At 60.8% G+C, this 112137-nt stretch carries 117 protein-coding genes and 3 pseudogenes (1 of these 120 only partly in view); 58 read left to right on the top strand and 62 right to left on the bottom strand.

The genetic code is table 11. The annotated features are described in order from the left end of the window. The 4 genes from BLU35_RS08315 to BLU35_RS08330 form a co-directional block, all read right to left on the bottom strand. Positions 1–185: hypothetical protein (locus tag BLU35_RS08315; RefSeq protein WP_210185121.1), on the bottom strand; the 185-nt coding region annotated here is incomplete at its 3' end. Positions 186–814: 629 nt separating this feature from the next. Next, entirely contained in the window at positions 815–1693 is an 879-nt protein-coding gene (locus BLU35_RS08320; RefSeq protein ID WP_093232722.1) for a helix-turn-helix transcriptional regulator, read from the bottom strand. A 63-nt stretch (positions 1694–1756) separates the two neighbouring features. Continuing rightward, positions 1757–2362: a helix-turn-helix domain-containing protein gene (locus BLU35_RS08325; RefSeq protein ID WP_176907171.1), complete on the bottom strand. Its 606-nt coding sequence runs from the start codon at positions 2360–2362 to the stop codon at positions 1757–1759. 350 nt (positions 2363–2712) lie between these two features. Beyond that, positions 2713–3606 (bottom strand): LysR family transcriptional regulator, encoded by an 894-nt coding sequence (locus BLU35_RS08330; protein ID WP_093232724.1) that lies wholly within the window; start codon positions 3604–3606, stop codon positions 2713–2715. Between the two features lie 99 nt (positions 3607–3705). Here BLU35_RS08330 and BLU35_RS08335 point away from each other — a divergent pair, with 99 nt between their 5' ends. The 4 genes from BLU35_RS08335 to BLU35_RS08350 all read left to right on the top strand — a co-directional run bounded on the left by BLU35_RS08335 (position 3706) and on the right by BLU35_RS08350 (position 6892). Then, the gene (locus BLU35_RS08335) at positions 3706–4167 is read left to right on the top strand and encodes a cupin domain-containing protein (RefSeq protein WP_093232725.1); all 462 of its coding nucleotides are present in this window, start codon (positions 3706–3708) and stop codon (positions 4165–4167) included. A 98-nt stretch (positions 4168–4265) separates the two neighbouring features. Beyond that, positions 4266–5081 (top strand): arylamine N-acetyltransferase family protein, encoded by an 816-nt coding sequence (locus tag BLU35_RS08340; protein ID WP_286161472.1) that lies wholly within the window; start codon positions 4266–4268, stop codon positions 5079–5081. A gap of 658 nt (positions 5082–5739) precedes the next feature. Next, positions 5740–6249 carry a methylated-DNA--[protein]-cysteine S-methyltransferase gene (locus BLU35_RS08345; RefSeq protein WP_093232727.1) on the top strand — a complete coding sequence of 170 codons (510 nt, stop codon included), beginning with the start codon at positions 5740–5742 and terminating at the stop codon, positions 6247–6249. A 1-nt stretch (position 6250) separates the two neighbouring features. Beyond that, entirely contained in the window at positions 6251–6892 is a 642-nt protein-coding gene (locus BLU35_RS08350) for a hypothetical protein (protein ID WP_093232728.1), read from the top strand. On the opposite strand, the gene BLU35_RS08355 is transcribed toward BLU35_RS08350, so the two are convergent. From BLU35_RS08355 to BLU35_RS08395, 9 genes and pseudogenes are all read right to left on the bottom strand, one after another. Beyond that, entirely contained in the window at positions 6856–7584 is a 729-nt protein-coding gene (locus tag BLU35_RS08355; protein ID WP_093232933.1) for a 2OG-Fe(II) oxygenase, read from the bottom strand. The two genes, BLU35_RS08350 and BLU35_RS08355, sit on opposite strands and share 37 nt — an antisense overlap. 17 nt (positions 7585–7601) lie before the next feature. Beyond that, positions 7602–8168: a methylated-DNA--[protein]-cysteine S-methyltransferase gene (locus BLU35_RS08360; protein ID WP_093232729.1), complete on the bottom strand. Its 567-nt coding sequence runs from the start codon at positions 8166–8168 to the stop codon at positions 7602–7604. Positions 8169–8302: 134 nt separating this feature from the next. Further along, positions 8303–8476, bottom strand: coding sequence for a hypothetical protein (locus BLU35_RS35590; protein WP_158539481.1), 174 nt, complete (start codon positions 8474–8476; stop codon positions 8303–8305). A 211-nt stretch (positions 8477–8687) separates the two neighbouring features. Beyond that, positions 8688–9338, bottom strand: coding sequence for a DNA oxidative demethylase AlkB (alkB, locus tag BLU35_RS08370; RefSeq protein WP_093232730.1), 651 nt, complete (start codon positions 9336–9338; stop codon positions 8688–8690). Beyond that, entirely contained in the window at positions 9322–9972 is a 651-nt protein-coding gene (locus BLU35_RS08375) for a hypothetical protein (RefSeq protein WP_093232731.1), read from the bottom strand. The genes alkB and BLU35_RS08375 overlap by 17 nt, the downstream gene beginning before the upstream one ends. A gap of 22 nt (positions 9973–9994) precedes the next feature. After that, the gene (locus BLU35_RS08380) at positions 9995–10789 is read right to left on the bottom strand and encodes a DNA-3-methyladenine glycosylase family protein (protein ID WP_093232732.1); all 795 of its coding nucleotides are present in this window, start codon (positions 10787–10789) and stop codon (positions 9995–9997) included. Continuing rightward, positions 10728–11818: pseudogene (ada, locus tag BLU35_RS08385) on the bottom strand (bifunctional DNA-binding transcriptional regulator/O6-methylguanine-DNA methyltransferase Ada). The gene BLU35_RS08380 and the pseudogene ada overlap by 62 nt, the downstream one beginning before the upstream one ends. A gap of 281 nt (positions 11819–12099) precedes the next feature. Beyond that, on the bottom strand, positions 12100–12549 hold the full coding sequence (locus tag BLU35_RS08390; RefSeq protein WP_093232733.1) for an ester cyclase: 450 nt from the start codon (positions 12547–12549) through the stop codon (positions 12100–12102). A gap of 237 nt (positions 12550–12786) precedes the next feature. Next, positions 12787–13281, bottom strand: coding sequence for a DUF6428 family protein (locus BLU35_RS08395; protein ID WP_093232734.1), 495 nt, complete (start codon positions 13279–13281; stop codon positions 12787–12789). A gap of 43 nt (positions 13282–13324) precedes the next feature. On the opposite strand from BLU35_RS08395, the gene BLU35_RS08400 reads away from it, so the two are divergent. Together BLU35_RS08400 and arsK are read left to right on the top strand one after the other, a co-directional pair. Then, positions 13325–13666 (top strand): ArsR/SmtB family transcription factor, encoded by a 342-nt coding sequence (locus BLU35_RS08400; RefSeq protein WP_058322565.1) that lies wholly within the window; start codon positions 13325–13327, stop codon positions 13664–13666. A 19-nt stretch (positions 13667–13685) separates the two neighbouring features. Then, the gene (arsK, locus tag BLU35_RS08405) at positions 13686–14888 is read left to right on the top strand and encodes an arsenite efflux MFS transporter ArsK (protein ID WP_093232735.1); all 1203 of its coding nucleotides are present in this window, start codon (positions 13686–13688) and stop codon (positions 14886–14888) included. On the opposite strand, the gene arsH is transcribed toward arsK, so the two are convergent. The 16 genes from arsH to BLU35_RS08485 form a co-directional block, all read right to left on the bottom strand. Continuing rightward, a complete protein-coding gene (gene arsH, locus BLU35_RS08410) occupies positions 14889–15617 on the bottom strand; it encodes an arsenical resistance protein ArsH (protein ID WP_286161484.1) in 729 nt (242 codons plus the stop codon). Continuing rightward, positions 15592–16014 carry an arsenate reductase (glutaredoxin) gene (gene arsC / locus BLU35_RS08415; RefSeq protein WP_176907176.1) on the bottom strand — a complete coding sequence of 141 codons (423 nt, stop codon included), beginning with the start codon at positions 16012–16014 and terminating at the stop codon, positions 15592–15594. Before arsC ends, arsH begins: the two co-directional genes overlap by 26 nt. 2 nt (positions 16015–16016) lie before the next feature. Next, on the bottom strand, positions 16017–17075 hold the full coding sequence (gene arsB / locus BLU35_RS08420) for an ACR3 family arsenite efflux transporter (protein WP_058322561.1): 1059 nt from the start codon (positions 17073–17075) through the stop codon (positions 16017–16019). After that, positions 17062–17601 (bottom strand): arsenate reductase ArsC, encoded by a 540-nt coding sequence (locus tag BLU35_RS08425; RefSeq protein WP_093232738.1) that lies wholly within the window; start codon positions 17599–17601, stop codon positions 17062–17064. Before BLU35_RS08425 ends, arsB begins: the two co-directional genes overlap by 14 nt. Positions 17602–17616: 15 nt before the next feature. After that, the gene (gene arsN2 / locus BLU35_RS08430) at positions 17617–18057 is read right to left on the bottom strand and encodes an arsenic resistance N-acetyltransferase ArsN2 (RefSeq protein WP_093232739.1); all 441 of its coding nucleotides are present in this window, start codon (positions 18055–18057) and stop codon (positions 17617–17619) included. Next, entirely contained in the window at positions 18054–18407 is a 354-nt protein-coding gene (locus tag BLU35_RS08435) for an ArsR/SmtB family transcription factor (protein ID WP_093232740.1), read from the bottom strand. The genes arsN2 and BLU35_RS08435 overlap by 4 nt, the downstream gene beginning before the upstream one ends. Positions 18408–18607: 200 nt before the next feature. Further along, complete coding sequence (nadE, locus tag BLU35_RS08440; RefSeq protein WP_093232741.1) at positions 18608–19450, bottom strand: NAD(+) synthase; 843 nt, start codon at positions 19448–19450, stop codon at positions 18608–18610. Between the two features lie 249 nt (positions 19451–19699). Continuing rightward, positions 19700–20590, bottom strand: coding sequence for an intradiol ring-cleavage dioxygenase (locus BLU35_RS08445; protein WP_093232742.1), 891 nt, complete (start codon positions 20588–20590; stop codon positions 19700–19702). A 3-nt stretch (positions 20591–20593) separates the two neighbouring features. Beyond that, on the bottom strand, positions 20594–22348 hold the full coding sequence (locus tag BLU35_RS08450; RefSeq protein WP_093232743.1) for an FAD-dependent oxidoreductase: 1755 nt from the start codon (positions 22346–22348) through the stop codon (positions 20594–20596). Further along, positions 22341–23426 (bottom strand): branched-chain amino acid ABC transporter permease, encoded by a 1086-nt coding sequence (locus BLU35_RS08455; RefSeq protein ID WP_093232744.1) that lies wholly within the window; start codon positions 23424–23426, stop codon positions 22341–22343. The genes BLU35_RS08450 and BLU35_RS08455 overlap by 8 nt, the downstream gene beginning before the upstream one ends. Before the next feature lie 10 nt (positions 23427–23436). After that, positions 23437–24300 (bottom strand): branched-chain amino acid ABC transporter permease, encoded by an 864-nt coding sequence (locus tag BLU35_RS08460; protein WP_093232745.1) that lies wholly within the window; start codon positions 24298–24300, stop codon positions 23437–23439. Beyond that, positions 24287–25009: an ABC transporter ATP-binding protein gene (locus tag BLU35_RS08465; RefSeq protein ID WP_093232746.1), complete on the bottom strand. Its 723-nt coding sequence runs from the start codon at positions 25007–25009 to the stop codon at positions 24287–24289. The genes BLU35_RS08460 and BLU35_RS08465 overlap by 14 nt, the downstream gene beginning before the upstream one ends. Next, entirely contained in the window at positions 25006–25725 is a 720-nt protein-coding gene (locus BLU35_RS08470; RefSeq protein ID WP_093232747.1) for an ABC transporter ATP-binding protein, read from the bottom strand. The genes BLU35_RS08465 and BLU35_RS08470 overlap by 4 nt, the downstream gene beginning before the upstream one ends. A gap of 40 nt (positions 25726–25765) precedes the next feature. Further along, positions 25766–27046, bottom strand: a complete 1281-nt coding sequence (locus BLU35_RS08475) for an ABC transporter substrate-binding protein (protein WP_093232748.1) — start codon at positions 27044–27046, stop codon at positions 25766–25768. 39 nt (positions 27047–27085) lie between these two features. Then, positions 27086–28147 (bottom strand): maleylacetate reductase, encoded by a 1062-nt coding sequence (locus tag BLU35_RS08480; RefSeq protein WP_093232749.1) that lies wholly within the window; start codon positions 28145–28147, stop codon positions 27086–27088. After that, positions 28144–29019, bottom strand: coding sequence for a dioxygenase family protein (locus BLU35_RS08485; RefSeq protein WP_502688145.1), 876 nt, complete (start codon positions 29017–29019; stop codon positions 28144–28146). Before BLU35_RS08485 ends, BLU35_RS08480 begins: the two co-directional genes overlap by 4 nt. Before the next feature lie 89 nt (positions 29020–29108). On the opposite strand from BLU35_RS08485, the gene BLU35_RS08490 reads away from it, so the two are divergent. Further along, positions 29109–30059 carry a LysR family transcriptional regulator gene (locus tag BLU35_RS08490; protein WP_065374696.1) on the top strand — a complete coding sequence of 317 codons (951 nt, stop codon included), beginning with the start codon at positions 29109–29111 and terminating at the stop codon, positions 30057–30059. A 316-nt stretch (positions 30060–30375) separates the two neighbouring features. Here the strand turns inward: BLU35_RS08490 and BLU35_RS36640 are convergent. From BLU35_RS36640 to BLU35_RS08505, 3 genes and pseudogenes are all read right to left on the bottom strand, one after another. Beyond that, a pseudogene (locus BLU35_RS36640) lies at positions 30376–30762 on the bottom strand (transposase); the annotation flags it as partial. 8 nt (positions 30763–30770) lie between these two features. Beyond that, on the bottom strand, positions 30771–31148 hold the full coding sequence (locus tag BLU35_RS08500) for a type II toxin-antitoxin system VapC family toxin (RefSeq protein WP_093232752.1): 378 nt from the start codon (positions 31146–31148) through the stop codon (positions 30771–30773). Then, positions 31145–31435: a type II toxin-antitoxin system Phd/YefM family antitoxin gene (locus tag BLU35_RS08505; RefSeq protein ID WP_093232753.1), complete on the bottom strand. Its 291-nt coding sequence runs from the start codon at positions 31433–31435 to the stop codon at positions 31145–31147. The genes BLU35_RS08500 and BLU35_RS08505 overlap by 4 nt, the downstream gene beginning before the upstream one ends. Before the next feature lie 634 nt (positions 31436–32069). Here BLU35_RS08505 and BLU35_RS08510 point away from each other — a divergent pair. Next, positions 32070–32270, top strand: a complete 201-nt coding sequence (locus BLU35_RS08510; RefSeq protein ID WP_093232754.1) for an HlyD family efflux transporter periplasmic adaptor subunit — start codon at positions 32070–32072, stop codon at positions 32268–32270. A 474-nt stretch (positions 32271–32744) separates the two neighbouring features. Here the strand turns inward: BLU35_RS08510 and BLU35_RS36070 are convergent, their stop codons facing one another. Both BLU35_RS36070 and BLU35_RS08520 read right to left on the bottom strand, forming a co-directional pair. After that, a complete protein-coding gene (locus BLU35_RS36070) occupies positions 32745–32996 on the bottom strand; it encodes an alpha/beta fold hydrolase (RefSeq protein ID WP_286161473.1) in 252 nt (83 codons plus the stop codon). 304 nt (positions 32997–33300) lie between these two features. Next, the gene (locus BLU35_RS08520) at positions 33301–33498 is read right to left on the bottom strand and encodes a heavy-metal-associated domain-containing protein (RefSeq protein WP_058325980.1); all 198 of its coding nucleotides are present in this window, start codon (positions 33496–33498) and stop codon (positions 33301–33303) included. A 452-nt stretch (positions 33499–33950) separates the two neighbouring features. On the opposite strand from BLU35_RS08520, the gene BLU35_RS08525 reads away from it, so the two are divergent. After that, positions 33951–35243: an NCS2 family permease gene (locus tag BLU35_RS08525; protein ID WP_093232755.1), complete on the top strand. Its 1293-nt coding sequence runs from the start codon at positions 33951–33953 to the stop codon at positions 35241–35243. A 99-nt stretch (positions 35244–35342) separates the two neighbouring features. Here BLU35_RS08525 and BLU35_RS08530 read toward each other — a convergent pair whose 3' ends face one another. Both BLU35_RS08530 and BLU35_RS08535 read right to left on the bottom strand, forming a co-directional pair. Beyond that, the gene (locus BLU35_RS08530; RefSeq protein ID WP_093232756.1) at positions 35343–35663 is read right to left on the bottom strand and encodes a 2Fe-2S iron-sulfur cluster-binding protein; all 321 of its coding nucleotides are present in this window, start codon (positions 35661–35663) and stop codon (positions 35343–35345) included. A gap of 40 nt (positions 35664–35703) precedes the next feature. Beyond that, positions 35704–36957, bottom strand: a complete 1254-nt coding sequence (locus BLU35_RS08535) for a cytochrome P450 (protein WP_093232757.1) — start codon at positions 36955–36957, stop codon at positions 35704–35706. 111 nt (positions 36958–37068) lie between these two features. Between BLU35_RS08535 and BLU35_RS08540 the strand changes: the two genes are divergently transcribed. After that, entirely contained in the window at positions 37069–37917 is an 849-nt protein-coding gene (locus tag BLU35_RS08540) for a helix-turn-helix transcriptional regulator (protein ID WP_093232758.1), read from the top strand. Between the two features lie 87 nt (positions 37918–38004). Here the strand turns inward: BLU35_RS08540 and BLU35_RS08545 are convergent, their stop codons facing one another. The 3 genes from BLU35_RS08545 to puuE all read right to left on the bottom strand — a co-directional run bounded on the left by BLU35_RS08545 (position 38005) and on the right by puuE (position 41046). Then, positions 38005–38490, bottom strand: coding sequence for an ureidoglycolate lyase (locus BLU35_RS08545; RefSeq protein WP_057249225.1), 486 nt, complete (start codon positions 38488–38490; stop codon positions 38005–38007). 107 nt (positions 38491–38597) lie between these two features. Continuing rightward, positions 38598–39620: an allantoicase gene (gene alc, locus BLU35_RS08550; RefSeq protein ID WP_093232759.1), complete on the bottom strand. Its 1023-nt coding sequence runs from the start codon at positions 39618–39620 to the stop codon at positions 38598–38600. Between the two features lie 10 nt (positions 39621–39630). Beyond that, positions 39631–41046 (bottom strand): allantoinase PuuE, encoded by a 1416-nt coding sequence (gene puuE, locus BLU35_RS08555; RefSeq protein WP_093232760.1) that lies wholly within the window; start codon positions 41044–41046, stop codon positions 39631–39633. 172 nt (positions 41047–41218) lie between these two features. Between puuE and uraH the strand changes: the two genes are divergently transcribed. Genes uraH through xdhC form a run of 4 tightly spaced genes read left to right on the top strand, consistent with a single transcriptional unit; the run spans position 41219 to position 46308 of the window. Beyond that, positions 41219–41590 carry a hydroxyisourate hydrolase gene (uraH, locus tag BLU35_RS08560; protein ID WP_093232761.1) on the top strand — a complete coding sequence of 124 codons (372 nt, stop codon included), beginning with the start codon at positions 41219–41221 and terminating at the stop codon, positions 41588–41590. Between the two features lie 3 nt (positions 41591–41593). After that, complete coding sequence (gene xdhA / locus BLU35_RS08565) at positions 41594–43072, top strand: xanthine dehydrogenase small subunit (RefSeq protein WP_093232762.1); 1479 nt, start codon at positions 41594–41596, stop codon at positions 43070–43072. Between the two features lie 11 nt (positions 43073–43083). Then, positions 43084–45423 carry a xanthine dehydrogenase molybdopterin binding subunit gene (gene xdhB, locus BLU35_RS08570; RefSeq protein ID WP_093232763.1) on the top strand — a complete coding sequence of 780 codons (2340 nt, stop codon included), beginning with the start codon at positions 43084–43086 and terminating at the stop codon, positions 45421–45423. A gap of 18 nt (positions 45424–45441) precedes the next feature. Then, positions 45442–46308: a xanthine dehydrogenase accessory protein XdhC gene (xdhC, locus tag BLU35_RS08575; protein ID WP_093232934.1), complete on the top strand. Its 867-nt coding sequence runs from the start codon at positions 45442–45444 to the stop codon at positions 46306–46308. Positions 46309–46344: 36 nt separating this feature from the next. On the opposite strand, the gene BLU35_RS08580 is transcribed toward xdhC, so the two are convergent. The 8 genes from BLU35_RS08580 to BLU35_RS08615 all read right to left on the bottom strand — a co-directional run bounded on the left by BLU35_RS08580 (position 46345) and on the right by BLU35_RS08615 (position 54845). Next, positions 46345–47112 carry an NAD(P)H-dependent oxidoreductase gene (locus tag BLU35_RS08580; protein ID WP_093232764.1) on the bottom strand — a complete coding sequence of 256 codons (768 nt, stop codon included), beginning with the start codon at positions 47110–47112 and terminating at the stop codon, positions 46345–46347. 560 nt (positions 47113–47672) lie between these two features. After that, entirely contained in the window at positions 47673–48356 is a 684-nt protein-coding gene (locus BLU35_RS08585) for a hypothetical protein (protein ID WP_143032908.1), read from the bottom strand. Positions 48357–49124: 768 nt separating this feature from the next. Then, positions 49125–49808: an ABC transporter permease gene (locus BLU35_RS08590; protein WP_093232766.1), complete on the bottom strand. Its 684-nt coding sequence runs from the start codon at positions 49806–49808 to the stop codon at positions 49125–49127. A 3-nt stretch (positions 49809–49811) separates the two neighbouring features. After that, a complete protein-coding gene (locus BLU35_RS08595; protein ID WP_093232767.1) occupies positions 49812–50483 on the bottom strand; it encodes an ABC transporter permease subunit in 672 nt (223 codons plus the stop codon). Next, the gene (locus tag BLU35_RS08600; protein WP_093232768.1) at positions 50476–51846 is read right to left on the bottom strand and encodes a M20/M25/M40 family metallo-hydrolase; all 1371 of its coding nucleotides are present in this window, start codon (positions 51844–51846) and stop codon (positions 50476–50478) included. The genes BLU35_RS08595 and BLU35_RS08600 overlap by 8 nt, the downstream gene beginning before the upstream one ends. Before the next feature lie 46 nt (positions 51847–51892). Continuing rightward, positions 51893–52672, bottom strand: coding sequence for a transporter substrate-binding domain-containing protein (locus tag BLU35_RS08605; RefSeq protein ID WP_093232769.1), 780 nt, complete (start codon positions 52670–52672; stop codon positions 51893–51895). 78 nt (positions 52673–52750) lie between these two features. After that, positions 52751–53884 carry an aminotransferase gene (locus BLU35_RS08610; protein ID WP_093232770.1) on the bottom strand — a complete coding sequence of 378 codons (1134 nt, stop codon included), beginning with the start codon at positions 53882–53884 and terminating at the stop codon, positions 52751–52753. 22 nt (positions 53885–53906) lie between these two features. Next, positions 53907–54845 (bottom strand): ornithine cyclodeaminase family protein, encoded by a 939-nt coding sequence (locus BLU35_RS08615; protein ID WP_210185122.1) that lies wholly within the window; start codon positions 54843–54845, stop codon positions 53907–53909. A gap of 118 nt (positions 54846–54963) precedes the next feature. On the opposite strand from BLU35_RS08615, the gene BLU35_RS08620 reads away from it, so the two are divergent. Beyond that, on the top strand, positions 54964–55533 hold the full coding sequence (locus BLU35_RS08620) for a helix-turn-helix domain-containing protein (RefSeq protein WP_093232772.1): 570 nt from the start codon (positions 54964–54966) through the stop codon (positions 55531–55533). Positions 55534–56240: 707 nt separating this feature from the next. Here BLU35_RS08620 and BLU35_RS36645 read toward each other — a convergent pair. Then, positions 56241–56678: a transketolase C-terminal domain-containing protein gene (locus tag BLU35_RS36645; RefSeq protein WP_353615025.1), complete on the bottom strand. Its 438-nt coding sequence runs from the start codon at positions 56676–56678 to the stop codon at positions 56241–56243. A gap of 33 nt (positions 56679–56711) precedes the next feature. After that, the gene (locus BLU35_RS08625; RefSeq protein WP_093232773.1) at positions 56712–57836 is read right to left on the bottom strand and encodes a zinc-dependent alcohol dehydrogenase family protein; all 1125 of its coding nucleotides are present in this window, start codon (positions 57834–57836) and stop codon (positions 56712–56714) included. Positions 57837–58078: 242 nt separating this feature from the next. Between BLU35_RS08625 and BLU35_RS08630 the strand changes: the two genes are divergently transcribed. The 12 genes and pseudogenes from BLU35_RS08630 (at position 58079) to BLU35_RS08685 (ending at position 68351) form a co-directional block, all read left to right on the top strand. Continuing rightward, positions 58079–58519: a cupin domain-containing protein gene (locus BLU35_RS08630; protein ID WP_093232774.1), complete on the top strand. Its 441-nt coding sequence runs from the start codon at positions 58079–58081 to the stop codon at positions 58517–58519. Then, complete coding sequence (locus tag BLU35_RS08635) at positions 58516–59562, top strand: L-dopachrome tautomerase-related protein (protein WP_093232775.1); 1047 nt, start codon at positions 58516–58518, stop codon at positions 59560–59562. The genes BLU35_RS08630 and BLU35_RS08635 overlap by 4 nt, the downstream gene beginning before the upstream one ends. A gap of 193 nt (positions 59563–59755) precedes the next feature. Then, entirely contained in the window at positions 59756–60367 is a 612-nt protein-coding gene (msuE, locus tag BLU35_RS08640; protein ID WP_093232776.1) for an FMN reductase, read from the top strand. A gap of 331 nt (positions 60368–60698) precedes the next feature. Then, positions 60699–61880, top strand: coding sequence for an MFS transporter (locus BLU35_RS08645; protein ID WP_093232777.1), 1182 nt, complete (start codon positions 60699–60701; stop codon positions 61878–61880). A gap of 65 nt (positions 61881–61945) precedes the next feature. Next, a complete protein-coding gene (locus BLU35_RS08650) occupies positions 61946–62971 on the top strand; it encodes an LLM class oxidoreductase (protein WP_093232778.1) in 1026 nt (341 codons plus the stop codon). A 16-nt stretch (positions 62972–62987) separates the two neighbouring features. Further along, positions 62988–63821, top strand: coding sequence for an aldo/keto reductase (locus BLU35_RS08655; protein ID WP_093232779.1), 834 nt, complete (start codon positions 62988–62990; stop codon positions 63819–63821). A gap of 197 nt (positions 63822–64018) precedes the next feature. Further along, positions 64019–64360 (top strand): cation:proton antiporter domain-containing protein, encoded by a 342-nt coding sequence (locus tag BLU35_RS08660; protein ID WP_176907178.1) that lies wholly within the window; start codon positions 64019–64021, stop codon positions 64358–64360. A 5-nt stretch (positions 64361–64365) separates the two neighbouring features. Further along, complete coding sequence (locus BLU35_RS08665) at positions 64366–64971, top strand: cation:proton antiporter domain-containing protein (protein WP_093232781.1); 606 nt, start codon at positions 64366–64368, stop codon at positions 64969–64971. Continuing rightward, positions 64929–65935, top strand: a pseudogene (locus BLU35_RS08670) (IS630 family transposase); the annotation flags it as partial. The gene BLU35_RS08665 and the pseudogene BLU35_RS08670, both read left to right, overlap by 43 nt. Positions 65936–66191: 256 nt before the next feature. Continuing rightward, positions 66192–66698 carry a cupin domain-containing protein gene (locus tag BLU35_RS08675; RefSeq protein ID WP_176907180.1) on the top strand — a complete coding sequence of 169 codons (507 nt, stop codon included), beginning with the start codon at positions 66192–66194 and terminating at the stop codon, positions 66696–66698. Positions 66699–66746: 48 nt separating this feature from the next. Beyond that, the gene (locus BLU35_RS08680; RefSeq protein ID WP_176907182.1) at positions 66747–67187 is read left to right on the top strand and encodes a putative quinol monooxygenase; all 441 of its coding nucleotides are present in this window, start codon (positions 66747–66749) and stop codon (positions 67185–67187) included. A gap of 24 nt (positions 67188–67211) precedes the next feature. Next, positions 67212–68351: an L-dopachrome tautomerase-related protein gene (locus BLU35_RS08685; RefSeq protein WP_093232784.1), complete on the top strand. Its 1140-nt coding sequence runs from the start codon at positions 67212–67214 to the stop codon at positions 68349–68351. A 101-nt stretch (positions 68352–68452) separates the two neighbouring features. Here the strand turns inward: BLU35_RS08685 and BLU35_RS08690 are convergent, their stop codons facing one another. The 4 genes from BLU35_RS08690 to BLU35_RS08705 all read right to left on the bottom strand — a co-directional run bounded on the left by BLU35_RS08690 (position 68453) and on the right by BLU35_RS08705 (position 72469). Continuing rightward, positions 68453–69358, bottom strand: coding sequence for a LysR substrate-binding domain-containing protein (locus BLU35_RS08690; protein WP_093232785.1), 906 nt, complete (start codon positions 69356–69358; stop codon positions 68453–68455). Between the two features lie 278 nt (positions 69359–69636). Beyond that, on the bottom strand, positions 69637–70611 hold the full coding sequence (locus BLU35_RS08695; RefSeq protein WP_093232786.1) for a zinc-binding dehydrogenase: 975 nt from the start codon (positions 70609–70611) through the stop codon (positions 69637–69639). 12 nt (positions 70612–70623) lie between these two features. Further along, a complete protein-coding gene (locus BLU35_RS08700) occupies positions 70624–71331 on the bottom strand; it encodes an SDR family NAD(P)-dependent oxidoreductase (RefSeq protein WP_093232787.1) in 708 nt (235 codons plus the stop codon). 34 nt (positions 71332–71365) lie between these two features. Continuing rightward, complete coding sequence (locus BLU35_RS08705; RefSeq protein WP_093232788.1) at positions 71366–72469, bottom strand: glycerol dehydrogenase; 1104 nt, start codon at positions 72467–72469, stop codon at positions 71366–71368. An 84-nt stretch (positions 72470–72553) separates the two neighbouring features. On the opposite strand from BLU35_RS08705, the gene BLU35_RS08710 reads away from it, so the two are divergent. Further along, positions 72554–73336 (top strand): shikimate dehydrogenase family protein, encoded by a 783-nt coding sequence (locus BLU35_RS08710; protein ID WP_093232789.1) that lies wholly within the window; start codon positions 72554–72556, stop codon positions 73334–73336. Positions 73337–73391: 55 nt separating this feature from the next. Here BLU35_RS08710 and BLU35_RS08715 read toward each other — a convergent pair whose 3' ends face one another. The 5 genes from BLU35_RS08715 to BLU35_RS08735 all read right to left on the bottom strand — a co-directional run bounded on the left by BLU35_RS08715 (position 73392) and on the right by BLU35_RS08735 (position 79113). Next, entirely contained in the window at positions 73392–74390 is a 999-nt protein-coding gene (locus BLU35_RS08715) for an ABC transporter permease (RefSeq protein WP_093232790.1), read from the bottom strand. Continuing rightward, positions 74380–75873 (bottom strand): sugar ABC transporter ATP-binding protein, encoded by a 1494-nt coding sequence (locus tag BLU35_RS08720; RefSeq protein WP_093232791.1) that lies wholly within the window; start codon positions 75871–75873, stop codon positions 74380–74382. Before BLU35_RS08720 ends, BLU35_RS08715 begins: the two co-directional genes overlap by 11 nt. Positions 75874–75925: 52 nt before the next feature. Beyond that, entirely contained in the window at positions 75926–77167 is a 1242-nt protein-coding gene (locus BLU35_RS08725; RefSeq protein ID WP_093232792.1) for a sugar ABC transporter substrate-binding protein, read from the bottom strand. A 91-nt stretch (positions 77168–77258) separates the two neighbouring features. Continuing rightward, the gene (locus BLU35_RS08730) at positions 77259–78248 is read right to left on the bottom strand and encodes a transketolase family protein (protein ID WP_093232793.1); all 990 of its coding nucleotides are present in this window, start codon (positions 78246–78248) and stop codon (positions 77259–77261) included. 1 nt (position 78249) lies between these two features. Continuing rightward, positions 78250–79113, bottom strand: coding sequence for a transketolase (locus tag BLU35_RS08735; protein ID WP_286161474.1), 864 nt, complete (start codon positions 79111–79113; stop codon positions 78250–78252). A 95-nt stretch (positions 79114–79208) separates the two neighbouring features. Here BLU35_RS08735 and BLU35_RS08740 point away from each other — a divergent pair, with 95 nt between their 5' ends. Then, the gene (locus BLU35_RS08740; RefSeq protein WP_093232794.1) at positions 79209–80717 is read left to right on the top strand and encodes an aldehyde dehydrogenase; all 1509 of its coding nucleotides are present in this window, start codon (positions 79209–79211) and stop codon (positions 80715–80717) included. A gap of 3 nt (positions 80718–80720) precedes the next feature. Here the strand turns inward: BLU35_RS08740 and BLU35_RS08745 are convergent, their stop codons facing one another. The 3 genes from BLU35_RS08745 to BLU35_RS08755 all read right to left on the bottom strand — a co-directional run bounded on the left by BLU35_RS08745 (position 80721) and on the right by BLU35_RS08755 (position 83798). Continuing rightward, positions 80721–81404, bottom strand: a complete 684-nt coding sequence (locus tag BLU35_RS08745) for a GntR family transcriptional regulator (RefSeq protein WP_093232936.1) — start codon at positions 81402–81404, stop codon at positions 80721–80723. 59 nt (positions 81405–81463) lie between these two features. Continuing rightward, positions 81464–83068 carry a GMC family oxidoreductase gene (locus BLU35_RS08750; RefSeq protein ID WP_093232795.1) on the bottom strand — a complete coding sequence of 535 codons (1605 nt, stop codon included), beginning with the start codon at positions 83066–83068 and terminating at the stop codon, positions 81464–81466. Between the two features lie 94 nt (positions 83069–83162). Then, positions 83163–83798: an HAD family hydrolase gene (locus BLU35_RS08755; protein ID WP_093232796.1), complete on the bottom strand. Its 636-nt coding sequence runs from the start codon at positions 83796–83798 to the stop codon at positions 83163–83165. Positions 83799–83979: 181 nt separating this feature from the next. Here BLU35_RS08755 and BLU35_RS08760 point away from each other — a divergent pair, with 181 nt between their 5' ends. The 16 genes from BLU35_RS08760 to BLU35_RS08835 all read left to right on the top strand — a co-directional run bounded on the left by BLU35_RS08760 (position 83980) and on the right by BLU35_RS08835 (position 98855). After that, positions 83980–84636 (top strand): bifunctional 4-hydroxy-2-oxoglutarate aldolase/2-dehydro-3-deoxy-phosphogluconate aldolase, encoded by a 657-nt coding sequence (locus BLU35_RS08760; RefSeq protein ID WP_286161476.1) that lies wholly within the window; start codon positions 83980–83982, stop codon positions 84634–84636. A 58-nt stretch (positions 84637–84694) separates the two neighbouring features. After that, the gene (locus BLU35_RS08765) at positions 84695–85528 is read left to right on the top strand and encodes an SDR family oxidoreductase (protein ID WP_093232798.1); all 834 of its coding nucleotides are present in this window, start codon (positions 84695–84697) and stop codon (positions 85526–85528) included. Between the two features lie 4 nt (positions 85529–85532). Beyond that, a complete protein-coding gene (locus BLU35_RS08770) occupies positions 85533–86591 on the top strand; it encodes a zinc-dependent dehydrogenase (protein ID WP_093232799.1) in 1059 nt (352 codons plus the stop codon). After that, positions 86588–87637, top strand: coding sequence for a galactitol-1-phosphate 5-dehydrogenase (locus tag BLU35_RS08775; RefSeq protein WP_093232800.1), 1050 nt, complete (start codon positions 86588–86590; stop codon positions 87635–87637). Before BLU35_RS08770 ends, BLU35_RS08775 begins: the two co-directional genes overlap by 4 nt. A gap of 23 nt (positions 87638–87660) precedes the next feature. Next, positions 87661–89160 carry a glycerol kinase GlpK gene (gene glpK, locus BLU35_RS08780; RefSeq protein WP_093232801.1) on the top strand — a complete coding sequence of 500 codons (1500 nt, stop codon included), beginning with the start codon at positions 87661–87663 and terminating at the stop codon, positions 89158–89160. 7 nt (positions 89161–89167) lie between these two features. Then, positions 89168–90118: a shikimate dehydrogenase family protein gene (locus tag BLU35_RS08785; RefSeq protein WP_176907186.1), complete on the top strand. Its 951-nt coding sequence runs from the start codon at positions 89168–89170 to the stop codon at positions 90116–90118. A 12-nt stretch (positions 90119–90130) separates the two neighbouring features. Next, positions 90131–90706 (top strand): glucose-6-phosphate isomerase, encoded by a 576-nt coding sequence (locus tag BLU35_RS08790; protein ID WP_093232803.1) that lies wholly within the window; start codon positions 90131–90133, stop codon positions 90704–90706. A 12-nt stretch (positions 90707–90718) separates the two neighbouring features. Beyond that, entirely contained in the window at positions 90719–91642 is a 924-nt protein-coding gene (locus BLU35_RS08795; protein WP_093232804.1) for a phosphoglycerate dehydrogenase, read from the top strand. Next, positions 91639–92937 carry an arsenate reductase/protein-tyrosine-phosphatase family protein gene (locus BLU35_RS08800; RefSeq protein ID WP_286161477.1) on the top strand — a complete coding sequence of 433 codons (1299 nt, stop codon included), beginning with the start codon at positions 91639–91641 and terminating at the stop codon, positions 92935–92937. The genes BLU35_RS08795 and BLU35_RS08800 overlap by 4 nt, the downstream gene beginning before the upstream one ends. A gap of 28 nt (positions 92938–92965) precedes the next feature. Further along, positions 92966–93751 (top strand): SDR family NAD(P)-dependent oxidoreductase, encoded by a 786-nt coding sequence (locus BLU35_RS08805; RefSeq protein ID WP_093232805.1) that lies wholly within the window; start codon positions 92966–92968, stop codon positions 93749–93751. 10 nt (positions 93752–93761) lie between these two features. Next, on the top strand, positions 93762–94661 hold the full coding sequence (locus tag BLU35_RS08810) for a sugar phosphate isomerase/epimerase family protein (protein WP_093232806.1): 900 nt from the start codon (positions 93762–93764) through the stop codon (positions 94659–94661). A gap of 85 nt (positions 94662–94746) precedes the next feature. After that, positions 94747–95625 carry a sugar phosphate isomerase/epimerase family protein gene (locus BLU35_RS08815; RefSeq protein WP_093232807.1) on the top strand — a complete coding sequence of 293 codons (879 nt, stop codon included), beginning with the start codon at positions 94747–94749 and terminating at the stop codon, positions 95623–95625. 102 nt (positions 95626–95727) lie between these two features. Continuing rightward, complete coding sequence (locus tag BLU35_RS08820) at positions 95728–96591, top strand: MurR/RpiR family transcriptional regulator (protein ID WP_286161486.1); 864 nt, start codon at positions 95728–95730, stop codon at positions 96589–96591. A gap of 9 nt (positions 96592–96600) precedes the next feature. Further along, a complete protein-coding gene (locus BLU35_RS08825; protein ID WP_093232809.1) occupies positions 96601–97407 on the top strand; it encodes an inositol monophosphatase family protein in 807 nt (268 codons plus the stop codon). A 144-nt stretch (positions 97408–97551) separates the two neighbouring features. Further along, complete coding sequence (locus BLU35_RS08830; RefSeq protein WP_093232810.1) at positions 97552–98562, top strand: amidohydrolase family protein; 1011 nt, start codon at positions 97552–97554, stop codon at positions 98560–98562. Next, positions 98559–98855 carry a NifU family protein gene (locus tag BLU35_RS08835; protein ID WP_093232811.1) on the top strand — a complete coding sequence of 99 codons (297 nt, stop codon included), beginning with the start codon at positions 98559–98561 and terminating at the stop codon, positions 98853–98855. Before BLU35_RS08830 ends, BLU35_RS08835 begins: the two co-directional genes overlap by 4 nt. Before the next feature lie 83 nt (positions 98856–98938). On the opposite strand, the gene BLU35_RS08840 is transcribed toward BLU35_RS08835, so the two are convergent. After that, complete coding sequence (locus BLU35_RS08840) at positions 98939–100006, bottom strand: SDR family oxidoreductase (RefSeq protein WP_093232812.1); 1068 nt, start codon at positions 100004–100006, stop codon at positions 98939–98941. Between BLU35_RS08840 and BLU35_RS08845 the strand changes: the two genes are divergently transcribed. The 13 genes from BLU35_RS08845 to BLU35_RS08905 all read left to right on the top strand — a co-directional run. Continuing rightward, positions 100005–101024, top strand: coding sequence for a LysR family transcriptional regulator (locus BLU35_RS08845; RefSeq protein WP_286161478.1), 1020 nt, complete (start codon positions 100005–100007; stop codon positions 101022–101024). The genes BLU35_RS08840 and BLU35_RS08845 overlap by 2 nt on opposite strands. A gap of 174 nt (positions 101025–101198) precedes the next feature. Continuing rightward, the gene (locus BLU35_RS08850) at positions 101199–102122 is read left to right on the top strand and encodes a LysR family transcriptional regulator (protein ID WP_093232814.1); all 924 of its coding nucleotides are present in this window, start codon (positions 101199–101201) and stop codon (positions 102120–102122) included. A 68-nt stretch (positions 102123–102190) separates the two neighbouring features. Continuing rightward, entirely contained in the window at positions 102191–103081 is an 891-nt protein-coding gene (locus BLU35_RS08855; protein ID WP_286161479.1) for an SDR family NAD(P)-dependent oxidoreductase, read from the top strand. Positions 103082–103101: 20 nt separating this feature from the next. Next, positions 103102–104256 (top strand): ABC transporter ATP-binding protein, encoded by a 1155-nt coding sequence (locus BLU35_RS08860; protein WP_093232816.1) that lies wholly within the window; start codon positions 103102–103104, stop codon positions 104254–104256. 49 nt (positions 104257–104305) lie between these two features. Next, positions 104306–105730 (top strand): ABC transporter substrate-binding protein, encoded by a 1425-nt coding sequence (locus BLU35_RS08865; RefSeq protein WP_093232817.1) that lies wholly within the window; start codon positions 104306–104308, stop codon positions 105728–105730. Between the two features lie 112 nt (positions 105731–105842). After that, positions 105843–106808, top strand: coding sequence for a carbohydrate ABC transporter permease (locus BLU35_RS08870; RefSeq protein WP_093232818.1), 966 nt, complete (start codon positions 105843–105845; stop codon positions 106806–106808). Positions 106809–106817: 9 nt separating this feature from the next. Next, positions 106818–107675 (top strand): carbohydrate ABC transporter permease, encoded by an 858-nt coding sequence (locus tag BLU35_RS08875; RefSeq protein WP_093232819.1) that lies wholly within the window; start codon positions 106818–106820, stop codon positions 107673–107675. A gap of 42 nt (positions 107676–107717) precedes the next feature. Next, positions 107718–108863 (top strand): ABC transporter ATP-binding protein, encoded by a 1146-nt coding sequence (locus BLU35_RS08880; protein WP_093232820.1) that lies wholly within the window; start codon positions 107718–107720, stop codon positions 108861–108863. Between the two features lies 1 nt (position 108864). Then, on the top strand, positions 108865–109107 hold the full coding sequence (locus tag BLU35_RS08885; protein WP_093232821.1) for a hypothetical protein: 243 nt from the start codon (positions 108865–108867) through the stop codon (positions 109105–109107). Positions 109108–109121: 14 nt separating this feature from the next. After that, entirely contained in the window at positions 109122–110099 is a 978-nt protein-coding gene (locus BLU35_RS08890; protein ID WP_093232822.1) for an ABC transporter ATP-binding protein, read from the top strand. Between the two features lie 16 nt (positions 110100–110115). Continuing rightward, positions 110116–110904 (top strand): SDR family NAD(P)-dependent oxidoreductase, encoded by a 789-nt coding sequence (locus BLU35_RS08895; protein ID WP_093232823.1) that lies wholly within the window; start codon positions 110116–110118, stop codon positions 110902–110904. 10 nt (positions 110905–110914) lie between these two features. After that, positions 110915–111775: an ABC transporter permease subunit gene (locus tag BLU35_RS08900; RefSeq protein ID WP_093232824.1), complete on the top strand. Its 861-nt coding sequence runs from the start codon at positions 110915–110917 to the stop codon at positions 111773–111775. Next, positions 111772–112137, top strand: partial view of a hypothetical protein gene (locus tag BLU35_RS08905; RefSeq protein WP_093232825.1) — the start only. It continues 912 nt past the right edge of the window; only the first 366 of its 1278 coding nucleotides appear in the window; the start codon lies at positions 111772–111774; the stop codon falls past the right edge of the window. Before BLU35_RS08900 ends, BLU35_RS08905 begins: the two co-directional genes overlap by 4 nt.

Below are 112137 nucleotides of genomic sequence, written 5' to 3' on the forward strand. Positions count from 1 at the left end.
CCCGGCAGCACGCGCTTGCCCTTGAGGTCGATCACCTTGGTGCCCGGGCCGGCCAGCGCCATGATCGTCCGGTCGTCGCCGACGGCCAGGAACTTTCCGTCCTTGATGGCAACGGCGCTTGCCGTCGGGTTGCTGCGGTCGAGCGTGGTGACAAGGCCGTTGTGCAGGATCAGGTCGGGCGTCATCGAGGTGTCTCCAGTCTGTTGGGCGTGTGTCGCGGTTGCCCTGCCCAAGGCTAGGGCGGCAGCGGTTGCGCCGAGAAAATTGCGCCGTGTAGGCATTATGCTGGTTCCTATCTATGGAGTTGCTGCCCGGCGCCCGAATACCTGCGCTTGACGTGGTCGCGGAGCCCAGAAGGAAGATGGCAGGATCGACATGCCGCCGCGCAGCAGATGACGGCGCCAATGTCAGGGGAAGGAGCGGGTAAAATACCTGCGAAGGGGCGCGCCAAGCTGCCCGCAAGGTCACGCGATCAACGAACTGGCTGTCGAGCGGGCAGACGGCGCTAAGGTAGGTGAGATCAGAAGGCTGCGGGACGGTGGCGTAGCTGCCAGGATCATCGGCTTCTCCCAGATCAGTTGCCGGTTGCGGGACTGTTTCTCCAATATTGCTTTTATTCCACTGCAGTTTCTTGTCGGGAATGTCTGCCTTTTGAAGATTCTCACGTTTAAGCAGCGAAATCTAACTCTGTGGACGGTCCGGACGTTTTTCCCTGAACTTATCGCTGGTTGCGCCGCCAAGGTTGAGCCGGGGGCGGAGGCTTGTTCATCGTGCTTACCTTCATGCAGCCAACGGTCGCTCCCGTTTGGCCGATTCAGGTGCGCCGGTCACGCCGGAAACGAGCAGGCGTGATGCCCGCTATCAGGGAAAAGCTTCTGGTCAGATGGCTTTGGTCGGCAAAGCCACAGCGAATGGCGATTTCGGCGATTGGCAGATCCTGGAGCAGCAATTCCTTGGCACGGGCTATGCGGTATTCGGTAAGCCAGCGTAGTGGTGTGCGGCCGAAGCTCGCCTTGAAGGCTTGTATAAAGTAGCTTCGAGACAGCTCGCAGCTTTTCGCGAGCTCCATCATCGATAGGTGCCCGTCGAGCTGCGAGGCCAGGTACTCCAACGCGCGCTTTTCCTGCCAGGGAGCCAGTGTGCCCTTGCGCTCGCCCGGAAAATACAACCCGCCGTATTTCTGCACGAGATGTGTCATGATGGCGAGCGTGACTTGATCGATGAATAGCCGACTGGCCTGTTTTGGCCGCTCCAGCGCGGGCAGCAGCGCGTGGGCGAGGCCGAGAATGACGGTGTCGACTGTACCAGGAGGGCATTCGAAGCCCATGAGGTCGGGCCGCCCGATTTCGGTTGCGAAGTTGCGCACATGCCGAAAGGGAATCCGGAAGCGCACGTTGTCGAAGGGCGATAGATGATGGCAGCGCCATTCCTCGCGCAGGTCCGTGATGGCAAGCGCCCCCTCGGGATGGCCGCCTTCGAAAATCAGCGACTTACCACGCCAAAGCCGATGTAACCGAAAGTCGCGCAATTGCGTGATAATGCTGAAGGCGTCCTCGCGTGCGTTGGCCGGGCTTGGTGCCAAGTCTTCCCGATCGGACTTCAACCGCATTATGGAGATGGGAGACGCATCGATGATCGCTCGGCGTATGGGGTCCGGCTCCTGGGGCTTTTCTGGGGCGGACTCCCTGTACATCGTGCACTCCCAACTAACAGGCGAACGAAAGATTGCCCAACTTTCTTCGTTCAAGCAATTGGACTAATGGAGGCCTCGCCGCCGCCAAACTGAAGGCGTAACGCCAGTTTCACCGACAAATACCCTCTCAAAATGTCCGAGGTCGTCGAATCCGCACGCATGCGCAACGTCCTCCAGCGAGAGGGCATGGATGGCAAGGTGTGATTTCGCCCTGCCGATTTGCGTGGCGATTGGCAGTGGAGTGGTTCCGGGTTCCTCCCGCATAAGAGCCCCTTGCACCTTGCCAACGCTTTCCTCGATCGGCTCGCCATAACGGTGCAGGAGGTGGGCGCAGATGGCGACCGCTACGGGTCGCAGGGGCGCCGGCGCCGTTCCGGTGCCGGCAAAAAATGCAAGCAGCGCGGTACCGAGATTGCGAAGCACCGAATCCGGTTCGCCGCGACGGCAGATCAGGCGTCGTCGTCCGATTTCCGGCGATAGCTCCGCAGTCTCGCTGAAAAGGGCCTTGGGTAGCACAAAGGCCAGCGAGCGCAGCCGACTGTTGAGGCGAATGGCAGCCCCGTCCGCGAGATCCACGAGGCAGATCGTACCGCGCGCGAAGTGGCGAACCTTAGTGCAGGAGCCATCCGCCCGAATGTCGGCGTGTTCGGCGTCCTCCAGATAGAGCATGAGGAAATAGGACTCGGAGACAGGGAGCCGAACGTCGTTTGCTTCATCGGCCCTTGCTTCATCGGCCCTGGGTTCCCGGCAAATACTGGTCACGGAAAAGGTCGCGTCGCGGATTGGTACAGTGGTCAAGCATGGGGCCTCAGGCGTTCCGAAGCAGACGCCCACGCATGCCATGTCTTTGCTATTTAAGTTCAAGGACAATCCCTTGGCGACATTTAAGGAACGATCTTGCAGAAGCAGGTTCTGCGCCCGGACTGTATTCCAGGCTGGGCCAACGTGCAACGCGAAGACCGATTGAACGCGCGTTCAACGAGAATTGTCGAGATCGGCTCCGACGTCTTTCGCCTCGTCTATGTTCGCAGTTTGCCTGCCAGGAACGAGACGAAGCGTCGGACCTTTACCGCGATATGGCGATTGGCCGGATAGACCGCTTGCAACTGTATCGTGCTGATATGCCAATCGGGGAGGAGACGTACCAACCGGCCCTGCCTGAGGTCTTCGCCAACGATAAAGTCGGGCAGGAGGACGATACCGACTCCCAGCAAGGCGGCGTCGCGCAGGCCAAGGCTGTGATTAAGCTCCAGCCGGGGCACGATGGGAATGCGAAACTCCTCATCGTTCCTTCTGAACGGCCAGATCCGCCCCCATCGTAATTCGGCGAAGTGTAGGCAGAAGTGGTGTGCCAGGTCGTGCGGCGTCTTCGGCGCACCATGCTCGGCTAGATAGGCGGGTGACGCGGAAATCACGAGTGACGATGTCGCCAGTTGCCGAGTGATGAGATTGATGTCGACTTCGAGGCGTCCTCGGATTGCAAGGTCGAAGCCATTCTCGACCAGGTTTACGGCCCGATGCGACAGGTCCAGTTCGATGGACACGGCCGGGTTGAGCCTGAGGAACTCCGAAACTGCCGGCACGATCACCAGATGCCCGAGATCGGGCGGCGCCGACACCCGCAACCGTCCGACGGCTTCCTTCTGGAACGAGGTTGCCGTCCGCTCCGCCTCCCTTATCTGCGGCAGGATACCCGAAAGGGCTTCACGGTAAGCGGCGCCCGCCTCGGTAAGAACGATCTTGCGCGTCGATCTCTGAAAGAGGCGGATGCCGAGGCGATCCTCGAGCTGCCTGACCTGGGCTCCCACCGTCGCGCGCGACATGCCCAGTTCGTCCGCAGCCTTGGTGAAGCTGAGATGGGTGGAAACCGTCAGAAAGGCGGCAATCCCGTCAAGCGGATCCAGCGATTTCATGAGCGCGATTATCCGTTCAATGATGTCAATTCATCGCTCTTATCATGAGACGAAGCACAAAGTAATCGATGGGTGTCCTCAAGCAGAAGGAGACCCGACATGAAGACATTCACTTACGCGGCGGTATCGCCGCCGGGACATGGAATGCCGGCAGCGGCGTTCGGCAACCACGTGATACGCATGATGGCCGACAACACAGGCGGCGCGCTGGGCATGCTCGAGGCCATCGTGCCGCCCGGGGAAGGCTCGCCGCTTCACGTGCACGAGCGCGAGGACGAGTTCTTCCGTGTCCTGTCCGGTTGCTTTGGCTTCTGGTGTGGCGGCGACTATGTCGAGCTCGCAGAGGGCGGCTGTATCGCACTGCCGCGCGGCGTGCCGCATCGCTTCCGGAACATCGGAGAAACGGAAGGCCGCCTCATGGTCGTCGTGACGCCGGGCGGGTTCGAGAACTTCTTTCCGATCATCGACCTCTGCAAGCCCGAAACGCCCGAGGAGATCGCCTCAATCGCGATGGGTTTCGGCCTGACCTTCCTGCCTGAGCGCAGTCTCAAGGTCGCCTGATCCGGCGACAGACGCCCAAACACAGTGCCGACTACCTCGACAACGGTCCATCGAAAGGAGACCGAAGGATGACACACGCGCCTTCACACGAATTCGGAATGAGCCTGACCGCCGGCCAGTTGGACGCCTATCTCGCAAGGATCCGGGTCGACCGGCCAGTTTCTCCCGACCTTCAAAGCCTGTCGAAACTTCACCGCGCTCACCTCATGACCTTCACATGGGAGGCGCTGGATGCCTTCATGGGATGGCCGTCCTCGGTCTCCCCGGCATCCGCCTTCGCGAAGATGGTGGAGGGCAGGCGCGGCGGCTGGTGTTACGAGATGAACGGTCTCTTCGGCGCAGCACTTGACGCGCTCGGTTTCCGGGTAACCCGTCTTTGCGGTGCCGTCGACCGCGAAAGGCTGGGCAACATCTCCATCGGCAATCATCTGACCCTGCGTGTCAATCTCGACCGCCCCTATCTTGCCGAGGTCGGCGTGGCCGACGCCATCGTCGAACCTGTGCCGATTGCTGTCGGACCGTTCAGCCAGCGCGGTTTCAATTTTTCGATCATGCCGGCGGAGGACGGCTGGTTGCGCTTCAACAACCATGTGCACGGCATCGCACACAGCTTCGATTTCCGCGCCGATTACAGCTGCGAGGCCGCCATGGCCGCCACGCATTCGTGGTTGATGCGGGACCCCGGGTCGCCATTCACAAACGCGCTGGCAGTGCTGCGTCATACCGCGGACGGTTATGTCGCCCTACAGAATGATCGCTTGCGCACGGTCACGCCGGGCAGCGTTCGCGAACATCGCATCACAAGCGCGGACCATCTCGCGGACACGTTTGAGACCGTTTTCGACCTCGAGATCCCCCGGCCCGAGCGGATCTGGGACAAGGTCCAGGCGATTGGCCGCGGCAAGGCGGCCTGAAGGCGCGGCACCAATATTCTGGGGTTCGAAGAAACGTCTATCCTTCGCGCAGTCTAGCGAATATTGCCGCGCTTTCGCAGGAGCATAGGCACGACCTCGGCAGATCGAGTGGGCTGTTCCATCTCATCGGCGGGCCTGCCGCCGGTGTCCTCGCCGATCGCCGCACTGCCCATACGCTTGTCCCCGGACAAAGCCGGTGACGGCGTGATCATCCGGAGTAATTCCGGACGCAGACCGTCGCCTCGCTGAGGCGATGGAATGCAAAACCTCGCAGCAATGTCATCATGGCTGGTCCCTCCGTTGTGATTTGAAGCGGACTCTTCAGACCGCGTTGATGGTCCTCAGCGTCGTGGAATAGCCCCGGAGTGCCGCGCGCCGTTTTCACGCTGACGGCGGGCGGCGGCGATTTGTTGCCAACCAAGCTCCTGCGCATGGTGGATATGAGAGGCGTCCACTTGCAGCTCCGTCGGATTTGCCAACGACGATACGGCTGCCGCTCGGGCACATGCGCTCCGAATATTGCTTTCAAATCGAAATTGGCCGTTCACACGGGACGAGACGCTGACGACCAGCATTTCGATTTGAAAGCAAGGACCGGAGAGTGGCGCAACGCATCAGCTTCTAGACTCGTTTCACAACGAATGAAGAAGGTAAGACGATGCGTGAAACTATTCGATTTGCATGGGGCGCCAATTCCCTTGGCGACTTTGTTGTCGCCATGTCGAACAAGGGGATTGTGGCGCTTGAATTCAGCTCGATGCGCACTGCGATGGAGGATGCATTGAGTATTCGTTTTGCGGAAGCTGAGCTTGAACGCGCCCAGCAGGAACTTGCCGGCGTGATCGAAACCGTGGCCGGCGCGATCGACGATCCGGCCAAGGTTTGCGATCTGCCACTCGATCTGCGCGGGACGTTGTATGAGGTCCAGGTCTGGCTCATGTTGCGGGAAATTCCTGCTGGCCAGACCACGAATTATGGGGCGCTCGCGGCCAAGCTCGGTTCGCGTGATCCGCGGGATGCAACAGCTGCGATCGCCACGAACCCGATCGCCGTGATCGTGCCGTGCCATCGCGTCATCAAGAAGGATGGTTCGATTTCCGGCTATCGATGGGGCGTCCGACGCAAGCGTGCTCTGCTGGCACGCGAGCAGCGCGTCGTGGGGGAATGAGATGTCGGATGCTCGTTCCGCAGTCTCGCCGTGCGGGCGTATCGCCGAGCCGCTGCAGGTCATCAGGCTGTCGATCGATTCCGTAGATGCGGCCCGTCGGCAATTCCCAGGCTACAGGTTGACGCGGCTGGTGGGGGCGCGGCTTGAGCTGCCCGTGGCGGGTGCGTCGAAGCCGTTCGACCATCATTTGCGCCATGTGATCGCGCTCTACGAGCTTGGGGCTCTGTTTCGCGATGACGGGCACGCGCCCTACCATCATGCGATGGGGCCGACCGGCTACGACTATCATCGAGACGAAGTGAACCCGCACGGCATGGAGCGATGGCGGGCCGACTATCGCGCGATGCCTGATGTCAGGCAAATGATGGCCGCTTCGCTCCTATGGCTCTATCGGGCAGGGAAAGACAATGTCTGGCTGCGGCGGGTGCCTTGCATCTGGCACGCCGCCGAGGCGATTGCCTGCCTGCGCGCCAACGGTGCGTATGAGGATTGGGCGCGGCTCTACGCGCTTTATCCTGGTAGTTGCGGCGATCCGCTCTGGCTGCAGGCCAGGGGCTCCAGAAGGGCGGCCGGCGCTGCGAAAACTGCGGCGCCGGCATCGCGGGCTCATCGCGCGTCGTGGAAAATGATCCCGACGGTGTGACGCATGCCGGATCGGACGCGGCTGACACCGTGGCGCAGGTTCACGCGGTAGTTTCCCTTCGTTCCCTGGACCGGACGATTGTGGACGGCGAAGGCGACGGCGTCGCCCTGTCTGAGCGGCACGACCTCGACGAGGCTTTGCATACGCGGCCGCTGTTCGGTCAGTGCAAATTCGCCACCCGTGAAGTCGCGGCCCGGCTCGGAGAGCAGGATCGCCACCTGGATCGGGAAAGCGAGATCGCCGTAAAGGTCCTGGTGAAGGCAGTTGAAGTCGCCGGCAACATATTGCAGCAGCAGCGGCGTCGGCCGGGTCTGGCCGGCATCGTGGCATTGCTTGAGGAATGCGGCATGCTCGCAGGGGAACCTCTGGTCCAGTCCCATCCGTTCGTTCCACACGTTGGCGACACCGGCAAGGCGCGGGTAGAGCGCGGTGCGCATGCCGCCGATGAGATCGGGCAGCGGATATTTGAAATAGCGATACTCGCCTTTTCCGAAGCCGTGCCGCGCCATGATGATATGGCTGCGGAAATGGCTTTCGTCGGCGTAGAGCGACGCGACGCTGCTGCATTCCTCGGGTGTTAGAAGTTGGGGAAGGACAGCGCAGCCGAAGCCGTCGAGCTCGCAGGCGAGCGCCTTCCAGTCATAGGCAGCAATCCGTGCCGCCGCGGACGCATCCGCAGAGGCCGGTACCATGTTGATCGCAGTCTTGTTCACACCGTGGCTTCCTTCTCTATGAGGGTGCGTTTGCGCTCAAGGCCCCAGCGATAGCTGGCGAGGTCGCCGTCGGTGCGCACGACCCGGTGGCACGGAATGGCGAGCGCAATGGGGTTGGCGGCGCAGGCGCCGGCGACGGCGCGCGGGTTCGCGAGCGGACCAATCCACTTGGCGAGTTCGGTGTAGCTCACCGTCCGGCCGACGGCGATGGCCTTCAGCTTTTCCCAGACGTGGCGCTGAAACGGCGTGCCGCGCATGTCGAGCGTCAGCTGAAGGCCGCCGGAAGGCTTGGCGATAAAGCGCAGGACTTTCGCAACCTCGTTCTTCACCATAGTTTCGCGCGCGATTAGCGTGGAGTGCGGGAAGCGATCGGCAAGATCCGCCTCCAGCTCTTCGGCGTTGTCGCCGAGCAGGATCGCGCATACGCCCTTGGCGCTGCGCGCGACCAGCACCTTGCCGAGTTCGCAGTCGGCGACCGCGTAGGAGAGAACGGCGGCGGCCGTCGAAGGGGAATTCTGCGGCGATTGCAACCGCAGCGCGTCAGTCTTGATAATGAGGTTCATCGTCGTAGCTCCTTGTTCTGTCCTCACGATCGAGACTACTTTTCCGGTCATGCTGCCGAACTCCGATCCTTGCTTTCAAATCGAAACTCTGCTCGCGCTGATGCAAGAGAATGAAGAATGCCGGGCACGGCCGATCAGGCGAGTCTGAGGATGGTGGTTTCTGCGAGAAGATAGGTCTCGCCGGAGGTGAGGCGGGCTTCGACCTCGCCGTGGTCGCACATCTCCAGCTCGGCATAGCCGGCGGCCACGAGTTGGCCGACATACTTCATCACCAGCGCCTTATCCGGGTCGCCTGGAGTAGCGAGCATGTCAATCGCGTCCTGGGTTCCGGGCAGTTTGCGCCGGCTTGCCTTGGCGTCGAATCCGCCCCGCGAAAACATCAGCGTCAGTTCCTTGTCTTAGCCGTTGCGCGTCGGATCGCGAAAATCCGAAAATCGCATATCGACTTTCCGACTAACGACACACTTGGCCATGGGTTCGTTCTGGCGGTTTGTTGTCATCAAACTGAAGAAAGATGAGCTATAACGCTCCCCGGAAAGTGAGATTGATGCGCATCCGTCCGACAGTCTCATGGACGCCATCCTTCAATTCGGGCACGCTGTGATAGAAGAGCCGCGACGGGCCGCCCCAGACCGCCACGTCGCCATGCCGCAGCGCGTACTTCTTCACAGGATCATTCCGCTTCAGGCCGCCGAACTGGAAAGTCGCCGGCAGGCCGAGCGAGACCGACACGATCGGATTGGCGAAGTCGCGTTCGTTTCTGTCCTGGTGCAGCGAGAGGCGGGCGCCCGGCTCGTAGCGGTTGATCAGGCAGGCGTCAGGGCGGAAGTCCGGATAGCCCGCCCGTGTCGCCGCCTCGACAGCCAGATCGAGGAAGCATTCCGGCATGGCCGGCCAGGGACGGCCTGTTTCCGGATCGTTGCGATCGTATCGATAGCCGGTACGATCCGTGACCCAGCCGGCCGTGCCGCAATTCGTCATCGCCACCGACATGGTGAAGCCGCCCGGTGTGACCATATGTCGGAATGGCGACTGGCTGGTGATGTGGCCGAGCGCGGCGAGCAGATCCTTTTCATAGGGAAGTGCTGCGCCGCGAAGCAGCATGGCCCCCTCCGCCATGATCTCGGTTGCGGGATCGGCGGGGGCAAGCATGTCAAACAGATCGGGCATCTTCGGGCCTAATGCGTATGGTGATGATCGATGGGTGAAAGGCGGGCCGGTAGCCTGCAAGGAGCGCCATGACCGTCGATGGTGGTGTCAGAAGCCAATCGGCGTCGTGGAGGATTTTGGGCCTGTCGTAGCCGTCATTGGCCCAGCGATACGCGAGGCCGGCGCGCAGCGTGTAAGCCTCATCCTTGGACACAACGACCGCGCCGTCAGGCAGGTCGGACAACAGAAGGGCGATCGGATGCAAGCGCTTGTGGCCGCGATCGAGGCGCTCGGCATGCAGTACGGAATCCATATGTGTAGCCGAAGGAGGCGCCTCTTTCTTCGCCGACGCCCAGCAGGCCCGGAAGCGTTCCGCGGCTTCGCGCCGGCAGAGGAAGCAGGGACGATGGCCGGCGGCGAACGCCACGGCCTCGTCGAGGAAAAACAGCTCCGTCCAGCTCCGGCGCGCCATCACGTCCCGGCGCCAACCCTTGAATTCGCAGGCGCAGACGAGCCAGGTTTTTGTTGCCCAGCGCCTGGCCAGCAATGTCTTCGTTGCCGGATCGTGGATGATGCCGCGATTGCCGGTAAACAGCCCGCGCTGAGTAATGGCGACGATATCACCGAAGGGCGTGACGCGGTTTTGAAGGGGCATGATGTACTTTCCGGAGCCGTATTTACTTCAACACGTTTCCGCGCTCGCGCGGGATGCGCCACCGATACCAGGCCGCGACCGTGCGATGGGGCGACCAGGCCTTCGAGAGCTCGCGCAACTGTTTCGGTTTCGGTTGCTCAGGCAGCGATTTGAGGACGCGGTAGCCTTCGCGGACACCGAAGTCATCGACGGGCAGGATATCCATCCGCTCCAGAGAATACATCAGCAGCATTTCGACGGTCCAACGGCCGATGCCCTTGATGCCGACCATGCGGTCGATCAGCGCCTCGTCGTCCATGGTGGCGGCGATGTTGCGGGTGGGGATCAGGCCATCCAACGTTCCCTGGGCGATCGCCTTGATGGTGGCGATCTTGCTGGCCGAGAAGCCGCAGGTCCGAAGCTGGTTGAACTCGGCCTCGATTAGGTCTTCCGGACTTGGAAAATCGCGATCATCGAAGAGCCTCTTGAGGCGTCCAATGATGGCATCGCCAGCTTTGGCCGTCAGCTGCTGGTAGGCAATCGCGCGAACGAGCGCCTCGTATGGTTCGCGGGCGGCCTTGGGATCGTGCCGGCAAGGGCCGACCAATTCGATCAATCTGGCCCAGTCGTCATGGCTGGAGAGGAAGGCAACAGATTCATCGTAGCGAGAGGGCAAATTCATAAGGACGCCTTGCATTCGTCGGCAACCGCGAAGCGCGGCCGGTTGTAGGTGGTCAGGATGTGGCCGCGGCGGAGCGGCGGTTGCGGCCGTGACGTCATGCGGTCTGAGGCGATTCCCGATCGAGCAGGGCACGCTTGCGTTCGACGCCCCAGGCATAACCGGAAAGCGCGCCGTCGTTGCGCACAACGCGATGGCAGGGAATGGCGACTGCGATATTGTTTGCGGCGCATGCTCCGGCGACTGCCCGCGTGGCGCTCGGCGATCCGATACGTCGGGCGATTTCAAATAGGACACACGCGCGCCGACAGGGATCTCCTGCAGGACCTGCCATACCCGGCGCTGGAACGCCGTGCCGCGGACGTCGAGCGGCAGATCGAGGCCAACGCTGGGGTTTTCGACGAAGCCACAAACGCGGGCGATCAGAGCCTCGTATTCGCGGTCCATGCCGATCAGGCGCGCCTTCGGAAAACGATCCTGAAGATCGCGAACCAGCTCGTCCGGATCGTCTCCGAGTAGGATCGACGCGACGCCTTTCGTGCTGGACGCCACGAGGATTGCGCCGAGATAGGACTGGCCGACCGCAAACTTGATCTCCTCGTTGGCGCCACCCGCACGGTACTGTGTCGGCGTCATGCCGAGCATACCGGTCGACTTTTCGTAGAAGCGGCCGCTGGAATTGAAGCCGGCGTCATACATCGCCTCGGTGACGCTCGTGCCGGTTTCGAGGCCCGCACGCACTTTCTTCGCGCGGTGGCCGGTGGCATAGGCCTTCGGGGTTAGCCCCGTCGACGTCTTGAACATACGATGGAAATAGCTCGGACTGCGGTCGACAGTAGCCGCCAACTCTTCCAGCGACGGTTCCTCCTCGCTTTCCTCGATGATGCGGCAGGCCTTAGCGATTAGCGCGGCATTCTCGCATTCGAGCGAAGGGCCGTCGGGGTTGCAACGTCGGCACGGACGAAAACCGGTTGCCCGTGCGCTTTCGAGCGTATCGTGCAGCGCGACGTTCTTCGGGTTTGCCGTGCGTGACGGGCAGGAGGGCCTGCAATAGATGCCAGTTGTCGAGACGGAATACCAGAAACGACCGTCGGCAGACTTGTCGCGAGCTACGATCCGCGCCCAGCGGGGGTCGTCCCCCATGAAAGGAGGTGAGGTGTGAAGGGTTGGTGCGGGCCGGATGTTCATGTCCATGGTCTTCTACTCGGATCTGTTCTGGCTCGATCGTGCCTCCGGACCGTCTGGTCACACTCCGATCCTTGTTCTCGAATCGAACAAAACCCACCCGAATCTTGCGCAGGGGGTCGACGGGTCGCCGGGTTCCCGGGGGCACGCACCTTCAGTGCACAGGCAACCAGCGCGAGCAGGAGAGCGTTTTGAGGCTAGGCCGCACGCGTAGCTTCGAGCGGGGCGATGAAACATGCCATCGAGGCTCGCACGGGGAGCTGTGCGAGCCTCGATGGCTTCGATCAGGCCTTCCGGATCAGCCCAAGCTGCATCATCGCGGTCAGACCGTCGTCGAGGCCATGCTCTTCGACGATCATGCCGTCGACCACCTTCAGAACAGTCTTGCCGGTAAAGTGCATCTTGCGGCCGGTCGCCGCAGGTACGCCGCCGAGCAAGAAGTCGTCGAAAGCCGGACCGGTGTGGGTGCCGCCGCCTTCCCACTGGCCGACCACATAGTCGCCCTCGGCAATCAAGTCAGCGGTGCCCCAGAAGTTGAGATCGGGGAACGCGGCGCGAAAGTCGGTCATGAACGCCTTGATGTCTTCGCGGCCACGGCGCGGTTCGTGCAGGGAATATTGCAGGAGCATATCGGGCGCCGCGATCTCATCGATAACAGCAAGATTGGCGTCCTTGCCCCAGAATTCGGTGAACCAGCGAACGACGACGGCCTTGTTGTCTTCTTCGTTGCTCATGGAGATATCCTCTTTTCAAAATCGGGCGACCATCGAAACCGCTCGATGACCTGATGAAAGGGATATGTGAGCTTGCCGGGCGCCAAACTCCGGTTCTTATCTTCGAATTGGAAACGGCGTGCGAGGTGAGCGCTGGCGGTTACCGCATGGGGGAAACGGCCGTGCAGGTGATGGCCGGCGCCTCCATCAAGAGCAGAGATTGAATCATCCGACCCTTCGCGAATATGCCTTGACCCACTAGGCGCAGCACCGCTTTTCATTGGACGCGTGTTCAGCCAGCCACCGGTCTCGAGGCTTGCAGCTCGCGGGGCGGGGCGTCAAACTGACGTGGAGAGCACCGTCTTCCGCGACAGGATCGTTTGCGCAGAACAACTGCATCGGGCGGACTCCATCGCTCACTTCGAAGGTCAGCTTGGCGGAACCGTCAAGACGGACGTGCTCGGAAACCTTGCGGACAATGGCCGAAAATTTGCCGGCCGTCATATGGGTCCGTTCGCCCTCTTCGATGTCCCACAACTGCACGAAGATTTCAGACCAAGCCTCCGGGTTAGCGCCGCAATCGAGCGCGGAGAACTGGCCAGCCTTGACCTCAGTTACATGGTAGCCGGCCTTTACGGGCTTTCCGTCGTAGGCGAACACCAGTGGGAGGTCCGCGGCGTCAGCGATCCTTTCAAGCAACTCTCCGAGCGAGATGTCAGTTTTGTTGGAATGGCTATTGTCGATCCTGCTCATTTGCGTCTATCCTCGATTTCAATGATTAAAGGATTATTGAAATATGGATGATCGTCAAGCCCTCGCGTCCTTTGCGGCACTTTCCCAGGAGACCCGGCTCGCCATCGTAAGAACGCTGGTCGTCGCCGGCCCTGAGGGCCTGGCCGCAGGTGCGATTGCGGAGCGCATGGGCGTTTCTCCATCGAACGTCTCGTTTCACCTCAAGGAACTCGAACGCTCCGGCCTCATCTCCCAGCGCCGCGAGTCGCGTTCGATCGTTTACAGCGCAAGTTATGACACGCTGGCTGACCTGGTGACGTTCCTGATGGAGGACTGCTGCGCAGGACATCCCGAAATCCGCGGCTCGGTCGAGCGATCCGCTCGTTGCTGCCCAAGCGAAGCGTAGACCGCCGAGGAATACGTCATTGCATACGAACAAGGTTCCTGCGGGCATCGTCTCCGCTCTCGGTGTCACGCAGATTATTGGCTACGGCACTCTCTATTACTCCTTCAGCATCCTCGCGCCAGGAATGGCCAAGGACCTGGGCATCAGCCTGGAACGGGTCTTCGCCGTCTTCTCGGTCTCCCTGTTCATTGGAGGTCTTTCCGCTCCGTTCATCGGCAGACATATGGACAAGGTCGGCGCGGCGACGGTGATGACGGTTGGTTCGACCCTTGCGGCGTTCACCCTGGCGCTTTGCGCGTGGTCGCCGTCCGTAGCGTTCTTTGCCCTTGCAATCATCCTGCTGGAGGTGTCCTCCGGCATGGTCCAGTATCAGGCAGCCTTCGCGACGCTGGTCGAGAGCGAACCCCGTTCAGCCTCCCGCAGCATCACCTATCTCACACTGATCGGCGGCTTTGCTTCGACCATCTTCTGGCCGATCGCCGCGACACTGATCAGGTACCTGTCCTGGCGGGAAATCTATCTGCTGTTCGCGGCGCTCAATCTTCTCGTCTGCATGCCACTTCACTACTGGATCATGCGTGCCGGAAAGGTCGGCTCCAAACTGGATGAGACAAGAACCCGCGAAGTCGTCGTCGGCGCACTTGAGCCGCAAGCGCGCCGCCGCGGGATGTTGCTGGTCTCCATTGCCTTCTCGCTTTCGGGGTTCACTCTCGCGGCAATACTCGCCCACATGGTGCCGATGCTGGGCGCGATCGGACTTGGCAGTGCGGCGGTCGTGATCGGATCGCTGTTCGGCCCGGCACAGGTCATGAGCCGCCTGATCAACATGGCCTTCGGAAAGGGCCTGTCGCCGCCCGCGCTTGCGATCGTCTCTGCGGCGCTCATGGTCCTCGGTGCGGTATTACTCGGGGTGTCGGGTGATTGGTTGCCAGGCGCGGTGGCTTTCGCCGTCTGTCTTGGCCTTGGGTCCGGAATCAACAGCATCGCTCAAGGGAGCCTACCACTCTATCTGTTCGGGTCCGCAGGCTACGGAGCGATTACAGGAAAGATGGCTGCGGCCAGACTGGCGGTAGGTGCCGCCGCCCCCTTCGCGTTCGCCACGGCGATGGAGAATCTCGGCATCGCTGCGGCGCTGTTCGTCAATGCCATGCTTGGTGCGCTCGGTATCGCTGCATTCGTCGCAGTGGCCGTCTCTACGCGCAGCCCCACGAAGACTGAGTGACTAAATCGACCTCAACGACACCCGCTTTTCAAGTTCGGCAGCGTTTTCCTTCCGCTCGCTGTAGCGGTCGGTCAGGTAGGCGGAAGCGTCCCTCGTCAGCAGCGTGAACTTGACCAGCTCTTCGCACACGTCCACGACGCGGTCGTAGTAGGAAGACGGCTTCATCCTGCCGTCCGCATCGAACTCCTGGTAGGCCTTGGCGACGGACGACTGGTTCGGTATCGTGATCATCCGCATCCAACGGCCGAGCACGCGCATCTGGTTCAGAGCGTTGAAGGACTGGCTACCCCCGGAAACCTCCATGATCGCCAGCGTCTTTCCCTGCGTCGGGCGGATCGATCCGAGCGACAGGGGAATCCAGTCGATCTGGGCCTTCATGATGCCCGTCATTGCGCCATGGCGCTCGGGGCTGACCCAGACCTGTCCCTCCGACCATTGCGACAGCTCGCGCAGTTCCTGCACTTTCGGATGGCTGGTCGGAGCCGCGTCGGGAAGCGGCAATCCTCTCGGATCGAACATACGCACCTCGCACCCCGAACTCTCGAGAAGTCGTCTGGCTTCGTGCGCGAGCAGCCGGCTGTACGACACCTCCCTGAGCGAGCCGTAGAGGATCAGGATGCGCGGCTTGTGCGTCGAAAAGGCGGGACGCAACGCGTCGAGGTCAGGCTGGCGAAGATGCGGCGACTGCAATGCGGGAAAGGTCTCAGACAATGCGCTTTCCCTCCTGATCGAGGACCTGCTCGCCGTCTTCCTTGAAGAAGGCTCCCTTGAAGGCATCCGGCAGGATGTCGAGAACGACCTCCGAGGGGCGCGCGAGCCTTGTGCCGAGCGGCGAGACGACGAACGGCCGGTTAATGAGGATCGGATCCTTGAGCATGGCATCGAGCAACTGGCCGTCCGTCAACTTCGGATCGTCGAGACCCAGCTCCACGTAAGGCGTACCTTTCTCGCGGATCGCCTGCCGAACGGTCAGCCCGGCGTCGGAGATCATCCTTGCCAGTTCCTCGGGCGAAGGCGGAGACTGGAGATAATCGATGACGGTCGGTTCGATCCCGGCTGCGCGGATCATCTCCAGCGTGTTGCGGGACGTGCCGCAGGCCGGGTTATGATAGATGGTGACGTCCATTGTCATGTCCTTTCGGTGATGGTGTTCCGGGAAACGGCGGGTGCTGCCTCGTACCAGCCCTTGGTGCGGTTCACGGCCCAGACGACCGTGAGCATCACGGGAACCTCGATGAGCACGCCGACGACCGTCGCCAGCGCTGCACCGGACTGGAAGCCGAACAGGCTGATTGCGGCCGCGACCGCGAGTTCGAAGAAATTGCTGGCCCCGATCAGTGCCGAAGGTCCGGCGACGCAATGGCGCTCGCCCGACATCCGGTTCAAGACATAGGCCAGCCCCGAGTTGAAATAGACCTGGATGAGGATGGGGACGGCCAGCAGCGCGATGATCGTCGGCTGGGCGATGATCTGCTCACCCTGGAAGCCGAAGAGGAGGACGAGCGTCGCCAGCAGCGCGACAAGCGAAAGCGGCTGCAGCTTCCCCAGCATGACGTCCAGCGCCCTGGTCGTGCCGTCAACCGTTAGTCGACCTCTCAGAACCTGCGCGATGATGACCGGGACCACGATATAGAGGACGACCGATAGAACGAGCGTGTCCCACGGTACGGTGATGGCCGACAGCCCGAGCAGGAGCCCGACGATCGGCGCGAAGGCGACGACCATGATCGCATCGTTGAGCGCGACCTGGGAAAGCGTGAACAGCGGCTCGCCGCGCGTCAGATTGCTCCAGACGAACACCATCGCGGTACAGGGCGCGGCCGCAAGGATGATCAGGCCGGCGATGTAGGAGTCGATCTGATCGGCGGGCAGATAGGGACGGAACAGCCATCCGATAAACAGCCATCCCAGCAGCGCCATGGAGAACGGCTTTACCGCCCAGTTGATGAACAGGGTCACGCCGATTCCGCGCCAATAGGTGCTCACCTGCGCCAGCGAGCGGAAGTCGATCTTGATGAGCATCGGGATGATCATCAGCCAGATCAGGATGGCGACGGGCAAATTCACCTTGGCGATCTCCGCCGCGCCGATGGCCTGGAAAACACCGGGCATCAGATGACCGAGGGCGACGCCGACGACGATGCAGAGAAAGACCCAGATGGTCAGGTAGCGTTCAAACGTCGACATTAGCGGACTTTCCTTGGCTTGCCGTCGAACCTTCCATCGCGCCGATCTGGCTGAGCTTCGTTTCGAGCGCCAGGTGATCGATCGATGCCAGTGGGAGGCTGACGAACACCATGATCCGGTTCTTGAGGAAGCGGGCGGCTTGCGCGAAGGCGCGCTGGATTTCGACCTCGGTGCCAACAACGGCGGCCGGGTCTTCGACACCCCAATGCGCGGTCATCGGATGTCCGATCCATGCCGGGCAGGCCTCGCCGTGTGCGCTGTCGCAGACGGTGAAGATAAAGTCCATTTCGGGCGCACCAGGCTCGGCAAAGACGTCCCAACTCTTGGAGGAGAAGCCAGTTGCCGGATAGCCGAGCGCTTGCAGTTCCCTCAGAGCATGCGGATTGATCTCGCCTTTGGGCTGGCTGCCCGCGGAGAATGCCCTGAACCGTCCGCCACCCTCTTTGTTGAGGATGGATTCGGCGAGAATGGAACGCGCGGAATTGCCCGTGCACAGGAAGAGCACGTTGTAGGTCTTGTCGGTCATGGTCGTTGTCCGTGGTTAGGTCGGAGGATTGCTGAGTTTCATGATCGTGGCCGATGCCGGGCAAATGCCCGAAAGCTGACGGGTTGCGAGAACGGCGGGCGGCGCATCGGCTCGCTCGACCGCAACGAAACCGAGGCTTTCGAAGAACGGCGCGGCGGTCGTCGTCGCCAGGAAGACTTCCGAGCTTTCTTTGACGGCTTTCAGGGTTTCCCTGGCCAGCGATCTGCCGAATGACTTGCCACGATGCTCGGGCAAAATGACCATCGACCTGAGGAGGACTGCATCGCCGCACGTCTCGATGCCAGCGTAGCCAATCGTGCCGCCATCGGAGGTGACCGCCCTGAAGAACGAGCGTCCCGGCTCTCCGAGGTCCTCGATCGGAAGACCGGAGGCCGATAGCGCCAGCTTCAGTCCGGGATCGCTTCCCGGGACTGGCTCCAGTCTGACGTCGCTCATGACAGCTTCACCTCGGGTCCGCAGCAGGGCGTAAGTTCGGCGATCAGCGGCGCACAGAGTTCGGTCGAGCCGCCACAGCAGTCTTTCAACAGGAAGAGAGTCAGGTTTCGCAGGCCGTGTAGATCGGCTCGATAGATGATCGAGCGGCTCTGCCGTTCGCTTGTCACGAGGCCCGCGCGCGACAGCGTTGCGAGGTGCGCCGACATGGTATTCTGCGGGACGTCGAGAAGGCGGGCAAGTTCGCCGGCAGGCACGCCATCCGGTTCGTGTCGGACGAGAAGCCGGAATGTCTCGAGCCTGGTAGACTGGGCCAGTGCGGCAAGCGCCGCTATTGCGGTAACATTATCCATGTATCCAGAATAATGGATATATTGGATATGTCAATTGCTCCCGACGATCCTGTCCACTATTGTGCAAAGCGGAAGCAGCCCCTGATGCATAGTCCTCCCGGCAACAGCGCTCACGGCTGTGATGACACTTTCTTGCTGGTGTCGCTTGTCTGCGCGGGCCTCGCACCGGAATGGACCAAGGATTTGCCGAACCGCAGATATCATGCAGTCGTGGCGTGCAAGACCGGGTGATGGTCCGTGGGGACGACGGGAAGGGCGCGCTTATGTGCGCTGGCGCGATAGGTTGAGAGTATGCGTTCAGCCGCAGCCGGCTCGACAGTTCTGCCTTCGAGAAAGTCGTCGATCTGGTCGTATGTCACGCCGTAAGCATCCTCGTCCGGTCGCAGAGGTGCATCCGATTCAAGGTCAGCGGTGGGAGTTTTCCAGACGAGCTGTTCCGGCGCCCCCAGTTTCGAGGCCAAGGCGCGAACGCGGCGCTTGTTCAGACCGGCGAGAGGGAGAATGTCCGCTGCGCCATCACCGAATTTCGTGTAGAAGCCCATGAGCGCCTCCGCAGCGTGGTCCGTGCCGATGACGAGACCCGACGATGCCCCGGCGATCGCATATTGTGCGACCATCCTCTGCCGTGCCTTCACGTTCCCGAGGATGAAATGATGACGTGGGGCCGGGTCAACGCCGCCGGCAAGGATTGCGTCCATGAGGCTATCGGCCGCCGGTTTTATATCCACGGTGACGACACGGTCCGGGCGGATCGCAGCGACAGCTGCGGCCGCATCGTGCTCATCCGCTTGCACGCCATAGGGAAGCCGTGCGGCAATGAACGTCGCCGAATAGCCGCTTTCGCGTAACTCCTGAACGGCGCGCTGGGCGAGAAGCCCGGCCGTCAGGGAATCGACCCCGCCGCTGATCCCGAGCACATAGGCGCGCTGTCCGCCCTGCACGAGATAGGCCTTCAGGAATTCAATCCGCGTGCGGATTTCGCTCAGCGCATCGAATTCCGATCGAACGCCAAGCGCCTGAATGATGGCAAGTTGTTCTTTCACTGAATGTCTCCTGCTGACTTCGCCTCGTCGCTCCTGGCGGTCCGTCCCTTCGGGGTGACCGCACCAGATATTTCATCTGAGGATCCGAAGGAGGCAAGGGAATAACCTTCCTGCCTCCTCCTTCTTCCACGTCGAAGGCACGCACGCTAGCGATGCTGGACGTGGTCTTGCAGCAGAATGGCGAGCTGCGGCCGGAGCGGCGATTGCTTTTTTGGCGTGCCGCTGCCAGGCAATGACCTCTGAACCGGATCAGTTGGCGCCCTTTGACCGCGCCAGCACGAAGTCGTGGTTCACTTCCCAGAAGCGATCCGAAAATCCGTAATCCGCGGCGCGGCCCGGGTCCTCAACGCGCCGGAAAGTCGCAAGCAAGCTTTGCTTCACTCCGAACACCGCATCCGAATGGATATACGGATCATCCGGATCGAAGATGTGGGTGATGAGCGTCTCGTACCCGTCGGCCTTGATGATGTAGTGGAGATGGGCCGGGCGGTTGGGGTGACGCCCGAGATGCTCCAACATCCGGCCGACCGGACCGTCGTTCGGGATCGGGTAGTATTTCGGCTTTACCGCCCGGAACCAATATTCGCCGTCTGGCCCGGTGCGGAAGACGCCGCGTAAGTTGAACTCCGGCTGGATGCCCTTCTGCTGAACGTCATAGAAGCCTTCGTCATTGGCCTGCCAGACATCGATCACTGCGTCGGCAATGGGCCTGCCCTCGGTGTCGAGGATGCGACCGCCAACCACCATTTTCTCGCCCTTCTGGTCGAGGCAGATATTGGCCCCCATCTCGAGCTCAGGCGCGTCCTGGACGTGAAACGGCCCAAGCACGGTGCTTTCCGAGGCACCCGACGGCTTGCGATTGTTGATGGCGTCAACCAGCATCGAGACGCCGAGCGTGTCGGACAAAAGGATGAACTCTTGCCGCCATTCGTTACACATCTGTCCGGTGCGTGTGAGGAAGAGGATCGCCTCCATCCACTCCTCCTGCGTCGGCTCGATTTCCCTCACCGCTTCGTGCAGCTTGCGCGTCACGACGTCCATGATCTGTTTCAGTCGTTCGTCCTTGGCATTTTTGTTGCGGCCCGTGACGACCTCAATCGAGTTTTCTTCGGTGAAGAAGCCATTCTCATGCGCTTCCATGGATCATCTCCCAAGCACTGATGTCATGACCCGACGAAGGTCTGCGACGGGATCTGCCGACTGCGCCTCCGAGCGCCAGCAGACGTGATGGTCAGGACGCACGAGAACGATGCCGCTGTCACGCACTTCGCTCAGCCCGGCCCAGTCGCCGGTGAAATCATCCCAATGCTGCCGCGCGCCGATGGCGTGGGCCGCAATATCGACACCAAGCTCATAGCCGACGACCTTCGCCGCTTCGATCCACCCCTGTCCGCCGATCCCGGTCAGGACGGTGAACCGGCCGTGGCCGGAGAGATCGAGCGTCGAGGCCTTCTTCCCATCGCCAGAGAAAACCCACGCATGCGGCAGGCGGGCCCCCGGCCAGGTGGTCTGCTGGAAATGCAGTTCCGGGTCCTTGGCAAAGGCCGGTTCGGGTTGACCGTCGGTGACGATCGCATCCGAACGATAGCGCTGGTTCATCTCGACGCCGTGGGCGTCGAACTCGTAGACCTTGGCGGCGATCGCCTTGCGGATGGCGGAGCGCTGTTCTTCCGCCGCCGGCGTATCGCGGCAGCGCCCATCCATGTTCTGCTGCATCTTCACCGGATCGATGGAATCGAGCAGGCCGAGCGCCTTGAAGATCGGGCCGAACTCTTCAATCGACTTGTTGGCGCGGGTGACGATCTGCTTGGCGACCGGCGCTCGCTCCGTTGTGTAGGTATCAAGCAGCTTTTCGCTCGCTTGGCCCTTCAGCACAAAGGCGAGTTTCCAGGCAAGGTTGAAGGCATCCTGGATCGATGTGTTGGAGCCGAGCCCGTTCGATGGCGGATGGCGGTGCGTGGCGTCGCCCATGCAGAAGACGCGTCCGTTCGACATCGTCGTCGCATACATGTTGTTGACCGTCCAGGTCGAGACCTGCTTGACCGTCACATCCAGATCCTGCACGCCGACCAGGTCGCGCACCACCTTCTTCGCATGGGCTTCGTCAACGGCCGGTGCCGGCTGGTTGATGTCGTATCCCCAGACGATCAGCCATTCGTTCCAGGGGCGGACCATGCGCACGAGGCCCATGCCGATACCGCCGACGTCGGCCCCCGGCTGCAGCACCCAGTAGAGCACCGAAGGACGATGGGCGACATAACGCGACAGGTCGGCCTCAAACAGGATGTTCATTGAGCCGGCAACGCCCATCCGGCCCTCGAAGGTGAGCCCGGCATGCTCCGCGACCTTCGAATTGCCGCCGTCAGCACCGACCAGATACTTCGAGCGAACGGTGATTTCCTTGCCGGTCAACCGGTCGAGACACGTCGTGGTAACGCCTTCGCCGTCCTGCACATGGCTGACATATTCCGTCGACATCCGCGCCTGGGTACCGCGCGAGCAAGCCGTCTTGAACAGGAGCGGCTCCATGAAAGTCTGGGGCAGATCGTTCATCTGGCTCGGCGAGGATAGCTGGTGTTCGGCGCGCGAGACCGGGTGCTTGCCCCAGCTTTTCATGCGCCCGATCTCTTCGCCCGCAAGCGAGGTACAAAAGACGTTCTCGCCCATCAGGTCCTGTTCGGCGGCGAACATATAGACCTCGTCTTCCACGTCCCGGCCGAGATCGCGCAGGACCTCCATCGTGCGCTGGTTTGTAATATGCGCGCGTGGCGTGTTCGCCAGCCAGCGATAGCGGTTGATCACCATGTTTTCGATGCCGTAGCTCGAAAGCAGGGCGGCCGTGGCGGAACCGGCTGGCCCCGTGCCGATGATGAGTACGTCGGTTGTGATATCAGCCATTTGGTCCTCCCTTTGGCATGTGTGCGAGTGGTCCGCCGATCAATTTGCGACGGACCGGAAAGAGCTGGATACCGGTGCGATCGGAGAACAGGCCCCAGAGACCGCGCGGCGAAAAGAGCATGACGAGGATGCCGATGAGGCCAAGGACCAGCAGGTACCAGGAGCCAAAATCGGCGAAGAGCTTTTGCAGCAGGAAGAAAAGCACCACACCGACGATCGGCCCTTCGATGGTGCCGATCCCGCCGATCACCACGATGAAGATGACATAGGCCGTCCAGTCGGTGACGGAGAAAGCCGCGTCCGGCGAAATACGCGCTTTCTGCACGTAGATCAGCGCACCGGCAAGTCCGGTGACGAAGGCCGTCGCCACGTAGACGAGAGCCTTCATGCGGCGGGCGTCGACGCCGACGGCACGGGCGGCCTGCTCGTTGTCGCGCACGGCTGCAAGACCGAGCCCCTGCTTGCTTCGCAACAGGCGGTAGATGAAGCCGATGGTCGCGAGCGCCAGCAGGAGCGCGATCCAATAGGTGAGGGCATCGCTGGCTGCGGCGGCCTTCATGCCGAAGAGGTCGCGCACGATATCGACGCCTGCCATGTCCTTCGTCGCCTCACGCGGCAGCGACGTGCCGGTGCCCCCGCCGAGCGCCTTCCACTGTGCCAGTAGCAGCCGCACCACCTCGGCCACCACCCAGGTGCCGATGGCGAAATAGGGCCCCTGCAGCCGGAAGGTGAAAAAGGCAGTCGGAATGGCGAGAAGCGCCGAAAGAGTGCCGGCAATCAGGATCGCAACGATGGGATCGACGCCCGCCAGAATGACCGCACCGAACATCGCATAGGCGCCGAAGCCGACGAAAACTTGCTGGCCGACCGAGATCAGCCCGGCATAGCCGGCAAGCAGGTTCCAGTTTTGCGCCAGCACCAGCATGGTCAGGATGAAGAAGAGATCCTGCACGACGCTGCGGGACACGATGAGGGGAGCTGCAATCGCAAGCGCGAGCCCGGCGACTGCCGCCAAAGCTGCAAGCGATGAGGTTCCGCTCCGGGTTTCGACCTTGAAGGACGGAATGGCGATGGACATCGGCTTGACCTCAATCGACGGCGCGGGGGAAAAGCCCGCGTGGCTTGATGACGAGAACGGTGAGGAAGGCGAGATGTCCGGCAAGGATCTGCCATTCCGGATTGACGGCCGCCCCAAGCGTCTGCGCAACGCCGAGGATGACCCCGCCGGCAAGCGTTCCCCAGAGCGAGCCGAGGCCGCCGATGATCACGGCTTCGAAGGCGTAGATCAGGCGGGACGGTCCCGATGTCGGATCGAAGTTGGCGCGCGTGCCAAGATAGAGGGCGGCGATCGTCACCACGACCATGGCAAGCCCGGTGGCCATGGCGAAGACGCGTTGCGGGCGAATACCCATCAGCCCGGCCGTCACGATGTCGTCGGAGGTCGCGCGGAAGGCGCGCCCGAGCGCCGTTCGATAGATCAGCTGGTTGAGGCCGAAGATCACGGCGAGCGCCGACAGGAAGGTCATCAACGGCATCAGGCCTATGTTGAGCGAGCCGACGCCGATCGAAGCACTTTCCAGCGCCCCGATGGACACGCGGCGGCTGTCGGCGGAAAACGCTTCGAGCAGGCTATTCTGGAGGACGATGGAGATGCCGAACGTGACGAGCAGCGGCGGCAACACGTCCTTGCCGAGCGTGCGATTGAGCACAAAGTATTGCAGGCCCCAACCTGTCAGGAACATCAGTGGCGCGGCAATGAGCGCTGCCAGGAATGGATTGAGGCCGAGCGCCGAGGTCAGCAAAAGGATCAGGAATGCGGCAAGCACGATCAGGTCGCCATGGGCGAGATTGACGAGCCGCATGATGCCGAAGACCAGGCTCAGGCCGGCGGCAAACAGGGCGTAGAGCCCGCCGAGCAGAACGCCCTGCACGATCGTATCAATGAAGCTCATGGCGCGGCGCTCCGAAATAGGCCTGGTGGATCTGCTCGCGGGTCAGCACTTCCGGACGCCCCGAAAGCGTCACCCGCCCTTCCATCAGGCAATAGACCTGGGTTGCGACCTTCAGTGCCTGGGCGATGTCCTGCTCGACGATGACGATCGAGGCACCGGTCGCGCGGATACGCGGGAAAGCCGCGTAGATGTCGCGAACGACGACCGGCGCCAGGCCGAGGCTGATCTCGTCGCAGAGCAGCACATCCGGGTTGGACATCAGCGCCCGGCCGATCGCCACCATCTGCTGCTGGCCGCCGGAAAGGGCCGTCGCCGGGCCGTTTCGACGCTCGCGCAGGATCGGGAAGAGCTCATAGACGCCCTCGATCGTCCATGGTCCCTGTCCCTTGCGGCCATAGGCGCCGATCAACAGGTTCTCCTCGACGGTCAGCGACGGGAACAGCCGGCGGCCTTCCGGTACCATGGCGATGCCGCGGGCAAGCACGTCGGGTGCTGCCAGCGCGCCGATCGGTTCATCGCGATAGACGACCATGCCCGGCTCGCTTGCGAGCACGCCGGAGATCGCGCGCATCAGGCTGGTCTTGCCCGCGCCATTGGCGCCGATGATCGCAACGGTTTCCCCCTTGGCAACGGCGATATCGACACCGAAAAGGGCCTGGAAGTCGCCGTAGAAGGCCTTGAGCCCTCTGGTTTCAAGCATCGCCGTCATAGCTCGATCCCCAGATAGATCTCCTGGACGGCACGCGACGCCATGAGCTCGTCGGGTTTTCCAATACCGATCACCTTGCCGAAGTTGAGAACCAGAAGCCGTTCGACCACCGAGGTCAGCGCATGAAGCACATGTTCGATCCAGATGACGGCAACGCCCTTTTGCTGGATGGCACTGATGGTCGCGACCAGTTGGTGGCATTCGGCTTCCGTCAAACCGCCGGCGATCTCGTCCAGCAGCAACAGCCGGGGTTCGGTGGCAAGCGCCCTTGCCAGTTCCAGCCGCTTGCGCCGCAGAAGGGTGAGGCCGCCGGCCAGTACATTCGCCTTCTCGAACAGGCCGGTGTCCACCAGGATTTCGGCGCAGCGGTCACAGGCTTCCGCCTCGCGCCGCCGCGTGCCAAAACTGCCCGCGACGAGCAGGTTCTCAAAGACTGTCAGCTTTTCGAAGGGTTGCGGGATCTGGAAGGTCCGCCCCATGCCCGAAAGACAGCGCGCCATCGGCGGCGTTCGGGTGACATCCACGCCGCCGAAGCGGACCGTGCCGCTGTCGGCGGCGATGTTGCCGGTAATCAGATTGAACAGCGTCGACTTGCCGGCGCCGTTTGGCCCGATGATGCCCAGCGCCTCACCCTCGCCGACCGAAAAGCTGATCTCGTCGGCGACGGTCAGCGCGCCGAAGCGCTTCGAGACCCGCTCGAGCTCTAACAGAGACATGCCTGACCCTCCTCGGTCACAGTCCCACGCCATCAGGCGCTTAAACGATCGCTTCCATTTTTCCACCGGCGGGGATGTTCGGCGCCGTCTTGTTGTCGGTAATGACGAGGTCGTAGCCGCCGGCGTCCTTCAGCCGCCACTGACCGCCGACGAGCGGCGTCTTGGCGACGTTGCGGGCAGCAAACGGCGGCAGTCCCTTGCCGTCCCATGCAATGGGACCGACGAGCGTATCGAGTTTTGTGGCGGCGATTGCCTGGGCCACTGCATCGCCGTCCGTCAGGTCGTCGGCCCGCGTTACGGCGTCGACGGCCAATTCGAAGAGGGCGTGGGCAAAGCCGATCGGCTGCGTCCATGGCCGGCCGGTCGCCTTGGTGAAAGCGTCGGCCACTTGAGCGGATGTCTCGCCTGTCAGCGACGAGGCGAAGGGGTGGCTCGGCGACCACCAGACTTCGGACGAGAGATTGTGCCCGGCCTTGCCTAGCGCTTCGACCGCGTGCGGGAACAGCAATGCCTTCCCGATCGAGGCGACCTTCGGCACGAAACCCTGCTGCTTTGCCTGGTTCCAGAAGGTCGTGAAGTCAGGAGGGATGACCACGCCGGTAACGATCTCGCATCCAGCCGATTTGAACGCATTGATCTGGGCAGAGAAATCGTCCGTCCTGTTCTGGTAACGGCCGGGGTCGGTGAGCCCGTAGCCAAGCTTTTCGAGGACCGGCGGGAAACCCACGGTCCCGTCGCCCCAGGCATTGCCGTCACCGTCATTGGGGAAGAGGCCGCCGACTTTGTGGTTCGTCTCGACCTGGGCCCACATATTGGTGAAGACGGCGATCACATCCTCGAGGCCCCAGAAGAAGTGATAGGCATAGTCGAACGGTTTCCACGAAGCGGGATCGCTTGGGTTACCCTGTTGGCCGATGAACCAGGGCTGCCACGGCGCAACCGTCGAAATGCAGGGCATCTGTTCGGCTTCGCAGGTGGTTGCAACAGGGTTCGTGGTTTCGGGTGTCGAGGCGACCAGAACCAGATTGACCTCGTCATCGACGATCAGCTGCTTGGCGACTTCCGCCGCCCGGTTCGGGTTCGACTGGCTGTCCTTGACGACAACCTCGAAGTTTTGGCCCTTGGCCTTGGTCGCCGCCAGAAACGCGTCGATGACGAATTTGTCGGCTTCGCCGAAGGCAGCGAGCGGCCCGGTTTGCGGGCTCACATAACCAAGCTTGATCGCCGTGTCCTTGGCAATCGCCGGCATCGCAAGTCCGGATGAAAAGGCGACTGCGCCACCTGCGGCTGTCGTCTTCAGAAAATCGCGTCTCGTCAGCATGGTTCCTCCTCCCAATGCCCTTCCTCCCGAAGGGTCTCGTCAGTTCGTCGGCTGGTTGCCCTCCCAGGCATCCTGCAGCAGCGCCCGAATGGACTGGCGGTCGATCGGGCGTGGGTTCCAGTAGGGGTTTTCGGTCGCAATCTCGGCGGTCCGATCGAGATCGGCCTCCAAAAGGCCGAGGTCCTTCAAGGCGAGCGGCGCACCGAGCGACTTTGCGAAATCCCACAAGCCGCCGCCAACCGATCCGCCGAAGGTCCGGGCCACAGGTTCAAGCAGCTCAGGCACGGCCGCGGCGTTGTAGGCCGCCGTATGCGGCAGCATGATCGCGTGGGTTTCCGCGTGCGGTGTGTCGAAGGTCCCGCCGAGCGTGTGGCAAATCTTGTGATGCAGCGCCATGCCGACCGCGCCGAGCACGGTGCCCGAGAGCCAGGCGCCGTAAAGCGCTTCGGCCCGCGCCTCGCGATCGCGCGGCGTCCCAATGATCGTCGGCAGGCTCGTCTTGAAGGCTGACAAGCCTTCTTTCGCCATCAGGGAAGAGATCGGGTTACGATCCTGCGCATAAAGCGCTTCGACCGCATGGGCCATGGCGTTGAGCGCGCTGGTAACGCTCATGCCGACCGGCAGGCCCAGCGTCAGCTCGGGATCGTAAATCACCACCTCCGGCAGGATCGAAGGATGCCTGACGGTCGTCTTTCGGCCGCCTTCCGTCTGTCCGAGGATCGGCGTTACTTCCGAACCGGCGTAGGTGGTCGGGATAACGACTTGAGGCAGATCGGTGCGGTAGGCGATCGCCTTGCCGAGCCCGGTGGTGGATCCGCCGCCAAGGGAGACGACACAGTCGGCGCCGCTTTGGTTGACCGCTTCCATCGCCTTTGCCGTGACCTCGACTGGCGTATGCATCACGGCCCCGGCAAAAACGCCTGCGGCAAGTGGCCCGAGCCGCTCCGCCAATGCTTCCGCGTCTGCCCGTTGCTGAGGTGTTGAGAGCACCAACGCTCGGCTGCACCCAAGCTTTTCGACCCAGGCTCCGGCCTCGCGGCTCCTGCCTTCGCCAAAGACGATGTGCGCCGCACTGCCCTGGTAGGTGAAATTGTTCCTCACGACCCAGATCCTTCCCTTGCCCTCGCCATCAGGAACTTGAAGTCCAGCCGCCAGCCGGGCTTGCCGCCGATGTCGGAGCATTTGAATTCGTGCACCAGTTCCGGCTTGACGCCGAAGATCGCGTCCTCGTCGATATGAGGATCGCTGCCGTCGTAGATATGCGTCGTAATCGTCTGGAAACCTGGAGCGGTGACGATGAAATGTAGATGGGCTGGGCGCCGGAGCGAGCAACCCGCCTTGCCAAGGAGCTTGCCCACCGGCCCGTCTTCCGGGACGCTGTAGCCGGCGGGGCGAACCGTCAAGTAGTCGAACCGCCCTTCGCGATCGGTTTTGAAGACGCCGCGCAAGTTGAACTCCGGCTGCAGGTCCGGTTGCTGGTTCTCGTAGAAACCTGCGGCGTTCGCCTGCCAGGTCGTGACTTCCGCGCCCTCGATCGGGTGGCCGTCGAGATCAAGCAATCGCCCGAAGACCGCCAGCCGCTCGCCTACGCCATCGAGCGAGATGTTGCTGCCGGATATGCGTTTCGGCGTGTCGGCGCGAAAGAACGGCCCACGGACCGTATTGGGTGTCGCCTGTTTCGGGCGACGGGAGTTAATCTCATCGACCAGCGCCGAAGCGCCAAGCAGGTCGAACAGCAGACCCCATTCCTGCCTCCGCTCGTCCGTGGTGTGACCAACCTCGGTCAGAAACTCGATCATTTTGCGCCAGTCGGCCGCACTAGGACGCAATTCCCTGATAAGCCCGTGAAGGTGGGTGACGACCGTGCGCAGCACCAGCGGCAGCGAGCCGTCGTCGGCTTTCGAAATTCGCTGTGCGAAAGCCTCGGTGAAGGCTGCTTCATTGGGATTCGAAACCATCGCGCCCCGCATCACACTCCTCCAGACACTTGGCTGAAATGAAAGCTAACACGGGCATCTGGCGCGATTGATGATTTTACTCTGAGTTAATATAATCAATTGTTATGAAGATAGACGAACGCCATCTTGTTCAGCTCGCTGCGGTCGTGAAGGCTGGCGGCGTCACCGAAGGGGCAGCGCTGCTCGGGCTGTCGCAGCCGGCGATCTCGCGCACCATTGCCATGCTCGAAAAGCGCCTGGGCGAACCGCTTTTCGTCAAAGGGCGGCGGCCGCTGCAACCGACACCGCTCGGGCGCGCGCTCGCCGATCATGGCCAGGTCATGCTGTCGGCCTCACGCAAGGCGTCCGATACGATCGAAAGCTTTCGCCTCGGCAAAAGCGGTCTCGTGCGCGTCGGCGGTACGCCATTTTTCATGGACGCCTTGATCGCGCCGATGATCGCAGACTTCCAGGCGCAAAACCCCGACGTCAGGATTGACCAGAGCTACGGCTACATGGCCGATCTGCGCGCTGCCCTGAAGGGCGATCAGATCGATCTTGCTATCTGCCCGCTCGATATTCTTGAGGAGGGATCGGGCTTGGCGTTCCAGAAGGTGCTTCCCGGCCGAAACGTCGTCGCCTGCCGGGTCACGCATCCGCTTCTGTTGAAGCGACGGCCGCAGCCGTCGCAGCTTCTCGAATATCCCTGGGTGGCGCCGCCGCCGGGAAGCCCGCTGCTTGCGGATCTCCACAGCCTGCTGCTCTCCTTCGGGGCGACCGAGATCAAGATACGCTACACAGGCGGCTCGCTGATGAGCCTCGTCAACTATCTGAAGGGTATCGACGCCTTGACTGTGCTTCCGCACAGTGTAGTCTTTGCGCTACGCAACGAAAAATCGATCACGGCACTTCCGGTTTCTGTCCCGCACCCGGAACGCGCTCTTGGGCTTCTGAGGCGCGCGACCTCGGCGCATACCCCGGCCATCGAAAAGTTCTCGCAACATATCCGCCACAGCTTCGACCAGCTTCAGCACCTGATCCATCGACATGAACAAGCGGTGGTTTGGGGTGTTTAGCCGGGTTGCGCCCATGCGAACCGGCAACCGCATTCCGGATCTGTGACGGGACGACCTCGATCGCGACGACGGCGTAGGTTCGTTCGCGCGAATTCAAGTTCAATCCGTGGATCGAATGCAGGTCGGTATCCGCTTGATGCCGCGGGCGTCCGTGAAACCGCTTAGGAGTCGAGGAAAGAGAATGCCGGCGAGTCCGATACGGCAGAAATCGGCGATTTCTCCATTTCTGCCGCGCAAGCACGTGATCGGCGCTTGACGGGTTTTTCCTGTTGACGTCTCCGACATCACGCGAGCACCATTTGCTCCAGAAAATGACGGCTGCAGCGATGCAGATGGCCGAGAAGAAGGTGTGGGCGCATCGGTCGTAGCGAGTTGCGATGCGGCGCCAGTCCTTGAGTTTTGCGAACAGGTTCTCGACCTTGTGGCGCTGACGGTAAAGGGCCGTGTCGCAGGCGTATGGGACTTTGCGGCTTCGGCTCGAGGGGTTGCACGGCTCGATGCCTCGTGCTTCCAGTTCCTCGCGGAACCAGGCGCTGTCGTAGCCGCGGTCGGCGATCAGATGAGAGGCCGGCGGCAAGGCGTCGAGCACGAGACGGGCGCCTTTGTGGTCGCTCATCTGGCCTTCCGATAGGAGCAGGAGCGCCAAATCGATCAGCTCCTCCAGCCGTTCTGCCGCCTCCTCGACCTCAATCAATATCTTCATCGGCTTGCCTACCAAACCCGTTCATGCAGCACTGCATCGAAAGCGCCGTCGACGGAAACAAACGTGCTATGTTCCAGCCGCGTCTGGGCGGCAAGAAGTCGGTCCCACGGGTCGCGGTGGTCCCAGTCGAAGCTTGCGGCCAGCTCGGCATGCAGATCAGTGATGGCGAGGGTCTGCAAACCGCTGGCTGTGACTGCGGCGCGCAACTCCTGTGGCTTCAGATCAAGCTTTTTCAGCCGAATCTTGTTGTCGAGCTCGTAGAATGAGACGGCGCTGACGAGGATGGTGTTGGCCTTGTCCTCGATCAGCGATCGCGCTCTCAGGGAGAGGCGGTCGCTGCCGATCGTCCACCAGTAGACGGCGTGGCTATCGAGTAGAACCTTCATTTGGAGGTGTAACGGTTGCTGGATTTGCCCTGCCAGACGCCGACATCGTCATTCCAGTCACCGGCGTCGATCGCGGTTTGTTCAGCGTCGACGTCGTCGAAAAGGTCGTCAGGCAGGCCACGCTGGCGTAAGAGGCCAAACGGGCGCTTGCCGCCGTTGGCCGGGCCGATACGTGCGTAGACTTCGTTGCCGCGCATGATGATGATTTCCTCGCCGTGGTTGGCGCGTTCGAGTACCTCGGCGAAATGCTTGCGGGCTTCGCTGATCTTGTACAGGGTCTGGGGCATCGCGACCTCCGGTAGTTTTCAAGCGTTGAGACAGAATATCATTGGTTTCACGCGCGTACAAGTGGAGTGTACGTGTCACTATCGATACTTGAAACCGACCGCATTGGCCCCCTCGGCATCCGCCGCATCGTTTGTCGCGGCGGCGGGCAGGGAGGCAATCGCTGGCATGGTCAGGCGAACAGAGATCCGCATTGCCCCCGAGACATCCGGCCGCCTCGCCAGCGTTGCCGTAAAACCCGGACAGAAGGTGCGCAAAAGGCGAGATAATCGCGGTGTTGGACAATCCAGATCTGTAGGCGCTTGTCGGAGAGGCGAGGGCTGCGGCTGCGAGCGCGGAAGCGGAGCGCGACCGCATCTATCCCGGGGTGAGGCGCGAACAAGTCGACATTGCAGTGGAGGCCGTGCGCACCGCCGAGGCCAACCTGGTCCTTGCGCAACACGAGAACGACCGGGCGACCGCACTTGCGGCCAAAAGTTTCGCAAGTCGGCAAAAGGCCGACGAAGCCGCTGCCACTCTCGCTAAGGGCGAGGCAGATCTTGAGGTAAAGCGCGCCCAGGCAGAGGCAGCGATGCGGGGCCCACCTTTGAAGAGCGGGCGCTCGCGGATGCCAGGGTCGCATTTGCCGAGGCGACGGTGGCGAGTATTCAAGCCAGGCTCGACGAGACAAAGCTCGTTGCGCCAGCCGATGGCGCGATCAACATCCGCGTCGCCGAACTTGGAGAGATCATCGGGCCGGGAAAACCTGTCGCAACGATGGACGTCGATGACCGGTCGTGGTTCGTCTTCATCGTGCGGGAGAACGATCTCCTCGGCACGACGGTCGGGACCCCGTAACGGTTTCGACGCCGAACGGGCTGTCCGTCCCCGCACATGTGACGGAACTTCGGCCGTTGGGCGAGTTCGCAACATGGCGAGCGGCGCGGGCTGTCGGAGACCACGATCTCAACAGCCTTCGCGTTCGATTGGAGGCGGATGTGCCCACGAGCGATCTCGAGCCTGGCATGACGGTACTGCTTGCTTGTCCCTAGAGTTCGGCGGTTACGCGGGTGTCATTGGATGGGAAAGGCTCCTTGGTCCTGCTGAGACAGGCTTGAGAGCCGGGGATAATGGACGCTGGACGTTGCAGACAACTTTGCGGGGACCGGCGTCTTACCTTCGGGATGCCCGCAGGCAAGGAAAGCAGTAAAAGTGCCGTCTGCACCTGTGCCCATCTGAAGGCGGTACTCTGCGATTTTCGCTGTCGATCGAGCGCGCAGCCCCCGAACGGCGCTGCGTTCGGGGGCTGGATTTGTTTCTCCTGCGATGAGGTCAATCGACGCCGTTGGCCGCGTCCTCGATGATCTTGGCGACGGCTGCGGGCTTGGAAACGCAGATGGCATGGCTGCCTGCCTCGTCGACGGTTGTCGCGCCGGCGCGCTTGGCCATCATGCGCTGGGCGCCGACCGGGATCATGTGGTCCTCGGTGGCGACGAGATACCAGCTCGGCTTTTCCTTCCAGGCGGGCCTGCTCACCTCGCCCTGAAACGCCTCGACGCCCCAGGGAACCTGGCTGTCGGCCATGAAGGCGGCGAGACCGGGCTCGACGTCTGCGGCAAAGGCGGGAGCGAACTTCTGCTAGTCGTGGAAGAGGAAACCGTCTTGTGGCGGCAGGATCGGCGGAACGGGTGCGCCTTCCGGCGGGTTGGCGATGAGCTTGGATGGATTCGCCCTGGTCGGGTGCGAACGCCGTGATGTAGACGACTATCAAGCCGGGCCCGCACCAAAGCGCTTCGCGCAGTGTCTGGATCCATCCGGTTGGGGTCGTGATAGTCCACGGCCCGTGATTGATGTCTTTAGCAAGGCCGTTGCCTGCGCAACTCATCGTCTAGAGTGCGCGGCTTTCGTAGCCGGCGGCCCTCAAGGCGTCGGCGATCGGGCCCGCGCCGGCAACGGTCTCGACGCTGACTTCCCTGTTGCCGAGATCGACCTTGATCGTCGCCTGTGGATCGACGCTCAGGATCGCCTTCTGGACGGCACCGGCGCAGTGACCGCAGGTCATGTTGTCGATCTTGTAGGTCTGCATGCTTGTCTCCTTCGTTTCGGTGTGAGAGAAACATGGCGGTTCCCACCGTTGGAAGGTCAAGAGGGCCTTTCAACATATTTTTTCGAGGGATTATTATTATTATTCCTCCTCCTCCGGGCCCTTCGTATGGTGGTGAACACGCGAAAGGCGCCGTTTCGGCGCCGACAAATGCTCCGAAAATTTTGAAAGTCTTTCCTCATCGATCCCGGGAATGGACGGCTAGCGGTCCGGCTCCGGAAGTCGCACAATCCCAAGGCTGTGCAAGAGGCATTCGCATCGTCTGAAAGAGGGCGGACGATCGCCAGCCGGCGCGGAGCCCTAAATCGGTTTCGTGAAGCGATCGTCCCGGGAACCTCCGGGCTTTCGAAATGCGTGGTCGGGAACTGGAGGAGAACGGTTTCCCGGTCACTGTCGTTCGGCTGCGTCGTGGTGACGCCGCCAAGGGAGGAAAGATGTTTGAACGACTATTCAAGCTGAAAGAGCATCAGACGACGGCGCGCACCGAGGTGATCGCCGGTATCACGACATTCCTGACGATGTCCTACATCATCTTCGTCAACCCCGACATCCTGTCGAGCACGGGCATGGATAGGGATGCCGTCTTTGTCGCAACCTGCATTGCCGCCGCACTCGGCTCCGCCGTCATGGCGCTCGTCGCCAACTGGCCGATCGGCATGGCGCCCGGCATGGGCCTCAACGCCTTTTTCGCCTTCACCGTCGTTGCCGCCCTCGGCTTCACCTGGCAACAGGCGCTTGGTGCGGTCTTCATTTCGGGTGTGATCTTCCTGATCCTCACCGTGACCGGTGTGCGAAGCTGGCTGATTGCCGGCATTCCGCATTCGCTGAGAAGCGCGATTGCCACCGGTATCGGCCTCTTCCTCGGCATCATCGCCTTGAAGAACGCCGGCGTCGTCGTCGACAATCCGGCAACGCTCGTCGGCCTCGGCGATCTCAAGCAGACCGGACCGCTGCTCGCGATCCTCGGCTTCTTCGTGATCGCCGTGCTCGATGCGCTGAAAGTCCGCGGCTCGATCCTGATCGGTATTCTGGTCGTCACGGTTCTGTCGATGATCCTCGGCGTCAGCGAGTTCAAGGGCATCGTCTCGGCGCCGCCGAGCATTGCTCCGACCTTCCTGCAGCTCGACATCATGGGCGCTCTGCATGGCGGCCTGCTGCACGTCATTCTCGTCTTCGTGCTCGTCGAAGTCTTCGACGCCACCGGCACGCTGATCGGTGTCGCCAAGCGCGCCAAGCTGGTCGAAGAGGGCAAGCCGAACCGTCTCGGCCGCGCGCTTCTCGCCGACAGCACCGCGATCGTCGCCGGCTCGCTGATCGGCACCAGCAGCACCACCGCCTATGTCGAAAGCGCCTCGGGCGTCCAGGCCGGCGGCCGCACGGGTCTGACCGCGCTTACCGTCTGCGTGCTGTTCCTGGCAGCGCTGTTCTTCTCGCCGCTGGCAGCGGCCGTCCCGTCCTATGCGACGGCACCGGCTCTGCTCTATGTCGCCGGCCTGATGATGCGCGAACTGACGGAAGTCGACTGGGACGACCTGACGGAAGCGGCACCGGCTGCGCTCACCGCGCTTGCCATGCCCTTCACCTACTCGATCGCCAACGGCCTCGCCTTCGGCTTCGTGAGCTACGTCGTGTTGAAGGTCTGCACCGGAAAGTGGAGCGTCATCCACCCGGCCACCCAGATCGTCGCCGCCCTGTTCATCGCGCGCTTCGCGTTCTTTGCCGAGTAATACGAAATTTGGCCGGGGCATCGTCGCCTCGGCCAATCAGAACTTCCCCGTAAGTGCTGGCCGGAGCAACGAAAATGTTGCCCCGGCCTTTTTCTGATCTCAGTATTGCCCGGCCGGCAGATGCACCACCAGGCCATCCAGATCGGCCGAGACCGTGATCTGACAGCTCAGGCGGCTGCGCTCGTTGGGATTGACCACGCACTCGATCATGTCCTGCTCCTGGAAATCGGGCGCCGGCAATCGTTCGGCCCATTCGCCGTCGATGTAACAGTGGCAGGTGCCGCAGGCGCAGGAACCGCCGCATTCGGCGGCAATGGCATCGATGCCGTTTTGCACCGCCGCGGACATCAGCGATTGGCCGACCTCCGCCTGCACTTCTTTGGTCGTGCCGTCCGCGTCGATGAAGACGATCTTGGGCATGGGTATTCTCCGGTTCTTAGAATGTCGGTTTCAGTGCGGGTCAGGCTTGCCGGATGGCAATCTTCAGCTGCTTGGGGCCGCGCACCGAAAGGCCGCGCTTGTATTCCGGTTCCCGGTCCACGAGTTCGATGGTCGGGAAGCGGCGAAGCAGGGTGCTGAAGATGATATCCATGTCGAGCCGCGCGAGGTGGTTGCCGAGACAGAAGTGCACGCCGCCGCCGAAGGCGAGGTGCCGGTTGGGCGTGCGGCCGATGTCGAAGGTGTCGGCGTTGTCGAACTGCTTCGGGTCGCGGTTGGCCGCACCGTAGAGCAGGCCGAACTTGGTGCCGCGCTCGAAGCGCCGGCCGCAGATCTCGACGTCCTCGACGCAATGGCGGTGGAAGAAGGGAAGCGGGGATTCGTACCGGAACATCTCCTGGACACCGGTCTGGATCAGGCCGGGTTCGTTCCTCAGCCGCGCCATCTGCTCGGGAAAGCGCAAGAGCGCATGCATGCCGCTGCCGAGCACGTCGATCGTCGAGCCGTGGCCCGCCATGAGGATCAGCATGCAGGTCGAGATGAATTCGTCGAAGTTCATTGCGCCGGAGCGCTCAGCCTCGATCAGCACCGAGATGAGATCATCTTTCGGCGCGCGCTCGCGCTCGGCCTTCAGCGCCGTCAGATACTCGTAGAACTCGGTGGTGTTGTCTTCGGCGATCTTCTTGCGCGCGTCGGAACGGTCGACGTCGAAGAACTGCACGATGTTTTCCGACCAGATGCGGAGCTGCGGACAGTCTTCGTCCGGCACGCCGAGCAGGCGGCCGATGATATGGCCGGGAACGTGGGCGGCGAGGTCGTCGACGAAATCGATCTCGCCGCGATCGGCAAGGCTGTCAATCAGGCGGTCGACATAGGCCTGGATCTGGTCGCGCAGCTTGGCGATCATGGCCGGCGTGAACAGCTTGAACACCTGCTTGCGCAGCCGGTCGTGCACGGCGCCATCGCTGTCGAGCAGGCTGAACTGCACGAAGCGCTCGTGGTGCGGCATGTCATGCCAGTTGGCCGCACGCTGCAGATTTGCAAGCTCCTCGGCGGTCGCGATGTCGTCGAGCGAGCGCACCATGCGCTTGTCCATGACGATTGCCGAGACATCCTCGAAGCGCGAAGCCAGCCAGATGTCGAAGTCTGCAAAATAATGCAGCCCTTCCTTCTCACGCAAGGCGCGGTAGGTCGGATAGGGATCGCGGGCAAAATCCGGGGAGAGCGGCGCGAAGGTCAGCTTCGCGGCTTCGCCGTTCGGCGTGGCTTCGGTCATGGGCAACACTCCGTGCATGAAGCTGCATGATAGCGTCGCCACAGTCTCGTTGGGAATGGTACACTGTCGCAAGATGATGGACAAAACTCGCATTGGCTGACAAAAACGCGGATGCTGTCTGAAAACGAAGAGATCCATTTCCATACGCCGGCGAAATTTGCCGATGCGTTTCCCTATCTGGCGCTGGTCGCCGGAAGCCGGACCGCCCATCCTGAGGAAGCGCCGATCCGCAAGCGGTTCCACCAGCATGTCTTTGTCTACACCACCGGCGGCTGCGGGCTGATCGAGGTGCGCGGTCAAGGGTTCCTGGCCGAAACGGGCAGCGTCGCCTGGCTCGATACCGCGCAGGCCTATGCGCACAGCTGCGCGCCCGACAGCGAAAACTGGCGCTATCTCTGGATGGGGATCGAGGGGCACGGTCTCGATGCGCTCTACCAGTTCCTGGGTGTCCAGCAGTCGCCATTGTTCGCGCCGAGGGATACGCAGACGGCACGCGCTGCCTTTGAGGCCGTGAGCGGGTTTCTTGCGGAACGCTCGCCTGCGACCGATGCCTTGGCGAGTGCGGCTATCTCCGGGCTGATCGTGGACATGATCGGTCCGCGTCTGACCGGCAGTGAGCCGGGCGAGGATGCACCGGGCGAGGATCGTTTGTTGGCTGTGCTTTCAGCGATGCGTGACGATCTCGCCCGCGCCTGGAAGATCGATGATCTCGCGGCCCTAGCGCGGCTTAGCCAGTCGCAACTCTTTCGCCGCTTTCGCGATATGGTGGGCACGACGCCGATGGACTGGCTGCGCCACGAGCGCATCAACCAGGCGAAGCGCCTGCTGGTCGGCCGCGATGCGAAGGTTTCCGCGGTGGCGGCTATATGCGGCTACCAGGATCCCTATCATTTCTCGCGCGATTTCCGCCGGGTGACGGGATACACGCCGACGAAGTTCCGTCGGGATGGCGGCTACTGATGTCGATTGATGGGCATCAGGCAAACAGTTGACGCCCCGTGACCCACGCACCGATGACCCGGTCAGTTGACCGGGCCATTCGTTCATTCATACAATCAGGAACGGCTCCTTGAAGAAGTGTTCCTCCAGATTGACGCCTTCGCCGCCGCGGTCGACAACCGCGAAATCCGAGACATCTTCGAGTGGTGTCAGGATGCCGTGCCAGACATTGCGGGCGATGTTCACGCCTTGGCCCGGTGTGGTCTTGAAGGCGATCGGTTCACTCGGGCCTTCGTCGGTTTCCCGGGAGACGACGACGAGGAACGGATTGTCGCTCAAGGGAATGAAAGCCTGGCTGCCGAGCGGATGTCGCTCGACCATGGTGAGCTTGAGCGGCAGCGGATAGGGTTCACCGCGCACCAGGCTGATCATCGGCCGGGCCTTCTCGCCCGTCGTTTCGATCTTGGCGAGATCGTGATAGCGGGTGCATTTGCCGCCGTTAATGGGGAAGTTGTGGGCGTTCTCCGTTTCGATTACGTCGCCGTAGGGCGCAAAGGCCTCCCGGGTCAGTGGCTGTATGACGATCTCCTTCATGCGACGCTCCTCCGTGCAATGTTGATCGATGGCAGCAATTCCGGGGAAAGCGCTTCCCTGGAACTTGCGGTTCAGGTCCGATCATTTCGTTTCCTCTGCGAAACGATCTAGGGGCTGCCGGCTTTCGCAATACGCCCGAAGACACGCAGCCGGCTGATGCCGCCATCGGGGAAGATGTTGAAACGCACATGGGTTACAGGGCCCGGCGCTTTGAACTCGTTTGCACCGTAGGTGTGCAGGCTGTCGGCCGAGAGCTTCTGCTGCGGCAGAACCTCGCGCCAGAACATCGACGATGCGGTGATCGAGGCAGCCAGCTCGCACGTGGCTGCGCTGAGGTCGGCTGCCTGCAGCGAACAGGCATCCGGGTAGTTTCCCTTGAAGTGGGCGGTGTCGACCACGATCCGCTCGACCGCACCGCGCGCGGCAAGTTTCACCACGATCCAGTCGTTGCCGGGCTCGCGCCGGCGGCGCGTCTCCCAGCCGTCGCCCATGTTGATGCCGCGTCCGGGCGCAAGCAGCCGCTGGTGGCCGTAGTGTCCGTTCGAATACGCGATGATGCGGCCGCCGAGCAGCGACGAGGCGAGATCGACTGCCGTGTCGCCGATCGCCGCCCGGTCCAGGGCGGGCGTGCCGTAAACCTTGAGGCGGGCGATGCCGCCATCGGGATAGATGCGCAGGCGGACATGGCTCCAGACAGCTTCCGACCTGGCCTCGAAATGACGAAGCGCACTCGGCCCGAGCGGCTGCGCGCAGACAAGTTCCGTCCAGACCGTGTGCTCATCCGGTCCATCGGGCGCCAGACAGGCGTCGATGGCGCAGGCGCTCGGATAGTTGCCGGTGAAATGCGCCGTATCGACCTCGAAGCCGCGGATACGACCGTTTGCGGCAAGCGCGATGATGGCATGATCGTTGCCGGGGCCGCGGCGACGCCGCGTCTCCCAGCCGTCCATCCACTTGCCGTTCTCGTCATAGACACCGGGATGATAGACCGGCGGCGCGTCCTGAAGCATGCGCTCGAGCGGCGCGAAGAACTCGTCGGTTGCGAAGACCGGCCTCGCGCCGAGAGCGGCGGAGGCGAGGTTGATCGCGTTTAGCGCGAATTCGGGCGGGCTCAAGCCGTCGGTCGTCATCGCGAGGCCCTCAGCGCGGCAACATGTCCTTGAGGCGCAGATAGGCGATCCGCTCCACCTGCCGGCACGCCGTCTCGAATTCCGTCTCGCGGTCGTTTTCGACCCGGCTTTCGAAGGCCGCAAGGATTTCGCCCTTGGTGCGTCCCTTGACCGCCAGGATGAAGGGGAAGCCGAACTTCTCGACATAAGCCGTGTTGAGCGTGGTGAAGCGCTCGCGCTCTGCGTCGGTCAGCGCATCGAGCCCGGCGGATGCCTGTTCGTTGGTCGAGCTTTCGGTGAGGCGTTTCGCCTGCGCCAGCTTGCCGGCGAGATCCGGGTGGGCGATCAGAACGGCAAGCCGCTCCTCGGGGGAGGCTTCGCGGAAGACGGCGGAGAGTGCGGCTGTAAGACCGAGCGCCGTGTCGTTGGCGGGTGAAAGCTCGCCCTGGAAGGCGCGCTTAGCGATCCACTTCGAATGTTCGAAGACGCCGCCGAATTTGGTGACAAAGGCCTCTTCGCTAAGCCGCGACGCGCGATCGTCCCAGGCCTTGAACGGATAGGTCTCTGTCCAGTAGCGAGCGATGTCGACGCGCTTTGCAAGCCAGACCTTTTCATGGCTCTGCACATAGTCGAGGAAACGGGCCAGTGCTGCGGCGCGGCCGGGCCGGCCGACGAGCCGGCAGTGCAGCCCGATGCTCAGCATTTTCGGCGCGCCGGCCGTGCCTTCGGCGTAAAGCACGTCGAAGCTGTCTTTCAGATAGCTGAAGAACTGGTCACCGCTGTTGAAGCCCTGTGGCGTCGCAAACCGCATGTCGTTGCTGTCGAGCGTATAGGGGATCACCAGCTGGTGGCGGCCGGCATGTTCATGCCAGTAGGGCAGGTCGTCGGCATAGGCATCCGACACATAGTCGAAGCCGCCGGCTTCGGTGACGAGGTCGAGGGTGTTGTCGGAGCAGCGCCCCGTGTACCAGCCGCGCGGCCGCTCACCGGTGACGATGGTGTGCAGGCGGATCGCCTCGGCGATTTCCTGGCGCTCGCGCTCTGGCGAGAAATCCTTGTGTTCGATCCATTTCAGGCCGTGCGAGGCGATTTCCCAGCCGGCATCCTGCATGGCGGCGACCTGTTCCGGCGAGCGCTTCAGCGCGGTGGCGACGCCATAAACGGTCGCCGGCACGCCGCGTTCGGTGAACATGCGGTGCAGCCGCCAGAATCCGGCCCGAGCGCCATATTCGTAGATCGATTCCATGTTCCAGTGGCGCTGGCCCTGCCAGGCCTGCGCACCGACGATTTCCGACAGGAATGCTTCGGAGGCCGCGTCGCCATGCAGCACGCAGTTCTCTCCGCCTTCCTCGTAGTTGATGACGAATTGTACGGCGATCCGGGCGCCGCCGGGCCATGTGATCTTGAAGTTCGGGCCGTGGCCGTGAAGATCGCGGGGGTATCTCATCAAAGCAGCTCCTCCAGACATTTTCGTCTCTGCATCAAATTTCTAACGGCATTTGTTTCCAGCCATTCCCCCCAAAAATTTTGAAAGTCTCGAATGATCCGCTCGCTACCAAGCGGGCCGGAATGCCGGAATACTGCGAGGTGGAAAGCTGACTTCGGGAGGAGCGAAAAGAATGCAATCTCATGGTGGAAACGCCGGTCGCCTGACGACGCACGTGTTGGATACGGCAAGCGGCAAGCCGGCCGAGGGGCTGCGCATCGAGCTCTACCGGGTCGATAGCGATCGCCAGACGCACATCAAATCGGTCAAGACCAACGACGATGGTCGCTGCGACGAGCCGCTGTTGAGTGGCGAGCGCATGCAGACGGGCACCTACGAACTGCATTTCCATGCCGGCGACTATCTCGGCGGTCAGAGCAAGCGCGGCGAGAACCCGTTCCTCGACGTGATCCCGATCCGCTTCGGCATCGATAACCAGGGCGCGCACTACCACGTGCCGCTGCTGCTTTCGCCCTATGGCTACTCCACCTACCGCGGGAGCTAAGCGATGACGATCCAGATCCGTAACACCATTCGTTTCCTGTTGAACCACCGCCTGGTGGAGCTCGCGGACGTCTCAGCGGTCGAGACCCTGCTCGATTTCCTGCGCATCGACCGCAATCTGAAGGGCACCAAGGAAGGCTGCGCCGAGGGCGACTGCGGTGCCTGCACGGTGCTCGTCGGACGCTTGCTCGACGGCAAGCTTAAGTATGAATCCGTCAATGCCTGCATCCGTTTCGTCGGTTCGCTCGACGGCTGTCATATCGTCACGGTGGATTCGCTGGCACAACCAACTGGTCCGCTGCATCCGGTGCAGCAGGCGATGGTCAACACCCACGCTTCGCAATGCGGCTTCTGCACGCCGGGTTTCGTGATGTCGCTCTATGGCCTGTGGATGGAAAACCCGAAGCCGTCCATCACCGAGATTGAGAAGGCGCTGCAGGGCAATCTGTGTCGCTGCACCGGCTATGCCGCAATCATCCGTGCGGCCGAAGCAATCTCGACGATCGGTGATGTCGGCAAGGATCCGCTGGTCGTCGAGCGCGACCGCATCGCCAAGGAGCTGGCTTCGCTTCAGGATGGCCGTCGAGTCGAGATCGGTACCGAGCTGGAGCGCTTCATCCTGCCGGGTTCGGTCGACGATTTCGCTGCCGTGTTCGAAGCCAACCCCAAGGCGACGATCGTTGCCGGCTCGACCGACGTCGGGCTGTGGGTCACGAAGTTCATGCGCGACATCTCGCCGGTCATTCACCTGACCCATCTCGAAGAGTTGCGGCGGATCACGGTCGATGCCGATGGCGTTACCCTTGGCGCCGGCGTCAGCTATGCCGAGGCCTATCCCGCTATCGTCGAGCATTTCCCGGAACTGACGGAGCTCTGGGACCGCATCGGCGGCCAGCAGGTCCGCAACATGGGCACCGTCGGCGGCAACATCGCCAACGGCTCGCCGATTGGCGACACGCCGCCGGCCCTGATCGCGCTTGGCGCTTCGATCACGCTGCGCAAGGGCGCTCGCCGTCGTACCGTCGCGCTCGAGGATTTCTTCATCGCCTATGGCAAACAGGACCGTGAGCCCGGCGAATTCGTGGAAGCCGTGCGCATCCCGTTCGTCTCGGATAATGCCCGTGTCGCTGTCTACAAAGTGACGAAGCGTCTGGACGAGGACATCACCGCCGTCTGCGGCGCCTTCCGCATCGCCTTCAATGCCGGTCGGGTGACCGACGTAGTGATTGCCTTCGGCGGCATGGCCGGCACGCCGAAGCGAGCCTCCAATGTCGAGGCCGCACTCAAGGGCGCGGAGTGGAACGAGGACACGATCGAGCGCGCCGTAGCGGCATTTGACGAGGATTTCACGCCGCTCACCGACTGGCGCGCCTCGGCCGAGTACCGCCAGTTGGTGGCGAAGAACCTGCTTCGCCGCTTCTATCTTGAAACGCAGTCGAGCGGCCAGATCCGCCTCGATCGCACCATTGCTGTCGCGGTTTAAGGGAGGAAGCCATGAACGTGATGCAGCCCATCGACCGCATCCGCGGCGGCGTGCACGAAAAGGAACGGCACGAATCCGGCCACAAGCATGTGTCGGGTACGGCCGAATATATCGACGACATCCCGGAACCCCAGGGCACGTTGCACGGCTATCTTGGCCTGTCGCAGCGCGCGCACGCCGATATCCTCGCGATCGACTTCGAAGCGGTAAATAGCAGCGAAGGCGTGATCGGCGTGCTGACGGCGGCCGACATTCCCGGCGAAAACGACATCAGCCCGGCCCACAAGCACGATGAGCCGATCTTCGTCACCGACAGGGTGGAGTTCCACGGCCAGCCGATCTTTGCCGTCATCGCCACCTCCCGTGAGGCGGCCCGCCGCGCGGCGGCCAAGGTCAAGATCGAGTACCGCGACCTGCCGCATGTGACCGACGTGCTGGAAGCGGCGGCCGCCAACTATCCGCTGGTCATCGATCCGCTCAAGCTCGAGCGGGGCGACATCGAAGCCGGCTTCGCCAAGGCGAAGAACATCCTCGAAGGCGAGATGCGTATCGGCGGCCAGGATCACTTCTATCTGGAAGGGCAGATCTCTTTCGCCATCCCCGGCGAGGACGACGAAGTTCTCGTCTACTCCTCAACGCAGCATCCGGCTGAGACGCAGCACATGGTCGCGACCGTGCTCGGCGTGCCGTCGAATGCGGTCACGGTCAACGTGCGCCGCATGGGCGGTGGCTTCGGCGGCAAGGAAACCCAGGCCAACATTTTCGCAGCCGTTGCAGCGGTTGCTGCCAAGAAATACCGCTGCCCGGTCAAGGTCAGGCCGGATCGCGACGACGACATGAGCGCGACCGGCAAGCGTCACGACTTCCATGTGGACTACAAGCTCGGCTTCGATGACGAAGGTCGTATCGAGGCGGTGGACGCGGTCTTTTCGGCGCGCTGCGGCTATTCGGCCGATCTCTCCGGTCCGGTCACCGACCGCGCCCTGTTCCACGCCGACAATTGCTACTTCTATCCGAACGTGCGCCTGCGCTCGCGGCCGCTGAAGACCAATACCGTCTCCAACACTGCATTCCGCGGTTTCGGCGGTCCGCAGGGCATGGTCGGCGGCGAACGCATGATCGAGGAGATCGCCTATGCCGTCGGCAAGGATCCGCTCGAAATCCGCAAGCTGAACTTCTACGGCGGCGAGGGGCGAAACCTCACGCCCTATCACCAGACCGTGGAAGACAACATCATCGGCCGGATCATCGACGAACTGGAAACCTCAGCCGACTATGCCAAGCGTCGTGAGGCGGTGATCGCCTTCAACCGCGAAAACCATGTGGTCAAGCGCGGCATCGCGCTGACACCGGTGAAGTTCGGCATCTCCTTCACCAAGACCGAATACAACCAGGCCGGCGCGCTGGTGCACGTCTATACGGATGGCTCGATCCATCTGAACCACGGCGGCACCGAGATGGGGCAGGGGCTCTACACCAAGGTCGCCCAGGTGGTTGCCGATGAATTCCAGGTCAACCTCGACCGGATCAAGGTGACGGCGACGACGACCGGCAAAGTGCCGAACACGTCGGCGACGGCTGCTTCGTCGGGCTCCGATCTCAACGGCATGGCGGCCGCCAACGCCGCCCAGCAGATCAAGGAGAGGCTCGTGCGCTTTGCCGCTGAGCGCTGGAACGTTGCTGAGGCCGACGTCGCTTTCGAGCCGAACACGGTTCGCATCGGCGCCGAACGCCTTGGTTTCAACGAGTTCATCAAGATCGCCTATGGCGCCCGCATCCAGCTTTCGGCTGCCGGTTTCTACAAGACGCCGAAGATACACTGGAACCGCGCGGAAGGCCGGGGCCGGCCGTTCTTCTACTATGCCTATGGCGCCTCTTGCTCCGAAGTCAGCGTCGACACACTGACTGGCGAATACCAGGTGGATCGCACCGACATCCTGCACGACGTCGGCCGGTCGCTGAACCCGGCGCTCGACCTCGGCCAGGTGGAGGGCGCCTTTGTTCAGGGCATGGGCTGGCTGACGACGGAAGAACTCTGGTGGGATGCCAAGGGTCGGCTGCGCACGCACGCGCCTTCGACCTACAAGATCCCGCTTGCGTCGGATCGGCCACGCGTCTTCAACACACGGCTTGCCGAATGGTCGGTCAACCGTGAGGAAACCATCCGCCGTTCGAAGGCGGTCGGGGAACCGCCGTTCATGCTCGGCATTTCCGTTCTGGAGGCCTTGTCGATGGCGGCGGCCAGTGTTGCGGAGTATCGTATAGCACCGCGCCTTGATGCGCCGGCGACGCCGGAACGGGTGTTGATGGCGATCGAGCGGCTGCGGGCGGCCGCGAGGCAGAAAGGGTAACAGGGGCTGATTGTCATGGTGGCGAGCCGCGAGGATATCAGGGACTTTCTGCGACGCGAGCCGGATTGCGTGCTCGTGGAAGTGACGGGTGCGGCCGGCTCGACGCCGCGCGACACCGATGCCTGGATGCTCGTCGCCACCGATAGCCTCTTAGGCACGATCGGCGGCGGCCAGCTCGAATACATGGCGATCGACCATGGCCGGCGGGCGCTGAAGCGCGGCGACGCGCCGGAGGCAATGACCATCCCGCTTGGTCCGGAGATCGGCCAGTGTTGCGGCGGGCGCGTGGCGCTCGACTTCACACGCATCGATCGGGAGAAAGCCGCCATGCTGATTGAACGCAGCGACCTGGAAATCGCCAGCCGGCCGCATGTCTATGTCTTCGGCGCCGGCCATGTCGGCGATGCGCTGGCCATGGCGCTGTCCCTGGTTCCGGTCCGCACCGTGCTCGTCGATACCCGCGAGAACGAGCTTTCGGCTGTCGCCGACATTCCCGGCATCGAGACCTGCCTGACCGCCATGCCGGAGGCGGTCGTGCGCGACGCGCCTCCCGGCAGCGCCTTCGTGATCCTGACGCACGACCACGCGCTCGACTTCCTGATCGCCGCCGAGGCGCTTCGCCGCGACGACGCATCCTATGTCGGCATGATCGGCTCGAAGACGAAACGCGGGACCTTCAAGAACTGGTTGTCGCGTGAGATCGGCCGCCCGGATCTTTTCGACCGGCTCGTCTGCCCGATCGGCGGCACGACGGTTAAGGACAAGCGGCCGGCCGTCATCGCAGCGCTTGCCGCCGCGGAAGTCATGGCGGCGGCGCTGAATTTCCGGCAGCCGGCCCAACCCGATAGCCCGCGTCGTCCGGCTGTCGCGAAGTTTGCACGCTAACGGCTCAGGCGCTATTGCCCTGGTGTATCGCACCGTTCAGGTGAAGCGCAAAGCCGCGCGCTTATCCGGACGCAGTTCAAGGGTCGGGATCAGGTAGTCGCCGCCATTCTGCCGGCGATAGGGAATAGGCGGCGTGGTTGATAGCGTGCGCATCCTTTGCCTCAGCCGCTCGGCCGTCGCTTCGAAACCGGCTTCGTCAAGACCGTCGACCCGGTAGGCGACAAAAGGCGGAAGTACATCGTAGCCGGGATAATAGAGCACGCCGTGATTGATCGGGAAAAGTAGGTCGTCGATCGGTCCATTGACACCGCGTGGGGAATAGTGCTCCTCCCAACCGCCAGTCGTCACCACCAGCATGGCGCGTTTTCCTGCGAGCATTCCTTCGCCGAACCGCTTGCCCCAGTATTTGTCGCTGTGTTCGCCGACGCCATAGGCGAAGCCGTAGGCATAGACGCGATCGACCCAGCCTTTCAGGATCGCCGGCATCGAGTACCACCACAGCGGAAACTGCAGGATCAGGGTATCGGCCCATAGCAGCTTTTCCTGCTCGGCCCTGACATCAGCGGTCAGGGTATTGGTCGCGAAGGCTTCCTTCGAGGCACGGCTTGGCTTGAACCGGGCATCCGGAATGAGCGCGGGGAAGTCGGCGCGGTCGATCTCGGATTTCCATCCCTCGGCATAGAGGTCGGTGACGCGCACCTCGTGTCCCTCGGCTTCCAACGCCTTGACGGCGACATCGCGCAGCGTCCCGTTCAGCGAACGCGGTTCGGGATGGGCATAGACAAGCAGAACTGTAAAAAGCAGCGTAGTTTGGCCTAACGCATTTATAAGGCATTGAATCTATTTATCAATGGGAGAGCTTTGGCAATGTGGTTTGTCCCGAGGTGAACTCAATAATGGCCCGGATAGAGCGCTCGTCGACCTTCTAAAGGCACAAAAAAACCGGGCTGCGCCCGGTCGATATTTGGTTCACTGGGGAAATCTAAACGGCCGTTGGCCCGGTCTCACTGGCAATCGGCGTCGTGTGGGAGGTGAGGCTCGAGTTTCCGCGCGACAAAGCCGGGTTCAGCCCTCGTTGAGCTCCGGCTCTTGCTTTTGTCGCTATCCGGTAAAAGCATGTCACCATGTTCTTCCTGCACCAAAATCTGGTGCGATCGAACCATTTTTTGGTGCAGGTGCGGTACAATGATACAACCGAGTTGATCGATCACTCCCTTCCGCCGCCCGTGTCGTAGACGTAGGCTGAGAGCGCGCTGCGATCTCCGAATTTTATGTTGGGTGCGACATGCCCATCCGTTGTGATCGTCCCGCTCATTCCGAAGGTGCAAACTCTCTAGAGAGTGATCGAGGACTGTTGGAAGATGCTACCTAGAAGCTATTTTCTCGCCGACCTCGGCGGCATCGACAAGGAGCGCTTCACATCTCCAGCCGACTGTCACGAGTTTGCCCTCAAACAGGAGGTTGATGACGTCTTTGACCGTACAGCCCGCTCTCTTGGCAGCGTCGCCGATACTCGTCATCCGGGGCGAGACGAGATCCACCGTAACGCGATCTCTCAGCTCTGTTTGGAAGCGTTCTAGCTCGATCCTCGTGAAATACGGGACCACATGACCGCCGTCACGAAGGCTGAGCAGCGGCTTGAGCCAGCCCAAATCGATGACCGCCCGGAGATGCTCGATATTCATGTGAAGGCAATCCCTTGCCTGTCCAAATGAAAGTGCGGACTTAACGTTCTCAAGCAGTGCGTCAGCGGAGGATGCTTCGACGAGAGCATACTTCTGATCGTCTCCAGGTTTCATGGGAAGAAGCCCGCCGGCGCGAAACAGCGTGCGCACCTCTGTCATCTTCAGCCCATGCGTCTTTGCTGCAGTGCTGACGCTGTGCCATTTGCGTTCGGAAACAGGCCCGAACACCTCGTCGCCTGAACCACAGGGGAGACGGTTGATCGCCTCGTCACGGAAGATGTCGCGGATGCTCTCGAAGCCTGGATCGCGTTCACGCGACTTTACGACCCGATAGAGCTTCCCGAATACGGTTGCCGGATGCACGGAAACCCTGCTTGCGAAGTACTCTGAGCATAGGGACGCGATGAAGTTTCGAAAGCCGCTCTCGCCCCCGCACATAATTTCAAATCCCGCCTTTCCCGCCTGGTGCCATTATGCATCGGAGACGTAAGCCAACTCATAAAATTCGACGCAAGACGGCTCTCGTCTGGGCTCAAAGGCCACCTCCCGTCCCGGACCATTCGCCTCGGCCCTCCCAGCGGCGTTGCGACAGTTGTGCGTCTGATGCGTGTTGCGCCTTTCAGGCAATGATGATCTGATTTGCGTAGTGGACGAGGATAATAAGTTGCCCCAATTTATGAACAGAGCAGCTGTCGATAGCTGGGTTGGTGCCGGAGGCTCGGTAAAATCTCGGCTTGAGCAGATTTTTTCGGAAAGTGGTCTCGGCGCTGAAACTGTTAAAGCCTGGACGGACGATATTATCCGAAACACTTTCGAGGCAGCTCCAGAGCCGAGGTCTCTTGAACGACCGAAAGTCGAAATCCGATAATATCCGTTAAGGGCGACCGGTTTGGGCAGTCTCAAGGTATTGAGACCTGTCCCGACTTCGAGACCTTTAAAGCCAGAGGCTCCAACAACTTGGGGCCTCTTTACTTTCCATGCGCTCAGCCTTCATCGCTTCGCGCATGTCCTGTTAATCCGCCCTCTGCAGGAATTACACTGCGGATACCCATCGTGCAAAGTTTGGCGGTATTTTCCGGGATATTCTGGTGTATGTCAGCTATTCCCGAGGTGGTTGCTTCGACGAAGCCGTCAGCGCCCGGGGATGGCGGCACGCACTTCGACAAATCTGAAAATTCGACCGAACAGCGCTCCCATGAGGAGATAGATTGTTCCTGCGATGAGGAAGGTCTCGAAAGGCGCATAGGTGCGGGCGACGAAGATACGGGCCGCGCCAGTCATTTCCATGACCGTCACTGCACTCGCGAGCGTGGATCCCTTCATGACCAGAACGAGCTCGTTGCCGATGGCGGGGATAACCGCGCGATAGGCCTGAGGGAGGATAATCTTCATCAGCAGCACCCATTTGCGAATTCCGAGAGCACGTCCTGCTTCCCACTGGCCGCGGGGCAATTGCCGGATTGCACCCGCAAGCAGCTCGGCCGAATAGGCCGCGGAGTTCAGGCCGATCGCCAAAATGGCGCAGTAGACGGGGCTCCGTAGGACCGGCCAAAGGACGCTGTTACGCACTGCCTCGATCTGGCCCAGCCCATAATAGATGATGAAGAGTTGAACAAGCAGCGGGCTGCCGCGCACAAGGAACGTGTAGGTCGACGCAGGAAGGCGCAGAGAACACCGTTCCGAGGTCAGAGCGAGCGAAATCGGAAGAGCCAGAATCTGCCCGAGCCCGAAACTTGCGAGCGTTATCGACACGGTGAGCAGGAAGCCGTTTTTTACCGCCATGAAGGCGGGTTCGAGAAGATCCAAGGACAGCATATGTCACCTCAAATGTGACGTGAGGCGGAACTCGTACGTCTTCAATAGAAGCGTCGAGAAACCGGTGATCGTGACGTAGAAAGCGGCAGCAGCCAGGTAGAATGCGAGCGGTTGGTGCGTCGCGCCGGCTGCGACAACTGACTTGCGCATGAGCTCTTCAAGGCCCACGACAGAAACCAGAGCACTTTCCTTGAGGATTACAAGCCACTGGTTTCCAAGCCCGGGAAGCGCGCGGGACATCATCTGTGGCAAGACGACAAGGCGGAAAGCGCGCGTTCGCCGGAAACCCAGAGCAAGTGCGGCTTCCCATTGACCGGCGGGAACGCTGAGCAACGCGCCACGAAGGATTTCGGTCAGATATGCCGCGGCGACGATCGAAAGGGACGCGATGCCGGCACTCAAGGCATCCACTTCAACGTAGCTACCTGCAATATTTGTGAGGAAGACTGTGCCGCCATAAAATATGAGGAATATGACCAGAAGCTCCGGCAGGCCACGCACAAGTCCGACGTAACCCATGATCACACGACGAATGCTCGGGCGGCCGTAAATTGCGAGGGGCGCAAGGATGACGGCGATCAGCGAGCCGCCAAGGAAGCTACCCACTGCGACGTAGAGTGTCGTAAGAAACCCCTGTAATAGCTGTCCGTGGTATTGATAGATCGCCTCAAGCATCGACCTTGACCCTTGGTACCTGCACGGCTCGTTCGCAGAGCTCGGCAAAGAAATCCGCGGAGAACCCGATCATGTTTTCGAAGTGTTCGATCAGGATGTTTTCGTCTGGCGAATGCAGCATCGCGCCGTGATGGGTGAGGCCGGCTCCGAACAACGTCGCGCCAAATTTGTGGACAAACGGGTGGGCTAGACCCGAGGCGGCGGAGCTGGGTTGGATCACGGTCGGACGCCCGAACCACTTCTCAAGCAGCCTGGCGCCCAATTCGACGCCGAAGTGTGATGGATTGCTGCGTACCCCGAGCACTTCGGCGTCCAAAATTTTCAGCTCGATGTCGGCGAACCCATTTTTGTCGAGTTGCCGTCTGAGCAGCTCGGCAATCCTGACAGGGTGTTGACCAGGCGCGAGGCGGAAATCTAGTTTTGCGTGTCCGAAACACGGGAGAACGGTCTTAGCTCCTTCACCGCCATAGCCCCCATGGAAGCCGTTCACATTCAGGCAAGGCTCGAAGTTGAGGTGTTCGTAGAAGGTTGAAGCATCGATGCCATTGAGAAGTCTCCCGGCGCCGGTCTCGTCTTGAAGGTCTTCAAGGGCAAACGGGGGCCAAGCAGCAAGCCTGGAGCTACGCGCATCGGGCGCGATTACACCGTCGTAAAATCCCTCAATCAGAACCCGCCCTGAAGCATCACGAAGAGAAGACACCGCGGCCGACAGCCGCCAGAGCGGATTGTCGAAAATAGCGCCCAGGCTGGAATGAAGATCTGCCTTGGCTGTTCGGCATTGCAGTTCGACTGCGAGAATGCCTTTGAACCCCATGAGGACGATTGGTCGTCCCGACTTGTCGACCTCGCCAAATTCCCACCAGCACAGATCCGCTTTGGTGTCAGGGAACCTGTACTCCAGAAAGCGCATGAGGGAAGGGCTGCCAATTTCCTCCTCCCCCTCGACAATCCAGATGATTTTGAAAGGAAGAGGCCCCGCATGTTCAGACCAGAACAGTCGCCATCCTGCCAGGCGGCTTACAAATTCGCCTTTGTCGTCGGCGGATCCACGTCCGTAGAGACGGCCCACACGCTCTGTGAGTTCGAATGGTTGCGCCGACCATAAATCAATCGGGTCCTCTGGCTGGACGTCGTAGTGATTGTATATGACCAGCGTGAAGGGACCGCCACCAACCTCACCGACGACAAACGGCCCCACGTCTCCTGAATGTTGACCAGTCTTGAAGCCGGCCTCGGACAGAAGTCGTTCGACTTTACACGCAGCTTTTTCGAGGCTCTCGCCTCGGGCGCTTACGGAAGGAATCGCGACAAGGTCAGACAGATCCCTCCTTGCAGCGGCTAAAACTTCGAGGGAAGGACGCATGTTTTCTCCTGGAAATGGGAGGCGACAATCCGCCTCCCGATAAACGTCACTTCTTGGAGACGTCGTAGCCGAACCATTTCTCGGAAATGGTCTTGATGGTTCCGTCCTGCAGCATCGCTTGAACCGCCCCGTCGATCTTTTCCTTGAGCTCGGTCCTGCCCTTGCCCATCGCGACGCCCTGGCCCTTGCCGAATTCGGGGAAATCGGCGCTTGTCAGGAGTGGGCCCGCGTAGATGAGTTTGTCCGAGCCACGATCCTTGACGAGGGGCTCCCAAGCGGAACGCTCCATAAGGCCGGCATCGATCCGTCCTGCAATCAAATCGTCGGCAACCTGGTCTGGACGGTCATAAACACGGATGTCGGCGTCGGGAAAGTTTGCCCGGAGAACCTGTTCGTGGGTGGTCCCGGTCTGTACGCCGATTGCTGCTTTTGCCAGCGAGTTCTTCAGGTCAGACGAGGACTTCGCATCCGCTGCGCGATTTCCTGCCCCAACGGCGATCGAGTTTGGCGCGTCTGCATAGGCCGCCGAAAAATCGACTTTCTGCGAGCGTTCGTCGTTAATCGAAATGCCCGAAATGACGAGATCGAATTTCCCAACCTGCAGGCCCGGCAAGAGGCCGTCATAGGCCTGGTTCTGCCATGCGCAGGCGGTTGCGATCCGCTTGCAGATCTCGTCGCCGACGTCTTTGTCAAAACCTACGATGTTTCCGCTGCCGTCGACAGATTCCCACGGCGGGTAGTCGGCGCTGGTGCCGATGCGAAGATCTTCCGCGGATGCGGCGGTTGCCAGGAGAGAGAGGCCAAGTGCGATGGTCAGTCGTTTCATGAGATTCCCCTTTTGTTAGAAACGAAAGCACCCTCCGCCCCCAACGAGGGCGGCAGGAATATCTTGGATCTGATGAGATCAGGCGGCCGACGCGACAGTTTCTTTCAGAAACTCCGAAATCCGCATCAGGCCTTCGCGGAGGATGTCTTTTCCGTTGGCATAACCAATGCGGAGGTACCCCTCCATGTCCATCGCACTGCCTGGAGTGAGCATCACGCCAGTCTTTTCGAGAAGACGGATGCAAAACTCCTCGGAGGAAATCGGAAGCTCGTACTTCAGGAGCGCAGTCGTTCCGGACTTTGGCTTGACCCAAGAGATCAGCGGTTCGGCATCTACCCAATCGGAAACGATCGCTAGGTTGGACCGGGTGATGCGGTGACTACGCTCGAGGATCTTGTCCTTGCTCTCCAATGCAATGGCCGCGAAGTGGTCATCCAGCATTCCTACGGAAATCGTGTTGTAGTCCCGATGGATCGATACCGCGTGGATCAGCTCTGCAGGCGCTACGATCCATCCTAGCCGAAGGCCAGCCAGAGAGAATGTCTTGGACATGCTGCCCGTACTGATGCCTTTCTCATAGAGATCGGCGACCGAAGCGGTCATTCCGGAATCGCTCTCTTGGTCGGTGCCACGATAGACCTCGTCGCAGAGGATCCACGCGCCGCAAGCGCGGGCTATCTCGACAATCTGTTCGAGATAGGCACGGTCCATGAGGGAACCCGTCGGATTGTTCGGGTTGTTGATCGCGATCAACTTCGTTCCCGGGATGGCAAGCTTCTTCAGTTCTACCAAATCCGGGAGGAAGCCCGTCTTTTCCGTCAGTTTCAAAATCTGCGTGTCGGCGCCGAAGCTCTCGGGAATGGAATAATGCTGCTGATAGGTGGGAAGAACGGAGATCACACGATCTCCCGGCTCCACAAGAGTCTGGTGTACCAGGGCGTTAGCACCGATCGCTCCATGGGTCGTTATGACGTTCTCGATCTTCTGGTTCTCATACAGCTTTGCGATAAGAGTCCGGAGGCGCACGCTTCCTTCGATTTCGCCGTAGGTCAGCTTCAGGGGCAGGAGCTGTTGGGAGATGTCGTTGGTCCCGGCCATTTCCAGCAGTTCGGCGACGGTGAGTGAGTCGACGCACGTCTCTGCGAGGTTTAGCTGGCACTTCGTCTCATATTTGTTCATCCAAATCTCGACGCCGAAGTTCCGAATTTTCATGTCAGGCTCCTCGTGTGATAATTCACGCGCGCGCGGCGGCGAGCAGCGCTACAGCGGCGGCAACGTCTTCCAGGCCGAGGCCGATGGAACGGAAAAGGGCAGGGCGTTCGCGGCTCGGGGGCTTGGCGCGGCCCGTCAACAGCTCTGGAAGGTCGCCACAGAGGGCATCCGCGCTCCAAAACCCGGCAGCCGTGGCCAGCTTCATTTCACCTGCTGCAGCGGGAGTGGTTGCCCTGTAGTCGCAATAAACATCGAAGTCCCGTAGTGCCGCAGGATCGACTTCGTGGGCGTTGGCGACGTTCGTGCTGATCGATGTGACAACTGCCGCTTTGGACAGTGCCTTCGCGTCGATTACTGGCGTTCCTGACGAGGTACACAGCAAAACGACATCCGCGCCTTCGATTGCTTCATTGGCATTTGTCGATTTCGAAACTGAGATCCCGCTGGAGAGCGTGCGAGGGACTTCGCAGTTCTCGACGTCAGGAGAGGCGATCCTGATTTCCTTCCAATGGCGCATGCCTTCCGCATACCGGAGATGCGCAAGCCCCATCGGTCCCGAGCCGACGATCGTCAGTACAGAGGATTGCGGAGCTGCGAGTAAGTCAGCCGCGATGATGGAAGCCGCTGCAGTCCGCTCCGTCGTCAGCTTCTTTGCGTCACAGAGGAGTATCGGCGTACCCGTCTCCATCGACATCAGCAAGGTCCAGGCTGTCACCAGGGCATTGCCGTCACCAGGGATGTATGGAGAGAGCTTGGCGCCAAATACCTTTTCATCGGCCAGCACTCCAAGGTACGTGATGAAGTCGCCCGTGTCGGCTGGAAAGAGGCTCAGTGTCTGGGGAGGTTGCACGGCGTTCCCGTCTGCCAAGGAGCGAAACATGCGCTCTAAGACGGCGCGGATATCGACTTGCGGCAGGAGCGTTGCGATCTCTGATTCACTGAGAACGATCGGTTGCGTCATGGAGTACCTCGCCATTACATGGGGCAGCACCGAACGCACGTTATCGTTCGCGCGTTTGAATGAACGCGCGGTGGATTTCGCTGTTGAACAGTCTGCCCGTTAGAAGTAGAAGGACCATATGAGCAATATACTGCACAGTCAAGAGCGAGGCGACGTATTGGCGCATGTTTCCGGGAATCTACGTAAGCTTAGGCAGTCCGCGGGCTTGAGCCAGATCGCGCTCGCGAAAGCGTCGGGCGTCAGCAGGAGAATGATCGTGGCCGTGGAGTCGGGCGACGCGAACATCAGCCTTTCCAGTTTAGACAAGCTCGCGGCCGCGATGGGAGTTGGCTTCGTCGATCTCGTCCGGGATCCAGCACGACAGTCACTTACTGACATCAACGAAGTGACGTGGCGCGGGATTGGCCCTGCCAGCAAAGGCGTCCTTCTCGGAAGCGCGCCGGCGGGCCATGATACGCAGATGTGGATTTGGTCGCTGGATACAGGGGAGCAGTATGATGCGGAACCGGACCCGGAGGGCTGGCACGAAATGCTCTTCGTCATAGAGGGTGTACTCACGCTCGTCTTGAGCGGAACAGAGAAGGAGTATCCCGCTGGGACATTCGCGATTTACAGTTCGGCGCAGGAGTACTCTTATGCCAATAGGCATAGCGAGATGGTGAGGTTCGTGCGAAACGTGGTTTCGTAGTCGGACGTGGTTCTGCGAATAGCCCTCGCTCGAACTGCGCCCCGCTTTATGAGAGCATGGGATTCGATCTGAAACGTTAGGGCTGAACAGCCCTCACATCCACGCAATCGAAAATCGCCGCCTCCACCGCTGAAGGCTGCATCGCCGCGACAGAAAGTGTTTCGGCCGCGGCGATGCAGGATGTCTATAACTTCGTCGCCGACCCCATGCTCTCGTTGGACCTTCCGGATCTGACCTCGGCCAAGTCCACGATCACAGGTCCCGCTGGTCGTACGGATAGGCGTAGCATGTGTACCAGATGCTCCCCTGACCGAGCAAAACGAACAGTTGCTCGAGAGGCGTCATCCGGTATTCGCATTTCCGCGTAGGTAGAGTCGTAGGCATGTTTCTGGCATCCTCCCAATGCATGTCAGGTGAGTTTGGGAGCGGCCTCCCATTATCCTCGTGCCGCCACGAACCGCTCACCTCACATTCGATCTTATGACGGATCGAACCCAAAAAACACGCACATAATGCCAAAGAGCGCTTTCGGGATTCTCGTTGAAACAATTCCGCTCCACTCTTCAATGTTAGGGATCGCACGGTTCGTTTCCCTTTCACGGCTAGGCGGAAGGTGCCTTTCATAAGCTCCAGAAAATCATCGGAGGACGGCGGCGTCGCCTGAGCCAGGAGGCAAAGAAAATGACCGCGGAGCCCAGGCCCCGCGGTCATGAGAGAAAAGTGGCCTTCAGCGCCTCGTGGCAGGCAAACCGCAGCTCTTCACGCGCGGCCTTTGCGCTTAGAGATGGGTAGGCGGCGCGATCAGGCTGTACTCGTCGTAAATGCCGTGGCGGGTTCAGATTGAACGGCAGCCCTTCGCCCGCCAGCACCTCTGCGACCGCACCGCCAAGTACTCCAAGCACACTGTGTTCTTCGACCTTCAAGATCCGTGAACTTTGAGCCGCGGCTTCCAGTATGGTGTCCCGGTCGATCGGTTCTGTCGTCGCCAGTCGAGAAAGCCGACGCGCGCCCGGCTGCCCGCAATGCGCGGGTCGGTTCGAGGGCAGGGCGGACGGTGGAGCCGGCGATACTGTCAGACTCGGGAAGGAACTTTCTTGGAAACGAAGGTATGGTATTTGGGCGTTCCAGCGTGTGGACGCCCAAATACCATCACATGTTGCTGCAGGCGATCCACGCTTTTACAATTCGACCACCTGGCGAACCGCGCTACCGTCGTGCAGGCGGTCGAAACCCTCGTTGATTTCCTCGAGCTTCAGCCGATGGCTCAGCAAGCGGTCGACGGGAAGGCGGTCTTCGCGGTAAAGCTCAATAAACCTCGGAATATCGCGCACTGGAACAGATGTGCCGATGTAACTTCCCTTGAGGGTCCGCTCTTCTCCAACGAGTTGCACCACGTTGACCGCCAACGATACACCCGGTGGCGGGAGACCGGCCGTAACGGTGACGCCGCCGCGCTTGGTCATGGCGAAGGCGTTTTCGAGAGCGAGAACGGAGCCAGCCATCTCGAAGGTGTAATCGGCACCTCCAGATGTAATCTCACGCACTTGCTCTGTCGCGTTTCCCTCGCGCCCGTTGATGGTGTGGGTGGCCCCAAGTTCCTTTGCGAGCGCGAGTTTGTCCGGGGAAAAATCAATCGCCACTATCTTGCTGGAACCTGCCGCTCGCGCACCGAGGACAGCTGCGAGCCCGACCCCGCCCAGCCCGATGATGGCGGTAGTTGCGCCTGTCCGTACTTGGGCGGTGTTGACGACCGCGCCCACCCCGGTCAGCACTGCGCACCCAAATAGCGCCGCTTCCACGAAAGGGAGGTCGCGAGGAACTTTGACAAGAGAATGCCGGGACACGATGGCGTACTCGGCGAATGCCGAAACCCCCAGGTGGTGATGGACGGCTTTACCTCGGTAGTTCAGCCTAGTAGCTCCGCTCAGAAGGGATCCCGCCGCATTCGCAGCGGCACCGGGCTCGCACAGTGCCGGCCGCCCCTCGGCGCAGGGTAGGCAATGGCCGCAGCTCGGCATGAAGACCATGACTACATGGTCCCCGGGTTCAAGGTCTCGAACGCCTTCTCCTAAAACTTCGACAACGCCGGCCGCCTCGTGACCCAGGGCCATGGGCATCGGCCTCGGCCTGTCGCCATTGATTACCGACAGATCGGAATGGCAGAGTCCAGCCGCACGAATTTTGACCAGTACCTCCCCGGGTCCCGGAGGGGCCAATTCAACGTGTTTGATCGAAAGTGGCTTACTCGTCGCGTAAGGGCGAGGCATTTTCGTCTCGCTAATCACCGCAGCCTTGACCAACATCCCAAGTCTCCATTCAAGTTTCGCGCCCAACCTAAACACGAGTGTTGGTGGTCGATAAGGCCTTCCGCCGCCTCAACTGTATTGAATGAAATTCACAGACCTCTGCAGCCGCGCAGCTCTTGCTGCCAACCCATATCTGTTCAGCGGATTCTCAAGTCTTGTTCAGCGAGACCCGCTAATGGTCCGTGTGACTGTCTCCTACTTTGCTGCCTTCAACATCCCGAGCGAAGGAACACTTGATCATGAGACCGGAGTTAAGACGCAGGAAACTCGTTGAAGCAGGCCCACACGCCAGGTTCAAACTTGAGGAGATCGTAAAAAGCTTCCCTGAGAATGCCGAGACATTGCTCGTGGACACGCGCCTCACCGATGAGGATGAGGCAAGCGCGCGGGTGTTTCGCGTCTACAAGCCGACACCGGCGCACTATCACGCGACCTGCGACGAGTATCTGTTGGTCCTATCAGGACGCGGTCGCTTCTTCATGGGTGGCGCAGAGCCTTTCGAGGTGGGGCCGGGCGATATGCTGTTTTTCAAGAAGGGCACGATTCACGGTATGCCCGAGATCCTCGAACACCCTGTGTTTATGGTGTCCGTTGACACGCCCCGTCGTGACCCCTCGGATATCGTGTTCGTGGACCCTGCGTTGGGAACGCCGGATAGCTTCGTGAAGGCTAATCAATGAACGCAGAACTCCAAATTCTTGCTACTTTCCTGCATGAGCGTCCTGGCAATCCCACAGTGACCCGCAACGGCAAGCAGTTGGTCTCGATTTCTGGCGTTGCTTCGCCGGAGTTCGCGGTGCGCGCTATTGCGGAAGACGGCAGCCAACGTCCTTATCCGGATGAAAGCTGGGCAGGCAGACCGTCCCCGGACGGCCGGGGCATGAGCGGGGTCATCGGCATTCGAGCAGACAAGGACGACGTCGTATGGATGCTCGACATGGGTGATGCAGCCAATCAGCCTAAACTGGTCGCTTGGAACGATGGGGAGCATCGGCTCCACCGAGTTATCGTTTTGCCCCAATGTGTCCTGCGCCCGAGCTCGTTCACCCAGGACTTCGTGGTAGATAGCTCCCGGGAGCAGATCTATATTGCCGACATGACGCTCAATCCGGCCGGGGTCAGCGACTTTCCTGCGATTGTCGTTGTCGACATTGCTACCGGGCTTTCGAGGCGGGTCCTTGAGAACCATCCTGCATTGCGGCCCGGCGATGAACTCGTGGTCATCGACGGCAGGCTGGTGACAAGGGCGACCGCAGACGGGTCGAGTGTAGATTATCGTTATGGGCTCAACCCAATCGCGATTGATCCCTCGGGCCGCTGGGTCTACTTCGGAGCTTTGTCGGGGAAATCAGTTCATAGGATCAGCGCTGAAATGCTCGCTGACGAACGCGTACATCCCAATACCTTGGCTGACGAGGTGACTTTTTGGTGCGCCAAGCCGCCCTGCGATGGTTTCGACGTAGATGCCGCTGGCAATATTTACGTCACCGACATTTGCCGGAGCGCGATCGGACTGGCATCGCCAAGCGGCTATCGCATTTTGGTCGAAGATCGGGAGCTGCTCGGTTGGCCCGATGGAGTAGAACTCGATGCCCAAGGGCATTGGTTATACATCACCAGCAACCAGTTGAATCGTCACCCGCTGCTCAACAACGGCGTTGACGACAGTCGCCCACCTTATCATCTGCTGCGACTTCGTGTGGACGCCCCGATGTCGGTGTAGGCGAGCAAGGGGTCTCGGCGCTTGGGCGCAATATGTCCGGCTACGACCTGCTCACCCAATTGGATCAGACGGGCGCGGAGTCGCCCGTACTTGGCTGCTACGGGGCTCAACGTAGAGCTCTCGCGAGACGAGCAGACTGGCGGATACCTTGCTCGTCTCACCTCCGGGGTGCTCGAAGGAACTTGAATCAAAAATGTCTGTCCTAAAATTGGTCGGCCTCGTCGGCAGCTTCAACCGTCCCTCGAAGTCATTTACTCTCGTTGAGAGAGTCGCATGCCTTGCCGGAGAGAAGTACGGGTTCACCAGCACGATCTATAACCTGGCTGATTTCGGACCCTCGCTTGGTCATGCGCGACGACGCGAGGACTTGGATCATCGAGCCAAAGTAATCGTAGATGAGATCGTCGGTGCCGATGTACTCGTCGTGGGGACCCCCACCTTTAAAGGCAGTTATCCGGGCATGTTCAAGCATTTGGTCGACCTGATTGACCCGCATGAGTTACACGCCAAGCCGATCGTTCTTTCCGGCACGGGGGGCGGTGAACGGCATGCGCTGATACAGCACCAGCTTCGACCGCTCTTCGGTTTCTTCACGGCGCATACGCTACCGACCGCCGTGTATGCTTCAGACCGCGATTTCACGGACTACCGTGTTACTTCCGAACCGCTGTTGAAGCGCATTGCGCAGGTGATTGGTGAGCTCTCAGCATTCTTCCCAGAACGCGGCCCTCGGACAATACGTAGTGAAGCTCAGCTCGCTTGCGCCGAAGCAGAGAGCTTGACTCTGCCTAACGCGCGGCGGTGAAGACGCCCCACCGACAAAGCGTCGTGAAGGTGGCGGTCGAGCGTGTTGCTACAGGGCTTCACCCATTCGCACTGTTGAGAAACTAGGTGAAGTCTCGCCGCTAAATAATGGGCCCGCTGCAAGGTATTCATCCGCCTAAGCGGGAAACCAATTCCCCTGTGAATCGCGGGCCTGCGGCTGCTGGTTTGTGAAACTGCTTCAAAGGTTCTTATCAGCGCCCGCGGATTATCACTCTCGGCTTCCTTCGCCATATTGCCATGCAGCACTCCTTCCACCGACAGCGCCGCTGTCCAAGCTACCTCACGCGGGCGTGAGGCGAGAGGATTTTTCTATGCCCTTAGCTATCTTTGCGTTGACGATTGCGGCGTACGCAATCGGAACAACTGAATTCGTAATCGTCGGCCTTTTGCCGACCGTTGCTACCGATCTCAACATTACCCTCCCGCTCGCCGGCTTGATCGTCAGCGTCTACGCACTGGGCGTCACCTTCGGCGCGCCGATCCTCACCGCTCTGACGGGGAAGGTGGAGAGGAAACCGCTCTTGCTCGGGCTGATGGCTTTGTTTGTAGTCGGCAACACGATCGCGGCGCTTTCGCCGAGCTATGAGCTCCTGCTCGTCGCCCGCGTGCTCGCAGCCTTCGCGCACGGCGTCTTCTTCTCCGTGGGATCCACCATCGCCGCAGATCTAGTGCCAGAAAACCGTCGGGCATCAGCCATTGCCATGATGTTCATGGGACTGACTGTTGCCATCGTTACCGGAGTTCCGCTCGGAACGTACATCGGTCAGCTGTTGGGCTGGCGCGCGACGTTCTGGGCCGTTGCCGCGCTGGGCGTCGTTGCTTTCCTCGGGATCGCTGCTCTTCTGCCGAACAACCTGAAAAAGGCGCCTCCGGCGAGCCTGCTTGATCAGGTGCGTGTTCTCGGTTCCGGTCGCTTGCTGATTGTCTTCGCCATGACCGCCCTCGGATATGGCGGCACATTCGTGGCGTTCACCTTCCTCGCTCCTATCCTCCAGGAAATCACCGGCTTCTCCGAGCAAAGTGTGAGCCTGATCCTCGTGCTCTATGGTATCGCCATCGCCATCGGCAACATCGCCGGCGGCAAGATTGCCAACAGCAATCCCGTCAAGGCGCTGGTCGGTATGTTCAGCCTTCAAGCGGCCGTGCTGGTGGTCCTGACCTTCACCGCTGGTTCTCCAATCCTCGCGATCATCACGCTCGTTGCCCTCGGCTTCCTTCAGTTCGGCAACGTTCCTGGCCTCCAGCTCTATGTGGTGAAGCTAGCCAAGGAACACCGCCCGGGCGCTGTCGACGTCGCGTCGGCACTTAATATCGCCGCTTTCAATCTCGGCATTGCCATAGGTGCTTGGCTCGGCGGTTTGGTAGTCGAGTCTCCGCTAGGGCTTGGTGCGACCCCCTGGGTCGGGGCGATCCTCGTCGTTGTGGCTTTGCTGTTGACGATGTGGAGTGGCGCATTGGACCGGCGTGCGGCTCCCCTCCTCAAGGCTGTGTGATCTTCGTCACGCCCGGCGCGAGAAGTGCCGGGCGTTTCTTCTCGAACCTCATTCCGGAGAATCCAATGTCTACTTCAAATGCTGGTCAGTTCCTTGCGCTTGACCGGATCCGCAAGCCTGGCGGTGGCCTGACCCTTGGCATCGAACTGCCCCTCGACAACGACTGGTCACCGGAAAGGGAGGAACAGCGCATCGCCGAAGCTCGCCCTTTTGGGGTTCCCGACCTAACCCGATATCCCGATCTGGTGCGGCAGGTCGATCGCTCAGGCTTCGCAGCCGTCTGGATGCGCGATGTACCAGTCTTCGATCCCAATAATTTCGGAGATGCCGGGTCTGTATACGACCCCTTTGTCAACCTGGGGTTCCTCGCGGGTATTACGAAGAATGTTGCCCTCGGTACGGCGGCAGTCGTCTTGCCGTTGCGCCATCCAATGATGGTAGCCAAGGCTGCTGCTTCCGTCGACAGTTTGTCAGGTGGGCGGCTGATCCTCGGCGTTGCCTCCGGCGATCGGCCGGTGGAATATCCGCTGCTCGGTCTCGATTTCGAAAGCCGCGGAGAAGCCTTCCAAAGCGCTGTCTCGTATCTTCGCGACGCGTGGAAAAACGACGGGTTGCCGATCGGGGACGGGAGGGTTGAACCGAACCTTGATCTGCTCCCCAAACCCCATCAACCGCAAATCCCAATGGTGATCGCCGGTCAGGGCAGGCAGAGCCCGGATTGGATCGCAGCGAACATGCAGGGGCGGTTCGTTTATCCGAACGGTCTGGAGCGGCTGGCCCTCCAGGCGCGAGAGTGGACCAACGCTCGCAGCGGCCTCGGTTTGCCCCGCGGTGCATTCATCAGCGCCTTCCATCTCGATCTCGCCGATGATCCGGACGAGCAACCGACTCCGCGCCGCTTCGGCGCACGCACCGGACGAAAAGCCTTCATAGAACATCTTAGTGCGCTTGAGGACGCGGGCGTCGACCATATGGCCCTGTTGTTGCGCCCGTCCCGCCGTCCCCTCGACGAGGTGATCGATGAGTTGGCTCGCGATGTCCTACCTGCCTTCAATTCACAATCTCTCGCGACGAACGCCGCTGCGGAATAACCTCGGAGAAGAACCTATGCACAATGTCACAGCTAACGGCGCCAGCATTCCGGCTCTCGGCTTCGGCACTTTCCGGATGCCTGGTCCGGACGTCCTGAAAATAGTTCCCCACGCTCTGAGTGTCGGCTTTCGTCATGTCGACACGGCGCAAATCTATGGCAACGAGGCGGAAGTTGGCCAGGCGATCGTCGATTCAGGCGTTGATCGTGGCGAAATCTTCCTGACGACCAAGGTGTGGGTCGAGAACTACAAACATGATGACTTCATCAAATCGGTCGACGAGAGCCTCAAGAAGCTCAAGACGGACTATGTGGACCTGCTTCTCTTGCACTGGCCGAACGACGTCGTTTCTCTTGCCGAGCAGATCGTGGCGTTGAATGAGGTCAAAGAAGCCGGCAGGGTGCGCCATATCGGCGTTTCCAATTTCAACACACGACTAATGGCCGAAGCGGTCAAGCTTTCCAAGGCTCCGCTCGTCACAAACCAGATCGAGTACCACCCGTACCTTAACCAGGACGTGGTGATCGCGGCTGCGTCGGCTGCGGGTATGTCGGTAACAGGGTATTACGGTATGGCCGACGGCAAGGTCTTCGCCGATCCCGTGCTTAATGACATCGGCGCAAAGCACAATAAGTCGGTCGCACAGATCGTTTTGCGTTGGCTCGTCCAGCAACCAGGCATCGTGGCGCTGTCCAAGACAGTAGGCGAAGCCCGCGCTGCCGAAAATTTTGCGGTCTTTGATTTCGAGCTTTCCGCCGCCGAAATGTCCGCCATTCACGCACTAGCCAAGCCTGACGGCCGGATCGTCTCTCCAGAGGGTCTCGCTCCGGCCTGGGACATGGCTGCCTGAAGCCGGGGAGGGACTGGTCATTCGGGAATAGTTGCGCGGCGTTGATTTCGAACGCGGCAACCCCGGGGAGCCAACGCACACCGTCGGACCTCGATCTATGCTGGCTTCGGGCACCCATGAAGTGCTTGGAGTCAGCATAGCGGTCACGCCTGCCAGTAGAAACTGTGCCACCTAACGGCGGCCGGCCAGGAGAAGCTGTGAGCGCCTTTCGGCAGAAGCAGCCGATTCGCGCCAATGCGCTTGCTGTCGGCTTGCTTGCACTTCCGCTCGTTGCGCTCACCGTCGCGGCGGTCGCGGGTGTACTCCATTTCTTCGCCGGCCTGCCTTGGGATGTTGCACTGGTTGCTGGAGCCATTCTCGGCCCCACGGATCCTGTCGCCTTTCTCACAGTCGCGCGCCGATTGGGCGTCTCTCCTCGCCTGGTCGGCCTGCTCGACGGGGAGAATCTTCTGAATGATTTTACGCCTTTGGTGATCTATGCTCTAGAGCTCTTGATGCGGTGTTATCGGGCACATTCTCGATTGCCGACGCCCCGTTGACGCTGATGACGACTGCGGTCGGCGGCATCGCGATTGGATTGCTCGTCGGCTATCTGGTGTCGATCATCAATAGCCGGGTGTCTCACGCACTCGTCGCTCCGATAGTTACCCTATCCGGTGCGTACCTCGCGTTCCTACCTGCGGAGGCCTTGCACGTGTCCGCTATTCTGGCGGCAGGGGTCGCCGGCCGTGTGGCAGGGGCCAGATCGGCGGTTGTTGACGAACCACAATCCCGTTTGGTTGGGTACGGCTTCTGGAACACATTGATCTTTTTGCTAACCGCGATCCTCTTTGTACTCGTGGGACTACAACTGCCTCTTGCTGTTCAAGGAACGGCTGCGGACCTCGGGGTTCTGCAGGTATGCGTGCTGGTCACCGCGGCTGTTGTTCTGACGCGGTTGCTTTTCGCCCTGGCAATCGGATTATCGTTGCCAAATGTCGCACGTCGGATGAGTAAAGCAGGCTATAGATGGCCGTGGGCGGAGAGCCTTGTTGCCGGGTGGTCGGGCATGCGGGGGGCGCTGTCGCTGATCATGGTGATGACACTGCCCGGTGACTTCCCCTATCAAGCTCGCCGCAGAAGCACGTGTGGCGAGCGAAGATCATTTTGATGAGCGGCGATGATCTTGGGACCGTCGCGATCATGGAGGCGACTGGCAAATCCAAGACCTGCGTCTGGCGCTGGCAGGAGCGCTTCATGGCCGAAGGTGTGGATGGTCTGTTGCGCGACAAGAGCCGACCACCCGGCATTGCGCCCCTCGATACCGAGTTGGTCGATCGGGTGGTGGCGCTGACGCTGGAAGCGCCGCAGCAGGAAGCCACGCACTGGACCGTTCGTGCTATGGCCAAGGCGGTCGGGATTGCGGCCTCTTCCGTCGTCAAGATCTGGCACGAGCATGGTCTTGCGCCGCACCGCTGGCGCAGATTCAAACTATCGAATGACAAGGCTTTTGCCGAGAAGCTACATGACGTCGTCGGGCTATACGTCTCGCCGCCAGCCCATGCCATTGTCCTGTCCGTCGATGAAAAAAGCCAGATCCAGGCACTTGATCGGACACAGCCGGGCCTGCCCATCAAGAAAGGGCGCGGCGGCACGATGACCCATGATTACAAGCGCCACGGCACCACCACCCTGTTTGCGGCTCTCAACATCCTCGACGGCTCGGTGATTGGCCGCTACATGCAGCGTCATCGCCTCAGGAGTTCATCCGCTTTCTCAACGCCATCGAGGCGGAGCTGCCGAAGGACAAGGCCGTCCACGTCATTCTCGACAACTATGCCGCCCATAAGCAGCCAAAGGTCCGCGCCTGGCTGACAAGGCATCCACGATGGACCTTCCACTTCGTCCCAACATCCTGCTCATGGCTCAACGCAGTCGAGGGCTTCTTTGCAAAACTCACACGCCGACGATTGAAATACGGCGTCTTTCATTCCGTCGTTGACCTTCAAACAGCCATCAACCGCTTCATCAAAGAGCACAATCAAGAGCCGCGACCATTCGTGTGGAAAGCCGACCCAGACGAAATCATTGCCGCAGTCAAACGTGGGCACCAAGCGTTGGAATCAATACACTAGCTACTCTTGAAAAATGCACGGTTTCGAAGCCGCCGCCGACATTTTTCATCGAGCCACGGGAGCGAAGGCCGCCATTGCGCGGCCTTCGCCAGTTATGTGGCGTCTCAAGTCCTGCGTCCAGATTCACAAGTGATGTGAAGCTTGTCCGGATTATCAAGAAAATATTTTCCGACAGAATACATGGCGTCGTCATCGTAAAACATAAGTGACGTGACGGCACTTAATGTATTGACTTAAATATTACAAGGAGATGCCAATGCATACGAAAGATAAAAAATGGCAGACACTGTTCGCCGCTGCCATCATCGCCCTCCCGCTCGGTCTTTCAGGCGTTAGCCCTGCGGCTGCTGAAGGGGCTTCTGAAGATTACATCGTCTTCAATGCCCCTGAAGTGGCAAGAGACTTTCCTTCCACGGCCGACACCGTTGTGGTCGACAAGCGCCTGGTGGAGCAGCCCACATCGGGTCTGCGCGTTGAGCGCGTGTATCAAACAATTCCGGCGCACAAGCACGAACGCAGCGACGTCTACAACTACCTGGTTTCCGGCCGTGCAAAGTTTGCGGTTGGTGACCAGCCCGCTCAGGAAATCGGTCCGGGCACGACGATTTTCGTCAAGAAGGGGACGGTGCACTCGTTTCCGGAACTGATCGAAGGGCCGCTTGTCTTCGTAACGATAGAAACGCCCCCGCGGGACCCGTCTGACGTCGTCTTCGTCGGCGAGGGTGCTGACAAGTCCTTCATCTCCACAGAGCAGCCGAAATAGTCGGCGTGCGTCGACAAAATTCATCCTCAAACGATGTCGGAGAATCCAATGACCACTGAACATGGACAGGGGGGTGGCGTAACTCGACGCCACCTGGCGAAAGGCCTCGGCGCGGGAGCGCTATTGACCGCGGCTTTCACGGCGTCCGCCAACGCGCAGACTGCTGCAGGCACCGTCCGGCCTTTCGAACTTCCGCGAGGCGCAGTGACAGTCGTCGCCTACCTTCAGGCGAGCGGAGGACGGGAAAACAAACTCGCGGAAATCAGCAGTCACTTGATGGGTGAAGTTCGCAAAAACGAACCCGGAAACCTTCTCTTTCAGACCCATCGGGGCGCTGACGTGCCGGGTCTCATACTCTTCTACGAGATCTTCGCCACTGAAGAAGCATTCCAGGCGCACAAGGATGCCGAGCACACCAAACGCTGGTTTCGCGAGATCGAGCCACTGGTCGCGAGTCCGATCCAAGTTTCCGTGCTTCGTGCCGTTTGAACCCTACAACAGAAAGGTAGTATCATGAGTTCCCCATTGAAAATGGCGTTGGCTGCCGCTGCCGTTGCAGCAGGCGCGCTGACTTTCATCGCGGTCGCGTCGGCTGGCGAACTCGAAACCATTGCGAAATTCTCCGATTTTAGGCCGGGTAATCCGGCGATCAGCGATGATGGTAGATTGTTCGTGACGATGTCGGCATTGGGCGGATCAAAACTCAACGTCGTCGAAATTCTCAAGGACGGAACCACCAAGCCGTTCCCGGACAAGGCTTGGTCAGGCAAGCCCGGCCCGCGGGACGTGGTGGGTATCAATTCAACGATCGGAATCCAGGCGACGTCCGACGGGACCCTGTGGGTCCTTGACATGGGAAATCGCTCGGCCACGCCCGCTCAGCCGCCGAAGCTCGTCGGCTGGGACCTAGACAGCGGACAGTTGAAGAAAGTGTTCTTCATCCCCGATCCGGTATTGCGTGACAACTCCTTCTTGCAGGACTTCGCCGTCGATGTGAAGCGTGGCGTGGCGATCCTTGCGGACATGACTCAGCCCTTCGCAAGCGACGAAGGGCCGGCACCGAGCAATCCAGCGTTCGTCATCGTCGATCTCAAAACCGGAATGACGCGCCGCGTCCTCGAGAACGACCCGAGCTTCAGCCCGAGCGGCGAGCCTATAGTCATCGACGGCACAACCGTCCTGCACAAACCGAAAAACGGTCCGTCTTTTCCGCCGACGTACCCGCTGAATCCTGTTTCGATCGATCCCGATTTCAATTGGATCTACTTTGGGGCGATGGGCAATAAAGTCGTCTACCGCATCCCGGCGGAAGTGATCGCAGATTCATCACTGGACGATGGCGCGCTATCCAAGCGGATCGAACGCTACGCCGACAAGCCGGAGACCGACGGCTTTGACGTGGATGGCAAGGGGCGGGTCTACGTGACAGATGTCGAGAACTTCGCCGTCGGCGTGACTTCGCCAGCAGGCTACAAGATACTTGCGCAAGACAAAGAAAAACTGACTTGGCCGGACGGCGTTTCAGTTTCGAAGGACGGGTGGCTATACATCGTCTCCAACGAATTGAACACGTTGGCGGCGTTGAACAACGGAGAAGACGTTTCATCTCCTCCCTACTACGTCCACAGGCTGAAGTTGAATGACAAGGAATAGCGATTCCTAGATTGCGTGAAGACAAGGGCGGCTCGAAAGAGCCGCCCTTGTCTCGTTTCCGTGCTCCGCGGAAGCACCGGAAGTTGCGCCGCTAATCAGGGCTAAGATAGTCCCGACATAAAGGTCTGAAGTCGTGGCACCATGAAATCAAGAAAGAGCCGAACGCGCTGCGGGACGTTTTGGCCGCCCAGGAAAATTGCATGCACTTCCTCGGTGTCCTGACCGGTATCGGCCAGGATCTCGACCAAGTTCCCGGCGGCCAAATCGGCGTGAACGTGAAAGTCAGCAAGTCGGGCTATTCCGGCCCCGGCGACGGCAAGCCGTCGGACCGTCTCGCCGTTGTTGGCAAGAAGGTTGCCGTGGACCAGACGGTCAACGATGCGGCCTCCTTGACTAAGGGGCCAGACTGGCTTTGAGCGTCGGAAATTGAACCCGAGACAGTTGTGGTCATCGAGGTCTTCGATGGCTGTCGGGGTACCGTGTTCTTTCAGATACGCCGGTGAGGCGACCATTCGCCGGCGCGCTAGCCCGATGCGTCGCGCCGTTAAAGAGGAATCGGTCAAGGCGCCCACTCGAAAGGCGATGTCAGTGCGGTCCAAGTAGAGATCAATGATCTCGTCTGATAGCGAGAGATTGACGACAATGTTCGGATGTGTGTTCCAGAATTCCATAAGCAGCGGCTCGATCCCGAAGGTCCCAAAAGCGACCGACGCATTTACGCGGATCGTACCGCGGGCGGTACGCGCGTCGCGGGTCAATGAGCCCTCGATCTCCTCGAGTTCAGCAAGCAGTTGACTGCTTCGCTCATAGTACAGGCGTCCTTCATCCGTCATCACTAACTTGCGCGTGGATCGTTCGAGCAGCCGAACGCCGAGCCGCTGTTCAATGCGTTGGACAAGCCTGCTTACGGTGGACGGCGTCATCAACAGCAGTCGCGCCGCCTCGGAGAAGCTACCGGCTTCCACAACCCTCACGAACACCAACATTTCACCGGCTCTATTGTCCATCCGCTTTCCTCTCCAATGCGATCCGGTTGCCCTCCCCAATGCGGTTGGGTGGCCGATAAGAAGCAAGCTAGGCCAGTTCCTATCGGCTGGCCTAACAGTTCGTTCCCCGGCGTTGTGGTTGCAATAAGACAGTCTCTGGAACCGTAGTTCAGCGATAGATGGCGCAATTTCCAATGTTGGCCGAGGGGGCTTTGGTAGTCAGAGTCCCGCTCGCCATACGCCACGAGCGAAGAGGCGTCGTGCATAAAGGGGAACGACGGCCACTTCGGTTTTCGATGCTAAATCGCGACGACACGATTGCCGGGGTTCGGACCGGCCTTGAGCCGACTGAGCGCGTTCGGGAGATCGCTGAATTGAGCAGTTTCAATGATTTGCGGATCGAAAACGCCCTTTGAAATGCCTTGGGCGATCTTGCTCCCCGCCGCTACCAGCCGCCCCCATTGGCGGTCACAAGCGTGCAAGTGCATAGCGTTGAGGCCGACCTCGTGGAGCGAGATGGTCGTGGAAAATGCGGGAAGAGGTGCGGTTTCTTGCCTGTCTTGAATGCAAACCAAGTGGCCGTTTGCCGTTAGGAGCGGGGCGAGGCTCGCTGCGTGAGTGCCGCTGACCATATCAAATACGGCTTGGAGCGGCTGCAGTTTAGCTCGCCGAGCCCAGTCGTCCTTCCATCCCTCTTGGTGATAGTCCGTGACCGTCGCCGCGCCAAGCCTCTGGAGGCGGTCGAATTGTGGGGACGAACCAACCGCGTGGACGATCCAACCCTGGCAGTGAGCCAATTGCAGCAGGGCTCCACCCACCGCACCGGAGGCGCCCGTAACGAGCACATGGGAACCGGGCTCAAGATTCACCTTCTCGATTGCCTGATGCGCGGTAAGCCAAGGGCAGGGGATTGCTGCAGCCGCCGCAAACGGTAGAGCATTCGGTAATGGAATGGCCGATCGAGCCGGGATCACTGTATACTCTGCGAACGACCCGGGCTTAAGCAAGTCGTTGTGATAGGCGATACGCGCGCCGGCTTCGATGTGGCATACGCCTTCTCCGACCGCTTCTACGACACCGGCGCCGTCGACACCGGGAATATGGGGCCATTCCCATGCGTCATGGCCCCAGAGGATGAATTTCCAGTCAACCGGATTAAGACCGATAGCCCGGTTGCGGATGAGCAGTTCGTTCCGCCCCGGGCTGGGTGTCGGTCTATCGCGCAGTTGCAATACGTTCGGATCGCCCGTCTCATCGTGAACCCAAGCTTTCATGTCATATTCCCTTTAACAAACAGAGTAGCCGCCATCTACAGGGATCATCGCGCCTGTCACGTAACCAGCGTCTTGGGAGAGGAGGAAACGCACCACAGATGCCACTTCGGCAGGTTTCGCCCAGCGTCCCATGGGGATTCGGCTGCCGATGCGTTGCGCGCGTTCGGCGTCGTTGCGTGCCTTTTCGGATATGCGCGTTTCAACCCAGCCCGGCGCGACGGAATTGACCCGCACTCCACGGCTTGCCCAGGCAACGGCCTGGGAACGCGTCACGGCGGCGACAGCGCCTTTACTCGCGGTGTAGGCCGGCGCGCCGGGGGAGCCGAAGATCGCCCACATGGACGCGACGTTGACCACGGCGCCGCCTGCGGCCTCCAGGCGTTCGACTAACGCGTTCGCTAAGGCGAATCCGGCGGTGACGTTGACGCGCATCACTTCTTCGAACGCGTCCGTTTGCCATTCCTGCTGGTGGCGCAGCATCCCGGCACAATTTACGAGGCCTGCGAGGGGGCCCTCTGGCAACGCCGCAATGCTTGCTGCGGTATCGGTGATATCGGCTTGTCGGAAAAGCACCCGCCCGTTCAAATCCGGGTCGCGATCAAGGCCAATAGCCACCACCTCGTAGCCGCTTTCGACGAGAAGCTCTGACACCGCACGCCCGATGCCTGTTCCTCCTCCGGTGACGACCGCCAGGGGCCGTTCGAGGTTGTTCTTGGACATAGTTGTCTCCTGTTTCCTATGAATTTGGATCTCGCTAGGCGGCCTCGGCCTCAACGGCCAACATCGCATCCACCAGGCATTCTGTCGTAACGGGTCGGGGAAAATTCAGCATGTGCGGCACCGAAACCGAGGCCTCAGCGACGCTTCTAAGGTCCTGTCGATTCAAGGGGCCGTTGGCCAGAGAGCTAAGGCTTCGGGGCAGACCCGTATGGCGATATATAGCTTGAAGGTCCGCGGGCACTGCATCGCCCATCAACTGGTGATGGACCAGAAGCCCGTATGCCACCTGAAATCCGTGAGGTCGGGCAGCGACGCCCGGAACACGCGGTAGACCGCGCGTCAATGCATGAGGAACAGAAAGGCCACCGCTTTCAAAGCCGAGCCCTGCCATCAGTATCATCGCCTCGACGGCTGCGTCAAAATCGTCCGTCGGAATTCCGGAACCCGCAGTGTCATATGCCGCCATGCCGCTTGTCATCAACGTTTCATAACAAAGTGAAGCGATCATGCCGGCAAGCCGCGTCGGACGCGCGCGGAACATGTTTACGCCGCTTCCAGCCGCACAGGCGAGAGCCTCCGCCTTCTTTGACAACGCGTCACCGAGGCCTGCCGCGAACATCGCCTTTGGCGCTCCGGCCAGTAACTCGGTATCGACAACGACGAAGTCCGGGTTTCTTGCGAGGTGCCTGACTTCGACGAGAACCTCGTGTTCGTCGTAAAGTACGTAGTTCTTGCTGGTGGGCGCGTCGTTGGAGGCGACTGTGGGCAGAGTGATAAGGCGTAGATTGCGGGTGTCAGCCAACGCCTTTCCGGCGTCTATAGCGCGGCCACCTCCGGCTGCTATGACGATCTCTGGAGTGTAGTCACCCATCTCCCTGGATAACCTCTGCGCTGTTTCGACACCAAGGATCCCGGAGAATGGGAGGACCTGCAGCGCCAACCCAGCCTTTGTGCAGGATTGCCGCAACGTGTCCTCGACGAGCGGTAGGATATGGAAATCCGCGACGAGGACGGCGCTCTTTCCGATTTGAGCGGCAAACGAGCCAGTTCGGTTAAGAATGCCGCGACCCTGGACGTAGCGGGACGGCGCACCGAAAACCTTGAGGTCGGAGTCGAAAATATTCAGTGGGGAGGTCATTTTTGCCCTCATTGATACGTCATATATGATATATAATTGTTGACGGCGCGCAAGCGTCTAAAGTGTCTCGTTGAGGAAAAACCGATGATTTCTGGAAAAACGCGTTTCGTTCCGCTTCTCGCCCATCCCTGTCGACATGTGCGCACTCCACCTCTTTTCAACGCCGAATGCGAAAGGCAAGGGGTGGACATGGTTATGGTGCCGTTGGATGTGCGGCCGGACATGCTTGAACAAACCGTGGCCAGCCTTCAGGCGGTGGAAAACGTCGCGGGCATGGTGATCACCATTCCGCACAAAGGGTCGATGGCCGCACTGTGCGACCGCAAGGTCGGAGCTGCGGAACTGGTCGGGGCGTGCAATGTGGTCCGCAAAGAGGCGGATGGACGTTTGACGGGGGGGATGCTGGATGGAGAGGGCTTCGTGGCGGGACTTCGGCACGAAGGACGCGATCCCGCCGGGCGTCGGACCTTGCTTGTTGGCGCAGGCGGTGCCGCCAGCGGTGTGGCTCACGCTTTGCTCCAAGCCGGCGTCGCTGATCTGACGATCGCCAACCGGTCCTCCGAGAAGGCGGAGTATCTAGCACGGCAGCTCGCTGGTTTCTTTCCGCATGCACGGGTCGTGGCGGGTTCGGCGCATCCTGGCGGATACGATTTGGTTGTGAACGGAACGGCGCTCGGCATGCACGATGGGGATCCCCTGCCGGTGAACCCGCTTGAACTGGATGAGGGCTCAGTCGTAGCCGAGGTGGTCATGCAGCCGGACATGACCCCATTGTTGATCGCGGCAGAAGCACGCGGGTGCCATATCCATAAGGGAATCCATATGATCGAGCAGCAAGTCCAACTGCTGGTGGATTTCCTCAAGTAAAAAAAAGGGTCCGCATCGGGTAACGATGCGGACCAGGCTTGCGGCTGGGAGGAGTTCAGACGCGTCTCGTCGCTCTAGCGCCAATGCCTTGCATGAGTACCGCTAGAATGATGATGACACCTTTGATGATTTGCTGCGGATAGGCCGGTACGCTCATCAGATTCATGATGTTGCCGATCAGTCCGAGGATCAGAACGCCTATCATCGTGTTCGTGAGGCTGCCCTTGCCACCTGAAAGCAGGGCGCCGCCGATGACGCAGGCAGCAATGGCATCCAGCTCAAGCCCGACACCCGTGATCGGCGTTCCGACGGCCGTGCGGGCAGTCACGAAAACACCGGCAAGCGCCGAAAGGGCACCGCAGATAACGAACGCGAGGAACTTGTATCGCCACACCGGAAGGCCGGCTAGGCGCACTGCATTCTCGTTACTGCCGGTTGCGACGGTGAGCCGCCCCCAGTTTGTCTGGCGGAGCAGAAACACGAATAGCGCGATCACGAGCAGCACGGACAACACAGGCCACGGTAAGTTGACGCCGGGAATACCTTTGCTGCCGAACTCCGTCAGGACCTGGGCGGTAGACAGGTCGCGCGGAAAGCGCACAGGCTGACCATTCGACAGCATGTAGGCGAGGCCGCGGGCCATGGTCATCATCGCGAGTGTGGCGACAAATGACGCCATCCCGAAACCGGCCACAAGTATTCCGTTTACAGCACCCAGCAAGCTGCCGAAAAGCACCGCGCCCAGAATGCATACGAGGAGCGCTGATCCTCCTTCGAAGGGCAACATCGGCATGGCCATGGCTACGCCCATACCGCCGATCGCCGCGACCGAACCGACAGAGAGATCGATCCCACCCGTCAGGATCACCAGCAGCATGCCGATAGAAACGAGCGCCAGCGGCGCAAGTTGCCGCAGCAGATTGGAGATATTCTGCAGAGTCAGAAAGTGCTCCGACAACATCGCGGAGACAGCCAGAAGTGCCGCCAGCATGATGTAGATGTTGTAATTTATCAACGTGGAAACGAGGCCGGTGGCCCTTCGATTACTGGACATTTTCAGGCCCCATTGCCAATTCTATGATTGCCTCTTCCGTTATGAGATCGCCGCAGAGCTCGCCGGCGACGCGCCCAGAGTGCATGACGACCACTCGATCGCACATGCCGATCAGCTCGAGCATTTCGGAGGAGACCATGACGATGGCGGCTCCGTTGGCCGCCAGTTCGTTGATGACGCGATAGATTTCAACTTTGGCGCCTACGTCTACGCCGCGCGTGGGCTCGTCGAGGAGAAGTACATCGCATCCGGAAACCAGCCATTTCATCAGGACAACCTTTTGCTGGTTGCCCCCCGATAAAGTGCCGGCTTCCGCATCGATGCTCGCCGTCTTCAGGTTGAGCCCCTTCCGTAGCGCCTCGGTAACGGCTCGCTCCTTACGCCCCCGAAGCAATCCCAAGAACCCGAGATGGGGGTTGACCGGAGTCATCATCGCGTTCGTAAGAATCGGCAGGTTCAGGAGACATCCTTCGCGTTTTCGATCCTCCGGCACCAGCCCGATCCCGGCGCGGACTGCCTCACCCGGTCGGCGGATGCTCAAGGCCCGCCCCTGCAGGCGAACTTCGCCATCAGAGAGCGGATCGGCACCGAAAATCGCACGGAGAACCTCCGTTCGGCCGGCTCCGACGAGACCGCCTATCCCGAGTACCTCGCCGCGTCTGACATTGAATGTGACGCCGGAGACGAGCGCTCCCGTTGCCAGGTTCTCAACCTCCATGGCGATGGGACCGAGGGTTGCCTCTCGCTGCGGGAAAAAATCCGTCAGCTCACGGCCGATCATTAGATTGACGAGGCTTTTGTGATCGAGGGCGGCCGTCTCCCAAGTTCCGACGGTCGCGCCATCTTTGAGCACGGTCACCCGATCGCACAGGCTAAAGATCTCGTCCAGGCGGTGAGAGATGTAGATGATACAGACGCCCCGGTCACGCAGTTGCCGCACGAGCTTGAACAGCTTCTCAGTTTCGTGGTTGGTAAGTACGGCAGTCGGTTCATCCAGTATCAGGATCGAGCACTCTCGGGAGAGAGCCTTGCAGATCTCGACGACCTGCTGGTGGGCGACCGTGAGATTGCCGACGATTTCATCGGGATCGATATCGTCAAAGCCCATCCCGGAAAGAAGCGCAGCGGCGCGCGCCCTCATAGCTTTCCTGTTGATAACGAAGCCGTGCCCCAACGATTCGACCAGAATGTTCTCGGCAACTGTCAGATGCTGAGCGAGGGAGAATTCCTGGTAGATGATCGATATGCCGCGGCGCATCGCATCGTGGGGACTGGCAATGCTGACTGGCTCACCGTCGATGCGTATCTCGCCTCTGTCATGCTGGTAAGCGCCCGCGAGAACCTTCATAAAAGTCGATTTGCCGGCGCCATTTTCGCCCATAAGGGCGTGCACTTCGCCGGACCGGGCGGAAAACTGAGCATCGTCAAGAGCGGCGATGCCGCCGAACTCCTTGGAAACCCCCCGCATTTCTAGGCGGTCCATCATAACCTCCTGTCTGATGGGGCGGGCCGGACAGGCCCGCCGTATTTGGCCCTCAGCCGTTGAGATCGTCGATCGACTTGAACTGCGGAACCGTGTAGCGGAAGAAGGGGTTCGACGTATCCGGATCGATGTACTCGTCGACGTTTTTCTCCGTCACGATCTGCGACGGGTAGTACGAACCCAGCGGCAGGTTTCTAGCGTCGAAGCCCTTATCGAAGATCTGGTTGATCAACGTCATGACGCCTTCGCCGGTATGCGAGCCAGAGCAAAGGCCCGTGACCAGCATGTCACCAGACTTCACCAGCTCGAGGGCGGTGCGAAAACCGTCCGCCGCGCTCGCTACCGCGATCTTGCCCTTTAGCCCCTGGTTGTCGATGGCGCGCAGCGCGCCCATGCCCATGAAATCGTTCTCCGCGAGAATGATGTCGAGCTTCGACGAATGGGCGGTGAGAATGTCTTCGGCAGCATCGAGGCCGCCTTCCTCGGTCCAGAGTCCGACGCCCATGGAGACGACGCTTAGTTTCGCTTCGGGGTAGTCGAAGGAACCGCTCGTTTTCAGTTGCAGAAACTTGTTGAACCCGGCGAGCATCGCGTCTTCTTTGGAGAGACCGAGGCCAAGTTGCTGAGAGCGTTCGTAGATGATGCCCGTGATCATGCCGTTGACGCGGCTTTCCGAGGTGGAGTTGCCGACGGTACCAAGGATGGCGGCAGCGGTGATTTGCTTATCGGCACCGTAATGTTGCGCGACATACCGGCCCGCCTCGAAGCCGTTGCCATAGGGGTTGAAGAGAACTGTGGTGAGGATCGGGCTTTCATCCGGCACCGTTCCCAGTGCGATCACGGGAATGCCAGCGTCGACCGCGCGTTGAGCGTCCGCGGCTGCGGCGGCCAGATCAGTCGGATCCATAACGATCACGTCGACTTTCTTTGCGATGAACGCGTCGATCTGGGCGGACGTTTTTGCTGGATCTCCGTCAGCGACCTGCACATCGAGCTCGTAGCCATACTCATTGGCTTTGGCCTTGGCAGTGTCCACGACGCTGACAAACCAGGGGTTTCCGAGAGTGATCTCAGTCCAGCCAATCACCAGTTTCTTGCTCTTGTCGCGCGGACCGGTCGGCAGCCCTTTGGGCATTTCTGAACGGTCGGCCAATTTGGGTTCGATGACGCCAGACAGCGCAGAATTTGGTAAAAGCTTGTAGATTTCGTGCTTGTCGGCGGCCGTGGCCGTCGTCGTGACGAATGCCAACGCGGCCGTGCACAGCATCAGCGATGCGGATTTCAGGAACGTCATAGTCTCTCTCCCTCTGTTGAAGTTCGATGTGATGACCGATCCGCAACGCGGACCGGAAACCGCGCACCCTCCCGGTGCGCGGTGGCGGTTGTCAGCGGATGATCTCGCGGACAACCGATTCGATCCCGGCCTCGTCGAGCCGGTAGTGAGCGTAGAGATGTGTCGGCGGAGCGATCAGCGCGTATTCGTCGCGTATGCCGTGTCGCACGAGTTTAGCGGGGCTTCCCTCTTCCGCGAGGACCTCGGCAACTGCAGCGCCCAGCCCGCCGAGGATGTTGTGCTCTTCGATCGTCAGGATGACCTTCGAACGGGCGGCCGCCGCAAGAATGGCATCGCGGTCGATCGGCTTGACCGTCGCCATGTCGATGACACCCACGCTACGGCCCTCGGCCTTCAGCTTTTTGGCCACTTGAACGGAGGGATGTACCGGGAGTCCGCAGGCGATGATCGTCACCTCTTCGCCCTGCGCGTGTTCGATAGCCTTTCCGAACGTAAACGCGGCTGTGGGATCGTAGAGGTCCGGCTCGCGACCGCGGCCGGTGCGGAAGTAAATGGGTCGGTCGTGGTCTGCCGATGCACGGATTGCAGCTTCGAGCTGCGGTCCGTCAGCGGTGGAGACGACTGTAAGGTCCGCAATCGAGCGCATCGTGCCGATGTCTTCGGTTGCGTGATGCGACGTGCCGTAGAAGCCCATCGAGATTCCGGTGTGGTGGCCGATCAGACGCACGGGAAGGGCGCAATAGGCAACATCCATGCGGATCTGCTCGCAGGTCAGCAGGCCGAGGAAAGAGGCGAAGGTCGCAACATAGGGCATCGTGCCTGTTGTCGCGATGCCTGCGGCCGCCGACACCATGTTCTGCTCGGAGATGCCGAATCCGAAGTAGCGATCGGGGAAGCGGGAAGCGAAGCGATTGAGGCCGTTGGAGTATTGAAGATCCGCAGAGCCGGCGACGACGTCACGCCCGTCCTCGACTAGGGAGATGAGCCCGTTGGACAGGTGGTCCAGGCCGGGGTTCTTCATGTTCAGTTCACGATAGTGCCAGGAGTTTGGCGAGGTCGGCCGGAGGTTGGCAGTGCTCATGTCAGATCACCTTGGAGAGAATTTCTTGGCGGGCTGCTTCCGCGTCGGAAGGATCGAGGTAGCCGAGGTGCCAACCGGGCTCGGTCTCCATGTAGGAAACGCCCTTGCCCTTGAGTGTGCGCGCAATGATGCAGCACGGCTTTCCGCGGGTGCTGTCGGCTTTCACGCGACGCAGCAGCGAAGTCAGCTCGGCGATGTCATGGCCATCGACGACGTGTACCTCCCAGCCGAAGGCGCGCCATTTTTCATCCAGCGGCTCAATGCCCATAACATCGTCGACGGCACCGTCGAGCTGGTATCCGTTGCGGTCGACGATCGCGACGAGGCGGGAGAGCTTGTGGTGTGCCGCACCGATGGCCGCTTCCCAGACTTGACCCTCCTGCATTTCACCGTCGCCGAGCATGACGAAGGTGGTAAAGTCGCGACCCTGACGGCGCCCGTTGAGCGCCATGCCGAGACCGTTCGATAGCGCGTGTCCGATTGAACCGGAGGAAAAGTCGACGCCCGGCACCTTGCGCATGTCGGGATGGTCGCCAAGAGGATTCCCGAGCCTGGTATAGCCGTTCAGAACTTCGGTCGGGATGTAGCCGAGTTCTGCGAGGATCGGAAAAAGACCAACTGCGGCGTGCCCCTTGCCCATGAGGAATCGGTCACGATCCGGCCACTTCGGATCCGGCGAGAGCCGCATCACGTCGTAGTAGAGCGCCGCGAAAATCTCTGCCGCCGAAAAGACGGACGTGTAGTGCCCAACCTTTGCGATCTCGATGAGTCTGATTGTTTCAAGACGCACGAACTGCGCGCGATCTCGTAGCCGCGCTATCTCGGCTTCCGTTGGTCTGAAATCATTTCTGATTGGCTGCGTCACACGCCTCTCCTTCATTTTCCGATCGCGAACGTCGGTAATAACTGCCTTGCGATGCGGTGATCTAACATGATATATGATATATTGTCACGAACAAAATGGAGGAGATTGTGAATCTCACGCTGACAAAAACAGAAATCGCGGCCATCCGCAGTCGGATCGCAATCAAGGGGCAGGCGTTTATCGACGGGCGCTTCGTCGACGCGGCTTCCGGGCAAATGTTTGAAGATATTTCACCGCGCGATGGCCAGGTGATCGCCCGAGTCGCTGCTTGCGATGCCCAAGATGTCGATCGTGCCGTAGCGGCGGCGCGCCGGGCATTCGAGACAGGTGTGTGGCGCGACAGGACACCAAAAGAGCGTAAGAAGGTGCTGCAACGCTTTGCGGCGTTGTTCGAGAAGCACATGGACGAGCTTGCTGTCCTCGAGACGCTCGATATGGGAAAGCCTGTTCAAGAAAGCCGCAATATCGATGTGAATGTCGTGCTGGACACGCTGCAATGGTATGCGGAATGCCCGGACAAGCTGTATGACGAGATCGCGCCCACGGGGCCTAACCAGTTAGCGACGATCACCCGCGAGCCCATCGGCGTCGTTGGCGCCGTGGTCCCTTGGAACTTCCCGATGCTGATGGCCACCTGGAAATTCGCTCCGGCGCTCGCCATGGGCAATTCGGTCGTTCTGAAGCCGGCCGAGCAATCCCCTCTTACAGCGATCCGGCTGGCGGAACTCGCCGCGGAAGCTGGGATTCCGGAGGGAGTTTTCAACGTCGTCCCCGGTTTCGGTCCCACGGCCGGCAAGGCGCTCGGGATGCACATGGATGTCGACTGCCTCGCATTTACAGGCTCCGGCGAAGTCGGCAAGCTATTCTTGCAGTATGCCGGACAATCCAACATGAAGCGCGTCTATCTGGAGTGCGGTGGAAAATCGCCCAATATCATTCTCGATGACGTGCCCGAGCTCCGCGCTGCTGCAGAGCGCGCTGCCACGGCAATCTGCTTCAATCAAGGGGAGGTGTGCGTTGCGCCTTCGCGGCTGATCCTTTCGGAGCGCATTCAGGACCAGTTCCTTGAGATCGTCGTTGACACCGTCAAGTCGATCCGGCCGGGCGATCCGCTTGACCCGGCGACGAAACTCGGCGCTCTCGTCGAGAGCAGCCACCGGGATCGCGTAGAAGGATATATCGCGAAGGGCAAGGCGGAAGGGGCGCGGCTCGTGTACGGCGGAGACCGGCCACAGGACACGCCGGATGGCTACTATGTAAACCCGACGATTTTCGCGAATGTCACCAACGACATGACCATCGCGCGGGAAGAAATATTCGGCCCGGTCCTTTCGACCATAACCGTCGCGGATGACGAGGAGGCCGTGCGCGTCGCCAATGACAGCTCATATGGTCTGGCCGCGGCCGTTTGGACACGCGATCTGTCGCGTGCCCACCGGATCGCTCGCAAGCTCCGTGCGGGTACGGTTTGGGTGAACTGCTACGATCACGGGGATGCGACGGTACCGTTTGGGGGATTCAAGCAGTCGGGTAACGGCCGTGACAAGTCGTTGCACGCGCTCGATAAATACACCGAGCTGAAGACGACTTGGATCGAACTGTGATCGTCAGGAGGCGGCTTCGGCCGCCTCCTTTGCCTCGAGCCATTCAACCATGACGGTACCGACGCCGATATCAGCCTGAATGGCGCGTCGCGCCGCCTCGGGGTCACGCACGGCGAGAGCGCGGAGTACGTCATAATGACCGTGCGTTCCGCTCACCAGAACGCGGGTCGGCGTATTGAGGTGGTATAGATGGATAAGCGGACCCATTTGCGCCCACATGCTTTCGATGGTCGCGTAAAGCAGCGGCATCTCCGCGGCGTCTGCGAGCTTGAAATGAAACTCGCGATTGACGCGTGAAGCTTCGAGCGGGTCGCTCGCTGCCGCGTTTGTGAAATCGGTCTGCAGGACTTCCAGCCGCGTGAGATCTTTCCGGGATATTTTCAAGGCGGCCTGGGCGGCTGCCTCCCCTTCGAGAAGGTGCCGTATTAGCTGTATCTCCCGCAATTCGGGAGGAGTCAGGCTCCGGACTTGTATCGAGGTGGCGGCGCGCATTTCCAAAGCGCGCTCAGTCACGAGGCGGAAAATCGCCTCGCGGACCGGTGTGATCGATACGCCGAGTTGCTCTGCCAAACTTGCGATTGTCAACCGCTCGCCGGGCTCATAACGGCCGTCCATTAGGGATGCGCGGATGGTGCCATAGACCTGCTCGGAAAGGTTCCCTTTATTGAGTTTTGGCAGTTGGCTCATCTGAAGATCCGCGGCGCGTCCTGGTTTGACGTTGAAAGTCCTAGCACAGCATTGCAACATCACGCGTTCGATGGCGCAAGCGGTTGCAGTCCTCTTATGAGGTCTGACGCCTTTTCTCCGATCATTATCGCGGTTGCGTTCGTATTGCCGGAGATAAGTGTCGGCATGATCGAGTTGTCCACAACTCGGAGGTTCCGCAAGCCGCGAACCCGAAGCTCGGGATCAACGACTGCCATGTCGTCGTGTCCGATTCGACACGTGCCAGCTGGATGGTAGACGGTTTTGCCCTTGGAGCGCACGTAAGCTGCGAGGGCTTCGTCGTCCTCAATCGCCTGTCCTGGATACGCCTCCGTCTTTTCGACGTACGCTGCAAACGAAGATTGGGCCAGAATCTCCCGCGCGAGCTTCAATGCCTTCACAGACAGCCGCATGTCCTCCGGCGCAGTCAAATACCTTGGATCCACGATGGGGTGATCTGCGGGGCTGGCGGAGCGCAACCGAATCTCTCCGCGGCTTTCCGGGCGCAGCACGCATGGGTTTACGGTGGCGCCTGCGCGTTTGACCGACTCCTGATCGCTGTCCATGAAGACGATCGGAACGAAGTGCATCTGGATGTTCGGTTCAGCTTCCATGTCGTCCACGTTCACGAAGGCGCAAGCCTCCGTCACGTTGGACATCACGGGTCCCGACTTAAAGAAGAGATACTGTAGGCCGTTGCGAATGGACCGGAAGAAGGTGTCTTCCCCGTAGTAGCCATACCGCCCGGTGCAGTAGCGAATGGCGGGAAACTCGAGGTGATCCTGAAGGTTCTGACCCACGCCGTCCAGTCGATGTTTAACGGCGATGCCGTGTCGCCGCAGTTCGTCTTCCGGGCCGACGCCAGAGAGCATAAGCAGCTTTGGCGTTTGAACCGCTCCGCCCGACAGGATCACTTCCTTGTCTGCGTGAACCGTCTCAACCTTTCCTTGGCGAATGTATTCGACGCCCGTCGCTCGATCTCCCTCGAAGAGAATCCGTGTCACGTGGCAGTTGGTACGGATCTCAAGATTTCCGGTCTTCATCGCCGGGCGCAGATAACCGACCGCCGCGCTGCAGCGACGGCCATTGCGGGTCGTCGTTTGATTGAAGCCGACGCCGCGTTGGCGCGCGCCGTTGAAATCGGACGTGAACGGAATACCAGCTTCTTGAGCGCTTCGAACAAATGCGCGGGTGAGGTCGGTAATCTGCCTGAGATCGGAAACGCCGAGCGGTCCGTTCGTGCCGTGGTAGGCATCGGAAAGCCGATCGTTATCCTCCGCCCGCCGAAAATACGGCAGGACGTCGCTGTAGCCCCAACCATCTGCGCCGAGGCGGGCCCAATCGTCGTAGTCGCGGCGCTGGCCTCGGACGTAGATAGCCGCATTGACCGAGCCTCCGCCACCAAGCACCGCGCCTTGCGGCATCACTGGCGAACGGCCGTTCAGAGCTGCTTGTCGTTCGGTCTTGTAGTGGTAGAGGAGGTCCGTATCCAGGAGCTTCACGAAGCCCGCGGGTATGTGGATGAGTGGATTTGAATCTCGTGGACCGGCCTCTATGACCAACACTTTGCCAGCATCTGCGAGTGCCAGACGGCCCGCGAGGGCGCTTCCAGCGGAACCGCCCCCGACAACTATGTAATCCACCATTAATTCCTCCCGAGATAGAACGATAATATATCATATATTCTATTTGATGCCAGCGCAGTTCGTCAACTGCCTGGCGCGGCCGCGCTGCGAGGCCTTATACTGGTTCGAGTACCTCCTGTTGCAATTGGCTCATGGACGAAAGGGTCCTCACGCCCGCCGGTGCGGCGCTATGGCTGTGAGGCACAAAGACCGTCTCGATGCCGGCGGAAAGGGCCGCGGCCGCGCCGCTGGCGCTGTCTTCGACGATCAAGCACTCGCGGGGCTCGACGCCTAGCAGGTATGCGGCTCTCAGATATCCTTCCGGGTCCGGTTTTCCCCGCAGAACGTCGTTGCGCGCGACCGTGACAAGGCCCGGACGTGCAAGGCCGGCAACGCGCAGGTTTACGTCAACGATAGCGCGGTCGCTGTTTGAGACTACCGCCTGGCGAATGTTCGCTGCGTCCAGTCGGTGCCATGTCAACACTGCATCGTCATAGCCTCTGAGCTGGTCGGCTGCGCGGAAGTAAAAGTGGTGCTTGCGCCGCTCCCATTCCAAAGGGCTCGCGCGCAGCCCGAAGGTATTGACCATGTCTCGGTAAATTTCGTCTGCCGAGCGTCCGACTACGCGTTGCATGAGGTCCGTCGGAGGCGTCAATCCTTCCTCCTCCATAGCGAGGGCAAGGGCCGAAACCGCAATGCCTTCGCTGTCAACCAATGTGCCATCCATGTCCCACAAGACTGCCTTGATCATTGTCGTTCCGCGCTGTTTGAGATTGAGGTCATGCCTCTTTCACCGGGGCTTACACGAGTTCCGCGTGCCGCGAGCTGAGGCGCAAACGGGTTTCGCCCGTCGCGAAAAATAAAAATCAATTTTTTTAGTGTTGCGCAATAACAAATTTCATTCTATCAATCATGCACGGTAACGAATTCGATTGGAGGAAGCGATGAAGTCAACCGCCGCCGACGTCTCCGCACGTATTTCTGCTGCAGGCATTCTGCCCGTGGTGGTTTTGGATGCTCCGGCCGACGCCATTCCGCTTGCGACGGCTCTGCTCGAAGGAGGCTTGGCCGTGGCGGAAATTACCTTCCGCACGGCGGCGGCCGCGGGCGCGATTTCTCTTATCCGCGACAGGCTGCCGGAGATGTTGGTAGGGGCGGGCACCGTCCTGACGAAGGACCAGTTGGCCGCAGCCGGTGGCGCTGGCGCTCAGTTCATCGTTACGCCGGGGTTCAATCCCGTAATCGTCGAAGCTTCGCTAGAGGCTGCGCTTCCGATCGTTCCGGGCGTCAACAACCCGACGGGCGTCGAGCAAGCGATGGGCTTCGGGCTGGAGGCGGTGAAGTTTTTTCCGGCCGAGCCGAGTGGCGGAGTTCCATTCCTGAAAGCGCTATCGGGACCTTATCCGGGTATGCGCTTCGTTCCGACCGGAGGGATCGGCCCCGCCAACCTGGCCTCATATCTGGCGCTTCCGACGGTTCTTGCTTGCGGTGGCTCCTGGATGGTGGACGCAAAGCTTATCCGAGACGGCAATTTCAAGGAAATCACTCGGTTGACTGCAGAAGCCGTCGCCCTGGCCAAGAAGGGCTGAGGCGGCTTTCACAACGTTCGAAACAGGCTCCGGACGGAGCGAAAACACGGAGGTTCAAATGGCTAGCAACACCCTGTCTGAGGGGCTCTCCCTCAAGGGGAAATCCTGCATCATCACGGGCGCGGCGTCCGGTATCGGTGAGGCGGTGGCGCGCATTTATGCGCAAAACGGCGCCAAGGTCGCCATGGTCGACTTTGACCGCGAGCGCCTTGAGCGCGTCGCCAGCGAGATCAAAGCGGATGGTGGCACGGTTCTTCCGATCTACGCCGATGTCTGCGAGGAAGAAACGGTCCGCTCCTTCTTCAAGCAGGTCAACGAAGCCTTTGGCTCGATCGACGTGGTCGTCAATTCCGCCGGGCGCGACAGTCTTGCGCCACCGGTCACCCGCGTTACCCTCGATGAATGGAACAAGACGATCGGTCCAAACCTGACGGCGGTGTTCCTGTGCTGCCGCGAAGCCTTCATTTACATGGAAAAGCAGGCCGAGGGCGGTCGCATCATCAACATGGGTTCGTCATCCACGCGCGTCGCCTCTGGGCCGGGCCATAGTCCCTATCGTGCCTCGAAACACGGCATGCTGGGCTTCTCCAAGAACATCCTCCTCGAAGGTAAAGACAAGAAGATCGGGGTGACGGTGCTCAATCCGAGCCACGTCAAGACGCCGATGACCGAGATCATCGACAAGGGGCTCTACGACGGTGATCTCGAAGCCTACGTAGACGGTTGGCTCGACGAGAAGGAAATTAAGGAAGGGATCCACGCGTCCTGCATCGACGTCGACAACGTCGCTTGGCTGGCGCTCTACGTTGCCACCCGAACCCCGGATGTCACCATTCCGACCATCTCGCTTTATCCGACCCACAAGGCCCATCGCTACGGCATGGAGGTGTAACGCAATGAAGGCCGCCGTCTATCAGGGCAAGGGCCGCATCGTTCTCGAGGAAAGGCCGCGCCCGCAGCCCCGGGATGACGAGGTGCTCGTCCGCGTCTTCGCCGCCTCGATCTGCGGCACGGACCTGAAGGTCCTGCGCGGCGGCCATTTTCGCGTCGGGGTCAATGACACGCGCGTGCTCGGCCACGAGCTTGCGGGTGAGATCGTTGAGGTCGGGCGTCACGTGTCGCACTGGCAGCCGGGGCAACGGGTTTCCGTCGTGCCGAACATCGGTTGCGGTCATTGCGATATGTGCCGCAAAGGCCTCAACAACATGTGCCCCGATTACAGGGCCTTTGGCATCGACATCGACGGCGGCTTTCAGCAGTACATGGTCGTCACCGCCGGGGCGATTTCTGGCGGCAATCTCTTCGAGATCCCCGAGGCGATGAGCTACGAGGAGGCCTCGCTGGTCGAGCCGCTTTCCTGCTGTTTTAACGCTTGGAAGGATCTTTCGGTCGCGCCCGAAGACCGCGTGCTGATCCTCGGTACCGGACCGATCGCGGGTATGTTTCTTCAACTCGCCCGTGCCTATGGCGCGGGGCAAGTGATTGTCGTCGGCCGTCGCGCCGAACGTCTCGAGGAAATCGCCCCGCTGGGTGCCACGCACACCGTGGATTCCAGCAAGGTCGACGTGGTCGATGAGGTGATGCGTCTGACCGGCGGTCGCGGCGTCGACGTCGCTCTGACCTGCGCGCCTGCGCCTGAGCTTCAGGTCCAGGCCCTGGCCTGCTTGGCGCGCCTCGGTCGGATGAATTTCTTCTCTGGTCTCAACAAGGGAACGCTCGTCGAACTCGATACGAACAAGGTTCACTACTGGGGTCTGAAGCTTCTCGGTTCGACCGGCTCCAGTGTCGAAGACTATGCCCGCGCGCTTCGGCTCGTCGAGACCGGCAGGATCCGTGTGACCGACGTCGTCACGCATCGCTTTGGCATGGCGGATGCGGTCGCCGCGTTCGAGCATGCTTTGTCCGGAAAGGGCATGAAAACGATCATTTACCCGCAGGAGGAGAAGCTGCAATGAAGGCTGCTGTGTTGCATGCGCCCGGCGATCTCAGGGTCGAGGACGTACCGGTCCCCGAGATCGGTCCGGACGACGTTCTGGTCGAGGTCAAGGCCGCCGGCATTTGCGGTTCGGACATCGGCCGCGTCATGGTGACAGGGACCTACCACTTTCCCACCATTCCGGGACACGAATTCGCGGGACGTGTGGAAAAGGTGGGCGCCTCTGTCAGCCATCTGAATGTTGGCGACCGGGTGGCCGTTGCGCCGCTGATGCCGTGCCGCAAATGCCAATGGTGCGAAGCCGGCAAGTTTCACCTGTGCGACGACTACGACTTCATGGGCTCGCGCAGTGACGGGGCGTTCGCGCAGTATCTCTGTGCGCCCGCCGCAAACGTACTGAAGGTGCCGGACAACGTGCCTTACGAGGTAGCGGCCACCATCGAACCGGCTGCGATCATCCTGCATGGCATCCACAAACTGGATATCAAACTCGGAGATGCGGTCGCCGTGGTTGGCTGCGGCGCGCTCGGTTATTTCGCGCTACAATTCGCCAAGCTCTCGGGCGCGAGGCCGCTGATAGCTATCGACGTCGATGACGATAAGCTTGCGCTTGCACGCGAGGTCGGCGCGGACCTCTGCCTCAACCCGGTAAGGGACGATGTGGTCGCCCGCGTGCAGGAGGCGACTGGCGGCCGCGGCGTCGCGGTCGCGCTGGAATGCGCCGGCTCTGAGCCGGGTCGCAACCTGTCCATCATGGTCACTGCCAAGCAGGGCGCTGTCATGCTCTACGGCACGGCGTATGGAGACGTTACCTTCGCGGAGAAGGCATTCGCGCGCATCGTGCGCGAAGAACTCCGGGTCGTCGGATCCTGGAATTCCTATTCGCTGCCGTTCCCCGGAAAGGAATGGTTCGACATCATCGGGTTGCTCGCGGACGGCCGCTTGACGGTCGAGCCGCTGATCACGCACCGGGCGACGCTCGAGGAGGCGCCGTCCATATTCAAGGCACTGAAAGAGCGAAGCTTCGGCAGGTATCACAAGATCCTGTTCAAGCCGAACGACTGACGCATGTATGGGAGGAGATTACCATGGTGGAGCGCTATGTCATGGCGCTGGACGAGGGAACGTCCAGCGCAAGAGCGATCCTGTTCGACAGGGCGGGCAATATCGTCTCACTCGCGCAAAGGGAGTTCCGGCAGATCTATCCACGGCCCGGCTGGGTCGAACATGACGCCAACGAAATCTGGTCGACCCAGCTCTCGGTCGCCCGTGAAGTCATGCACAATGCTGGCATCGAAGCCCATCAGGTCGTGGCGATTGGTATCACCAATCAGCGCGAAACCTGCCTGGTCTGGGATCGCAAGACAGGAGTTCCCCTGCACAATGCCCTCGTCTGGCAGGATCGCCGCACTGCCGGCGTCTGTGATCAGCTGAAGGCGAGGGGACTTGAGCGTTATGTCAAAGATACAACCGGTCTGGTCATCGACGCCTATTTCTCGGGGACCAAGCTGGCCTGGATTCTCGAAAACACGCCCGGTGCGACCGAACGGGCCAAGCGCGGGGAACTCGCGGCAGGCACCATAGACACCTGGCTGATCTGGAACCTGACGGGCGGTCGCGCCCATGTCACGGATGCCTCAAACGCGTCGCGTACGCTGCTCTTCAATATCCAGACCGGAGATTGGGACGAGCGCCTGCTGGCCGAACTCAATGTCCCGCGCTCCATCCTGCCGGAGGTGCGTGACAGTTCCGAGGTCTACGGCTTGGCCGATCCCGATCTCTTTGGGGCCGAGATTCCGATCGCGTCTTCGATCGGCGACCAGCAAGGCGCGCTCTTCGGTCAATCCTGCTTTGCCGAGGGCATGGTCAAGGCAACCTATGGCACCGGCGGCACCCTGTTGATGAACACGGGCTCGCAGATGCGGGCCTCCGACAATGGCCTGCTCACTACGGTCGCCTGGCGGCTCGGAGGAAAGCTTGAGTACGCGCTGGAAGGTACCCTTTTCTCAGTGGGCTCCGTGGTGCAGTGGCTGCGCGACGAACTGAAGATCATTCATAGCGCATCGGAGACGGAAGCGGCGGCGCTCGAAGTGCCGGACACCAACGGCGTCTATATCGTTCCCGCCTTCAACGGCCTGTCGGCGCCCTTTTGGGACCAGTACGCGCGCGGCACGATCGTGGGCATCACCCGGGGCGCGAACCGCAATCATTTGATCCGCGCCTCGCTGGAATCCATGGCTTACCAGATCCGCGACGTGATCGATCGCATGGAGGCCGACTCGGGTATCGCCCTTGCCGAACTCAAGGTCGACGGCGGCGCAGCGATGAACAATTTCGTCCTGCAGTTCCAGGCCGATCAACTCGGCGTGCGGGTATTGCGCCCGAAGGTAATCGACACGACCGCGCGGGGCGCCGCGTTCCTGGCCGGGCTCGCCGTCGGCTACTGGAAGGACATGGCGGACTTGCACACCGCCTTCGCGCTCGACCGCGAATTCCAACCCTCGACGGACAGAGCGTCCGCCGACCACCTTTACCACGGCTGGTGCCGCACCATCGACAGGTCCCGGGACTGGGCCGAGCACGAATGAGGACGTTTTGATGGCATATACTCCCGCTACCCGGCGCACGATGTACTTTATCGGGGTCACGACCGGTAAGTCTTCGATCATGAAGGTTTTTCCGGCGTGGTCGGCGCATCTCGGCCTCGATGCCGAGATGAAAGGCATCGATTTTGCTCCGAATTCCGATCCGGCCGCCTATCGCGGTGCAGTGGAATTCATCAAGGCCGATCCTCTGTCACTGGGCGCGCTAGTAACGACCCACAAGGTCAATTTGCTGAAGGCTTCGCGTGAGCTTTTCCATGACCTTGACCCCTATGCGCGCACGCTGCACGAAATCAGCTCGATCTCTAAGCGCAACGGTCGCCTCGCCGGCCACGCGAAGGATCCGATCACCGCCGGGGCGAGCTTCGAAGCGATCGTTCCCGAAGGCTATTGGGCGCGTACGGGTGCAACGCTTTGCGTGCTGGGATCCGGCGGGTCGTCGTTGGCGCTTTCCCTGTATTTGCACAACAAGAAGCAGGCTGGCGGGGATGTGCCGTCGAGCCTCGTCGTGACTGCCCGCCGCGAAGCCTCGCTTGCCGAGATGCGCCAAGTACACGGGCAAATCGGCTTCTCGATCCCCGTCGAATACCGGCTCGCCCCAACGCCTGAAGAAGCCGACCGGGTGGTGGGTGACCTGCCCGCCGGCTCCATGGTCGTCAACGCCACGGGTCTCGGTAAGGACGGCCCGGGCTCACCGCTCACAGATGCGGTGCGGTTTCCGGAAAACGGCCTCGTCTGGGAATTCAACTATCGTGGCGACCTCGTCTTCCTCGACCAGGCCCACGCGGCGGCCAGCGCGCGAAATCTGACGGTTCATGATGGATGGGTCTATTTCATCCACGGCTGGACGCGCGTGATCGCCGAAGTTTTCGACATCGACATCCCCATGTCCGGGCCAGCCTTCGAGGCCTTGAGCCGTATCGCCCGCGACGCAACCGCCTGAAAGGACGACGCAATGACCGACATGCTCCCTAGCCTCCATGAATTCAACCTCAACAACGGCCTCAGCTCGACACGCGAACCCATCCGCCGCACGCTCTCGAAAATGAAGGGCATGTTCCATGACCAGGCGGCATACGAAGCGCAGCTGGCGAAGGGCGATGCGCTCCTCTACGAATTCTACGACATGGGCGTGCCTGACAGCGAGAAGGATGTCGCCTATGGCACTTCGATCACCTATCCCGGCAAGGTCGGTGACGAATACCACATGACCAAGGGCCATTTTCACACAGTCATCGACACCGCTGAGGTCTACTACTGCCTGCGCGGCCACGGCTACATGATGATGGAAACGCCCGAGGGTAAGACGGAGTGGCTCGAGTTCCTGCCGGGCAAGGCGGTCTACGTGCCCGGACGCTGGGCGCATCGTTCGATCAACGTGCACCCCACGGAACCGTTGGTCACCTTCTTCGCGTTCCCGGGCAACGCAGGTCACGACTACGGCACCATCGAAAGCAAGGGTTTCCGCAAGTTGATGGTCGAGCGCGACGGCAAGCCGACCGTCATCGACAATCCCCGCTGGAACGGTTGAGCGAGTAGAACAATGCCCGGTAGGATCGCTATCACGCCCCGTTCACTCTCCGGTTCGGGTCATCCAGTCCTCTCGCGCCTGATGGACGAGGGTTTCGAGATCGTCTTTCCCGCACCGGGCAAAACGCCTTCGGAGGAAGACCTTTTGCGGGCCATTCCAGGCTGCGTCGGCTGGCTGGCCGGCGTAGAGCCGATCAGCGTTCGGGTGCTCGACGCTGCGAAGGACTTACGCGTTATCAGCCGCAACGGCACGGGGGTCGACAACATCGACCTCCGCGAAGCCGAGGCTCGCGGCATAACGGTGGAGCGCGCCATGGGGGCGAACGCCCGTGGCGTAGCGGAACTCGCAGTGGGGCTTCTGCTCTCGTCCTACCGGCATATCCCTTGGTCGCATCAGCACCTCTCCAAGGGAGAGTGGCGCAGGCGGATAGGGCAGGAAGTGAAAGGACGAACGCTCTCAGTCATCGGTTGTGGCGCGATCGGCCGGGAGGTGGTTAGCATGGCTCTGGGGTTGGGCATGGAGGTGATCGGCTATGATCCTTTCCCCAATAACAGCTTCGCCCCGTCTGGATTTCGTTTTGCGGAACTCGACGAAGCCCTCGTTTCGGCCGACGCGGTCTCCTTCCATTGCCCGCCGGGGGAACAGGCGATCCTCGATGGCGCCATGCTTTCGCGGATGAAGACGGGTGTGATCATCGTCAACACGGCACGGGCCGAGCTGATCGTTGACACTGCGATGTTGGCGGCGCTTGATAGCGGGCAGGTCTCGACGCTGGCAACCGACGTGTTCCATTCTGAGCCACCGGAGAGTTCCTCGTTGCTCAGTCACGAGCGCGTCATCCTTACCCCGCATGCTGGCGGGTTTACGGAGGAAAGCGTCGACCGCGCGACAAGCGTCGCTGTGGACAACCTCTTGAAAAACCTGGTGCGGACATGAGCGTCGTGGAGGCCCGCCCGCTTGCATCTATGGAAGGTCTCGATACCGGGGAGGGTGCGAGCCTGACCTGGCTTGGCCAGGCGGGTTTCCTCATCCGTCAAGCTGGGCTCAACATCGTTATAGATGCCTATCTTTCCGACTCTCTTGCGGAAAAGTACAGGGGAACCCGGTTTCCGCATCAGCGCATGACGCCCGCACCGATCGAGCCGGGAGCTCTGCGCGGTATCGACTGGCTGCTTTGTACCCATGGGCATACCGATCACATGGATCCGGGCACGATTCCGGAGCTGCTCGCAGCTAACCCGCAGGCCAAGGTGCTCGCCCCCCGCGCGGAAAGAGCGCGCGCGATCGAACGGGGCGCGCCGGAAGATCGGCTGGTGCTAATCGACGCCGGCGAAAGCCTGGATCTCGGTGGCGTCGTCGTCACCGCAACGGCCGCGGCGCACGAGGAGCTGAAGCGCACGGAAGATGGTTATCTCTTCCTCGGCTATGTCCTTTCGGGCGGGGGTGTAACGCTCTGGCATTCCGGCGACACGATACCTTTTCCCGGTCTTGCGGAATGGCTTATGCCGTTCCGGGTCGACTTGGCACTTCTGCCTGTGAACGGGCGGGACGCGCTACGCGCCGCCAATGGCGTACCAGGCAATCTGACGCTCGAAGAGGCTGTCGCGCTTGCAGATGAGATCGGCGCGCGTGCCATGATTGGTCATCACTTCGGACTCTTCGACTTCAACACACTGGATCCTGAAGACGGCGCACTGCGGTTGGCCGCTCTGACGCCTCGTGCCGAAGTGCGGCTGGCGGAGATATCAACCGACTATCACATCCCTCCCGTCGAGCATTCTCCGCTCTCCATCCTTGTCGTTTGCCGCGGAAACATCTGCCGCTCGCCAACCGCCGATGGCATCCTGCGTGCCGCTCTGCCCCGTCATCGGATCGACAGTGCCGCGATCATGGATTGGAACGTAGGCAAGCCACCGCACGCCGAAACAACGGCCGTGGCAGCGGCCCGTGGCGTCGCGTTGGAGAGGCTGATTGCACGGCAAATTCGGAAAACAGACTTCGAAGAGTTCGACTTGATCCTCGGCATGGATGAAGAAAACATGGAGGCCATCCGGGCGCTCCGTCCGGCGGGCTCTCACGCGCGCATCGGTCGTCTCGGCGCATATGGGGCCCCAGGGGAGGAATCCACAATCATCGACCCGTGGGGGCAATCGCGAGCGGCCTTCGAGGCCGTCTTCGAACAGATCAAAACGGCGTGCGAGCGGCTGACGCAATTCGCTCGGACCGCGTAGTCGAACAAAAGATAAGGGAGTGAGGACCATGGATTTCGGACTGAAGGACAAGCTCGTCATCGTGACCGGCGGCGCGACGGGCATCGGCCATGCAATTGCCCGTACCTTCCATGAAGAGGGCGCGGTCGTCATCATCAACGGCCGCGACCAGGCCAAACTCGACAAGGCTGCAGCGTCGATCGGCCCCCGCGTCCACGGCGTGGTCGCCGATCTTCTGACCAAGGAGGGAGCCCAGACTTTGGCAGACTACGCCGCCGGTCTCGGTCCCGTCTCGTTCCTCGTCAATAACATCGGCGTCTTCGACGTCAATGACTTCTTCGAGGTCAGCGATGAGCGCTGGCTGGAGTACTTCCAGCACAATCTCATGACGGCGATCCGCATTACCCGTTTGGTGATGAAGGACATGCTGGCCCGTAACGACGGCAGCATCGTCTTCATCTCCTCGGAAGCGGCGATCCGCTCTATCGGCAACATGACGCCGTACTCCACCACCAAGACCGCGATGCTCGGCCTCAGCCGTTCGTTGGCAGAGCTGACCCGCGGCACCAATGTTCGCGTCAACAGCTACATGCCGGGCTCGACTGCCACCGAGTCTGTGGAAACCTACTTCGCCGACCTCGCCGCGCAGCAGGGCAAGAGTGTCGAGCAGACGCTCGCGGACTTCTACCGCGACGTCCAGCCCTCCAACCTTACGCAGAAGCTGATCGATCCGGCGCTGCACGGGCGCGGCGTGGTTCAGTTGATGACGAACGCGGCCATGAATGGCGTCTGCCACCGTGCTGACGGCGGTACGATCCGCTCGATCTTCGGTTGAGGGGCGATAAATGCGGCTTGGCATTCACGCTCTCGTCTGGGTCACCGACTGGACCGAGGAATCGATCCGGTATGCCGTCGGCAAGACTGCCGAGACCGGCTACGACCTGATCGAGGCGGTAATATTCGATCCGAGAGACGCCCGTCCTGACGTCACGGCAAAGGCGGTCGCCAAAGCTGGCATCGGCGCCATCACAGGCATGGCGCTCAACCCGGCTGCCGATATCTCCAGCCCCGATCCGGCAGTGGCAAAGGCCGGCGAGCAGTTCATATCGGACGCGATACTTGCAACGCGAGACATGGGCTCGACGCTGCTCGGCGGCGTCACACATTCGGCGATGCACCGCTATGGCCAGGCGGCGGCAGGCGGGACGATCGACCGCGTCACCGAAACCTTTGCCCGTCTCGCTGCACGTGCCAGCGCCGCCGGCGTTCGGCTCGGTATCGAGGCGGTCAACCGCTATGAGAGCAATGTGGTCAACACGGTGGATGACGCCGCTCGTATCGTTCGGACGGTGGGATCGCCGGCACTGTTCGCCCATATCGACAGCTATCACATGAACATCGAGGAACACGACTTCGCGGACACCATCGCGCGCAACGTCGATGCCATCGGCCATGTCCACGTCGGCGAGAGCAATCGCGGTTATCTCGGCTCCGGATCGGTTGACTTCCCCGAGTACTTCCGCGCTCTGGTCCGCGCCGCCTATGATGGGCCAGTGGTGTTCGAAGCCTTCTCGCCGGCCGTCCTGAAGGGAGAGGTGGCTGATGTCTTGGCGGCTTGGACGGCTCATTGGACCGATAGTCAGGATTTGGCGACCAAGGGACTCCGCTTTATGCGTGGTCACATCGAAGCGGCAACCGCGAGCATGAATGCTCGCCAGCCCTTTTCCCGGCGCGAAATACGCTGAAGCGGATCCGAACCTCGTCGTTTGAAGAAAATTCGGCCGGTGGCGCAGCAAGTCCCCGCCGTTTTGCAATGGAGGAGTACCACACATGTCAGGCAAGCTCGGCATCCACTCCCTTGTCTTTTCGGACCAATGGGATGCATCCAATGCAAGCGCGGCGTGCCGCGCGGCGTCCGAAATCGGTTACGACCTGATCGAAGTGCTGATGTTCGATCCCGCGGCGCTCGATATTCCACTCACCCGTCGGGTGACGCGCGAGACCGGCCTGGGGCTTCGTCTTGGCATGGCGCTCGGGCCTGATGCGGACATTTCCTCCAGTGACCCGGTTCTCGCCCGACGTGGAGAGGAGACGGTCGCCCGCGCCTTGGAAATCGCCGCGGAGCTCGGTGCTCCGGCCGTTTCAGGCATTACCTATGCCGCCTTTTCCAACTATGGCGCCCCGGCGACCAATGACGCGCGAGCGCGGGTCGCCGAAAGCCTGTCCCGTCTCGACCGCCACGCGGGCGCACTCGGGGTCCGCCTGGGGCTGGAGCCGGTTAATCGCTATGAAAGCTATCTTGCGAACACACTCGACGAGGCGGCTTCCCTCATCCGCGCCTCGGGCGGATCCAACCTCTTCATTCACATGGACACATTTCACATGAACATCGAAGAGGGAGACGTCGCCGCGGCAATCCACCGCAACGCCGCCTTGCTCGGGTATGCCCACGTCGCCGACAGCAATCGCGGCGTGCTAGGCGGAGGGCACTTCGACCTGTCGGGCTATTTCCGGACGCTCGAAAGCGCTGGTTACACGGGAGACTTTACGGTCGAAGCCTTTTCCTCCCGCGTGCTGAGCGACGCGCTCGTCGGCGGCGTGCGCCTATGGCGTGAAGCCTGGGAAGATTCGATTGTGGCTGCGCGGTCCGCATACGACGTTCTCTGCGTCATGCGCAAGAATGCCAAAGCCGGATGCAGGGTCTGGTAAAAAAAATTTCATTCTTGCGAGTTTGACGGTTATAGAATTGCGACGCAACAGTCGGAGTCATGATCGATGGACAATGCAGCGGACAACAGGCAATCCATATTGATGCGGATACGCTGGAAGGCCGGATATATGAACCCGGCCTTGCGGCGCATCGCCGACCGGGTCCTCAAGTCTCCGGAGGAAATCAAGTCTATCTCGATTAAGGATCTCGCAGTCCAGTGTGAGGTATCTGAGTCCACGGTCACGCGATTTGTTCGCGAGATCGACGTCCAGAGTTTCCAGCAGTTCAAGATCCTCATCGCTGAGGAGCTGTCTCAGGGTGCCGCTGCCGCCGAACCACTCTCCGAGCGCCACGTTTATGAGGACATCACCGATCAGGATAATACGTCGTCGGTCCTTTCGAAGGTAGCCGCCCGGTACGCCATGACCGTCTCCGATACGCGCGCCGGCCTTGCGGAAAAGGAACTGGAGCGCGCTGTCGGCGCAATCGAGGAGGCAGACGTGCTCGGTTTCTTCGCCATGGGCGCCTCTCTGATCTGCGTGGAAAATGCGTTGCTGCGTTTCATGCGGGTCGGCAAACGTTGCCTGTTTTTCCGTGATCTTGGCATCCGCCAGATCTCCACCTCGACGCTTGGGCCGAAATCACTGGCGATCGGCGTGTCGAACTCCGGCCGTACAATCTCGACCGTTGACAGCCTCCAGCACGCAAAACTCCAAGGCGCGACGACATTGGCGATAACGTCTTTCCCAGATTCGCCAATCGTAAGGCACGCCGACATTTGTCTTTTCACGCCCACTATTACCGGCGTTGTCGGGCCGGGCGAGTATCACGAATCGATGGTCTCGAAAATCGCCCAGCTCCAGGTTATTGACGTGCTTTATTCGCTGTACGCAGTTCGCAATTTCGGCCGGGCCATCGAAGGCCTGGAGCGGACCTCCGACGTGACGGCGTTGACGCGCTATTGAGGAGCCACGATGCCAGCTACGCTCCTTTCCATCGGCCTCGACGCCCGCCTTTCTGCTGCCGAAAAGGCCGCCCGTGAGGCTGGCCGCCTGCTTCTTTCGCATTATGGCCGCCGAAGCCAGCTCGTCATCGAACAAAAGGGGTTGAACGATTTCGTCTCGATTGCCGATCGAGAGGCGGAGGAAGCGATTGCTGCCAGCCTCCGCCCGGCCTTTCCGGAGGACGGGTTTCTCGGCGAGGAGACCGGCCTCTCGGGAGCAGAGGGTGCGGACCGCATCTGGTGCGTCGATCCGCTCGATGGCACTTCGAATTTTTTGAAGGGCGCGCACAACTGGTGCGTCTCGATCGGCCTCTGGTCGAAGGGCGAGCCAATCCTCGGTGTCATCTATGATCCGCTTCGCGACGAGCTTTTTGCCGGTGCCGACGGGATCGCGCCCACCATGAACGGCGCGCCGATCTCGGTCAGCGCCACTGGCAGTATCGACAAGACGAGCCTCGGGCTCGGACACAATCATCGGGTCCCGCCGGCCGCCTTTGCCACTGACGCGGAGCGTCTCTTCTCCGCGGGTGGCAGCTTCCGCCAAGTTGGCACCGGTGCTCTGATGCTGGCCTATGTGGCTGCCGGCAGGGTGGACGGCTATTTTGAGCGTCACATGTGGTCGTGGGATGCCGTCGCCGGTCTTGCCCTCATCAAGGCGGCGGGAGGTCGTTTCCCCGCCTATCCGACGCCCGGAACGGCCCTTCCCCAGGGCGGGTTGGTGCTTGCCAGCGGCCCGGCGCTGTATCAGGATTTCGTCAATCTCTTCCAGATCGGTTGACCCCGGCGGCCAGTCGCGGATGTCGTGAAGGCAGTCTTCAAATAACTCGAAGGCTGCCTTCACGACATCCATGCTATTGATCTGAATGGCCTTTTTTTGGCCGCCACGGCGCGTTTGCGCCTTCGGATCGATGGGAGAAAGCGAATGAAAGACGGAATGTTTGTCTTTGACGCGGCGGTGCATTGCCAGGATTTCAGTGATGGCCAGATCAAGGACGGTAGCGACGGCCGGCGCGTGCGCATCCTGCGCGAACAGTTGACCGGCTTCATCAATCTGACTGGCCGGCGCGGACCGCCGCCGGAAACGGAAACGTTTTCCAATCCGGACCTCGACTGGGCGGTGGACATGTTGTTTGGCAAGGCGGACACGGACATGGCTTGCGCTTGCTCCGTGCCACTATTTTCGCACTGGCGGGCGGGCCTCGGTCCGGTGGAGCTCAGCCATGCGCTTGCGCAGAAGGATCCCAAGCGCATCGTGCTGACCGGCGGTGTCGACCCAGCCTATCACGGCCTCGGGACGGCTCTGAAGGAAATGGAGCGGCAGGTGCATGAGCTCGGCGCCGTCAGCTTCAAGTTCTACCAGTATCAGTCACGCGGCTGTTCCTGGCGGGCCGATGACCGCGACATCGCCTATCCGTTATGGGAAAAGGCGATCGAGCTCGGCGTCAAGATGGTACAGTTCCACAAGGGCTTTCCGCTTGAGCTCGGGCCGGTCGAAGCGTTCAAGCCGAACGACATCCAGTATGCGGCCGCCGATTTCCCGGAGCTCAATTTTGGCATCCATCATCTCGGCGATCCCTATGTCGACGAGACGATTTCCATCGCGAGCCGGTTCGAGAACATCTACCTGATCCTGCCGCTTTGGTTTAACCAGTACTATCTCCAGCCCTGGAAAATGTTGCAGAGGCTTGGCGAAGCACTGCTCTATGTCGGCTCTGACCGCATCTGCTACGGCTCGGAAGCCTTCATCTGGCCGCATGTGCAGACCTATATCGATACGCTCGCCAATCTCGAAATGCCCGAGGAGTTGCAGGAGCGCTACGGCTATCCGGAGATCACCCGGAAAATGAAGGAAAACATTCTCGGCAAAGCGTTTGCCCGTGGCATGGGCATCGATATTGAAGCCAAGAAGCGCGAGCTGGGGCTGGTAGCATGATCGATCCTGTCGCACTTGACGCGGCGCTTGGCCGCGCGCGCCCCCTCATCCTTGGTCATGGCGGTGACATCGCGATCACCGAAGTGAGCGACGATGGCGTGGTCAGCGTTGCGCTGACGGGCGCCTGCCGGGCCTGCCCCAACCTCGCCATGACCTTTGTCGGTCCCGTGCGCACCTTTCTGATGGAGGTGCCCGGGGTCAGCGCCGTCGAATGCGATCAGGTCAATGCCGGTCCGCGGGCGCTGTCACGCCTCGCCAGCCTGCTCAACGCCCATCCCTATCCCGCCGTCTGACGGCGGGATTTTTATTGACGCAAAGAGAAAGAGCGCATCGGGCGGCCGATGCGCTCTTTTCGTGAATGGTTCTGAGGATGGCCTCAGGGAATGATGCGTTCCTCGCGCAGGCGGTCGAATACGTCGATGAATGATTTTTCCGTGTCCTGGATTTCCTGAAAGCCGAGTGCCCGGCTCTTCGCCATGGAATGCAGGCATTCCATCGGGCGGCCAAGATCGAGATCCGTGTGCCAAGGGGAGGCGAGGCGGTCGAGGGCATGCGGCTGAAGACCATGCCGTCGAACCAGCGCCTGCCAGTCCGGATCGAGGCCCTGCATGCGATCGGTCAGGGAATTATACTGGCCGGGATAGGCGCCAACCTCGAGGCCGAAATAATCCGCGATGCTCTTCCACAATTGCTCCCAGCGGAAGACGTCGCCATTGGTGGCGTTGAAGGCTTCGTTGCGGGCATTCGGCTCCGTCGAGGCCCAGAGGATGTGCTTGGCGAGCAGCCGCGCGTCGGTGATGTCGTTTATGCCGTGATAGGCCGTCGGCGTGCCGGGAAAGGTGAAGGGGCGGCCGGTCGCCTTGCAGATCGAGGCGAAGGTGGCGAGCGTCGCGCCGATATTCATCAGATTGCCGACCGCATAACCGATGATCGTGTGCGAGCGGTGCACCGACCAGCCGTAGCCGTGGCGAGCCGCATAGTCCATCACGACGTCTTCGAGCTCGTAATAGAAATTCTTCTTTGTCAGGCGCGGCGCATCCTCGCGGAAGGGTGTGATCGGTGTCACCTTGCCATAGTCCTCGAACGGTCCGAGATAATGCTTGGTGCCGGTGACAACGGCGACATGCTCCACCGTGCCGGCGGCCGCAACACCGTCCAGCAGGGTCCGCAGCATGCCGCCGTTCAGCCTGATATTTTCGTCTTCGTTCTTCCCGAGCGTCCATGTGCAGAAATAGACATGGGTCGGACGAAGCGTCGCCAGCGTTTTCAGCGACGCCTCGCGATTCAGGAGATCGACGGCATGGGTCTGCATGTAGGATGCGCCGACGGGTGGCCGGCGTGAAAGCCCGGTTATTTCCCAGCCGCCGAGATCGCGCAGGTGTTCGGCGACGTTGAGCCCGACAATGCCGGTCGCGCCGGCCACGAGTGCCCGTTTCTGATACATGGTTCAGTCTCCTCCATTGGGTCGGAGGAGAGCACTGCCATTTCCGGCTTGCCGCAGTAAGCATGTCGCTGTCATAAGTGAAGTGATATTGTGTCACGAATGCCGGGAGGGAGCCGTGTCCGGCCGCATTTCCGAGATCGAAGTCTTCGTCAAAGTCGTCGAGACCGGCAGCTTCACCGCAGCTGCGGATGCCCTACGCCTGTCCCCCTCGGCCATCAGCAAGATCGTTGCCCGCATTGAGGCGCGTCTTGGCCTGCCGCTTGCAATCCGCTCGACGCGAAAATTGCGCCTGACCGTCGAGGGCGAGGACTACTTCGCTCGTGGCAAGCAGATCCTGCAGGACATATCCAGCCTGGAGCGCGGCGTGCGGGAAAGCGCTGGCCAGATCGGCGGCACGCTTCGGGTCAGTTGTAATGTGCCGTTCGGCATTCATCGAGTCGCACCGCTGGTTACGGGCTTTCTCGAGGCTTTTCCCGATATCGCGCTGGAGTTCTCCCTGTCTGATACGACCACCGACCTGATCCGCGAGGGTGTCGATGTGGCGATCCGCACCGGCGTGCTAACAGATTCAACGATTCGCTTTCGTCGTCTCGCATCATCACCGCGTCATGTCGTAGCCTCGCCCGCCTACCTTGAGCGGCACGGCGTGCCGATCGAGCCGCGTGACCTCCTGGAACACAATTGCCTGACGCTCGGGTTCAGCCGCAGCTACGGCAAATGGCCTTTTAGAGTTGATCAGGACGGCGTCGTTACGCAGCTCGACCTGGCGGTGAAGGGCAATCTCAGTCTCGACAATGGCGAAAGCCTCAGGCGGTTCGCCCTCGACGGCATAGGTCTCGCGCGTCTTTCGGATTTTCATATCGGGCATGATCTCAAGGCGGGCCGGCTGGTTCGCGTCCTTGAGACATTTAACCCTGGCGATCGCGAGCCTGTTTCCATTATCTATGCCGACCAATCGCCGCTCGCGCCGCGCATTCGCCTCTTCATCGACTATCTGATCAAGCACATCGCGTCATAGCAATTCCGATTCGTGACGATTCTTCCATAATCAAGTGACGAATATTCGCAGCGGGATTCCGGTGGCGGGTGTTACTGCTTCGTGACGGCTCCGGTTTTTTGAGGAGGGCGCTCTTGAAGGGGTGCTTAGGAAACCGGGTCCGCCAGGCAAGCCAGCCTGAACGGAGGACCGCGGATGAACTGTTTGGCCGATCTCAGGATGTTTTCGGAAATCGCCCGCTCGCAGAGTATGGCGAGTGCTGCAAATCGCCTCGGCATGGCGCCGGCGACGATCAGCGGGCGCCTGAAGGCGCTTGAGGATCACTACGGCATGGCGCTCGTGCGGCGCACAACACGCTCGCTTCTCCTGACGGAGGAGGGCCGTCTGTTGCTCGAGCGTGCTCAACCCGTTCTCTCCGGTTTTGCCGATCTCGAACGCGAAATGGGTGGCCGGCGGCATGCGGTCGAGGGTGGGTTGGTGCTCTCGTGTGCTACGGATATCGGGCGCGGCCATGTGCTGCCGCTTGTTCATGCCTTTGCCCGTACGCATCCGCACGTTAAAATCTCCCTCCGTTATGATCCGCCCGGCAGCCTGAATGAAATTCATTTCGATGCCGCCCTGCGCGGCGGTCAGGTGAAGGACTCGGGTCTCACGATTCGGAAATTGTTTACGATGGAAACCGTGACGGCCGCTGCTCCCGATTATCTAACGGAGCGTGGCATGCCGACATCGCCAGAAGCGCTGGAGAACCACGACTGTCTCCGTCTGGAGGGCTCGATGATCGGCGGCGATATCTGGGCATTCGGGGGTGAGACACAGTGCAGCATCTCCGTTGGCGGCCGGTTTCAGACAAGTGATCCGGAGACTTTGAAAACCCTTGCCTTGCAGGGGTTTGGGGTCTTGCGCGCGGCGCGCGCGGACATCGAGCCGGAGTTGCGTTCGGGACGGCTGGTGCCGATCCTGGCGTCTTACGAGCCCGCTGCGGAGCGTGTCAGCCTGATCAGCGATACACGGAGAAGGCTTCCCGCACGTACGGCTGCCTTCATTGATTTCGCCGTGCAGCATTTCGCCGCCGGAAATGGCGAGACCGTCATGCGCTTGCGGCAAGCCGCAGCTTGATCGTGTAAAATTTTTTTTCTTGCAAAGTTCATAAAAAAAAATTAGTTCTGTGGGGCAAGGCAAGTTCCTTGGTCGACAGGCTGATGGCCGTGAGGCGTGGAAGGGAACGCGCAGACCGCCTGGAGGGGCGGCGCGCCGGAGCTTTACGGCTCCGCATGCCAAGGGAGGTTTGGACAATGGATTACGGGCTGGAAGGCAAGCATGTCCTTGTGACGGGAGGTGCGACGGGCATTGGCCTGGCGGTGGCCCAAGCGTTTGTTGCTGAAGGCGCGCGTGCAACGGTGAGCGGCCTTTCTGACGCAGAGGTCGGCGCCGCTGTTTCACAACTCGGCAAAAATGCTCAGGGCATGGCCTGCGACCTGACGGTTGCGGGCGAGGACAGGCGGCTCGCCGATTTCGCCGCTGCTGTAGCGCCGGTCGATTTTCTCATAAATTCGGTCGGCATTTTCGAGGTCCGGCCGTTCTTCGAGACGCGGGACGAGGACTGGTTCCGCTTCTTCGACGTCAACGTGATGACGGGCGTGCGCATGTCCCGTCTGATCCTGAAAAGCATGCTGGAGCGTGGCGAAGGCTCGGTCGTCTTCATCAGCAGCGAAAGTGCGGTGAAGCCGCAGGCCTGGATGCCGCATTACGGGGCTATGAAGGCCTGTCTGCTCGGCGTGTCCCGGGCGCTCTCGGAACTGACGCGCGGCACGCAGGTGCGCGTGAACACCATTCTGCCGGGGCCGACCGATACGACCGCGGTGCGCCGCTATCACGAAGAGATCGCTCGCGAAAAGGGGATCACTCGCGAACAGGTGGTCTCCGACTATTTTGACGAGACCGAGCCGACCTCGCTCATCCGCCGGATGATCGCACCCCACGAGGTGGCATCCAGCGTCGTCCATCTCGCTGCGTCTCCTGCCCTCAACGGCATGGCGATGCGCGCCGAAGGCGGGACAATCCGCGCAATTCTTTGATCTCAAAACCGGAAAAGACCATGGCTGACCTTCAGATCGAAAACCTGGCGAAAGCCTTCAAGGGTGGCTTCACCGCACTTAACGGCGTCTCGCTCGACGTGGCGGACCGCGAGGCGGTGTTCCTGCTCGGTCCTTCGGGGGCGGGCAAGACCACGACGCTTCGCCTCGTCGCCGGACTGGAGGATGCGACCGCCGGACGCATCATGATCGGCGGCCGAGACGTGACCCGCTGGACGCCCCGCGAGCGCAACCTCGCCATGGTCTATGACAAGCACTCGCTGTTTCCGCATCTCTCGGTATACGAGAACCTCGCCTACCCGTTGCGCATCCGGAAAATGTCAGACGCGGATATCCGCCGCCACATCTCAGGCGTTGCGGAAACCCTGCAGATCGAAAAGTTACTGGAGCGTCGCCCGAGTCAGCTGTCCGGCGGTCAGCAGCAGCGCGTGGCAATCGGCCGGGCTTTGGTGCGCGACGCTGACGTGTTTCTGCTGGACGAACCGATCTCGCATCTCGATGCCCAACTGCGAGCGCGCATGCGCGTCGAGTTCAAGCGGTTGCAGCGCGATTTCCGCGCGACGATGCTCTATGTCTCTCACGATCAGCTTGAAGCCATGACCATGGCGGACCGTATCGTGCTGATCAACAAGGGGAAGATCGAGCAGATCGCCGCGCCGCAGGAGCTGTTCGATCGGCCGGCGACACTGTTTGCTGCGACATTCATAGGCGAGCCGCCCATGAATGTGTTGCAGGCGGAAATTTCGGAATCGAACGGCTGCAAATTCCTGCGTATCGGCGAGGCCTATATCGAGGTCGACAAGGACTGGATGCAGGAGGGCGACCCGCTCCAGCCGGGCGACAAGTATCTGCTCGGTCTACGGCCGCAGCATCTTTCCCTGTGCCCGGCGGATAGCACCCATGTCTGCCGGGTCAATGGCACGGTCTTTGCCGTCGAGACGCTCGGCTCGCGTGTCGTCTTCGATATCGCGGTCGATGGCACAGTGGTCCGTGCGATGTCTACGATCGACGCAGCGCTCAAATATCCCCGCGAGATCGGCGCGCCGATCTCGTTCCGGATCAATCCGGACTTCGTCTATCTCTTCGATGCCGGCACGGGCCGCACCGTGCGCCAGGCACGCTTCACGACAAGAGGGATAGCAAGACTCCACGCCTGAAAAGGCATGGCGAAGGGTACGCATGCATACCAAACCTGAGGAGGAGAAAATGAACATCATGAAAACTACGGGCGCACTCGCGGGTGGTCTTGCGCTTTGGGTGTTGGCGTTGCCCGTGCACGCCCAGACCGAGGCGCAAAAGGCCCTCGCCGGCACGACCATCCATTTCCTTGCACCGTCCATGCCCCAGTTTGCCGCGCTCGGGAAGTTCTTTCCGGAATTCGAGAAGAAATACGGCATCAAAGTCGTAGTCGACGAGGTGCCTTTTGAAAACTATCGGCAGAAGTCGCTGGTCGAGATGCAGCAAGGCACCGGCACCTATGATTTCTTCGCCGTGGACGTGATGTGGCTCGCGGAATACGCTGCCGCAGGCTTCCTCGAGCCGTTGATGCCCTACGTCAAGGATGCGGACCTCACGGAGGCCGGCTACGACATTGACGATTTCCTGCCGCGCGTCATCAGCGGCACGGGCGTCTTCAACGACACGCTCTTCACCATGCCGATCGGGGCGGGCCCAGTTGGCACCACCTTCCGTGCGGACATTGCGGAAAAGGCCGGCTTCAAGTTGCCCGAGCGTTTCTCGCCGGAGTTCACCACGCAGTATATGTTCGACGCTGCTAAGAAAGTGAACAACCCCGAAAGCAACATGATCGGCTTCGCGAACATCCCGGGCCGCTGGTTCTGGGGCGTCACCTATCTGCCGTATCTCTATGCCTTCCAGACGCCCGAGACCAAGGGTGACGAATATGTCGACAAGGACTGGAAGATTTCGATCAACAACGAGCGCACGGTTGCCTCGATCGACTACTTCACGAGCTTCAAGCAATTCATGCCGTCCGACAGCGCCAACTGGGGCATCGGCGAGGCAACCGCGGTCTACCAGACGGGCAACGCCTTCGGGACATGGAATTACCAGGACTTCGTCAAGGGGTTCTTCGAAGACCCAGATAGCCAGGCGAAGGTCGCCGGCAAGAACGTCCATCTCCACACGCCGGTTGGCCCGAACGGCGTGATCGACCCCTGGTTCGGCGCTTGGTCGCTCGGCCTTTCCAAGGATTCCAAGAACAAGGAAGCCACCTGGACCTTCATCCAGTGGCTTACGTCGAAGGAGATCCAGGAGCGCGCTACGCAGTATGGCGCTGGCCCTTCGCGGCACTCCACCTACAAGAGCGAGACGCTGGCCAAGTATCAACCCTGGTGGCCGGTAGTCTATGACTTCATGCTGAAGGAAACCAATCCGGATGAGCGTATCCGCGTGCCGGAATGGGCTGAAATCTCCGACATCATGGGCGAAGAGGGCAACCGGGTCTGGATCGGCGAGATCGACAGCAAAACGGCCGCCGCCAACATGGAAAAGCGCATGACCGACGCAATGCGCAAGGGCGGCTACTACATTCCCGGCCGCAATGACCTGCCCAAACAGCTTTGGCGCGACCTGAGCTACTACGATCGCCTGCCGTCGAAGTGGAACTGAACTTTAGGTCTAGTCCCCGGGTGCCATCGGCACCCGGACAGGCCGCTCGGCGCGCCTTTCCTCCAGGAGCGCGCGCCCCCTTTTCTCAATCGCAATGCAAGGGGACTGAGACATGTCGATCTCGGAACATACCACTGCAACCCCGACGCTGGCCTTCGGGCAGCGGGGCCTCCTGTCCCGTTTCGGTCCCTCGAACCGGACCATCTTTCCCTGGGTGCTGATGGCGCCGACGCTGATTATCCTGTTCGCGCTCGGCGTCTATCCGTTCCTATATTCGCTCTATATCGCGAGCCACAACGTCATCTTGTCGAAGCCCTATATTCCGCAGTTCTTCGTTGGACTTTACCAATATCAGGCTGTCGTGCAGGACCCGGAATTCTGGCACGCCATGCGCAAGACGTTGTTCTTCACGGTGCAGGCGGTATTTATTGAGTTTTGGATGGGGCTCGGGCTTGCGCTGCTGTTTCAGCGACAGCTGCGCGGCGTTGCTTACATGCGCATTTTCATCCTTATTCCGATGATCCTGCCGCCGCTCGTCGCCGCGCTCATCTGGCGCTACATGTTCTACCCCGGCGCGGGTCTCATGACCTACTATATCGGCGGCATCACGCGGGCGCTCGGCCTCGGTGAGATCCCGTTTCTGTCCGATCCGGTCATCGCATTCCAGACACTCGTCTTTGTCGACGTTTGGGAATGGACTCCGTTCATGTTCCTGATGCTCTCGGCCGGCCTTGCCTCTATTCCACGCCAACCCTATGAGGCGGCGGAAATCGACGGGGCGGGATCCTGGCGGGTTTTCTGGACGATCACCATGCCGCTACTGCGGCCGGCGATCCTCATCGCCGTGATCATCCGCACCATGGACGCCTTCCGCACCTATGAACTCATCGTGATCATGACCCGCGGCGGTCCGGGCAACGCCACCACCACCCTTAATGTGTATCTCACCAAGACCGGTCTCGAGTTCTTCGATGCTTCCAAGGCGGCTGCGCTCTCATTGATCATGATGATGATCATCATCGTCATGAGCTTCGTATTCATCCGCGTCTTCCGATCGAAAACCGAAGTGGCCGAATAGGAGGTTGCGATGAAAAAGCTCAGCTACACGATGGAATCGCCCAATGCGCCGCCGGTGCAGCGCAACTGGTGGGTCTATATGGTGATCGTCCTCGTCTGCGTCGTCAACTTCCTGCCTTATCTCTGGGTGGTGATGACGGGCTTCATGGACGGCGCAACATCGGCCTCCGCGACCCCGACCTGGTTCTTCACGCCCTCGCTCGAGGCGTTCGACTACCTTATTTCCGAAAAGGGCATCCTCAAGAACTTCTTCAACAGCGTGGTCGTTTCACTCGCCTCCACCTTCTTCTCGGTGACGATCGGAATGTTCTGCGCCTATGCGCTTGCACGCTACGACTTTCCCGGCCGGGACGACGTGTCCTTCTGGGTGCTTACCAACCGCATGATGCCGCCCGTAGCGGTCTTGATCCCTATATTCGTGACATTCCAGACCGCGGGTTTGCTCGATACGCTGGTCGGGCTCATCATTCTCTATACGGCTATGCAGTTGCCCTTCGTTGTCTGGATGCTTACGGGCTACTTCCGTGACATCCCGCGCCGTTACGAGGAATCAGCGATGGTTGACGGCGACACATGGTTCGCCGCCTTCCGCAAGGTCACGCTGCCGATCATGGCGCCGTCGATCACCGCAACCGCGATCTTCGTGATGATCCTGTCATGGAACGAGTTCGCCTTCGCCACCTTCCTGACCAGCACCCAGGCGAAAACCATGCCACCGGCCATAATGGCCTATTCCATCGGCGCCGATATCAAGTGGAACGTTCTGGGCGCTGCCGTGGTCCTGATCACCGCGCCGCTTATCCTCTTTGTGCTGCTTCTGCAACGCCAGCTGATCAGCGGCCTCTCCCAAGGGGTCGTACGCAAATGATCCCCCTCCACACCAACGCAGGCAAGACATTGGAGCGTCACCATGGCTGAAATCGAGATCAACAGCCTCATGAAGCAGTTCGGTGCTTTCCATGCGGTCAACGATGTGAATATCACCGTCAACAATGGCGAGTTCGTCTTCCTTCTCGGCCCGTCCGGCTGCGGCAAGACCACGACGCTGCGGATGATCGCCGGCCTCGAAATGCCGAGTAGCGGGCGCGTCGCGATCGGCGGCCGCAATGTCACGTTCCTTCGTCCGCGCCATCGCAATGTCGGCATGGTTTTCCAGGATTACGGCCTTTATCGTCACCTGACGGTTTTCGGCAACATCGCCTATCCGATGGAAGTACGGCGGCTCTCGCGGGCCGAGATCGCGCGCAAGGTAAACGCGGTCGCCCGCACCATGCAGATCACCGAAGTCCTGCAGCGCAAGCCGGACCAGCTCTCGGCCGGCCAGCTGCAGCGCGTGGCGATCGCCCGCATGCTGGTGCGCGACGCGGACGTCTTTCTCATGGACGAGCCGATGTCCCACCTTGACGCGCAATTGCGGGGACAGATGCGCGCCGAGTTGCGCCACATTCAGAAGACCGTCGGCGTCACGACGATCTTCGTCACGCACGATCAGCTCGAAGCCATGACGATGGCGGATCGCATCATCGTCATGAAGGATGGCGAGATGCTGCAATTCGCCACCCCGCGCGAAATCTTCGAGCGTCCCGCGACGGAGTTTGTCGCCACTTTCGTCGGCGAGCCGCAGATGAACGTGTTCGATGTGCGCATCGCTCGCATCGAGGGTCGGGTCGCCGCCTTGACGGAGGATTTCGAAATTCCGCTCGATGAGAGCTGGGCGCGGGACAACGGCGTCGAAAGGCTTGTCGGCAAAACTGTCAGGCTCGGAATCCGGCCAGAGCACATTTCGGTTAGCGATAAGGCTGATAGCGCCCATGGCGTCGCCGTCGAACTCTATTCCTTTGAGCCTACAGGCGCCGAAAACCTCTATGTCCTCAAGTGCGGCGCGGTAACCGTCACGACGCGCAGTTCGACAACGGAAACCGCTCATCTGGCGAAGGAGGAGGGGAGCCGCCTCTACGCCGGTTTCGACGTGAATTGGATCTACCTGTTTGAACCTGGGTCGGGCCGTACGATCGCGCAGGCTGCAGCCAGCCGACCAGAAAACGAGGAGAATTGAGATGCAGGGGAAATTCGTACTTTGCCTCATCCTGGCACTGCTTCTTGGATCTTGTACCGTCATGACCGGCGACGTGTCGCACTGGCCGGCTTCACTGACCGCCGTGGTAGTCATCTTGGCATTGAAGCTATGGAACGACCGGGTGAAACTGCTCGCTTGGCCGATGGAATTCCTGCTCGCTGCCGGCGTGACCATGATCGTGATCAACCTCTCGCGGCTCTACATGATGCCCCCGATCTACTGAGAAGGGTGACGGATATGGCGACGCATGCTCTTGTCGTTGACGGGCTCTCCAAAAGCTTCGGAGCGAAACAGGCGGTCCGGCAGGCAAGTTTTGCCGTGGCAAGCGGCGAGATTACCGGTTTCCTTGGACCGAACGGCGCTGGAAAGACCACCGTCATGGGCATGATCATGGGGTTGGTCGAACCCGACGCCGGGGAGATAGAGTTTTTCGGTACGCGCGACCGGCGCCGGCTTTCCGGCATGCGTACCCGAGTAGGCTATCTTCAGGAGAAACCGCGTATCTATCCGGATATGACGGCGAAGGCTTATCTTCGCTTTTTTGCAGACCTTTACGGAGTGCCTCAAGCCGCGGCGCGCGTGCGCGAAACGCTCGACCGCGTCGGGCTAAAGCAGGCGGCAGACCGTCGGCTCGGCGTATTCTCCCGAGGCATGCAGCAGCGGGCTTGCCTTGCGCGTGTCATGCTACATAGGCCGGAATTCCTGTTGCTAGACGAGCCCACACTTGGCCTCGATCCCAACGGAGTGGCCGACATGCGCGCCGTCTTTCGGGAAATGAAGGCCGATGGAGTGACGCTGCTGTTCTCTTCCCACCAACTGGCCGAGATGGAACGGGTTTGCGATAGCGTCGTGTTTATGCGGGAAGGTACGGTGATAGCCGACGGGCGCCCTTGCGACATCGCCGCAGCCGGCTGGTTGCAGGGCGGTCTGCGGATCGAAGTCTTCGAGCCCGCGGCTGAGGCGCTCGGGGTGATTGCGTCCGTCGACGACATTGCGGGAGCCCGGCAGGTCGGCCCACAGCACGTGCACATTGTCCTGAAGGCACCGCTAGGCGACATGCGGACGGCCCGTGCGCGGGCCGCCGTCCTTTTGTCGACGGCGGGCCTGACTATTCTCTCTGTCGACGCCGATACGCCGACGCTGGAGGACGTATTCCTCGGCCTGACACGCCCTGAATCTTCGGCGGGCCTCCGGCCAGCCAATGCATTGAACTAGGAAAGGAAATTGACAGATGGACTTGGGCTACAAGAACCGCCGATGCCTGATCACCGCTTCGACCGGAGGCCTCGGCTTCGCCATCGCGCGTGCGATGGCCCGAGAAGGCGCGACTGTCGTACTCAACGGTCGTAGCACCGATACAATCGATCGAGCCACGGAACGTCTTCGCGCCGAAGTCCCGGAGGCGAAGCTGGAGGCTGCTGTCGGCAATTCAGGGACGCGCGAAGGCTGTGACGAGCTGATCGCGAATTGCCCCGACGTCGACGTTTTGATCGTAAATCTCGGCATCTACGAGGCCGTCGACATCTACAAGGCCGGGGATGACCGGTGGTATGAACTCATCGAGGTTAACGTGATGAGCGGCGTGCGGCTCGCTCGGCACTATCTGCCAAAGATGCTTGCCCGCGACGCTGGCCGCGTCGTTTTCATGGCAAGTGAATCGGGAATCAATCCGGCCCCAGAAATGCCAGCCTACAGCGCAACCAAGACTATGCAGCTGTCGCTTGCGCGCAATCTCGCCGAGACGACAAAGGGGACGAATGTTACGGTGAATTCGGTGCTGCCCGGTCCGTGTAGCACCGAAGGCGTCGCCGCTCTCATAGCAGGCCTTTATCCGGGCGTACCGACACCGGACGCAGAGCGCCGCTTCGTCGCGGAGAATCGACCGACATCGCTGATCCAGCGTCTCTCCAAGCCGGAGGAGGTCGCGGATTTCGTCACCTTCCTCGGCTCCTCCCGTACCGGCATTGTAAACGGCGCGGCATTGCGGATCGACGGCGGTCTCATCCGCACCGTCATGTAGGAACCCCGTCATGGAACACGTTCGCCCCGTCTTCGTCGGATTGAAGCTTAGTCCGCCAGGTATCATCCGGCAGACCATGATTTTGGTATTGCGGGAGACGGCGGCGAAGTTCCAAGCGATCTGGTTCTGGCTGGTGGCCACGACGATCTCGCTGATGGCCTACCTTTACGGGGCGGGCTTTCAGAACACGTTCCAGACGGAATCCGTCGTCGTGGCCGCCGATCCCCTCGCGGGCTTGAACACCACAGTGATCAGTTTCCTCGGTTTTGTCCTCGGTCTCCGGCTCGCCGGTGGGCTGAGTTGGGAGCGAGAGCACGGTACGCTGGAAGTGCTTCTGGTCGGGCCGGTCTCATGGACGGCGATCATCGTGTCGAAATACTTCGCCGAACTGGTCGTGTTCGTTGGATTGATGGGGCTTTATTGTCTCTATCTTCTTCTTGCCCAGCCGCTCGGCGCCGGCGTCATCAGCCCACGCTCGCTTCTCTCGTTGGCGAGATCCATTAGTTTCGTCTTGCCGATCATGGGCTTGGGTTTGCTTGTCTCGGCTTCGGCAGGTTCGGTCCGCAGCGCTGTCGTGGCTTATCTTTCAGTAGTCTTGCTGCTGGGCGTGTATGAAATTCTGCTCGGCCTGTTGCGCGGCATGAGCGCCGACGAGATGAGCCTCTTCGCACTTTACTTGCGCGCTTCGCTGGAAGGCGTAGCACCGATCGTCCATGGCCTCTCTCCTGTGGCAGGCGTCGGATTGCTCATCCAAGGTGTCTTTACCCAGGCTGCGCCGGAGCCGGCGCAGATGGTCGCATCGGGATTGCTGGCGATGGTTCTGCTCCTAGCCGCTCGCTTGTTGGCCCGCATGAAGGGAGCTAGCGCATGAGACGCATTCTCCTCGCCCTCGTCCTTAGCTCCGTGGTGGCTGGTTCCGCGCTGGCGATCGAGCCCGAGCGTCGAGACGCCATCGTCGTGACGGGTCGCGTTTGGGACGGATTCTCTTTCCGGGAGATGTTCCTGCCCTCGCGGTCACCGGCCTTGCACCTGATATCCGGTCAGGACAGCGCGCTCTCCTTCGTCGATACGGAGGAATATTACTGGCCGCTGTCGCGCCAGGTGTACGTCGATCTCGAAAAGAAACGAGAGGATGTCGTCGGCGTCCTGAAGATCACGAGAGACGGCAAGGAAGTCGCTGCCGTCCGCCCAACCTCCTACGCGGTCCTTTATCCGCACGGAGCCGTGAATGGC

The organism is Sinorhizobium sp. NFACC03 (assembly GCF_900103435.1).
In the GTDB taxonomy this organism is placed as follows: Bacteria; Pseudomonadota; Alphaproteobacteria; order Rhizobiales; family Rhizobiaceae; genus Ensifer.

Excerpts from the sequence above, each read along its gene's own strand:
- BLU35_RS08320 (WP_093232722.1), bottom strand. The coding sequence starts at position 1,693 with ATGTACAGGGAGTCCGCCCCAGAAAAGCCCCAGGAGCCGGACCCCATA.
- BLU35_RS08325 (WP_176907171.1), bottom strand. The coding sequence starts at position 2,362 with ATGCTCTATCTGGAGGACGCCGAACACGCCGACATTCGGGCGGATGGC.
- BLU35_RS08330 (WP_093232724.1), bottom strand. The coding sequence starts at position 3,606 with ATGAAATCGCTGGATCCGCTTGACGGGATTGCCGCCTTTCTGACGGTT.
- BLU35_RS08335 (WP_093232725.1), top strand. The coding sequence starts at position 3,706 with ATGAAGACATTCACTTACGCGGCGGTATCGCCGCCGGGACATGGAATG.
- BLU35_RS08340 (WP_286161472.1), top strand. The coding sequence starts at position 4,266 with ATGAGCCTGACCGCCGGCCAGTTGGACGCCTATCTCGCAAGGATCCGG.
- BLU35_RS08345 (WP_093232727.1), top strand. The coding sequence starts at position 5,740 with ATGCGTGAAACTATTCGATTTGCATGGGGCGCCAATTCCCTTGGCGAC.
- BLU35_RS08350 (WP_093232728.1), top strand. The coding sequence starts at position 6,251 with ATGTCGGATGCTCGTTCCGCAGTCTCGCCGTGCGGGCGTATCGCCGAG.
- BLU35_RS08355 (WP_093232933.1), bottom strand. The coding sequence starts at position 7,584 with ATGGTACCGGCCTCTGCGGATGCGTCCGCGGCGGCACGGATTGCTGCC.
- BLU35_RS08360 (WP_093232729.1), bottom strand. The coding sequence starts at position 8,168 with ATGAACCTCATTATCAAGACTGACGCGCTGCGGTTGCAATCGCCGCAG.
- BLU35_RS35590 (WP_158539481.1), bottom strand. The coding sequence starts at position 8,476 with ATGCTCGCTACTCCAGGCGACCCGGATAAGGCGCTGGTGATGAAGTAT.
- alkB (WP_093232730.1), bottom strand. The coding sequence starts at position 9,338 with ATGCCCGATCTGTTTGACATGCTTGCCCCCGCCGATCCCGCAACCGAG.
- BLU35_RS08375 (WP_093232731.1), bottom strand. The coding sequence starts at position 9,972 with ATGCCCCTTCAAAACCGCGTCACGCCCTTCGGTGATATCGTCGCCATT.
- BLU35_RS08380 (WP_093232732.1), bottom strand. The coding sequence starts at position 10,789 with ATGCCTGGGGCGTCGAACGCAAGCGTGCCCTGCTCGATCGGGAATCGC.
- BLU35_RS08390 (WP_093232733.1), bottom strand. The coding sequence starts at position 12,549 with ATGAGCAACGAAGAAGACAACAAGGCCGTCGTCGTTCGCTGGTTCACC.
- BLU35_RS08395 (WP_093232734.1), bottom strand. The coding sequence starts at position 13,281 with ATGAGCAGGATCGACAATAGCCATTCCAACAAAACTGACATCTCGCTC.
- BLU35_RS08400 (WP_058322565.1), top strand. The coding sequence starts at position 13,325 with ATGGATGATCGTCAAGCCCTCGCGTCCTTTGCGGCACTTTCCCAGGAG.
- arsC (WP_176907176.1), bottom strand. The coding sequence starts at position 16,014 with ATGGACGTCACCATCTATCATAACCCGGCCTGCGGCACGTCCCGCAAC.
- arsB (WP_058322561.1), bottom strand. The coding sequence starts at position 17,075 with ATGTCGACGTTTGAACGCTACCTGACCATCTGGGTCTTTCTCTGCATC.
- BLU35_RS08425 (WP_093232738.1), bottom strand. The coding sequence starts at position 17,601 with ATGACCGACAAGACCTACAACGTGCTCTTCCTGTGCACGGGCAATTCC.
- arsN2 (WP_093232739.1), bottom strand. The coding sequence starts at position 18,057 with ATGAGCGACGTCAGACTGGAGCCAGTCCCGGGAAGCGATCCCGGACTG.
- BLU35_RS08435 (WP_093232740.1), bottom strand. The coding sequence starts at position 18,407 with ATGGATAATGTTACCGCAATAGCGGCGCTTGCCGCACTGGCCCAGTCT.
- BLU35_RS08445 (WP_093232742.1), bottom strand. The coding sequence starts at position 20,590 with ATGGAAGCGCATGAGAATGGCTTCTTCACCGAAGAAAACTCGATTGAG.
- BLU35_RS08450 (WP_093232743.1), bottom strand. The coding sequence starts at position 22,348 with ATGGCTGATATCACAACCGACGTACTCATCATCGGCACGGGGCCAGCC.
- BLU35_RS08455 (WP_093232744.1), bottom strand. The coding sequence starts at position 23,426 with ATGTCCATCGCCATTCCGTCCTTCAAGGTCGAAACCCGGAGCGGAACC.
- BLU35_RS08460 (WP_093232745.1), bottom strand. The coding sequence starts at position 24,300 with ATGAGCTTCATTGATACGATCGTGCAGGGCGTTCTGCTCGGCGGGCTC.
- BLU35_RS08465 (WP_093232746.1), bottom strand. The coding sequence starts at position 25,009 with ATGACGGCGATGCTTGAAACCAGAGGGCTCAAGGCCTTCTACGGCGAC.
- BLU35_RS08470 (WP_093232747.1), bottom strand. The coding sequence starts at position 25,725 with ATGTCTCTGTTAGAGCTCGAGCGGGTCTCGAAGCGCTTCGGCGCGCTG.
- BLU35_RS08475 (WP_093232748.1), bottom strand. The coding sequence starts at position 27,046 with ATGCTGACGAGACGCGATTTTCTGAAGACGACAGCCGCAGGTGGCGCA.
- BLU35_RS08490 (WP_065374696.1), top strand. The coding sequence starts at position 29,109 with ATGAAGATAGACGAACGCCATCTTGTTCAGCTCGCTGCGGTCGTGAAG.
- BLU35_RS08500 (WP_093232752.1), bottom strand. The coding sequence starts at position 31,148 with ATGAAGGTTCTACTCGATAGCCACGCCGTCTACTGGTGGACGATCGGC.
- BLU35_RS08505 (WP_093232753.1), bottom strand. The coding sequence starts at position 31,435 with ATGCCCCAGACCCTGTACAAGATCAGCGAAGCCCGCAAGCATTTCGCC.
- BLU35_RS36070 (WP_286161473.1), bottom strand. The coding sequence starts at position 32,996 with ATGGCCGACAGCCAGGTTCCCTGGGGCGTCGAGGCGTTTCAGGGCGAG.
- BLU35_RS08520 (WP_058325980.1), bottom strand. The coding sequence starts at position 33,498 with ATGCAGACCTACAAGATCGACAACATGACCTGCGGTCACTGCGCCGGT.
- BLU35_RS08525 (WP_093232755.1), top strand. The coding sequence starts at position 33,951 with ATGTTTGAACGACTATTCAAGCTGAAAGAGCATCAGACGACGGCGCGC.
- BLU35_RS08530 (WP_093232756.1), bottom strand. The coding sequence starts at position 35,663 with ATGCCCAAGATCGTCTTCATCGACGCGGACGGCACGACCAAAGAAGTG.
- BLU35_RS08535 (WP_093232757.1), bottom strand. The coding sequence starts at position 36,957 with ATGACCGAAGCCACGCCGAACGGCGAAGCCGCGAAGCTGACCTTCGCG.
- BLU35_RS08540 (WP_093232758.1), top strand. The coding sequence starts at position 37,069 with ATGCTGTCTGAAAACGAAGAGATCCATTTCCATACGCCGGCGAAATTT.
- BLU35_RS08545 (WP_057249225.1), bottom strand. The coding sequence starts at position 38,490 with ATGAAGGAGATCGTCATACAGCCACTGACCCGGGAGGCCTTTGCGCCC.
- alc (WP_093232759.1), bottom strand. The coding sequence starts at position 39,620 with ATGACGACCGACGGCTTGAGCCCGCCCGAATTCGCGCTAAACGCGATC.
- puuE (WP_093232760.1), bottom strand. The coding sequence starts at position 41,046 with ATGAGATACCCCCGCGATCTTCACGGCCACGGCCCGAACTTCAAGATC.
- uraH (WP_093232761.1), top strand. The coding sequence starts at position 41,219 with ATGCAATCTCATGGTGGAAACGCCGGTCGCCTGACGACGCACGTGTTG.
- xdhA (WP_093232762.1), top strand. The coding sequence starts at position 41,594 with ATGACGATCCAGATCCGTAACACCATTCGTTTCCTGTTGAACCACCGC.
- xdhB (WP_093232763.1), top strand. The coding sequence starts at position 43,084 with ATGAACGTGATGCAGCCCATCGACCGCATCCGCGGCGGCGTGCACGAA.
- BLU35_RS08590 (WP_093232766.1), bottom strand. The coding sequence starts at position 49,808 with ATGCTGTCCTTGGATCTTCTCGAACCCGCCTTCATGGCGGTAAAAAAC.
- BLU35_RS08595 (WP_093232767.1), bottom strand. The coding sequence starts at position 50,483 with ATGCTTGAGGCGATCTATCAATACCACGGACAGCTATTACAGGGGTTT.
- BLU35_RS08600 (WP_093232768.1), bottom strand. The coding sequence starts at position 51,846 with ATGCGTCCTTCCCTCGAAGTTTTAGCCGCTGCAAGGAGGGATCTGTCT.
- BLU35_RS08605 (WP_093232769.1), bottom strand. The coding sequence starts at position 52,672 with ATGAAACGACTGACCATCGCACTTGGCCTCTCTCTCCTGGCAACCGCC.
- BLU35_RS08610 (WP_093232770.1), bottom strand. The coding sequence starts at position 53,884 with ATGAAAATTCGGAACTTCGGCGTCGAGATTTGGATGAACAAATATGAG.
- BLU35_RS08615 (WP_210185122.1), bottom strand. The coding sequence starts at position 54,845 with ATGACGCAACCGATCGTTCTCAGTGAATCAGAGATCGCAACGCTCCTG.
- BLU35_RS08620 (WP_093232772.1), top strand. The coding sequence starts at position 54,964 with ATGAGCAATATACTGCACAGTCAAGAGCGAGGCGACGTATTGGCGCAT.
- BLU35_RS08625 (WP_093232773.1), bottom strand. The coding sequence starts at position 57,836 with ATGTTGGTCAAGGCTGCGGTGATTAGCGAGACGAAAATGCCTCGCCCT.
- BLU35_RS08630 (WP_093232774.1), top strand. The coding sequence starts at position 58,079 with ATGAGACCGGAGTTAAGACGCAGGAAACTCGTTGAAGCAGGCCCACAC.
- BLU35_RS08635 (WP_093232775.1), top strand. The coding sequence starts at position 58,516 with ATGAACGCAGAACTCCAAATTCTTGCTACTTTCCTGCATGAGCGTCCT.
- msuE (WP_093232776.1), top strand. The coding sequence starts at position 59,756 with ATGTCTGTCCTAAAATTGGTCGGCCTCGTCGGCAGCTTCAACCGTCCC.
- BLU35_RS08645 (WP_093232777.1), top strand. The coding sequence starts at position 60,699 with ATGCCCTTAGCTATCTTTGCGTTGACGATTGCGGCGTACGCAATCGGA.
- BLU35_RS08650 (WP_093232778.1), top strand. The coding sequence starts at position 61,946 with ATGTCTACTTCAAATGCTGGTCAGTTCCTTGCGCTTGACCGGATCCGC.
- BLU35_RS08655 (WP_093232779.1), top strand. The coding sequence starts at position 62,988 with ATGCACAATGTCACAGCTAACGGCGCCAGCATTCCGGCTCTCGGCTTC.
- BLU35_RS08665 (WP_093232781.1), top strand. The coding sequence starts at position 64,366 with ATGACGACTGCGGTCGGCGGCATCGCGATTGGATTGCTCGTCGGCTAT.
- BLU35_RS08675 (WP_176907180.1), top strand. The coding sequence starts at position 66,192 with ATGCATACGAAAGATAAAAAATGGCAGACACTGTTCGCCGCTGCCATC.
- BLU35_RS08680 (WP_176907182.1), top strand. The coding sequence starts at position 66,747 with ATGACCACTGAACATGGACAGGGGGGTGGCGTAACTCGACGCCACCTG.
- BLU35_RS08685 (WP_093232784.1), top strand. The coding sequence starts at position 67,212 with ATGAGTTCCCCATTGAAAATGGCGTTGGCTGCCGCTGCCGTTGCAGCA.
- BLU35_RS08690 (WP_093232785.1), bottom strand. The coding sequence starts at position 69,358 with ATGGACAATAGAGCCGGTGAAATGTTGGTGTTCGTGAGGGTTGTGGAA.
- BLU35_RS08695 (WP_093232786.1), bottom strand. The coding sequence starts at position 70,611 with ATGAAAGCTTGGGTTCACGATGAGACGGGCGATCCGAACGTATTGCAA.
- BLU35_RS08700 (WP_093232787.1), bottom strand. The coding sequence starts at position 71,331 with ATGTCCAAGAACAACCTCGAACGGCCCCTGGCGGTCGTCACCGGAGGA.
- BLU35_RS08705 (WP_093232788.1), bottom strand. The coding sequence starts at position 72,469 with ATGACCTCCCCACTGAATATTTTCGACTCCGACCTCAAGGTTTTCGGT.
- BLU35_RS08710 (WP_093232789.1), top strand. The coding sequence starts at position 72,554 with ATGATTTCTGGAAAAACGCGTTTCGTTCCGCTTCTCGCCCATCCCTGT.
- BLU35_RS08715 (WP_093232790.1), bottom strand. The coding sequence starts at position 74,390 with ATGTCCAGTAATCGAAGGGCCACCGGCCTCGTTTCCACGTTGATAAAT.
- BLU35_RS08720 (WP_093232791.1), bottom strand. The coding sequence starts at position 75,873 with ATGGACCGCCTAGAAATGCGGGGGGTTTCCAAGGAGTTCGGCGGCATC.
- BLU35_RS08725 (WP_093232792.1), bottom strand. The coding sequence starts at position 77,167 with ATGACGTTCCTGAAATCCGCATCGCTGATGCTGTGCACGGCCGCGTTG.
- BLU35_RS08730 (WP_093232793.1), bottom strand. The coding sequence starts at position 78,248 with ATGAGCACTGCCAACCTCCGGCCGACCTCGCCAAACTCCTGGCACTAT.
- BLU35_RS08740 (WP_093232794.1), top strand. The coding sequence starts at position 79,209 with ATGGAGGAGATTGTGAATCTCACGCTGACAAAAACAGAAATCGCGGCC.
- BLU35_RS08745 (WP_093232936.1), bottom strand. The coding sequence starts at position 81,404 with ATGAGCCAACTGCCAAAACTCAATAAAGGGAACCTTTCCGAGCAGGTC.
- BLU35_RS08750 (WP_093232795.1), bottom strand. The coding sequence starts at position 83,068 with ATGGTGGATTACATAGTTGTCGGGGGCGGTTCCGCTGGAAGCGCCCTC.
- BLU35_RS08755 (WP_093232796.1), bottom strand. The coding sequence starts at position 83,798 with ATGATCAAGGCAGTCTTGTGGGACATGGATGGCACATTGGTTGACAGC.
- BLU35_RS08765 (WP_093232798.1), top strand. The coding sequence starts at position 84,695 with ATGGCTAGCAACACCCTGTCTGAGGGGCTCTCCCTCAAGGGGAAATCC.
- BLU35_RS08770 (WP_093232799.1), top strand. The coding sequence starts at position 85,533 with ATGAAGGCCGCCGTCTATCAGGGCAAGGGCCGCATCGTTCTCGAGGAA.
- BLU35_RS08775 (WP_093232800.1), top strand. The coding sequence starts at position 86,588 with ATGAAGGCTGCTGTGTTGCATGCGCCCGGCGATCTCAGGGTCGAGGAC.
- glpK (WP_093232801.1), top strand. The coding sequence starts at position 87,661 with ATGGTGGAGCGCTATGTCATGGCGCTGGACGAGGGAACGTCCAGCGCA.
- BLU35_RS08790 (WP_093232803.1), top strand. The coding sequence starts at position 90,131 with ATGACCGACATGCTCCCTAGCCTCCATGAATTCAACCTCAACAACGGC.
- BLU35_RS08795 (WP_093232804.1), top strand. The coding sequence starts at position 90,719 with ATGCCCGGTAGGATCGCTATCACGCCCCGTTCACTCTCCGGTTCGGGT.
- BLU35_RS08800 (WP_286161477.1), top strand. The coding sequence starts at position 91,639 with ATGAGCGTCGTGGAGGCCCGCCCGCTTGCATCTATGGAAGGTCTCGAT.
- BLU35_RS08805 (WP_093232805.1), top strand. The coding sequence starts at position 92,966 with ATGGATTTCGGACTGAAGGACAAGCTCGTCATCGTGACCGGCGGCGCG.
- BLU35_RS08810 (WP_093232806.1), top strand. The coding sequence starts at position 93,762 with ATGCGGCTTGGCATTCACGCTCTCGTCTGGGTCACCGACTGGACCGAG.
- BLU35_RS08815 (WP_093232807.1), top strand. The coding sequence starts at position 94,747 with ATGTCAGGCAAGCTCGGCATCCACTCCCTTGTCTTTTCGGACCAATGG.
- BLU35_RS08820 (WP_286161486.1), top strand. The coding sequence starts at position 95,728 with ATGCGGATACGCTGGAAGGCCGGATATATGAACCCGGCCTTGCGGCGC.
- BLU35_RS08825 (WP_093232809.1), top strand. The coding sequence starts at position 96,601 with ATGCCAGCTACGCTCCTTTCCATCGGCCTCGACGCCCGCCTTTCTGCT.
- BLU35_RS08830 (WP_093232810.1), top strand. The coding sequence starts at position 97,552 with ATGAAAGACGGAATGTTTGTCTTTGACGCGGCGGTGCATTGCCAGGAT.
- BLU35_RS08835 (WP_093232811.1), top strand. The coding sequence starts at position 98,559 with ATGATCGATCCTGTCGCACTTGACGCGGCGCTTGGCCGCGCGCGCCCC.
- BLU35_RS08845 (WP_286161478.1), top strand. The coding sequence starts at position 100,005 with ATGGTTCAGTCTCCTCCATTGGGTCGGAGGAGAGCACTGCCATTTCCG.
- BLU35_RS08840 (WP_093232812.1), bottom strand. The coding sequence starts at position 100,006 with ATGTATCAGAAACGGGCACTCGTGGCCGGCGCGACCGGCATTGTCGGG.
- BLU35_RS08850 (WP_093232814.1), top strand. The coding sequence starts at position 101,199 with ATGAACTGTTTGGCCGATCTCAGGATGTTTTCGGAAATCGCCCGCTCG.
- BLU35_RS08860 (WP_093232816.1), top strand. The coding sequence starts at position 103,102 with ATGGCTGACCTTCAGATCGAAAACCTGGCGAAAGCCTTCAAGGGTGGC.
- BLU35_RS08865 (WP_093232817.1), top strand. The coding sequence starts at position 104,306 with ATGAACATCATGAAAACTACGGGCGCACTCGCGGGTGGTCTTGCGCTT.
- BLU35_RS08870 (WP_093232818.1), top strand. The coding sequence starts at position 105,843 with ATGTCGATCTCGGAACATACCACTGCAACCCCGACGCTGGCCTTCGGG.
- BLU35_RS08875 (WP_093232819.1), top strand. The coding sequence starts at position 106,818 with ATGAAAAAGCTCAGCTACACGATGGAATCGCCCAATGCGCCGCCGGTG.
- BLU35_RS08880 (WP_093232820.1), top strand. The coding sequence starts at position 107,718 with ATGGCTGAAATCGAGATCAACAGCCTCATGAAGCAGTTCGGTGCTTTC.
- BLU35_RS08885 (WP_093232821.1), top strand. The coding sequence starts at position 108,865 with ATGCAGGGGAAATTCGTACTTTGCCTCATCCTGGCACTGCTTCTTGGA.
- BLU35_RS08890 (WP_093232822.1), top strand. The coding sequence starts at position 109,122 with ATGGCGACGCATGCTCTTGTCGTTGACGGGCTCTCCAAAAGCTTCGGA.
- BLU35_RS08895 (WP_093232823.1), top strand. The coding sequence starts at position 110,116 with ATGGACTTGGGCTACAAGAACCGCCGATGCCTGATCACCGCTTCGACC.
- BLU35_RS08900 (WP_093232824.1), top strand. The coding sequence starts at position 110,915 with ATGGAACACGTTCGCCCCGTCTTCGTCGGATTGAAGCTTAGTCCGCCA.